Source organism: Ramlibacter aurantiacus (genome assembly GCF_016722895.1).
Lineage (GTDB): Bacteria > Pseudomonadota > Gammaproteobacteria > Burkholderiales > Burkholderiaceae_C > Ramlibacter > Ramlibacter aurantiacus.
Genome location: NZ_JAEQNA010000001.1, coordinates 1,129,500 through 1,242,362 on the forward strand (window position 1 = coordinate 1,129,500; position 112,863 = coordinate 1,242,362).

The following is a 112,863-nucleotide window of genomic DNA, read 5'->3' on the forward strand; positions in this document are numbered from 1 at the left end:
ACATCTCGCCCTTGCCCGTCAAGGATGCGGACGGGCGGATCAAGCTACCCGCGCTGGATAACCACGGCATGGGCACGGTGTTCGAGGAGTTGATCCGGCGCTTCAACGAAGAGAACAACGAAGAGGCTGGCGAACACTTCACCCCGCGCGACGTGGTCAAGCTGATGGCCAAGTTGCTGTTCTTGCCGGTCGCCGACCAAATCCAGTCCGGCACCTACCTGCTGTACGACGGTAGTTGCGGCACGGGCGGGATGTTGACCGTTGCCGAAGAGGCGCTGCACCAACTGGCCACGAGCCACGACAAAGAAGTGTCGATCCACCTGTTCGGGCAGGAGATCAACCCCGAAACCTACGCCATCTGCAAGGCCGATCTGCTGCTTAAGGGCGAAGGCGACGAGGCCGAAAACATCGTCGGCGGCGCGGACAAGTCCACGCTGTCGGCTGACCAGTTCCGGTCGCGCGAATTCGACTTCATGATCTCCAACCCGCCTTACGGCAAGAGTTGGAAGACCGACCTCGACCGGATGGGCGGCAAGAAGGAGTTCAGCGACTCGCGCTTCATCGTCAACCACGGAGGCGATTCCGAATTCAAGCTCATCACCCGTTCCAGCGACGGGCAGCTGATGTTCCTGGTGAACAAGCTGCAGAAGATGAAGCACAACACGCCGCTGGGCAGCCGCATCGCGCTGGTGCATAACGGCTCCGCGCTGTTCACCGGCGATGCTGGCCAGGGCGAGAGCAACATCCGCCGCTGGGTGCTGGAGAACGACTGGCTCGAAGCCATCATCGCCCTGCCGCTCAACATCTTCTACAACACGGGCATCGCCACCTACATCTGGGTGCTGGCCAATAAGAAGCCCGCCCACCGGCGCGGCAAGGTGCAATTAATCGACGCCTCGCAGTGGTACCTGCCGATGCGGCGCAACCTCGGCAAGAAGAACTGCGAACTGGCTGACGCGGACATTGAACGCATCCTGAAGCATTACCTCGACCAGCCGCCCGTCGATGCGGAAGCCGCCAAGGCAGTGCCCGAATGCAAGTGGTTCGACAACGCCGACTTCGGCTACTGGAAGATCACGGTCGAGCGCCCGCTGCGCCTCAAGAGCCAGCTCAAGCGAAACGCCATCGAAAGCCTACGCTTCGCCAACGGCGACGAGGCACTGCGCAGCGAGATCTACACCAAGTACAGCGACAAGCTGTACACCGAATTTACCAAGCTTAAGCCCGAAATCGAGGCTTGGCTGAAGGGCGACGATGGCGACGAGGATGCCGAGGACGTGTCGGACGACGAAGACGCCAAGACCACTAAGAAGGCGGTACCGGAAAAGCGGCGCAAGAAGCTACTCGACCCAGGCACTTGGCTGCGCGACAAGACTTTGGTCGAGCTGGCCACCCTGGCGCGGCAGGAGTTGGGCGAAGGCGTTTTTGACGACCACAACGCGTTCCGTACTCGCTTTGACGCCACGATGAAGGCGCACGGCAAGAAGCTCGGTGCCGCCGAGAAGAAGGCCATCTACAACGCGGTGAGCTGGCGCGACGAAACGGCACCGCCCGTCATCGCCAAGCGCGGCAAACTCAAGGCGGGCGAGCATTTCGAGCCCGGCTACGACGGTGTGTACCTCGAGCAAGTGGGCAAGGATCGCTTCATGATCGAGTACGAGGCTGACACCGACTTGCGCGACACCGAACAGGTGCCGCTCAAGGAGCCGGGCGGCATCGAAGCCTTCTTCTTCCGCGAGGTGCTGCCCCACGCTCCGGATGCCTGGATCGCGATGGATGCTACCAAGATCGGCTACGAAATCTCGTTTGCCCGCTACTTCTACAAACCTGCGCCGCTGCGCTCGCTGGAAGAAATTCGTGCGGACATCATGAAGCTGGAGCAGCAGACCGAAGGCTTGCTCGACAAGATCGTGGGAGGCGTTTCCGCATGAGCCAACGCACCGACCTTCTGGCGTCCATCGCCAACACCATTCAGGACTACCGGGGTGGCTCGCTCCCGCAGCCCATCTCCGCCCACGTCGAGCATTGGGTGCACCAGTTCGACGCTGCTTTGCAGTTGCCCATCCTGCAAGAGATTGACCACGTCCTGAAGAACATCTACTTCTCGAAGGAGAAGGTGTCTAAATTCATCAGTGGCGCGATCAGCACCCAAAAGCTCACCGGCAACGACGCCGACCAGTTCTGGCGCAACGCCAATTTCCTCGACATTCAAGGCGGCGGCGACAGCCAGACCGACATGCTGGCATTGTTCTCCGAGCAACTGACGGAGAAGTTCGGGTTCGGCATCGACGAATGCGGGCAAGGTGGGGATGTTTTTGTTTATCTGGACGACGGCATCTTCACCGGCAACCGTGTGCGGCGCGATCTTGAAGGATGGGTTCGTGACCACGCGCCCGCGCAGGCGAAGGTGCATGTGATGTGCATCGCTCAACACAGTGGCGGGCAGTATTACGCCAACGGCAAGATTCAAGCAGTCATTAGGGCTTCGGGAAAAAAGATCGACATCACTTGGTGGCACGCCATCGAGTTGGAGGACAGACGGGCCTACAGCGCAACATCGGACGTGCTGCGCCCGACGGCGATTCCGAACGACCCGGCAGTGCAAGCCTACGTGGCCGCTATGCAGTATCAGCCAACCCTCAGAACCGCTGGCAGCCCCGGCGCTGCGGGCCTTTTCTCCAGCGACGCTGCCAAGATTCTTCTGGAGCAGGAGTTCCTGAAAGCCGGTGTCCGCATCCGCCAGGTTTGCCCCAACCTCGGTGCTACGCAGCGACCGCTAGGGCACATGACGCTGGAGACTCTGGGCTTCGGCTCGCTCATCGTTACCTATCGCAACTGCCCCAACAATGCTCCGCTGGCTTTCTGGGTGGATGCACCGTGGTACCCGCTGTTCCCGCGCACCACGAACACGCAGACGGCGGTGAGAAGAATGTTCGCCGACCTGACCGGAGGCGATCTCTGATGGGCGATAGCGATAAGACTCGCACCTACAGCCGTAAGGAGAGCGTCGTCTTCCTCAAGACGAGCGAACCGTTTGGCGGGCTCTCCAACATGGCCGGTGGCTACCCGATCAATGTGAACGGGCTGCGGATACTAACCTCCGAGGCGTTGTATCAGGTCTGCCGCTTCCCGCATCTTCCCGATGTACAGAAGATGATCATCGGCCAGATTAGCCCGATGACAGCCAAGATGCGGAGCAAGCCCTACCGCAAGGATTCGCGCCCCGATTGGGACCAGGTACGGGTTCGCATCATGCGCTGGAGCCTGCGCATGAAGCTGGCCAACAACTGGAACACGTTCAGCGCGCTGCTATTGAGAACGGGCGAGCGGCCCATCGTCGAGGAGTCGCGTAAGGATGATTTTTGGGGAGCAAAGGTCGTTGACAACGGCGACACCCTCATTGGCATGAACGTCTTGGGCAGGCTGCTGATGGAACTGCGCGAACAGGTGAAGCAGCAAGGGCGCGACGCAGCCCTTGATGTTGTTCCACCTGACATTCCGCAGTTCCTGCTGCTGGGACGGCCGATTGAAGTCGCATTGGATTCGCCGCCGCCGAAGGCCGCCGACGATCAGGAACAAGGCGCCCTTTTTGGGACGGATGCTACCGTCAGCGTCGAGGCTGTGGGTCCTCCGGCTCCTGCAGCTGTCCCGGCTGCCCCGGCGGCGGCTCCATCACGCAAGGCTGCATACGAAGCCTACCGCCCGACGCGAATGCGCTGGCTTCCACCTGTGCCGGAACATTGGAACGAGCAACGCGCTAAGACCTTCTTCCGCGAGGTGGACGAGCGCTCCAAGACAGGACAGGAAGAATTGCTGTCGGTGTCGCACCTGACGGGCGTTACGCCGCGCAGCCAGAAGAAAGTCACGATGTTCAAGGCCGCGAGCTATGTCGGCTCCAAGCTGTGCCGTCCTGGCGACATCGTAATCAACACGCTTTGGGCGTGGATGGCGGCGCTTGGTGCGAGCAGGCACGTGGGCATTGTCAGCCCGGCCTACGGCGTGTACCGGCCGCACCGCGCCGACAACTTCAATCCGGCGTATCTCGACTATCTGCTGCGCACCCGCGCCTACGTTGCCGAATACATCGGACGCTCGACCGGCATCCGATCCTCGCGCCTGCGCCTGTATCCGAACCAGTTTCTCGACATCGCACTGGTCCAGCCGCCACGCCCCGAGCAAGACCTGATCGTCGCCTACCTGCGGGCGCAGGACGCCCACATCGCCCGGCTGATCAAGGCCAAGCGCGCACTGATTGACCTGCTCACCGAACAGAAGCTGCGCATCATCGACCACGCCGTCACGAGCGGCCTTGATGAATCGGTCGCGTTGAAGCCTTCCGGCATCGAGTGGCTGGGGCACGTGCCCAAGCATTGGGACGTTGCCCTGCTCAAGCACGTCGCTGATGTGCGCTTCAGTGGCGTGGACAAACATTCGCACGATCACGAAATTCCGGTTCGCTTGTGCAACTACACGGACGTTTACAAGAACGACGAGATCGCCGACAGCATGGAGTTGATGCGCGCTACGGCGACAGCGGGGGAAATCGCGCGCCTCACTCTGAACGCTGGCGACGTTATCATCACCAAGGACTCCGAGACGCCGGATGACATTGCCGTACCCGCGTGGGTGCCAAACAGCCTTCCTGGTGTCGTCTGCGCCTACCACCTTGGATTGCTACGACCCGAGCCCGGTCGCATCGAGGGTGAGTTCCTGTTTCGCGCCATCGGGTCTGCCCGTATCGCCGAGCAGTTTCACGTTCTGGCAACCGGCGTCACACGCTTCGCGCTCTCCAAGCACGATGTCAAAAACGCTGTCATCCCGCTTCCGCCCATCGAAGAGCAGAAGGCCATCTGCAAGTGGATTAGCGATGAGTGCAAACCACTAGAAGAAGCCATCCTGCGGGCGGAAGACGAAATCAAGCTGATCCGCGAGTACCGCGACCGGCAGATTGCCGACGTGGTCACCGGCCAGGTGGACGTGCGCGGCTGGGTACCGGGCCCAGATGACGGTGTGGCCGACGAAGACTTGGCAGTGCTCGGCGGCGACGAAGAATTGGATACCAATGGGGAGGACGACGATGGCGACGACTGACACCAGCGAAAAAGGCCTGGAGGCCTTGATTGTCCGCGACCTCTGCACCGGCGGTGGCTACGTGCAGGGCAACCCCAGCGACTACAACCGCGACGTGGCGGTCGATGTTGTGCAGTTGCTGTCCTTTCTGCAGGCCACGCAGCCCAAGGCGGTGGAAACACTGGAACTGGCAAGCGAGGGCATCAAGCGCACCCAGTTCTTGCACCGCATCCAGGGCGAGATCGCCAAGCGGGGCGTGGTGGATGTGCTGCGCAAGGGCGTGAGCCACGGCCCGGTTCACGTTGATCTGTACAAGCTGCTGCCGACACCGGGCAATGCCAGTGCTGCCGAGAACTTCGGCAAGAACATCTTCAGCGTCACCCGCCAGTTGCGCTACAGCAATGACGATTCGCAGCGCTCGCTGGACGTCGCCATCTTCATTAATGGCCTGCCGGTGACGACCTTTGAGTTGAAAAACTCGCTGACCAAGCAGACCGTCGCCGACGCCATCACCCAGTACCAGACCGACCGTAACCCGGGTGAGCTACTGTTCCAGTTGGGGCGCTGCGTGGCGCACATGGCGGTGGACGATGCCGAGGTGCGGTTCTGCCCGCATCTCACCGGCAAAACCTCGTGGTTCCTGCCGTTCAACCAGGGCTGGAACAGCGGCGCAGGCAATCCGCCCAACCCGCACGGTCTGAAAACCGACTACCTGTGGAAGCAGGTCCTGCAAAAGGACTCGCTGGCCAACATCATCGAGAACTTCACGCAGGTCGTAGAAGAGGAAGACGAAAAGGGCAAGAAGCGGCGCAAGCAGGTGTTCCCGCGTTTTCACCAGCTGCGTACCGTCCGTGCCTTGCTGCGCCGCGCCCGCGAGGACGGCGTCGGCAAGCGCTACCTGATCCAGCACTCGGCGGGCAGCGGCAAGAGCAACACCATCGCGTGGCTTGCCCACCAGTTGGTGGAACTCAAGACGGCTGCCGATGCGATGCTGGCCCAGTTCGATTCGATCATCGTCATCACCGACCGACGCGCGCTGGATACCCAGATCGCCCGCACCATCAAGAGCTACGACCACGTGGCGTCGATCTTCGGCCATTCAGAGGACGCTGCCGAGCTGCGAACCTTCCTACGTAAAGGCAAGAAGATCATCGTGACGACGGTGCAGAAGTTCCCCTTCATCCTCGATGAGCTGGGCGACCTCAGCAGCAAGAAGTTCGCACTGCTGATTGACGAGGCGCACTCCAGCCAGGGCGGCAAGACGACCGCCAAGATGCACATGGCCCTGTCGGGCGCGGCTGGTGACGATGAGGATGACGACGAGTCCGTCGAGGACGCCGTCAACAAGCTGATCGAATCGCGCAAGATGCTGCCGAACGCCAGCTACTTTGCCTTCACGGCCACGCCGAAAAACCGGACGCTGGAGTTGTTCGGTGAGCGCTACGTGGAAGGTGGTGAAGTGCGCTACCGTTCGCCTGAGGAGCTGACCTACACGACCAAGCAGGCGATCCAAGAGGGCTTTATCCTCGACGTGATTGCGAACTACACGTCGGTGGACAGCTTCTATCACGTCGCAAAGACCGTCGAAGACGACCCGGATTTCAACAAAGTTAAGGCGCTGAAGAAGATCCGCCACTACGTCGAGTCCCACGACAAGGCCATCCGCAAGAAGGCCGAGATCATGGTCGATCATTTCGTGGGGCAGGTGGCGGGCAAGCAGAAGATTGGCGGAAAGGGACGGGCGATGATCGTCTGCAGCGGCATCGCACGTGCCATCGACTACTACCGCGAGGTGTCGGACTACCTCAACACGATCAAGAGCCCGTTCAAGGCCATCGTGGCGTACTCGGGCGATTTTGAGATTGGCGGTGTGAAGAAGACCGAGGCCGATCTCAATGACTTCCCGAGCAAGGACATTCCATCCAAGCTCAAGCAAGATCCATATCGCTTCCTGATCGTCGCCAACAAGTTCGTCACCGGCTTCGACGAGCCGCTGCTGCACACGATGTACGTGGACAAGCCGTTGGCAGGCGTGCTGGCGGTGCAAACGCTGTCACGGCTGAACCGCGCCCACCCGCAGAAGCGCGACACCTTCGTGCTCGACTTTGCCGACAACGCCGAAGCGGTGAAAGTGGCCTTCCAGGACTACTACCGCGCCACGATCCAGACCGGCGAAACCGACCCCAACAAGCTGCACGACCTGAAGAACGATCTCGACGCGAAGCAGGTGTACAGCTGGCAGCAGGTCGAGGACTTGGTGGCGCTCTACGTCACCGGTGCAGACCGAGACAAGCTCGACCCCATCCTTGACGCTTGCGTTGCCGAGTACATCGACAACCTGAATGAAGACGCCCAGGTCGAGTTCAAGGGCAAGGCCAAGGCCTTCGTGCGCAGCTACGGCTTTCTTGCAGCGATTCTGACCTACGGCCACCCAGCCTGGGAAAAGCTGTCGATCTTCCTGAACTTCCTGATCCCGAAGCTACCGGCCCCAAAGGAGGAAGACCTCTCCAAGGGCGTGCTGGAAGCCATCGACATGGACAGCTATCGGGTAGAAGCGCAGGCGTCACTGAAGATGTCGATGGACGACGCCGACGCCTTCATTGAACCGCCCCCGCCCGGCGGCGGTGGCGGTGGCGGTACGCCGGAGATCGACAAGTTGTCGAACATCATCAGAGCCTTCAACGACATGTTCGGCAACATCGAATGGAAGGACGGCGACAAGATTCGCAAGGTCATCACCGAGGAGATTCCGGCCCGTGTGGCGCAGGACAAGGCCTACCAAAACGCGCAGGCCAACTCCGACAAGCAGAACGCCAAGTTGGAACACGACAAGGCGTTGAATCGCGTAGTGTTGGAACTGATCTCCGACCACACCGAGCTGTTCAAGCAGTTCAGTGACAACCCCAGTTTCAAACGCTGGCTGACGGATATGGTCTTCGACTCGACGTATCACCCAGGCGCAGTGCCACCGAAGGCCCCGCCACAAGCGGGCGCGTCTGCGTGATGATCGAAGCGAAAGGGGGATGGATATGGAATTGAATCTGGCAAGAACCGTCGTCGGCTACCTCAAGGCGCACCCGGATGAGAAATTCACCGCGCGGCAGATCGCCGAGTGGGTATTTGCCACCTATCCCGAGCAGTGTCAGGCCAAGAAGCAGAACAGCCAACGCCTCGAAACGGATGCCGAACTGGTGCAGCAGATCGTGCGAGAGATCAGCTCGCAGTTGCCGCGCCTGCAAAAAAAACATCTGGAGCTGAAGACGACCGAGGGGCGACCGCGCAAGCATTACTACTCGGAGCGGTCGGACAGCGCCGAGGTGGCTGCTGTCGAGAGTGAAGGTGCTGCGGCCACGTCGGCGGAGGACGAAGGGCCGCCCAAGATCGACGAACACGCGCTCTACCCGCTGCTATCGCAATATCTGTGGGAGGAGTTCGGTGTGTTCTCCAAGCGCGTCGACGAGAAGCGCTCGTCCAACAAGCGCGGGCCCAACGGCAACCGCTGGCTGTACCCGGACGTGGTGGGCATGGAGGATTTGGGCAAAGAGTGGCATCGCGAAGTGCGCGACTGCGTGACGCAGTATTCCGACAAGCGAACCAAGCTGTGGTCGTTCGAGGCCAAGCTGCTGATCAACCGCTCGAACGTGCGCGAGTGCTTCTTTCAGGCGGTGTCGAATTCGTCGTGGGCCAACTTCGGCTATCTGGTCGCGGCGGAAATCGGCGGCACCGACACGCTGAAGGAACTGCGGATGCTGTTCGCGGCCCACGGCATTGGCTTCATCAAGCTGGACATGGACAACCCTGCCGATAGTCAGGTGCTGATTCCCGCCCGCGAGCGCGACGAGATCGATTGGGACATGGCCAACCGGCTGGCCACGGAGAATCGGGATTTTCTGGAGTACGTGAAACTGGTGAAGCAGTTCTACCAGACCGGCGAGGCGCGCCCAGCGGACTGGGACGGTCCCGATCTGGACGATTGACCGCCTATTCCAGGTGGCCGATGACGTCGAGACGTTCGTCGCCGCGCTGAAACGCGCCGAACCAGCCGTCAGGTGAGTCGGCCCGGGTGCGGCTCACCAGCAGCGTGAACCCCTCGCAGCCGCGCCCATTAGCGGTGGCGAAGTCGGTGGTGTCGAATTTGGCCTCCCGCACCAGTGTCGTTGCCACAGATTTCATGGCCGACTCGAACAGGTCGAGAAGGTGGTCTTGCAAGCTGGCGTTGATGTTGCGTGAAGTCACGTCGTCGATGACGGCTATTTTGAATCTGTTGCTCATGAGCAATGCTCCGTGTTTGCGTTGGTGACATGAACGCGCTGTTCGGCGGTAAAGCCAAGCTCTTTCGCGCGGTTCGGGATCAGTCGTTGCGAAGCAGCCAAGCGGCCTCAGCCTCACGTCGTGCGAGAAGTCCCGGCAACACTTTCCCGCCGCCATAGACCCATCGGCGCAACTCCTGCCCGGCCTCCATCCAGTTCCGCTGGTTCACTCGCCGCCGTAGCGTTGAGGTCTGCAGCCGCCCCGCGCCAAGGTTGAACGTGAAGTCCACGATGGCGGCGAGCCGCCCTTCGGGCTCGGTGGCCAACCCCGAGCAGTAACGCAGCGTGGCATTCAGCGCCGTCCTGAGGTCGGTGGCCAAGTAGATTTCTGCCTCTGCCTCCGTGATTGGCGAATGCTGCGGAGCGCAGAGGCGTCCGTAGCCGATGGTCCAGTAGCCTGCTGGGCAGACGTAGGGATGCGCTCGGCCTGGATCGGCTCTTGGCACCCGATGAAACCCCTCGAACCGCTTGGCCAGATCGATGGCAGCCTGCGGCACTGCGATCACGACCGCACTCGATCGAACACGCGGCCAAGGAACCAGAAGTTCAGCACGCCTGCCCACAGCGCTTGATCGGCCTCGGTCCACCCGTGCAGGATCGCGGCTCCCCAACCGGCCCCGCCCGACATGGCCCCGACGAACGCCGCCGTCTTCGCTGCGCAGTACAACGCCATGAACCAGTAGGTGATAACCGGCCGCACGCTGATGGACAGCACATCGGCCCAGCGCACTCGTGACTGCTGGCCCTGGGCTGCGACCGACTCCCGCAGGGCCTCAATGGCACCTACGTTCCACGCGGCATCTGCCCCGGCGCCGATCTCCGACATCCGCTGCGCACCGCGCAGCTTCTCGAACTCCAGCGCCTTGTCCTGCATCGCCAGCTCGTGACCGCGCTCACCCTTGCGGTCCAGCCACTTCAAAACTTCGGGCGCCAGACGGAAGGCCCCGCCCAGGAGGCCGCCGAGCAAGGTCTCGATCATTGCCCACCTCCCAGCACCCTGAGCTTGATGGCAGCGCCGACCAGCAAAGCGGCCAGGAGGCCGGTGGTCAGAACTTTCACGAAGGTCTGCCACGCCGTGTGCCGAGCTTCGCGCCAGGCTTCGATCAGATCGCGCAGTTCCCGAATATCTCGGGCGGCGTGGCCGTTTTCCAGGCCAAGATGCGCGAGGCACCGCTCGGCGCCGCGTTCAGCAGAACGCTCCAGCAGATCGTCGAAGTCTTCCTTGCGAAGCAGGAGCATGTTTTCAACGAGTGCGGGTTGGTCAGGATCAGTCATTTCCCAGTCTCCACAAATGAGGAAACCCGCCCGATGTATGAACATCAGGGCGGGTCCCAGGTTGATTCAGCCGCGTCGGCGGGCTTCCGGCCGTTCTGCTTGCGAGGCGGCCTGCTTCAGTTTTAGGTGATCGACTTCACGCCAATGTTGAAGCCGCCCGCATTGAGGTCCGCCGCCGACCACGCCGCGCTGGTGCTCGGGTTGGTTAGCCAATAGGCTTGCAGCGCCTTATAGGTCGCCGCCACCGGGAGGTTCGATGAGAAGTAGTCGGTACTCGACGTGCGGACGCTTGCCTGTAGGTTTTGGGGGCCGGAACTGCCGATGTGCCCGCGAGCACTCACGACCAGGGCCCCGACAGCGGAGCCCGAGGCAATCGTGCCGGTCGGCGTGATCGTGAACTGTGACACTTGGTTGGCAGTGCCGGAGTTGATGTTGTTGGAGTCAAGCACGGCTTCATTGATGTTGCCGTAGGAGCCCGACCACGACGAGCTATTCCCAGCCCCCGTTGGAACAAGCGTCATGATGCCGCTGATGGCGCGCGTGTCGGCGTCGGCGACAGCGACTTCGCTCCAGTAGCAACTGCCGCTGCCGCTGTAGCCGCTATAGGCTTTAAGCAAAACCGAGTCCAAGCCGGCCGCACTATTGGTAACGACATTGCCCGAATAACTCGCGACGAGCAGACCGCCTGCGTACACCGAGACTTCCCCGCTCGTGCCGTAGTTCACGAACACGTCGAGCCGCGTGCAGGCCCCATTGGGCATAGCGCCCGCAGACGTTGAGAGCGTGGTAACGGTCCCCAAGGCATCGACCTTTTGAATCAGGAAACGACCGGGGTTGTTGCCATCGCCGGAAATCTTGATCCGAGGGACCGCGCCATCGTAAAAGGCGATCAGATCGTTGCCTTGGTAGGGCAAATAGTAGTTGGCCCAATAAACCATCGCGGTCAGCCAGAAGGACGACCTGGTTGCGCCCAGCGAAAACTGCCAACCTGAGGCCGGGTCAGACACGACGCCCAGCGAACAGCGCGAATAGGCTGCGCGACGATATGTGGTGCCTGCCGTATCGACGGACACGTTGCCCACGCCCTTAAGATCGGAGTCCTCGCCGCCTACAAAATAGTAGTTCATTTTGGTTTCCTCACGTTGCTGCAAACACGGTGGGCCGTTTTGCTGACGCTGCCATGAGCACGGCATAGCCCATTACCTTGATGACTTCCGCCTGAGTCGTCCCGCCGAACACGGCGTAGCCCAATGCCTTGATGACTTCCGCCTGAGTCGTCCCGCCGAACACGGCGTACGTGACAATCTTCTTGACGTACTCTTTGGCTGGATCGTCCGAGAGGACCGCAAAATCTTCAGCCGAGAGTTCGCCGCTTGCGGTGAAGTAGCGTCTCTGTCCTCTGGACCAAGTAAGCCCCGACACTGAAAACAGCGTGGTCCACGAGGACGCGTCATCGCTATGTTGAATGCTGAAGATCGAGGGAATCTGGAAATACCAAGAATCGTTGCGATTGAGCAGAGAGACTGCGGCAATATCCTTGGTGACGCCCGAGCCGAAGTCATAAGCGAGCCAGCACCCGGCACCATCGCCGTTATTTGTCCAGCCGGGGTAGGTCAAGACATTGTCGAATGCCTTGGCTGGGGTGGCCCCTTCCGGCGTATAGGTGGAATTGGCCGCTGCCGTTCCAGAACCTGTGGCGTCGGTTGTCGATGCCGTCTCGAACATTTCCATTTCAACAATGGAGACATACGCGCCACTCTGGATGGTGTTGACGAGAATGCGCCAGTAGCGATGTGCGCTCATTGTCCTTTACCTCGTTCCGGCAAGCGTGATGGCCGGGTCCGCCAGCGTCGCATCCGGCGTGGCAGGCGCGATGATCGACAAGACATCGCCAGCGGCGAAAGACTGCGCGGCCCCGCTCGTGCTCGTGAACGTCGCGGTGGTGCCGCCCGATGCGATTAAGCAAGAGCCGATGGACGATCCGTTTTTTTGAATGTCGAACACCGTGGTGGCCGTCGCGTTCGCACTCGCGGCGAAATAGGCCCCAGCGAAGTTGCCAGGGAACGTGACAGCCCGCGCCAGCTTGCCTCGGAACAGCTTCGCGGACGCGCCAGGAACGCCAGGGTAGAACGTCAGCACGTCGAAGGGCTCATTGGCCCACTTGAGGCCCAGAGCTTGCGTCGAATCGGCCGTAAGGACTTGCCCGTTCGAGCCCACGGGGATGCGATCTACCGCCGTGTCGAACCCGAGCAGATCGCCCTTGGTGGTCAGCGGCGCGGTGCCGGAAGGCCCGGTTGGACCAGTCGGCCCCGTCGCGCCGGTTGCCCCTGTCGCGCCCGTGTCGCCCGTGTCGCCCGTGTCGCCCTTCGGACCACGCAGCCGCGTCCGGTAGTCGGTATAGCTGGTGACGCCTGAGGCGTCGCATACAACCGCGTAGAGCGCGACCGCGCCGCCCGCGAGCGGTCCTGGCCATCCCGCGGGCGCGGCGGTTACTTTGCTGACGACGCCGTCCGTGTCGAGTATGTAATTGGTGAGGGACGCCGAAAGCGCGATAGTCCCGTTCGCGATCGCCGTGATCGTGCCGTCCGCTTTCGCGTAGTGGCCGCCGTAGTATCCCCAGGTCAGCGCCGCGGTCGTACTTGCGCGCCGACCGTAAAGCGCGTTGGCCGACATCGCGTCGAACAGCGCGTTCGCGGTTACTTCCTTGGACGCTTGCCCGCTCGAAATCGTGTCAAGGTTTGTCGTGCTGTCCGCCATTTGGCTTTCCCCGTAGAAGAACAAAAGCCGCCCGAAGGCGGCTTGCGGTTGCACCCGCGAATGCGCTAGACCGAACCGGACGCGGCATGGCCGCGCCCAACAATCGAACTCAATTGAAAGACGCGGAAATAGACCGTCGACTGCGGCGCGCCGAAATCGGCCGTTTGCTGCACGGCCGTGTAAACGGTGGTGGGCGCGCTGATGCCGGTGATGGTTCGCTTGAGTGTGGTGTAGGTGCTGTCCCAGATTTCCACGTCATAGGCTTCAGTGGTCTCGCCCAGCGGCACGTCCACCGCATCGCGCCATTCGCCAGAGACGCGGCTGCGCCGCATCCAGTTGAGCGCGAGGTCGCCCGCAGCGTCGCGCCCGCCGCCCAAGTGGACAGGGGCATAAGGCTTGAGGCCCATCCCCTCATTGGTGAAGCTCTGGGCGGGCGTTACGGCCAGCGACGAGCCATAGGTCACCGCTTTGTACAAGCGGGTCATGCCGATTTCGGCGGTGCCGGCTGCAACTCGCGCGATCGTCTCTGGATTGAGCAGCACGAAGCGCTCGCCGGCAACGTGCGCACCCATGGCGTACTCCGAGCCGCGTCGCCCCCGCAGCAGCCCGCGAAGCGTGTAGCTGCCATCGCCATTGAGCGCGGCGTCGCGGAAAGAGACGATCTCCGAGCCGACCACGGCGACCTGCGCACCGTTGATGAAACTGGCATAGGGGACCGATGACAGGGTGCCGTGCGCCAGAACAACCGTGACCGAATTGAGTTCGTCGGGGATGTTGCCACCGTGGAAGTCGCCGAGCGCGTTGCTCACCGTCCCCAGGGTGGCATTGCCCGTGAGCGAGGCCAGCATGCTGTAGGTAGCGCCGGCATCGCTGGACTGGAACAACGCAGCGCCCCTCCAGCCGGTGGCCAGGCCGCAGGCCGCGGCGTAGAAGCCGGCGTCGTCGTCGCTGTCGCGCAGCATGTTGATGTTCACATCAACTCCAGGCGGGTGGCGCCAGGCACGTACACGAGCTTGCCGCTGTCAGGCGTCTCCGTCACCACCACATTCGGCACGTAGTAGTTCGCGTCGTCGGCCAGCGCCTCGCACTTGAGCACACCATCCGGCGACGCAGAGATCTTGCCGAGCCGCATCGGATAGCCCTTGACCACCACGCAGTCGGTGGGCTCCAGCCAGGCGTATTTCTTCGGCAGGCTGAAGCTATAAGCGAGGCGCTGAACCCAGGCCACGTGCAGGTTCACCTCGGCCACCTGCTGCGCCTTGGTGTCAGTCAGCACCAGGGGCAGCTCCAAAGTCTGCTCCGATTCGCTGGAGCCGACCAGGCGCTGGGTCACCTTGGTCGCGCTGGAATAGTCGGTCGCCTGCAGCAAGTAATTGACGTTCAGCGTGCGCGGCAGCTCCACTTCCATCTGCCGGGTCGTCAGCAGCGCGTCCGAGGTAGACTGCCCGGCCTCATGCGCGGCCAGGTCGTCATCTGGAATCACCGCGGCGATCGCCCCGCCGCGCTTGACGAACTTGACGACGCCGGAGGACTCCACTGCGTCGAAGTAGTAGGCCGGCCGCAAGGTGTCGATGGCCGCGCGCACCGTGGTCTGGCGTGCCAGCGCGTAGCCATCCACCATGTCGGTCAGCTGCGTGACATCGATCTGCAAGGCCTCCAGTCCCGCGCGCTCCGAGAGGATGGTGACGATCTCGGACAACGGCTGCCCTTGAGGATGGGTCGTGCCGTCCGCTTCGCCCAGGTACTTGTTGTCCGGCTCCTGGTTGAAGGAGCCCGGCTGCAGGAAGTTGACCGATGCCGGATCGCTCGGATCGCCGAAGCAGATCGTTCCCCCGTCCCGAAACGCCATCAGGTCCAGCGTCACCGGGTTGTACGCCAGGACGTTGATGTTGGCAGTACCGTGATAGCCGCCGACCGATTCGCCGACGTACGAAGGCGGGTCCGCGACAAACGTCTGAAAGCAATCCGTCGCCAGCCACTTGTCCCCGGTGATGATGACTTGTCCGGGGGTGAAGGTGAATGGACGCCCGGCCAGCGTCCAGAAGCTGGTGGCGATCGTTTCCGAATAGATCAACCCGGTGGCCGGGTCATTGCAGTGAACCTCCAGGTTGCCGCCGTCGAAGCTTGCCGACCAGATGAATCCGGTGTTCGGATCAACCACCATGTTGGCCGCGACATACGACAGCGCGGTCGGCGCGGGCGCGCCCAGATCAGCCGGCGTGCTGCCCAGGCTCAGTGCGAATCGAGACAGCCGCTGTGGGTAGCTGTAGCCGCACACCCAGGCCTCGCCGGCCAGCGGCGCCAGCAGCGGGCCCCGGAATGTCCCGGCGTCGGTGTCGGAAACATAGGTCGCCAGCGGCGCATGCGTGTCCGGATCCACCACGTACAGCGTCACCCGCTGCGCGTTCCCCGGTGAGTTGTAGCCGCCGAAGATGTAGGCGCCGTTGTGATAGACGCAATACGCCGTGTTGTTGCCGGGGTTGCCGTCTGTCAGCGTTGCCTCGGCGATGACATGATCGGTCATCGCGCCGTTCGAAAGCGCCAGCGTCGTGTAAGTGCGCAGCGCGTTGCAACGAATGAAGGCTTCGCGGTCGGGGTCGTACTCCCAGGTGGCGTTCACGTCCCACTGGCTGCCCGGGTAGGTGTAGTGCGCAAAGAGGGTGTTGTCGTCCAGATGGCGGATCACCACCCCGTAGTAGGAGCCCCAGTAGAACGCCGCGTAGTACGTGCTGGTCACGATGACCTGCGAGATCCAGACCACGCCCAGGTTCGTGGGCGCGCTGCTGGCCAGCGCCCCGACTTCCACCGTGAGGAAGGGAATGCGGTTGCCGTCTTTTTTGAGCGGAAAGTGTTCCAGCACCAGGTACGCGGTGCCGCGATACGCCGGCACGTTGCCCACGCCGAGGTAAGACTCGATCAGCGGATCGGGCAATTGGTCGTCGCGGCCCGGATAGAAGCGCAGTACGGCGCCCGCGTCCGCCCCTTCCAGAATCGCGCCGTCCCAAATCAATCGCTTTTCGGGGCCGGCCCAGATCCGACCCAGTGTGACTTCGCCCTCACACAAGGCCACCGCGAAGTTGGCGAAATAGCTGTAGACGGTGGCACCTCCCCCGCCCTTGCCACCGCCCGCTTCGCCCTGCACTTCGACGAGGTCGGACGCCCAGATGACATTGCCGGCCACGCCCACGGTGCCGAACACCAGGGGAATCGGCCTGCCGTATTCGCTGGCTTGGGGGCTGAGATCGGACAGGCGCGGACCGTCGGGCCCGGCTGGCGGGAAGGCGAGCGCGCCGAGCGTGCTGCCGATCATCCAGCCCCAGGCCGGGCCCATCGGTGTGAACATCCCGATGGCCGCGCCAACGATGCCGCCGATCAGTTGCCCGCTCACAGCTCAACTCCGGGGTAGCGCCACACCGCCACGATGCGACTGAGCCACGTCGGGTCCAGCCGGTGTTCCACCACTTGCGAGAGTCCTGCGCCGTTGTACGCGTGGATGAGCGAGAAGCCGCCATGCGGATAGTCGGCGACGATCCCCAGATGCTGCGGCTCATGCTGGAACCGAATCCATACGACGTCGGCCAATTGCATCGCGTCCTTGGGCACGCGCTGCAGGTGTACGTCGAGAGCCGCGCGCATTTCGCCCGGCACCGGCAGGCGTCCGTAGCGGGTGTAGTCCGCCAGCGAAATGCCCAGACGCTGCGCCACATGGACGGGCACCCCAGCGCAATCGAGCGCAAGCCCACTGACTCGCCCCTGATGCTGGTATGAGGTACCCAACGTCTCGCGCGCCAGGGCAACGATCTCGGCAGCCTTCATCGATCGGGCCCCGCATAGACCTTGCTGCCCGGCAGGTGCGGGAAGCCGCGGAAGTTCACGCCGTTGGCGAACTTGGTCTGGCAGTCTTCGGCGAACCGCTTGGTGCACCCGGCGTAGAGGGTGTAGGTGTCTCCTGCAGCAATGGTGAACGGCATGACCTGGTGCAGCGCGATCTGACCTGTGCCGCTCTGCTTGACTTCCATGCTCAGGCCCGCATTCAAGCCGCTGGTGAAGGTCAGCTTGCCCGCCGTGAACCAGTTGGCCGCCTCGGTTCGCGCCAGGTCCATGATGACTCGGTTGCCACTGACGCTCTCCACCACGCCGCTCACCGTGAACGCGGCCAACGCCACCTTGCAGCGGGCATCACCCAGGTCTGCGGTGCAGTCCTTGGTGGTCAGGCGAACGATGGTGCGCGAGTAGGCCTGCATCAGGCCGCGCAGTTCCGCGGTGAAAGTGGCGCGTCCCGCCCTCACCTCGCCCAGCGTGCCCGCGCGCAGCACGTTCTTGCCCATCGACAGATCGGTGTAGTTCACCTCGAACAGTTCGATGGCGGCGTAGTCCCAACGACCCGACTGCACATCGGCCTCAGTGATGGCGGGCGACGCCAAGAAGCCGGCCACCTCCAGGTTGTCGGGATTGAGTTCGGCCGTGCTCTCGATGTTCGTGGGGGTGTAGCTCGCGGTCGCCAGGTAGGTGACGCCGTCAAAGACGAGGTCGCGATCGAGGGACGTGGCCGCAACCACGGTGCCATCCGTCAGCGTGGCCTTCCAGCAGGTGGCCAGCGTGGTGGTGCCCAGCGCGTAGTGGGCCTTCAGGGCCGCAGACATGGCTTTCATTCGCGGATCTCCTGCAGCACCACGGAAGGTCCGGCCACAAAGCGCTGCGTGGCCGGGCCTGACACCACCAAGTCCCAATCAATCGTGTCCTCCATGAAATGCACAGGGACATAGAAGTTGCCGGTCCACGCCAAGCTTGCCGCGGCTGGAGCCGATGGGATCGTGACGCGACCGGTGGTGGTATCCAGCGTGTAGCTGGCGGGTGCCAACGGCACGCCGGCCACCGTGGGCGCAAAGCCTGCCGCCTGAGGCCGGGTGATCTTGCGGGTCTTGAAGCGCGAGGACGCGGCGTGTAGATATCGCTTGTGCAGCTGGTACACGCCCGCGCTCATCTGCGTCATGACGCCGTCGCTCACGGTGCTGTCTTTGGGATCTTGCAGCAGCAGGCCGTAAGCGCCGCCCTCGGTGATCTCGTGCAGCGTCTCGATGGCCTGCCACTGCTCCAGGCGCAATGGCACGAGGCCCAGCGTGTACTGGCGCAGCGTCTGCGACCAGATGATGTTGATCGACTCGAAGCCGTTGTCGGTGGGTACGCGGGCATTGCGGCGCAGGTTCTTGCCCGTCACTCCCGCTGCCAGCACGCTGTTTGAGAGGATCACGTCGCCGAACACGGTGATGGCCATCAGCCGTTCCTGCGCAAGGCATGTTGCAGCTGGCGCCCCGCGGTTGCGCCCCATTGCTGCGCTGACTCCCGCGTGGAGCCGGCCGGCGGCGTGACCTGAACGGTCACGTAGGTGTCGCCGCGTGTGGCTGGGGGTGCCTCCGGCGTGACGGTTCCGCCCTGATTGCCCATCATCAAGTACTGATGGCCGCCCACCTCGAGCAATTCTGGGCGCCCGCGGTCGTTCACCTCGTACAGCTGCCCGGCGGACACCGGCCCACCGAGAGCTCGGCTGCCGGCAACTCCTTTGCGGTGCATCTGCTCCAGTGTTTCCAGCCCGATCGTCTTGACGGCCGGTGCGCTGAAGACGAACTCCTTGCCGTGCACCACACCGGCCACTTCGTTCACGCCGCCGTCCCCGGTGTAGCCGCCCTTGTCGCCAAAGAACAGCGCCAGGGCCTCGTCGCTGGCGATCGTGCCGCCGGCGTTGCCGCCCCCGCCGAACAGGCTGAAGATGGAGCCGACGCCGCCGCCGTTCGTTGCGGACGAGGCCGAAATGGCTGACAGCGCAGTCGCGGCCGACGCTGCGGCGGCGGTGAGCGACGCAAGGGCCGCAGCGGACGAAGCAGAAGCAGCAGCGATCGCCGAAGATGCGGCAACTTCCGCGGCCGACAGGGCCGTGGCCGATGCTGTGGAAGACGTCAGGGCCACGGTATTAGCAGTGACAGCGGCCGTCTGGGCGGCAGTCTGCGCGGCTGCGGCAGCGCTGGCGGCAGCCCCTGCGGCCCCGATTCCGGTTCCGGCAGCCGATCCGCCGATGCTCTTGAACAGATCGCCGAACAGGTCGGAGCCTTTGAGCGCCTCCAGGCCTTGCCCCAGGACCGAGCGCACGGATAGGCGGGTGATGTCGGCGGCAATCGAATTGATCAGCCCCTTGAAATCGGCCTTCCCTTTGCTGACGTCCGTGATGGCGTCTTCCAGCCCCTGGAACGCGTTGTCGAACAGGTCCTTCGTCTGCCCGGCCACATCGCGGGCCCGGTCGATGTAGTTGTTCAGGGACTCTGACAGGCCGTTGAGCCAGTTGGCCTGCTTGGCATCCATCGCGATCGTGCGCTGGTTATATAGCTCCACCTCGGCGGCGTAGGTCTCGCGCGCCACTTGCAGGTACTGCGCGAACTCGCTTTCGGTGATCTGCTTGTTGCGCCGATCGCGGTCCAGGCGCTGCTTTTCCTTCAGGAACCCGTCCTCCAGCTCGTTCAGGCCGGACTGCCGTTCGCGGAACTTCTCGCCCTTGCCCACGCCTTCCAGCTCGCGCGCATTGCGCCTGGCCAAAGTGTCGAGGTACTCGCGCGCCGCGATCGTGGCGTCCTCGTAGGCCTGCGTCGTCTTGGCGATCGATGCGCGTTCCTGGATGCCGAGCACTTCGACGCTGGCGACGGCGTTCTCTCGGACCTTGGCGCGCTGCGCCTCCAGGTCCAGGATCTTGCGGTCGGCCTCGATCTTGTCCTTGCCAGCGAGCTTTTCGGCCTTCACGCGCTCGATCTGCTGGCCCAGCGCGTCCTCTTGGGCCTGAGCGTTCAGGTTGATCAGCGCCAGCTTGGATGCGTAGTATTCGCGCTCGTCCACCAGCCCGGCCGTCCGCTGCGCCTGCATGATGCTCTCGGCGTTGCCGTAGGTGTTGATCAGCGCCTCGGAGGCCTTCTTGATCTGGTCCAGATCGAACGCGAGCTGCGCCTTGGCTTCCTGGGCCGCAGTGCTGGCGCCGCTCTTGTCCTTGGTGACCGCCCCGCTGAATTTCAGGCGCGGCCGAGTGCCAGCGCGGTCTTGGCGGGCGAAATCGCCAGTGGTTTTGCCCGACGCAATCGACGCTCCATTGCCGATGCCCATGATGCCGGCCTGGAACCGATCCAGTTCCGCCCGCGCACGAACCGCGTCGCCCCGCACGGCGTCGCTGATCGCGCTGAACCCAGCAAAGTCCAGGCGCGCCAGTGCGGCAAGTTGGGCGGCAATTGCTCCGATCTCGCGCCCGACGCCCTTGAACACAAAACCCACGTCGCTGGCGACGATCGCAATCGTCTGGAACACGACGACCGCGCCCCCAAGCGCGCCTTTTAGCAGGTCGGATGCGGTCGCCGCGAAGTCCTGGTCCTTGGCGACCTGCGCGATCGTGGCGGTGAAGTCGTTGAGCGCCGGCAACATATCGCTGGCGATCGCCTGCGCGTGCAGGCTGATCTCGGTGCGCAGCTTGGCCTGCCGGTCGCTGTACTCGTCAGCCAGCCGGATCTGTTCGGCCGTCAGGATGTTCTGGCGCCCGCCCTCCTGGCCCAGCTCCTTCAGGAACGGCAGCAGCTCAGCCCCTGACTTGCCGAACAGCGCCATGGCGACGGCGGTTTTTTCCGCGCCATCCTCGAATCCGGCCAGGGCCTTGGCCACGGCTTCGAACTGATCGGCGGCTTGCAGGTCCTTGAACGTCTTCAGGTCCAGGCCCAGCGCGGCAACGGCAGCGCCCGCCGCCTTGCTTTCGTCGTCAACGCCGGTCAGACCTTTGGTCAGCCGCTCAGACGCCGCCGTGATGGTTTCCATCGACGTGTTGGCCGTCCCAGCTGCCACCGCCAGCGAGGCGATGTTCACCGCGGTGTCGCCGGTCTTTTCGGCGATGTCCTGGAAATCCCCCGCCTTCTTGATCAACCGATCAAAGGCGACGGTCCCCGCAATCAGGCCCGCCCCGGCAGCGGCGGCCAGACCGATGAAGGCCGTGCGCATGCGAGCGCCGATGGCTACGCCGCGCTCATAACCCGCAACCATCTTCAGGGCCGAGTCCGCGGCGGCCAGCTGCTCCTTTGAAGCCCCGCGCAGGGACAGCTTGTAGAGCTCCGTCTCGCGCGCGGTCTTGCCGGCGGTCGCTGCCTGCATCTGCAGGCGCTTGACGTAGCGGTCGATGGAGTCCGACGCCCTCTTGCTCGCTTCGGACGTGGCTCCGCCCAGACTCCTGATCGAACGCTTGGCGTCCTCGATGCCAGCCTTCACGCCCTTGGCGTCGACGCTGGCCTCAATGACCCCGCGGCCAATTACATCGGTCATTTGCTCTGCCTCATGGTTTCAAGCGCAGCGTCTTCAAGGACGCGCAGGTCCTCAAAGATGTCCGGCCAGTCGGCCGCGCGAATGCGCTGGGCCAGCCGCACTTCCCGGAACGCCTCGGGCCGCAGGCCCGTGGGGCCGTTCGGGCCCAGGTTCCAGCAGCCCCCGCCCAACGCGATAAAGAAGTTCACGGCCGGCAGGTTGTCGGGCCAGACTTCGGTGGGCGGCGCGCTCGCTTCCTCCACCGTCAGGCCCCACTTGGCGGCCTCTTCCGGTGTCGGTGGCTTCTCGTCGGTGTAGAGCCTGCGAGCTACCGCCTTCAGTTTCCCGACTTCGCCTTTACCAATTCGGCCTTGTAGACCTCGTAGGTGGCGACCGCCGCGCCGATGTAGTTCTCCAACAGCAGCTTCACAGCGTCCGGCCCGAACTCGTCCTCCAGGTCCCAGCCGGTCACCATGTCGAGGAAACTGTCCTCGTCGGTTTTGTCGGCGCGCGTCGACACAAACTCCACCAACTCGGTCTTGGTGCGGTGCTTGAAGGTGAACAAGACATCCACCGAAGCGCCTCCCGCCACCGGAATGCCCACCTTTGCCTGGAAGGTGGGGCTCGCTTTGAGTGTGAGTTTCGCCATGATCAGGAGGCGTAGCGCACCGGCTCGTTCAGCAGCGACAGCGTGACTTCCACCGCCATGAGCTCATTCACGGTGAGGCTCGGCGTCTTGTTCAGGCTGATGTAGGCGTTGTAGAACAGCAGCGCGCCCGAGGGCAGCGTGATTCGAACCGCGCGCTGCAGGCGGTCGTCGTTGGCCGCCGCCGCCAAGATGTAGCCTGCCAGGGTGTCGTCGTCGCCCACACTGAAAGTCAGGCCGGCGGCGTTCTTGAAGGTCGGGATGCGCTTTTGGGCATCGCCTTCCAGGAACTGGTATTCCAGGAACTGCTGTTCGCCTCCGTTGGAGCCCGACTGCAGGATCTGCGTGAGCTGGGTCCACCCGGTGATCTCGCGAACCGTCCCGACGCCGTTGCCGGGCGGGTAGATCGAGGTCAATGTGGTGCTGTAGCCTTCCAGCGTCACGTCATTGGTGGCCACGGCGCTGACGCGCACGATCTTGTCAGTCAGGCGCGACCAGCCGGACGTGACTTCCAGAATGTCGCTCACGATCACGCCGTGCGAGGTTTCCAGCGTTGCGACCGCCGGGCTGGCATTGGTGACAGCGGACATAGTCTTGACTGACCCATAGCCAGAGGCGATGTGGATCAGCGATCCGTTGGGTACGCGTACCGTCATGATGATTTCCTTTCGGGATTAAAAAAGCCGCCCGAAGGCGGCTGGTGGATGGGCCCGGAAAGGGCGCTGAGAAAAACTAGAACCAGAACGAGAAGTCCTGGCGCGTGCCGTACAGCCGCGTGTCTTGCTCAAACACGGCGGTGGGTTCATCCAGGACCGTGGTCTGCAGCGCCGTGTAGGCGCGAAGCGTGTCCTCCACGCTGCGCGAGAGCGCTGCCGCGCTGTCTCGGTCGGCCGCCCAGACGTTGACCTGGAAGCGCGCGTTCTTCTTATCTGGCAGCGTCGCGGCGTCGACGAAATTCACCGGCGCGCCGCCCACTTGCTGGAAGGTGATGCGCGGCAGCGCCGTCACGGTTTGCGGCGCGACGTCTCGATAGACTCGATCGGCCACCAGCGTCTTGAGCGCCGCGAAGATGCTGTCCTCCACAGTCATGCGCTGCCCCGCAGTGCCGCCTGTACCCGCTCCCACAGCCGAGCACGCATGACTTCCAGCGCGTGCGCCCGGCGCGCTTCCCAGGATGGGCGGATGACAGGCCGCGCCACCGCTTTGGAGGTGCCGAACTCCAGGAAGCGCCAGTAGTAGGCGTCGCCCGTCGCACTCTCCTGCCCGACGCGGCCCTTGCGGCGGTTGGCCCGCGTGTTGGCATACTTGCCACCGCGCACGCGCACCACATAGGTCTGACGCTTGGCGCCTTCGGACTTGTCGCCCGCGTGCGCGATGATGACCTGGGATTTGAGAAAACCCGTCGCCTCCGGAGCGCGAGCGATCACCTCGTCCTTGAACACCTGCGCGCCGGCTGCGCCGGCCGAGCGCAGAACCGACTCACCAACGGCCGCGCCCAGGCGCTGCAGCGCTTGCTCCAGCCCGCGCACCTTGATCTCCACACTAGCCATTGACGATCTCGCTCACAGGCAGGGTCAGATACTCGGTGCCGCTGGCCGCATCCGGCAGAACACCCTCGATGTTGTAGGTACGCTCGCCATGGATGATCCGCATGGACGACATGACACCGGCCAAGTAGCGGATCCGTATGCGCGCGACGACCTGGGAGCTGAGCGCCGATGCCTGCAGGAATTCGCGCGCCGACAGCGGCTCCACAGATGCCCACACGGTGGCCAACGCGGTCCAGGCGTTGGTGACGACCCCTGTCACCGGATCCTGGGACGGGACGAGACTTTGCAGACTCACCCGGTGGCGCAGCTTGCCGGCTTGCATTTCAGATCCTCACCACCCGCCAGGGGTCCAGCAGGCCAGCGACGAAGAAGTGAGGGGTGCTGCCGGTGGTGGCGACCTCTTCCCGATGCGCGTAGACGGTGGCCACCCGCATCTTGATCCAGCGCTTGATGCCCTCGGGCACGTCTTCGGCGGCCGGGCCAAAGCCAGCGGTGTAATCGATGTTGACCGCCGCGATTTGAGGCAGCGCAGCGGGCCAAGTCTTGCCGTAGCCCGGCGTGATTCGGCCAGGGCAGCCGCTCAGGTCCGTCGCATAGTCGGTCGGCGCCAGGGGCTGCGTTGCCCCGCTCATATCCGCGTACGTGATGCTTGTTACAGCGAGCACGGTTCCACGTTCCAGCTCGATCGCGCCGGCAGGGAACGCATCCAGCACCAGCCGCCAGCCCTGTGTGATCAGGCTGCGCTGCAGCAGCATCTCCGCATCCTGCCGGGCGGCCGTGATGAGGGACGCGAGCAAGGCATCTTCCCCCGCGCCATCGACCCGACAGAACAGGCGTGCCTCGGCCAGTGTCACCGGTTCGATGGCAGGAGGGCTGGTTTGAACGAGCATGGCATCCTTGGGCCAAGCCCCACGGCGTCAAGCCCCGGGGCCCGGGGGCACTCAGACCGTCTGAACGACGCTCGCCTGGTTGAACGCCGACGCAGGCGCATAGCGCGGATGCACACCCAGCAAGGTCGCGCTGAAGATCGACGCGGCGACGCCCACGGTGGCCGAGAGGGCAACCCAGGCAAAGCCCCCGTCATGGTCGAGATCGTCCGAGCGACATTCCACGATCGCCTGCTTGTTGTCGCCACTGGCTTTGACGATCTGGGCAATCGCCTTGCCGGGGATGTCTTTGGCACCGGTACCGGTCGCATCGGTGGCCTGGCGCAGCTTGGCGTCCAGAGTGGCGGCGGTGCCAAGCACGCCGGTGTTGATCAGCGCGGCAAAGCTATGGAAGTTGGCCACCGGCACCCAGGTGGTGACCACGGTACCGGCCGCCACGCTGGCGGGGTCCAAGGTTGCCAGAACGGCGGTGCGCTCAGCGAATTTGACGTTGGGATTCATGAAGGAGCTCCAGTAATCAGAAATGGTTGTGAAGCCGGCCCGCGAGGGCCGGAGTCGAATCAGCGCGCGGCCAGCTGGATGTAGGGCGACAGCGTGTTGCTGCCCTTGGCGGGAGCGATGGGGCTGGCGATCTTGGATTGGCCGTCCATGCGGAAGGTGGTGCGAAACGCCGTCAGATCCGCATCGAAGTACAGATGCATGGAGGTCGCCGTCTGCATACCACCGGCCTTGGTGATGGTCTGGTAGTAGGAGAGATCAACCAGCATCACGTCGCCCTGGGACGAGAATGTGTTGGCATGCTGCGAGACGAACACCGGGCGACCCAAGAGCGTGCCGTAGGGCGAGACCTGGATGCCGCCGACCGCTGCCGCCATGGGCAGGTAGATCGGATAGTTGCCCAGGCTCAGCGTGAACAGCGCCGGCAGGACGTCGTTGTTGATGATCCACACCGCATTGGTGAAGGACCCGGGCGGCAGGCGAGCGATCATCTTGGCCAGGTTCTGCGGCACCAGCGTTTGCGTCGCCTGGCCCGATTCCTTGGCCACGGTGACGATAGCACCGGCATTCATGCACCCGACCGGCACACCGTTGCCGGCGCCGAACAGGATCGACTCGTTGGTCTTCCAGCGAATCGACAGGGCCACCTTCTCGGGCAGGTATGTGGACAGCGCGTTGGCGTCGTCGAGCAACTCGTCGGTGGTGGGGACCAGCGCCATCAGCTTTTTGAGGCGCAGCGTGGCCAGGCCCAGCACCGGCTTGGTGGCGACAGCCGACGTCGCCTCGCCTTGCCAATAGGCGCGAATGCCGTTGGTGCCCCAGGGCGTGGTCTCGTCCTTGGGGAAAGCCATGCTGTTGCCGCTGATCTCGACGTTGTCGGTGAGCGGCAGCAGCGAATCCTCACCCAGAGACAGCTTGAAGATCTCCTGGGAGAACTGCGGCGGCACCAGAAATCCGCCGTCCTGGCCAGCGGCCTCGTTGCCGAAGTTGACCGGCGCTGCAGCGCCGATCCCGCCCAGCAGAAGCCGGGCGTCGATCGACTGGCCGGGCTTGTCGGCTTGGTAGACCGCCTGCATGAATTCGCCAAGCGACCCGAAGCCGCGCTTGGGATCGGCTTCGCGGTTGTCCGTGACGATGGGGCCAATGGCGCTGGCCACCCCGATGCGGGCCTCGTCGGCGATCAGGGCGGCCTCCCGGTCGACGGCGGCCGATGCGGCATCGATACGTGTGCGCAGCGCGTCGAAGGCGGCGACTTCCTCGTCGGTCATGTCGCGGCCCTCGCCAGCGACGCGATCCGTAAGGCCGCGGGCCTCTTTGACCAGGGCGGACTTGCGAGCCTGAAGCTCGCGCAGTTGCTTGCTCATTTTGGTTCTCCAAAAGCAAAAACCCGCACGCGGCGGGTTCAATGGACGTGAAAAAGCCACCCGAAGGTGGCTGGTTTGGGTACGACCGACGGGTCGTGTCAGCGAGTGGCGCCGCTCAACGGAGCCGCGCCTGATAATTCTTAGGAATGGACCGATCTGTCCATCTGACCGCTGAAGACTGAAAGTCGTCCTTCGGCGTCACTGGGTCAACAATGGCAGCCGACGATGGGGGCAAGATGGCAGGACTTCATGATGGGAAGTACGTTCTCACAGCGACGCAAAAAGGCGCAATCGGCGAGAGCGTCGTCGTGAGCGCGCTCCTGCGCGAGTCCGGCGGGCGGCTTTCGCCGTTCTACTCGATCGCGGACGACGATGGCATCGACCTGCTGATCTACGACAAGGAGACGGGCGTGGCGATACCGATCCAGGTGAAGTCCCGTACTACAACGCTGAACAGACCGGGGACAACGAAACCGGGAAGCGGCGTGCATTTCGAAGTCCGGACTGCTGCACTACGCGAGTTCGATGATGCCCACCTCGTAGCGGTCCTCTTGAATGGTGACATGAACGACATTCGGTGTTCGTGGCTCATTCGGATGCAAGTACTGGCAAGTGTCGCGCGAGTGACCGAGGAAAAGCTGGTGATCCGACCCAACTCGGCTAAGTCCTCGCTCGACAAGTTCACTCCGTTCCGATGCGACACGGCGCAAGGCCTTTCATTTCGTCTCATCAAAGCCGCCGAACAGCTCGCCGCGAGGTCATCGAAAAAGAAGAAACCGGCCGCCTGACCCGCATTCCCGAACTTCGAATTCCTGAAGACGGGAAAATGGCTATCCGCAATCGACGAGGACCAATTAGCAATGGATACAGAAGGCTTTCAAGTTATGCATGCAATCAATCGCCCGCATGCGCCCGACGAAGCCACCGCTAATTTCATCTTCAAGGCATACATGCTGCTGAAGGATGCTCCGCCAACTTTCCCCAAGTGGGCGCGACAGGGTGCCTTCGAAAACATTGCGGCCTGCGCGCAGTCGTGGCGAGTCGTAGGCATCAGTGAAGAGGCCCTCCGCAGGATCGCCGCGACCGGGAAGCCCACCGACTTGCAGCGAGGCCACTGGTTTGGGCGAGACCAGCGATATGAAATTCTGTTCGGCACGTCGGTGCCAACCATGGACCGGGACGCTCTCGTCAAGTTCTTCTTCGATCACGACACCACGGTGGTAATCACGAAAGAGCAGAACAACACTGGCGGAGACCACACCACATGGGGGCGGATCATTGCTGTGCCAGAGGGCCTGTTCAAGACTAGCGGGTACACATTCAGTGTGCGCAAGCGAACCGAGATCCCCTGGGTCAAAGCCAAGGTGGCCGAGCTTGATGCAGAGTGAATTGGCGCTCATCTCGGCACATCACCCCGCAGCGCCAACCATCGCAAGCTTGCGCTGCGCCTGTGCCAACCGGCTTGCCTTGGACCCGGTCATTGACTTCATATCGCGGCGGACCTTCCTGATCACGTCCTCGAAAGTCGCAACGCCATCAACCATGTTCTGCGCCAGTGCCGCATCGGCGCCGAGCACGCGCCCCTGGCCCATTCCATCGCGCACTTGTGCGATCGGCACACCACGACCGCGGGCCACCGCCTTGGTGAAACTGGCGTAGTAGTCGTCGACGCGGGATTGCATGAAGCCCTGGGCCTCCTCGTCCAGCGGCGCGTAGGGGTTACCTTCCACTTTGTATTTCCCGGCCGAGATCAGCGTCGGCGTCACGCCTTCGGCGGCCAGCGCCTGCGAGTGGTCGAAATGGGCCTGCCAGACGCCGATGGAACCGACCTCACCGCCTGGCGACACATAGAACTCGCCGGCAGAGCAACCGATCCAGTACGCGGCCGATGCCGCCAGGCTGTTGGCGATGGCCACCACCGGCTTCTGCGCGCGAGCGCTGGCGATCTCGTCAGAAAGCTCGGATACGCCGTACACGCTGCCGCCCGGACTGTCGATGTCAATCAGGATCTGGCTGACCGTGTCGTCGGCCAGTGCCTGACGCAGGGCTGATGCGAACTGCTGGGTGCTGACACTACCCGGCCCGGATACATCGTCGACCATGTTGCCGCGCTGAGTGACCACGCCATACAGCGGCAGAACGGCGATGCCACCACTCGACACCGCCGTGGCAGCCTGGCGCCGTGCTTCCCGGACCGCCCGGTCGACATGGATGCCAGCGAGCACCTCCAAATCGGCCGGCACGTTGCGCGACCAGCGCGCCATCACAGCTGTGACCGTGTTCAAGCGTTCGGGCATCAGCGCCCAGGGCGTCGCCAGAAATTCAGCGATCAGCAGTTGATGGTTCATGACGTCATCCCAAGAGAAACCAGTGATTCATTCAGTGCGCACTCCGTCATTGGCACATTGGAGTCCTGCGCCCACTGCGCCACGCGGGTAACCGGCACGGCCAGTGCATCGGCGATGAGAGCGATGTCGTTGTCCGCGATCGCGCCGGCACGGCTGATGCGACGCGCCAGGCGCGCTGCACTCGTCGCCACCAGTGCGCGGACTCGCGCCGCCGCTTCGTCGTCTTTCGGCTCCGCAGCTTCCTGCGCCGGCGGCTTGGTCTGTACGGCATCGCCCTCAAGATCCCCAGCCGCACCTTCCTCCACCATGTTCAGGGGTCGCAGTGGCTCATCCAGACCTTCGAGTGGGTTCAGGTTCTCGGCTATGCGCGCCTCGTTGCGGGTCAGCCAGCCGTTTTGAATTCCGCTCTGGTAGTAAGTCGATCGGCTGGCCGCGTCGCCGCGCATCAGGTTGGAGAAATCAAACTCCACTTCCAGATCGTCGCCGTCGAACAGTAGCTCCGACTCGATGCTTGCCTCCCAGCGCTCGGCCCACGGCGTCATCGTGTGCATGACGAACTCAAGGCTCTGCTGCTCGATGTTCGAGAAGGTCGCGCGTTCCAGGTCCGCGATCATGTGCGGCGGCACCCGGAACAGGCGGGCGATGTCCGTGATCTGAAACTTGCGCAGCTCCAGAAATTGAGCGTCCTTGTTCGTGACCCCCACTTCGTGGAACTTCATGCCGTTTTCAAGGACGAGCACCTTACCCCGGTTGGCACCGGACTGTGCGGCCTGGTAGGACTCGCGAAAGACCTTCTTGGCCTCGCTGTCCTTGAACGATCCCGGAAACTCGATCCAGCCGCCCGTGGGCTTGGCATCATTGGCGAAAAATCGCGCGCCGTAGTCCTGCGCTGCCAGCGCCATGCCCAGGCTCTCTCGGGCCAGATCGATCGGGCTCATGCCGATCAAGCCGTCTGAGGACAGCCCCCGCAGGTGCCAGATCTCGCCCCGCGGCGCCACGGTTTCCACCCCGAGCCGGTCCGTCACCCGGTAGCGGTAATCCCCGGCCGGCGTCAGCTCCATCTTGATTCGGTCCGGATGGATCGGCACCAACTCCAGGATCTCACCCCGACTGTTCGCCACGATCCGGTTGTACGCGTTGCCGCGCAGCGCCAAGTGCCCCTGCAGCATCTCGCGCCATTCATAGGGGTTCTGGTACCGGTTGGGTCGTTTGGCCAGCAAGCGGTACAACCAGTGGTCCGTGACCTTGTCCTTGCCGCCATCGGCGCGTCGGCGATACAGAACGAACGGCAACGAGGCCATCGTCTCGGCCAGGATCCGCACGCTGGCGTACACCGCGGCCAAGCGCAGGGCGTTGTCTGCCGACACGCGCATGCCGCTGGACGTGCGCACGGAGACTGGCTCAAACCAGAAATCGCCCCAGGGCGAACGATCGTCGCTCGACGCCATCCAGCGCGATAGGAAGCTGAACATCCCCATCAGAGCATCACCAGTTCATAGTCGGCGCCCAGAACGACGTTGGTGCCCGGGGTGATCGCGCGGGACAGGCCCATGATCAGCGCCACAATGCCGTCGATCTTGTTTTCCGGGCGCTCCTTGCGCGGGTAGATGTTGTCCTTGGCGTCCAGGTGCGCCACCACATTGCTGGCCATCCAACCGAGCACCGGATCCCCGTCGTGAATCAGCTTTCCTTGCAGGACCAGCGCCTCGAGCGTTTTCATGGGCTCACTGAAGTTCAGCACGGTGGGGCGCACTTCGATCATCGGCAGGCCCTCGGCCATCATCCGAGTCGACAGTTGCGTCGCCTGGAAGGGATCGAACGCCACAGCCTGCACCGCAAAGCGCGAGGCAAACTCGATCAGGTCGGCCTCGATCCAGCCGAAATCGATCACATTGCCGGGGGTGACAGTTAGCCTTCCAGCGCCCATCCACCCCGCGTATTGGCTGTTGCCGTTGGCCTGCACGGTGTCTTCGGGCAGGTAGTAGCGACCGAACACGGCAAAGCCGCCGTCGATTTCCGGATGAGCGAACACCAGCAGCAAGGCTGCAATGTCGGTCTTGCTGGCCAGGTCCAGGCCAATCCAGCAGGGCTGACCGCCATAGCTTTCGATGTCCAGGCTCGCATCGGCGCAGCGGTCCCAGGAGCGCATGTCCATCCAAGCCGTGTCCGCGTTGACCCACTCATTCAAGTGCTTGGTCTTGAAGTTGTTCACCGCACTGGGCATCTGCATGGCCTTTGCCTGCAGCGGGCCCAGCACCTCCGGGCGCACCGAGATGCCCCAGTTCGGGTTGGCCTTGATCAGGGACTCTTCCAGCGTCCAGTCGTCGCCATCATCCAGGCCGTAGACGATGCCGAACTGGCTGTCGTCCTCGAACACGCCATCGAGGAGGCGCGTCACGAAGGTCCGGATCTCGTAGCAAATCCCCGATCGGTTGCTGCCGGCGGTGGTGATCACCCACAACAGGGAGTTGTCTCGCTTGCCGGTGCCGGTCTCCACCACGTCGTAGACGGTGCGGGTCTTGTGGGCATGCAGCTCATCGACGCAGCCGAAGTGGATGTTCAGTCCATCTAGCGTCGACCCCTCCGCCGACAGCGCCTCGAACTTCGAGCCGCTGGTCATCACATGGATGTTGTGCGCGCCAACGCCGACACCGAAGCGGCTGCGAAATCCGGCCGACTGACGCGCCATGGTCTGCGCATCGCCGAAAACGATCCGGGCCTGGTCTCGGGTCGTGGCCAGCGAGTACACCTCGGCGCCGCCCTCGCCGTCGGCCGCCAGCATGTACAGGGCCAGGGCTGACGACAGGGTCGATTTCGCATTGCCTCGGGGCACTTCGATGTAGGCCCGGCGAAACCGGCGCTTGCCATCCGGCTTGACCCATCCGAAGACCGTGGTCAGGATGAACACCTGCCAGGGCTCCAGATGAATCGGTTGCCCGGCGAGGGGGCCCTTCACGTGCGGTAGGCGTTCGATGAAGGCGCACAGGTTGTCCGCTGGCATAAACGACTTGCCAGATCGGTCGGTTAGCTTCGGATTGAAGCGGTACGGGCTGTCTTTGCCCTTGAACCGATCCAGGTCCTGGAGTTGTCGCTGGCACGCCGCACGCACCCACTTGCAGGTCGCAACGCGCCCGGCGACAACATCCTTGGCGTACTGCCGAGCGACCGCAGAATAGCTGCGCGCGACCATCAGCCGGCAATCTCCGACCACGGATCCAGATCATCGGCCGCTTCCATCGGCAGTGTGATGCGCGAGCGCGAAGCCGGCGTGAAACCCATCTCGGTCGCCGCCTTCGTCATGATCTGCGCCTGCTTGTTGGCAATCGCCAGGTAGGGCGACTGCATCGGCACGCCCGTGTTGGGCGCTTTGATCAGCAAACCCGTCTTGGCGAGCCCTGCCTGCGCCTTGCGGTACAGATCGGCGGCGCAGGCCCAGACCTCCAGCACCGACATATCCAGCCGGCGCAGCAAGTGCTGAGGTGCACTGTCAATCGCGTAGCGCCACGCGTCTTTGGCGCCCTCCGGCATGTACGCCGGCGGTTCAACCAGATCCCCCTGGGGTTGCGGCTCCCGTTGGTTCACACGGCATTTCTGCAGCGTTCCCTTGATTTTCTTGACAGCAGTGGGAAGGGGTTTGCGTCCGGCCATTTCAATTCAGGTTCTGGCAGGGGAGTCCCCCCTGCTTCAATTTGCACGCACAAAAATCCGCCCTCGCGCACGCATCGCCCTGCGCACGATGTAGAGATTCGACCCCCCTCCCCCCGTCAGATGCGTCGGGTGTGTCGGGCCGTCTCGCCTGCGGTCTTGCGGTTGTGGCATGCCACACATAGGGCCTGCAGGTTGGCCCAGTCAAACCGTGCGCCGCCGTCCTTCAGGGGTTGGATGTGATCAGCCACCACCGCCGCGACAACGCGCCCATGCGCCTCGCAGCGTGCGCACAACGGGTGTGCGCGTAGGAAGGCAGCACGCACCGCACGCCACGCGGCCGACTGGTAGAAACCGCGCTCCGTATCGAAGCCACGCCGCGCGCGGCCGTACTCGCGATGCACCGCAACACGGTGCGCATCGCAGTAGCCGGGTGTGGCCAGCACCGCCCCGCAACCCGGATGTCGACAGGGTGTCGGAGCGGACGTCGGCATGAAGTGATTGGATTGATAGCAGTTGCAACGTTGAGCCAGGACTGCTTGGCTTCGTGATCGAACAGCGCGTTCATCACGTCACCCCATCAACCACTCCCAAGGAGCAGCACATGACCCCCACTCAACTGACCCCCGCCCAGCACGCCGTCCTGGCCTACGCAATCGAGCACACCGGCGGCAAGATCGACTGGTTCCCGGACAGCATCAAAGGCGGCGCTCGCAAAAAGGTTCTCGACGGACTGTTCAACCGCGCCCTGCTCACCCCTGAGGGCACCGACTGGTTCGTCTCTGACGAGGGTTACGCCGCGCTGGGGCGCACCCGGCCCGCCCCCCGGGTCGCAGATCCGGAGATCGAAGCGGCGGTAACCGCCATTGAGACGACGGCACGCGCCGAGGCAAAGACGCCACGCACGCGCGAGAACAGCAAACAGGCCAGCGTGGTTGGCATGCTCAAGCGCCCCGAGGGAGCGACCATCGCGCAAATCTGCGAAGTCACCGGATGGCAGGCCCACACAGTGCGCGGCACCCTGGCCGGTGCGCTCAAGAAAAAACTCGGTCTGACCATCGTCTCGGACAAGGCGCAGGGCGGCGAGCGGGTGTACCGGGTCGCCTGACACACAAAATGATCGAGAAAGAGGCCAAGCGGCGCTTGGCTTCTCAATCAAACAGCGCGTTACTACAGATCGCAACGATCAACCCCAAGGAGCCCGAGATGACCAACCAACCAATCCCCGCCACCCAGAACGATGCCTGGGGCTTTTGGGGCACGATGAACGAGCACGCCAACACCGCGTGGCCCCTGGCGATCGCCGCCATCTCGAATGCCACCGGGGAGTCGCTCGAATCGGTCCGCATCTTCCTGGACAGCCGCCACGGTCGCCACTTCGCCGATGACGTGCAAAACGGGCTGGCACGAGGGAAGAACGTGCAGGACGCAATCAACGCGGCCATCGAGCAGTGGATGGGTTGGACCATCGGGCGCCAGACCAGCAGGGACTACGGCATCCCGCGCGGCATGCCTTACCTGACAGGCCACGTCATTCACTGCGAGATCATCGAAGAGTCGCTCGCGGGTTGAAGCGTCCTGGGCGGACCGTGATCACCCGCTTTCGCGAGCTCTGAAGCTCTCACGAGAGCAACAGTCCCAGTCTGCGCATCAGCGTATTCCATGCGTCCTTCACCGACTGTGCAAATTCGCGAACTGCGGCTCTGGCGCGTTCAACCAGCGCGGCCACTCGATTGTTGCGGGCCACCCGATCAGCTGCCCATCCGATCAGCAGCAAACCCAGACCGATCCAGCCCAGGTCGGCGACTATGTCCCAGATCGAGGAGCCGAAAACCGAAGCCAGTACATCGCCGGCGGCGACACCCAGCTGCCCCAGAGTCCACGCGCCTAGCGCTGATACCGCGAGCGCCGGGACTCCAAAAGCGATGCCAGCGATCGCCACCCCGGCACTGCCGTACAGTCCAAGGCTAGCGCCAGCACCGGCGCCGGCAGCTCCAAGCACTTTCGGCAGCTCTTTAACGACGAGGTATGCAACCATGTCTTCGCGGAATCGCATCGCCCCAACCGCCAGACAGGCGAAGCCAGCTGCAGCCGCAACGCCGGCACACATAAGTGGCCGTTCCTCGACAAAGCTCTTGACTGCGGAGATCGCCTTTTGCTTCGCGGTTTGCTTCGGTTGGGCGATTTCTGGGTGAAGAACCGAGGCCGTGTTCCTAACGCGTGCGCGTCGGGTTGTCGCCGAGCGCCGTGCCTTTGAATTTTTCTGCGTGGTTGCAACTGCGATATCCATGATCATCCTTGGTGGGCATCAGAGAACGTTCTGAAGGCGCGGAGTCTGCAAGGACATCCATGCCGCCGCAACCGGCGATTTTTTCGCTTGGTGAAACGCCTCAGCCGTTTTCCTAACGAACGCACATAACCCTTAATGTGACATCCTGATACGAGTTGGCTGATTTACGCTCTGTTACCTACGAGGCCTCTCGGCCGTCAATTCACTGCTGGCGGCGTGAACGAATACTGCCCCGTCTGATTCCCGTGACGCTTGTTGGCCTGTCCAGTCCTGCCAGCGTTTGACGATCACGTCGACGTACTTCGGATCGAGCTCGATCAACCGAGCGCGTCGCCCGGATTTCTCGCACGCAATCAGGGTCGAGCCCGACCCGCCAAACGGATCGAGTACCAGGTCGCGTGTCTTGCTGCTGTTGCGCACCGCGCGCTCCACCAGCTCCACGGGCTTCATGGTCGGGTGCAGGTCGTTCTTGTGCGGCTTCTTGATCTGCCACACGTCGCCCTGGTCGCGCGCGCCGCACCAGTAGTGGTCGGCGCCGTCCTTCCATCCGTACAGGATAGGCTCGTACTGGCGCTGATAGTCGGCGCGTCCCATGGTGAAAGTGTTCTTGGCCCAGATCACGAACGTTGACCACTTGCCCCCCGCAGATCGAAACGCCGACTGCAGGGTATCCAGCTCCGACGAGCTCATAGCGATGTAGACCGCGCCCTTGGTGACGTTCAGGATGTTCTGGCACCCGGCCAACAGGAAGGCGCCAAAGCCGTCGCCCATGTTGTCGTTCAGGATGGGGCGGTTCTTGCCGCGCAGCTTGTCCTTGGCCGTGTTGGCGTAGTTCACGTTGTATGGCGGATCGGTGAAGGTCATGTCCACCAGCTCGTCGCCTAGCAGCCGCTTGTAGTCGTCAGCCTTCGTGGCATCGCCGCACAGCACTTTGTGCTCGCCCAACACCCAGACGTCGCCGGTTCGCGAGATCGGGTTCTCGGCAACCTCTGGGACCTGGTCGTCATCGGTCAGGCCCTCGTTGCTGGAGTCGCCCGCGATCAGTGCATCCCATTCATCGGCGGTGAAGCCGGTGAGGCTCAGATCGAAGTCGCCGTCTTTCAACTCGGCCAATTCCAGGCCAAGCAGCTCATCGTCCCAGGACGCGTTCTCGCCGATCTTGTTGTCAGCCAGGATCAGGGCTCGCCGCTGGATGTCGGTCAGGTGCGCCATCGGCACCACCGGCACTTCGGTCATGCCGAGCTTGCGGGCCGCCAATAGCCGTCCATGGCCCGCGATCACGTTGTTCTGACCGTCGACCAGGATCGGTGCGCCCCAGCCAAACTCGGTGATGCTGGCCGCAATCTGGGCGACCTGCGCGTCCGAGTGCTGCTTGGCGTTTCGGATGTGCGGAATCAATGCCGCAACCGGGCGCACTTCGATCTTGAGGTCAACCAGGTTACGCATCGACGCGCTCCGCGATGCCCAGCCGCTGCGTGGCGACCTCTTCGAAGGACCGCCCCGTGTCCTGGAGGGTGATGGCCACGTCCGGGTGGTTCTGCTGGAATCGGCGGATCGCCACGTCCACGTATTCCGGTGCGATTTCGACGGCGCGGCAGCGGCGACGCGTACGCTGCGCTGCCAGCAGAGAGGTGCCCGAGCCGTTGAACGGTTCGAACACCACGTCGCCGTCGCTGGAGAAAGCCAGCAGGATGTGCTCGGGCAACGCAACCGGGAACACAGCCGGGTGATCGATGTCCTCGCCGATCTTGCCCTTGTGCCGCATGATTCGAATCACGCTGTCGGGGATCCGGGTGTCCTGGGTCGGCGTCCCGGCATGGGACCAGCCTCCGACCTCACCGTCTTTCTTGCGCATGGCCGTCGACGATCCGTCGGCGCGCAGGTGTGACTCCTGGCCGGCGTGCTTACATGGCACGATCTTGTTGGGCCGGCGGGATTCCCGATTGAAGTGGAAGACGAATTCAAAGCTCGGCGCCAAGCGACCGTTCCAGTCGCCTGGCATCCCGGGCCCTTGGTCCCAGACGTACCAAGCAAAGCGCCGCCAGCCCTGAGCACACATGCTGGCGAACCACGCATCCCAATACGGGATGACTTCGTTGTCGCGGTGGATCAGACCGAGATTCACCAGCACCTGTCCGTCCGGGGCCATCGGCAGCGCGGCGAACACGCCGCGCATCAGCCCATCCCAATCGACGATCGCATCGGTGTAGTCCCGCTGGCTCCCGTAGGGCGGGGACGTGAAACACAGTGCAGCGCGCTCCTGCCCCATGAGCGCCGAGATCACCGAGGGGTTGGCGGCATCGCCGCAAATCAGGCGGTGCTCGCCAAGGGCCCAGATGTCGCCGGTCTTGCTGATCGGCTTGACCGGCACGGCGGGCAGTTCGTCCGCGGCATCCTCAGATTCGCCGGAACCCTCGTCGCCCGCCTTGGCCAGCAGCGACTGGATCTCCGCGTCGTCAAAGCCAGTCAGCTCCAGAGCGAACCCGGCGTCCTGCAGTTCAGACAACTCCAGCGACAGCAGCTCGCTGTCCCAGCCGGCACGCTCCGTGAGCTTGTTCTCAGCGAGGATGAAGGCGCGCTTTTGCGTGTCGGTCAGATGGGCCAGCTCGATCACCGGCAGTTCCGTCATCTCGAGCTTGCGCGCTGCCAGGATCCGACCATGCCCTGCGATGACGCCGCGATGGCCATCGACCAGGATTGGATTGTTAAACCCGAACTCCCGGATGCTGGCTGCAATCTGCGTGATCTGCTCGTCGCTGTGCGTGCGCGCATTGCGGGCATACGGAATCAGCGACTCGATCGGTCGGTACTGAATTTGAAGGGCAGTCATCGAAGGGGTTCAGAAATGCAAAAACCCGCCGAGAGCGCTGGCTCTTGGCGGGCTGGGATCGGGTCCTGTGCGAGATACAACTCTCGCAACCATAGATAGAATTTAGCTGGATTCCACGTAAATCGCGACACCCTGAAATTCGCCCAATCTCCGCGTCCTTCCTCGTTTGTTCGAAGGCAGCCGCTTGGCCGTTCAACTTCAATCAATCACCCTCGCCCAGGCGGATAACGACGATGTCAATCGCCAGGTCCCAACGGCGCTGCGCAGTCCGCACGGCACATCCAAAGCGCCTGGCAATGTCGCACCACCGGTAGCGATCAGCGCGCATCCACACGAGGTGGCGCTGCTCCACCTCCAGCCACTGCACCCACTGCATGACCTCGAGCATTTGCTCGACGTCCACCGGTGTTGGTGGGAAGCGTGGCATTGGCACGTCCTCGCACGCCAAGCGCTCATATGCCGTGCGCACAAACGCAGGCCAGACATTGAAGTAGCCCTGGACCCGCACGGACGGCAGCCGACGAGCAGTCCGTGCCGCATCAATGAGCCGGTTCGCCACGTCATCGCTGGTCCATTCAGTCATGGCGACCCGTCTTGGCCGGCCCGCCATAGAGGCGGTTGCCAATCTTGCGAACAACCGCCCTCTCAAGGACATCAAGGCGCTCGTCATCATCGGACACGACCAGGATGTGCTGATCCTGCCAGCCGCGCTGCTTGACGGCGTCCAAATCGACACGCTCGCCCTGCATGCGGCCCAGTGGCGACGGGTACTGAGCTTGAGGAGTCTTCATCTCAGGCCTCCTGTGTCTCGATGGCCCAGTGCAGCAAGGCAAGGGCGTCTGCTTCGTTGTCGTCCGCGATCGCGTGCCCCTTGGCGCGCATCGCGGCGATCACCTCGTCCTTGCCGGCGTTGCCTTTGCCGGTGGCGTGCTTCTTGATCGTGCCGACCGGCACGCCCTGGTACGGGATGTTGTGGTGCTCGCACCAGCTGGTGAGCGTGGCCAGTAAGCCGCCGTAAACGTGGGCGGCGTCCACCCCGGCGTGCCGGCGCACTTCCTCGAAGTACACGGCGTGGATGTCGGTCGCCATGCCCTTGAGCTCGGACAGCCAGCGCTTGAACCGCAGGTAGCGCATGCCGCCGCCCTCAAAGCGTTGCGGCCGCAGGCTGACAAAGCCGTGGGCGATTTGCTGGTCGCGCGGGCGCAGTGCCCAGCCGGTGGTGGTGCCCAGATCAAGGGCCAGCACGGTCAACGCGCAGTTGACCTGATTCTCCTGTCCGACGGCCCCGCCGACGCGGTCTGACGCATCGGACTCGGAATAAAGTAACTTCTCTTTAGGTGCGCCCGCGCGCACGTGTAGCACGTTAATGTTCTGGGTTGTCGGCTGCGTCAGACCGAGGCCGGAGGCGGTGGTTTTTGCCATCGAAAGTCCTCAGTTGTCGTTGTAGGGATAGCTTGGGTGCGGGATGCTGGTCGGCTCCCTCAAGCCGAGGCCAATAAAGCCGCGCATGCCAGCGCTGTTGCGCCATTTCTCGAAGCGACGCGTCAACAGTGCGTCCGAAAACCGGCGCATCGACCCAAAAAACTCCCCATTGCTCTCGGCCCACTGCTTCCAATCGTTGAACAGCTCGAACGTCAGCGCCTTAGCGTTGCCATGCAATACGCAGCGGTCCTCGATCCATCGGCCCATGGCGTCCTCGGCCTCGAAATACTCCTCGGTCGCATCCATGACGCTTTGCGGCTGCTTCAGGCCGCACTGCTGCCAAAGCAGGCAACCCTCCAGGGCCCAAGCCAAGATGCCGTCGCGCTCGTGCAGCAGCTTCTCGGTGAGCTTGCCGTCCCGACGCTCTGGCGGAATCGTCACCGTGAACGGAATGAGGTGCAGCCGCCGCTTCATGGCCTCATCCACATTGCGGATGGACGGCTTGTGGTTGCCGGCAATGACCAGCTTGAAGTGCGGCGTGTAGTCGAAGAAGTCCTGGCGCATGAAGCGCGCAGACACCCTGTCGCCGCCCGTGATGGTTTTGATCTTGGATTCGTTCCAGCGCCGACCCTGTTCGGTTTCAATGGATGCGACAAAGCGCGCGCCACGCAATCCGGCCAGATCTGTCGGATGCCGGTCCGAACGCGTTTCCATGAATGTGTCCATGGGGGCATTGGCGGCATAGTCCCCCAGGATGGTGGCAATCACGTTCACGAACACCGACTTGCCGTTGGCCCCGGTGCCGTACAGAAAGAATAGCGCGTGCTCGCTGGTCACCCCGGTCAGGCAGTACCCCACCATGCGCTGCAGGTAGACCATCAGTTCCGCGTCCCCGCCCGTGACGTCGGACAGAAAGGCCTGCCACGTCGGGCAAGCGCCCTGTGGCACGGCGGTACACACCTTGGTCATGCGATCGGCACGATCGTGGGCGCGGACCACGCCACTGCGCAGATTGACGACACCACCGGGGGTGTTCAGGAGCCAGACGTCGCCGTCCCAGTGCTCGGCCATGGATGCATGCTTTGGATCGCTGCGGGCGATGCGCTCCACGGCGCTGATGGTGGAGGAGCTCGCCAGACGCGCCCGCAGTCGTGGCGTGTCGGCCTTGAAGGACGCCGCTCGGCAAATGTTGCGCGACAGGTGCTGGATATAGAGCAACTGGTCCGGATTCCAGCGGATCCCAGTCCACACCAGCCACTTGCCCCATTGGGCGCAGTAGCGCCAATCCTCGCCATAACGGCGCGTGAATGCGCTGGCCAAGCCATCCTCGGTGGTCCATTCGATGCCCTCGACCAACCTGTCTTCAATCGGGGCGTCGGTCTGGACTGATACCGGAACGCGATCGCCTGTGGTCAGAAAGCCCCGGACGTCAAAGCCCTCTTCGATCGCATCGGCGACGTCCCAGCCATCTCGCTTTTCCGCAGGGGGATACAGGATGGCGCATGACAGCGCGCCCGCGGCCAGGATGGCTTGGGATGCGCGGTCGGCGTATTCCCAGCCCGGTTTGTCGCGGTCCGGCCAGACCAGCACGACCTTGCCCGCCAGCGGCGACCAGTCGGTCTTGTCAACCGGCGCGTTGGCGCCGTGCATCGCAGTGGTCGCGCAGAAGCCCAAATCGACCAGCGCCTGCGCACACTTCTCACCCTCGACGAGGACGACTGTGTCGGCATGCACCAAGCCAGGCTGGTTGTACAGCGGCCGGGGATTGGGTGGGGTCATCTTGCGGCGCTTGGCATCCCATGGCCTGAATTCCTTGCGCCGGCCAGGCGGGTCGTAGCGGTAGACCACCGCGATCAGCGTGCCGTTGGCATCCAGGTAGTCCCACTTGGCGGTCGCCTGACCCAGATCGTCCACCGGCGCTTGCCGCTTCGCTTTGCGCACCGGTGCAGGAGTGGCCCGACCGGCTAGATCGCTGCCGTAACGCAACACGTGGGCGAAATCGGTGTGCACATCGGCAGACAAATGGCGTGCGATCAGGTCGAAGATATCGCCACCGTCGCCGGTCGCCCGATCGGTCCAAAGACCAGCCTTGTCGCCATTCAGGACGATCTCCAGACTGTCGCCTGGGCTGCCCAAGACGTCACCGATGTAGAACTTGCCATGCCGAACCTTACCGGCTGGAAAGAGCGTGAACAGCACCGGTTCGAGTCGCGCCAGCAAGGAAGCACGAGTCTGGTCTCGCTCGGCAGTGCGGTTATTTACGCCCGGCGCGGGGCAGTCATTGAAGTCCAGCGGGTTGTGGTTTTCTTGCTCCGTCATTTGGTCCTCCAGCAACGCTGCGACCACGCGCAGAACTTGCATTCGAAATGGGCAGAATCAGTGAACGAACGAGGCAGCAGCTCGCCAGCCTCACTCGCGGTGATCACGCGGGCAGCGCGATCCGACATGCGTTGGGCCAGCCCCGCGTCAAACGGGATCAACTCGGCGTAGATCTCCATCGTGTCCGCGTTCACTGCCGTGAACAGCGCCGGGTGTTCGTGCAACTCCAGGTAGCTCTGGTACAACGCGATCTGTGCGGCATAGACCGGTTTGGAGGCCGCCAGCTTGTTCTTCTCCACATCGCGCCAGGATTTGGCCCCCAGGCACTTGTTTTCCCAAAGCGATGGGTAAGCAAAGCCCTCGGGACCGCCAATCAGCACGCCGTCGACGTGCCCGCGCAGACGACCGCCCGCCACCGAGAATCCGAACTGGTGGCCATTGGCGTCCTCGGTCTTGAGATTGAAGCCAGCCAGGCGCAGCCAGCGGATCACCATGTCCTCTGTGCGGTGCCCTCGTTCGAAGATGCGCAGCAGCCGCCCCGAAAAGCCCCTGCCGTGGTCGACCGGCGCCTTTGCATATTCGTATTGCAGTTGCCGCTCGCAGGCCGCGCCCAGGCGTGATGCGCCCAGGTACTCGCGGGCTGGCGTTGCGTCCCGCTCGGCTTCGAGCGCCTGATCCATCAGTTCCTGCAGCCGACCGGACAGACTGGCCGATGAATTGAAGTCGATCATGGCGTCGTCTCCCAGGGCAGGTCGTCCTTCATGTCGGCGAACGGGTTCTCCTGCAGCGGGGGTACTGACTCACGGATCGGATCGTTGACCGGTGTCGTGCGGGGCATGCGCACGGGCGGGTACTTGCTGCGCTCATGCTGAGCGGCCATCTCGTCCACGTAGGCGGTGACGATCGCGTCGATGACGGACAAAGCCTCGGCCTCCGAATAGGCCCCGAGGGGTTTGTCGAAGCCGATGGCACTGGCCGCCTCACCGAAGAACTTCAGGCACGCGCGCATGGCGGCCTGTTCCAGCGGCGTGGCGTCAACCATGGCGACCTCCGGAAGCAGACCGCTGTCCAGCGCACGGGTCCACGACCCGTACAGCCGGTGAAACGAGTCCTGGCACCGGCGCGAGCAGAACACCCAGTCGATCGGGTATCGGCGCGGGTCGCCCACCCGGTGCCGATTTTCGGTATGCCCGTAGCCGCGCGCCTGACGTGAGCAGACCCAGCATTTCATGATGGGCCCTCATCACTGCGCCCACGAGGGTTTGGCGCTCACTGCCGGTTGGGCCGCGCGCGCCGGGGCGACGTAGGCGGATGCCACCGGTGCTGGCGCAGCGGGACTGCCGCCACCAGTGGGGCCCTTGTGGCCGCCCGCCATCAGTGCCGCGTAGTCCTTGTGGTCCGGCTCGATTGCGAGCTTGACCACGTTGCGGTCTTCGCCCTTGGCATCCTTCTCCACGTCCACCCGGGCGATGAATTCGATGCCGTCCAGGTCGGCGAAGCTGTCGATCCGGCGCGCGGCCGCCGCTTGCGGCGTGTTGTCCTGGGGGTGGACGTTGCGCGCGCTATTGAGCGCGGCACGGATGAAGCTGCGACCCATCTGGCCCCAGGTCGGTCCCTTCCTGGAGAACAGCCCCACGTTCGACCACATCTTGCGTTTGGCAAACGGGCCGCCAGTGACCACGAACTCGCAGGCCAGGTACACCGCCCCGGTGTCAAACGACTGAGTGGCGTAGCCGCCTGTCCAACCCTGGCTGGGGTCGTCATGGCCACCGGGTTTGATGCTCATGCGGAGCGGCACGATGGTGCCCTTGGGGATCAAGTCGAACGCGCCGTGCTGGGCTTCGGCGTCGTTGAAGTCGTTCCAGTTGCTGGAGGTATTGGCGTTCATGTGATTTCCTTTAGATCGATGGGTTTTGCTGTGCATGCGCGTTCTGGCCCAGGCACTTGGCGATGAGTTTTCCGAGGTGGGGCTCCTCGATGGCGTCCAGCCGGCCGCTGCGGTCCTTGCTGGGGTAGCCAAACGGGTTGTCGGCGCGGGTGACAAAGCCCCGGTAGCTACTGCCGTCGTCGGCCTTCAAGACCGCAAGGGTCACGACTTCGTCGAGCACGCCGGGCAACTCCAGCGCCGTTTTGCTGCCTTCCAGTTGCAACTGGTAGAAGCGCCGGTTGAAGTCGTCGGTCTTTTCTTCCAGGATGGCGACGTAGATGACGTGCTTGTCCCGCACATGCTGCAGGTGCGTGAGCGCCGTGATCATTTCCTGGCCCAGCAGGCCGTAGGCGCCGCGGTTGTCAGGCTTGCCGGTTTTTTCGCTGAAGGCCTGGGGCTGGGTCTTGCACCAGGCAAAGCACAGGCGCGAGAGCACCGTGAGGCTGTCGACGAAGTAGGTGTCGTACTTGGCCAGTTGCGCCGGATCCCCGAACCTGATGCAGACATGCTGGAAATGCGGCTCGGAGAACGCCTGCTCGGCACTCGCGGTCGGCATGGGCCCGGCCAGAAACACCACCAGATCGCGGAACTCGGGCCAGGTACGCGGACGCACCGTGTCGCCTGGCCAGTCCCGCACCGACAAGTCGCCGGCCTCGAGATCCACGAACAAGGTGGTGTCAGCGGGCAGGGTCTTGAGCTGCGTGGTCTTGCCCACACCCGGGAACCCGACCAGACCGACCTTGGCGCTGTGGCGTTCCTTGAGCCGTTCTTCGGCGGAGATGATTGGCAGTGCCATCACGCCACCTCACGCATCAAGTCGGTCACGCCCGGGTTCCAGAGGATCTGGTAGCCCGAGTGCCCGTTGCGCGAGAACGGCAGCGCCTCGGCCCAGGCTTTGCCTGATTCGGTCAGCTCCCACTCGTCGCGGTCGTTCTTGAACTGCAAGCCCTGGGACTGCAGCCGCGCGTTCACGGCACGGGCCGACAGCCCGATCCGTTCGCCGATCTGGGTGGGATTGAGGCTGCAGATCGGCTCGTTGGCTGCCGGCAGCACCTTGCGCAAGGACTCGACCACCAGACCGGTGTTCTCGTGGATCACTGTCAACGTTGCCGCCATCGCGATGCCGGGTTTGACACCCGGCACCTTGGCGATTGCCTCACCGATCGACAGGATTGCGTTGACGCGGTCCTGGGTCGGCGCCGGCAACGCGGCCACCGCCCCGGCCGACGCATATGACCCGGTTTTGCGGATCGAGGGCAGGACCTCGTGGGTGACCCAGCGCTTGAACCGCTTTGCCTCGGGCTTGCGGCTGCCGAGCACGAGGTTGAAGAGGCCCGACTCGTTGACCACCGACATGTCCTGGTTTCCGCCAGGGGTAGGAATTGAATTCCGACCCTTTTCGTCGTCGTCCAGGCGGGCGATCGCTTTGTGAGTTTCCGGTAGATCAAGCGCTGCACACACGTCGGCTGCGACGAACCAAGGCTCCAGGTGAGCGTCCATGACCATGCGCACGTTGTGGGACTCGAAATTGAAGGCGACGAGCTGATTCATTTCGTCGCCTCCGACGCGATCGCGCCAACGGTGTCTGCGCCAAGGCAGCCACGATCGCGAGCAAGGGTGTACAGACTTTCCAGTGCGCTGCGGCGGCGGTGGATGGCGCTGCCCTCGGCGCTGAGCGTCTGAATGGCGAACGCCACTTCGTCCAGGGTCGCCTCGAGCAGGGGCTTGTCGATGGCGTTGCCGTGGCGGTCCTGGTAGCGCAGTGTGGTGGCCAGATGCTCGCCGGCATAGGAGCCGAGCTTGGCTTGCAAGGATTGAAAGAGGGTTTTCATTCTTGGTTCTCCTGGGCGAGGGCGAGCCGGTAGCTCGGTTTGCCGGGTTTGACGGTGCGGGCCTGCGCGAACTGCTCCTTGAGCGCCGGCGGCCAGTTGTTGAAGCGGCTCTCGGGAATCGAGTAGTCGGTGTCGATGTAATCCGCGACCTTGTCGCCAGCGGCAGCTATGCGTGCGGCGATGACGGACAGCTGCGCCTGCTCCCAGGCCACCTTTTTGGGCAGGTCGGACGTGATTCGGACATGGCCGTCATCGAAATGCACGGCACCGGTGTCCTTGCCGGCCGCCAGACGCAGTTGGTGGGCGCGCTGTGCGTACCGGAGATCTAGAGCGCGATCGACGTGCTCGACGATGGCCTTCGCGGCGGCCAGCAGATCGGCCGCGTCGTTCTTCAGTTGGAAGAGCGACTCGCTGGACCGCTCGGCGAGTTCACCGGCTGGCGTGGCCAGCACCTGATCGGGGGTGAGGTCGCTCATGCCGCCCCTCCCGCATCGACGCGTTCGGAAGTGCTCTTGCGCAGGCTGTCGGACTCGAAGCCCTCGACGTCCTCAAGGCGATAGAGAACTCGCCCTTGCAGTTTCAGAAAGACCGGACCGATTCCTTCGGACCGCCAGCGTTCCAGTGTGGCTTCGCTGACGTCCCAACGGTCCGCCAGTTGGCGTTGGTTGAAGTGTTTGACACTCACGTTTTTCTCCTTTCGGGTAGTTGCGAAAACGTGAGGTGATCTTCAAATTCGGCCTGTACGGGCGTCTGCCACCGCCATGTACGGGCTGATGTGCGGGCTCAGCCACAGCGCGAGAAAACGGGCGGCAGAAAGCAAAAAGCCGCCCCAAGGCGGCTGTGCGTGGTGCGTCCGACTGGTGCTGGTCAGTCCAGGTTGAATCCGTAGTGGCCATTGCCGTCGCCAGCGATGTAGTCCTCCCAAACCGAGTTGCCGCTGAAGACGTTCTGGATGCGCTGGCTGCGCCCGGATTTCTTCGGCCCATACACGGCATTCAGAATTTCATGGGCGGGAACCCAGCGCCGCCCGTTTGCGAACTGCTCGAATAGATGGCTGACCACGGCAACCTGCCTGGCGCCCTTGATCGGCCATGGCTTGTCGGACTTGGTGGCGATAACCAGCGTGCTGGAGAACCGGTCGAATCGAACCGGTAGAGACTTCTCCACCTTGCTGCCCAATGGGGCCAGCAGCATCCGGTGGATCAGGTCGATGTCGACGTGCGGCTTGATGGCATGGTCGACCAGTGCGCTCGCGATTGGGACGATGCGGTAGGCGCGGGGCGGCACAACGATGTCGGGCAGAGCCTGGCCGGTGGTGAAGATCAATCCCTGGTCAGGCAGCGGCGCGGTACTGAAATGCTCAAACACCTTGTCGGTCCATGACGAGAGTCCCCGGACCAGCCAGGCGTCGACTTGCGCGTCCGCAATGCGCATCTTGCCAAGGCGCCACAGGACACCATCAATCGCGGGCGTCTTGATGCCGCTGCGCTGCGCCTGGGGCACACCGAGCAGGTCCGCAAGGTAGTTCAGCAGCTTCTCTTCACCGACGGCATGAACGCCAATCAGATCGGCCGGGACGTACTTGATGCGGAAAGTCTCGGGGCAGCGGTAGCGATACCGCCGCGGGTCATCGTCCTCCTCGATGTCGACCGGAACGCACTCATCGCCGCAGGCCGCCAGGTAGGAGCCTGCAAAGCCGATGCGTTCAGTCCATCCTGCGAGATCGCGATCAGACAGCGCCACCCGGCGCGACAGACCCCAACCGGGCACGCCACGCAGGCGCTGGCCACCGCCATCGACGACGGCGTGGATCGAACGCTCAAAAAGATCGATCAGCTCAAGCAGCGAGCGCGTCGAAAGGCTCTTCTGCGACATCGCTGATCTCCTTCACCAGGTTCCATTTCGCCAGCAAACGGTCGCACAGCGCGCGGTCCTTTTCGCGCTTGGTCTTGATGTTGCACTTGTTGTCATCGCGCAGGATGACGGTGATGGTGCGTGGGCGTTCCTTGCCAACCTTCTTGATGCGGATGGACAGCTTGGCGTAGTTGATGTGGTGGTTGCGAAAGTCGAACGGCAGCGAGACCAAAGAACGTGCAGCGGTATAAATATCGTCGACGTCCTTGGCCCAGATCTTCACCAGCAAGGAACGGTGGTTATCGGTGGTGTAGCCGAGCTCAATCACCTTGACCGATGCCACGTCCTCGCCGGTCAGATCAAAGTTGCGGGGCGCGGCCAGGCTCTGGTAGTCGTACTGCTTCAGCGGAACCTTGTCGCCGGTGATGGGCGACTGCAGCAGCGAGTCCGCCACGATGCGCGCCAGCGCCTCGCGGCCGTCGGTGTCTTTGGACAAGACCTCCAGATGGCCATTGGCGGGCTCGTAGGTGATGTGCGAGGAGACAGCACGGATCACTTCCTGCGGCACCAGTTCGCTGGCCTGGACGCGATCGATGATCTCGGGCGGGCGGTTGTGATGCACGCTGACCTGGTACAGGTCGACGTCTTCGCCGGTGAGTGTGTCGGGACGCAGCCGCCTGAAAACTTGAACTGCGACAGTGTCCGCTGCGCAGCCGAGCTGCTGGGCGACAGCCTGGTGGAAGGCCTGGCGAGCTGCCGAGTCATCCAGGACTGTCAGATCCTTGGGCGCGACATAGCCCGAATAGCAGGACGCACTCTGGCGGAAGACGTCCGCCTGGCGGGCGTTCAACGCATCCTCGAAAAGTTCAGGCGCGTTGAGGTTGAGCCACAGCGCGCGTTCGTACTGGTTCGGGATGGCTGCAAACGCCGCCTTGGCAGCGTCGCCGACGATGTCCTGGCTAATGCCCTCGATGACGTCTTGCCCGGCGCCATCCGAGAGCAGCACGATGCGCTCAGCCAGTTCCTCGATCTTGCGCCGCGCGCTCACATCCAGGGCCGATAGGACTGGCTCCATGGCAGCGCGCTGTTCCTGCTTGCCCTGCTTCTTGTCCAGATCGGGCATCGCCAGACCGAACTCCCCCACCATGAATTCACGGAAGACCGCCGGCGGCAGGTGGCCGAGCAGCTTAGACAGGTTTTCAGCATCGTTCATTGACATTCCCCCTTCGCAAGGCGTTGATCGGGTTGGCACCAGCCCGAGCCGCCCTGTCTTGGGGGTTGCAGACCGATTTTGTTCGGTGTACCGAACTGTTGGGGATTATTTATGGTCGGGTAGGGGTTTGTCAAGCAGGTACGGTTTCGTTCGGCAGAGTGGTATTATTTTCGGCCTGACGCAGGTTAATTGGGAGAAATCGGTGCCATCACCCCTGGGCGACAAGATCCGCACATTGCGGAAGCAGAAGAAGCTCAGCCTTGAACAACTGGCAGAGCTGACCGAATCCAGCAAGAGCTACATCTGGGAGCTGGAGAACAAGGACGACCCGAAACCGTCGGCAGACAAGATCGGCAAGATCGCGTCGGTGCTCGAGGTCACGACCGAGTTCCTGCTCACCGAGTCGACAGCATCCCCTGGTGAAGAAGTCATCGACGAGGCGTTCTTCCGCAAGTACAAGGGCATGCCGGACGACACCAAGAAGCGGCTGCGCAAGATCCTCGACGCCTGGGATGACGACGAGTGACCGAACGCAAGCAACCGATGGCGGAGGCCAACCGCATCTCGTCCATGCTCAACATGGTGCTGGGAGTGAACCGCTTTCCGGTCAAGGTTGATGAGGTCGCGCTGGAGTATTCCCGGCAGTGCTTTGCCGACTCGCCCGTGGACAAGGTCCAGGGTGAGGATCTGGATGGCTTGGAGGGGATGCTTGCTGCCAACAAGGCACGGTCGAAGTGGTTGATCGTCTACAACAGCGCCGTCCGGTCCGAAGGACGCAAGCGCTTCACGATTGCGCATGAGTTCGGTCATTACATCCTGCACCGCCACGACCAGGATCGGTTCGAGTGCGGCGACGACGACATCGAGACTGGTGACGGCAACGAACGAGACATCGAAACCGAAGCCGACAAGTTTGCATCGACCTTGCTGATGCCGCTGGACGATTTCAGGAAACAAGTCGATGGCCAACCCGTCAGCTTCGACCTGCTGGGTCACTGCGCCGAACGCTATGGCGTGTCGCTGACCGCCGCCGCCCTGCGCTGGACGGAGATCGCCGAAAAGCGGGCCGTCCTGGTGGCCAGCCGTGACGACCACCTCCTGTGGTCAACGTCGAACCAGGCGGCCTTCAGGTCCGGCGCCTACTTCGCGACGCGCAAGAACACCATCGAACTTCCGCAGGACGCCTTGGCGCATAGCAACAACCTCTTGGATGTTGGTGCCCAGATGCAATCGACGCGGGCACAGATCTGGTTCCCACGCGAACCAGCGTCCATGCCACTGACCGAAATGACGAGGGTCGCGGGCCAATACGACTACTCGCTGACCCTGCTGTTGATGCCAGACGCTGAATGGCAGCGCCCGCAGCATGAAGATGGCGAGCCCGAGGAGGACACCTTCGATCGGTTCATCAACAACGGCCAGTACCCCGTTCGGTAGCTCACGGTCCATTGCCTCAGCAGCCAGCGCCAGCACGCGGGCGCTCGCAACTCCCTCCTGGTGTCGGTGAGGGTTCGTCCGCAGAATTTCGCCATTCAAGCGAGTTTGATGGACAGGACCGATACCGATGCATGAAATCAACCAAGTTCCTCCCGACCGGATGACCCCGGAGCAGCGTCGGCGCGAGATCGCGTCGTTACTCACAAATGGGATCGTCCGCCTTCGTAGCGCCGGTTCTCGCCCGTTTGCAGGACGGACTTCGGAGAGCGAGTTTGAGCTTGGCTTTTCTGGCCACCAGCGCGTTCATTCAGACCCCGCCAACAACACAGAAACGGAGTCCTGATGAGCACGCCCACAAGCAACTTCACCGCGCCACCATCGGTGGCCTCACAGATCGCAAGATTGCCCGAGCTGCCCATGCCGGCAATCAAAGCGCTCTGGCAGAGGCTCTTCGGCGGCGACACGCCAACCCACAACCGCCAGTTCCTGGAGCGGCGCATTGCCTATCGCCTGCAGGAGGTGGAGTTCCGCAAGGTCGACGCCAACCTGCTGGAGCGGAACAAGCGCCGCGTCGCATCGCTGATCGAGACCGGCAAGGTCAAGAAGCGAGACCGTGACTACCGGCCAGCAGCCGGGACCGTGCTCACCCGCGAGTACCAGGGCGTCGAGCACCGCGTCATCGTGACCCATGACGGCCAGTACGACTTCCAGAACCGGATGTACCCAAGCCTCTCGATGATCGCACGCGAGATCACCGGCACGCGGTGGTCGGGGCCCCTGTTCTTCGGGCTCAAGGCACCAGCCACTCCCAAGACAGCGGCGACGAAGGGAGCCCGGCGATGAGCGAAGTCCTGAAGCGCCGCATGCGCTGTGCCGTCTACACACGCAAGTCCAGCGACGAGGGGCTGGACCAGGAATACAACTCGATCGACGCTCAGCGCGATGCGGGCCATGCCTACATCGCCAGCCAGCGCGCCGAGGGCTGGATTCCGGTCGCAGACGACTACGATGACCCGGCCTTCTCAGGCGGCAACATGGAACGCCCGGCGCTGCGACGCTTGATGGTCGACATCGAGGCCGGCAAGATCGATGCGGTCGTCATCTACAAGATCGACCGCTTGACGCGCAGCCTCGCCGACTTCTCCAAGATGGTGGAGGTGTTCGAGCGCCAGGGCGTGTCATTCGTGTCGGTTACGCAGCAGTTCAACACCACCACCTCCATGGGCCGTCTGATGTTGAACGTGCTGCTGTCCTTCGCACAGTTCGAGCGCGAGGTCACCGGCGAGCGCATCCGCGACAAGATCGCCGCCAGCAAGCGCAAGGGCATGTGGATGGGCGGCGTGCCGCCCCTCGGGTACGACGTCGAGAACCGCCGACTGGTGCCCAACGAACGCGAGTCCAAGCTCATTCGGCACATCTTCCAGCGCTTCGTCGAACTGGGCTCCGGCACGATGTTGGTCAAGGAGCTAAAGTTGGACGGCGTGACGTCCAAAGCGTGGACCACGCAGGACGGCAAGACCCGCGCCGGCAAGCCGATCGACAAGGGGCTGATCTACAAGCTGCTCAACAACCGGACCTACCTGGGTGAGTTGCGCCATAAGGAACAGTGGTACCAGGCCGAGCATCCGCGGATCATCGACCGAGAGTTGTGGGACAAGGTGCACGCCATCCTGGCTACCAACGGTCGGGTTCGCGGCAACGCCACCCGGGCGACGGTGCCGTACCTGCTGAAAGGCATGGTGTTCGGCAACGACGGACGGGCCCTGTCGCCGCACACCACGAAGAAGAACGGCCGCCGCTACCGCTACTACGTGCCGCAGCGGGAGAACAAAGAGCATGCGGGCGCATCGGGGCTGCCGCGCCTTCCGGCCGCAGAACTCGAATCCGCCGTTCTAGATCAAGTGCGCGCGGTCCTGCGGTCGCCGGATCTCCTGGGTGATGTCCTGCCACGCGCGATCGAACTGGACCCCAGCCTCGACGAGGCCAAGGTCACCGTCGCCATGACGCGGCTCGATGCCATTTGGGATCAGCTCTTTCCGGCCGAGCAGACGCGCATCGTCAAGCTGCTGGTCGAGAAGGTGATCGTGTCCCCCAACGAACTTGAGGTGCGGCTGCGCGCCAACGGCATTGAGCGCTTGGTGCTCGAACTGCAGCCAGCGGGCGCGCCCCAGCCCGAGGAGGCATTGGCATGAGCGAGATCCGCATCCAGAAGACCGGCGAGCCTGACGTCATCGAGGCCAGCGATGGGCGGCTGACCTTGTCGGTGCCGATCCAGATCAAACGGCGCAGCGGGCGCAAACTGGTCACGCTGCCCATCGACCCGGTGACGGGCGAACCAGCCAAGGCCCGACCCTGGGACACGGCCACCACGCCGCTGCAACTGGCGCTGGCCAGGGGTCACCGCTGGCTGGCCATGCTGGAGTCGGGCGAGGCCAAATCCCTCAAGGAGATCGCCGCCCTGGAAGGGATCGACAACAGCTACGTCAGCCGGATGGTCAACCTGACCACGCTGGCGCCGGACATCGTGGCCGCCATCCTGGATGACGCGATGCCGAACCACGTCACACTGTTTGACCTGGCAGTTGACCCGCCGGCGCTGTGGGATGACCAGCGCGCCCTACTCAGGAGGTAGACCATTCGGCCTGGCAACGATAAAATGTCGGCAGGTGCCAACCTTACTTGCACACGAGTAAAAAAAGGCGTTGCCTCACTGTCATTGAAAACCTCTCTTTGAGCCTCGTCGTCGGGGACTTAAACGTGTGCGCCTGACCCGAAATCGGCGTGGCACACAGGAAAGGTTCGTCATGACAACCAAAGAGCTCGCGTATTCCGCGCAGCAACATCTCCAGGCCAGCACGGGCGGCCCCTTCAAGAGAGCCCACATCTACGAGCTGCTGGCAGCCTCGTTCGGCTTCAAGTCCTATGCCGCACTCGGCGTTGATGCCGTCTTCACACAGCAACGTCCGGACGACGAGAGAACTGCCTCGCACAGCGCTTTCGTCAGACGGCGCTGCATCGAGCTTGGGCTTTCGCCTGAAAGCGCGGATCTGGTCTCGGTAACGCTGGGGGCCTTCCTGGCAGAGCGCCAGATCGGCGTCGTGCGGATTTCGGCGTTGATCGGCCATCTGCGAGGGGATTGGTCCAGCCCAGACGATTATCCGATTGGGGTCGACACCGAGCGGTTCGGCGACGAGCAGAACGATGGACGTGCGCCTCGATGGCCAGATGGCGACGAGGGTGATTTCGCACCGCTCATGCTGGAGGGGTTGGAAGCAGCAGCCAGCAAAGGGAACGCTCTTGCTCACTACGCCCTGGCACTGATCCATGCCCCCGACGAAGAAGACGCCGACCAGAAGACCGGGAGCTCCTACTGGCACTCCCAGGCACAACAAGGTCGCGTGCTGACAGGCGTGGAAAAGGAGTGGGCAGACGCCCACGCCGGTCGACTCACCCAAGCGGAAAGGTACGGCCGCCATCTTCGCGAGGCTGGTCGGCTCGGCAATCAACATGCGCTCCTCGACTTGGCGGAGCGGTTTGGCGACCCGTCTTTCTTCGAGCAGCCACATCACGATGTTGGTGCAGATCCATCGGCCGTTGCCGAAATCGCCGAACGGCTGGGCCGCGTTACTGATGCTAAGCACTGGCTTACCGTGGCCGCCGAGAGTGGCGACACGGACGCCATGCTCCGCCTCATCGAGGAACATGATCAAAGTGATCTGGCTCGATGCTGGACTTGGGTGTATCTGTCCCGACTGGTCGGCACAGACCTCTCCAAGGACGCTCACTACGCGATTAACGAGGACGGGTCGGAGTACGACGATGACGTCGGCGGTGCTGCCTATGTCGCGGGCCGCGACGGCGTAGATCTCGATCCTCTCAGTGCGGAGCAAGATGCCGCCGCCAAGAAGGCCGCCCAGGACCTGTTCGAGCGGATTCAGCAGGCCGCTGCTGCGGAGCCAGGACGGTAGGCTCGGGACGAACAGCATCCCGGCCGAGGTTGTTCCCCCTCGGGTAGGCAATGACGCAATCCAACCGCTTGAACGGTCCGCGCGTAACCCGTTGATCTGTAAGAGTGCCGGGTCAGCCCTTTGCGGACTTCGGGCCATTTGCGGAGAGCGAGGCCGGAGAGAAGAATGGCCGGGAGAGAGCGAAAGGTGGCCGGGAACGGGCCGGACGGCCGACCGGCGAAGTCCACAGGTTTCCGCAAGGGCTCACGCAAACACGCGGGAACTACCGCGATCGGACGGGAAAAAGCCCCAACTGAGAACAGTTGGGGCTTCAATAGTGGTGGAGCTGGCGGGAATTGAACCCGCGTCCGCAAGCCTTCTACGAGCAGTTCTACATGTGTAGCGTTCTGATTTGGTTTCTCGCCACCGGTGTCGCGCAGACGCACGCTACACCGGCCGCCAGTGCCCTATTTTCTCGTCCCGACCCAAGGCACCCGGGTCAGGACCAGCCAATGAAAATTCCCTCGCAGCTAGGAGCTTTCGCCCTTTGCCCAACCCATTGGCAGGTTGTTGCGAGGTTCGCCGTTAATTAAGCGGCGAGAGCGTAATTGCTGTCGTTGGCAGTTACTTGATTTCAGCGGATTAACGAGGTGACTGAACCTCGACATGCCCTGCTGCGTGTCCGAACCCACGTCGAAACCAGTGCAGCCCCAGGAATCGGTATTTTAGGCCCGCTGGACCGATTTCAAGAGGTCAAGCAGCTGCAGTGGACTATCGATACGGGCATCGGCGCCCCAGACCACCGCGTCTACGTGCCCGCCGAGGTAACCGTAAGTGGCCGCGACGGTGCGCATGCCGGCGGCCCGGCCCGCGATGATGTCCCGCTCATCGTCCCCCACATAGATGCAGTCGGATGGAGACAGGTTCATTCGCCGCGCGGCTTCGAGCAAAGGCGCCGGGTGCGGTTTGGGATACGGCGTCGTGTCCCCGCCCACCACGGTCGCGGCCGTGTCGAACAGGGGCATGGCTCGGGTAAGCGGCCCGGCAAAACGCATGTGCTTGTTGGTGACCACGCCCCAGTTCAGGCCCTGTTGCCGCAAGGCCTGCAGCAACTCAGGAATGCCCTCGAACGGACGGGTCAGCTCCGTCAGGCGGCTCTCGTAGATGCGGAAAAACTCCTCCCGCAGCTGGTCGAACTCGTGGTGGTCCGGCGTGATGCCGAAGGCAACGCCCAGCATCCCTCTGGCGCCGGCACCGGCCATCGGCCGGTAGTCCCCCAGCGGCAGACTGGCGAGGCCGCGCGCAGTCCGCATCTGGTCGGCTGCGGCGCCGAGGTCGGGGGCACTGTCGAGCAAGGTGCCGTCCAGGTCGAACAGCACGGCTTTGGCGGCAAAGGTCATGGGCGGCGAGCGGACAGAAGGTAATTGACGCTGGTGTCGCTCGAGAGCCAGTAGCGCCGTGTGACCGGGTTGTATTCCATGCCCCTGCTGTGGGCGAGATCCAGTCCCGCGGATCGGCAGTGCGCGGCGAGCTCGCTTGGACGGATGAACTTGCGCCACTCGTGTGTGCCGCGGGGTAGCAAGTTCAGCACGTACTCCGCGCCGACGATGGCGAACAGGAACGACTTGGCGTTGCGATTGATGCTGGAGAAGAAGACCCAACCACCCGGCTTGACCAGCGTGGTACAGGCACGCACCACGGAAGCCGGATCAGGCACATGCTCGAGCATTTCCATGCAGGTGACCGCGTCGAAGCTGCCAGGCTCTTCCGCGGCGAGGGCTTCCACGCTCACCTCGCGGTAGCGAATGTTGGGTGTTCCGGCCTCGAGCGCATGCAGCTGAGCGACCCGCAGTGCCTTGGTCGCCAGGTCGATGCCAAGCACCGACGCGCCCTTCCGGGCCATGGAGTCGGACAGGATGCCACCGCCACATCCCACGTCCAACACACGGCGGCCCGCCAGAGGGCATTGCTGGTTGATCCACTCCAGCCGCAGCGGATTGATGTGGTGCAGCGGCGCGAACTCGCTTTCGGGGTCCCACCAGCGGTGAGCCAGCTCGGAAAACTTGGCGAGCTCGGCCGGGTCGGCGTTCAACGGTTGGTTCATAGCTCCAAGGCAAGGGCTGCTGCGAGGCAGATGAAGATGTCCGCGCAACTGCCCGTGGTCGGGCCAAGGACCAGGGCGCGGCTGGATGCAGGAGCATATATGAGGCTATCGACGCCTCCACGACAGCCCGGGTCAGACCGAATCGCAGCTCAGGCCGGCCCGCGCGTCACTCGGCGGGCTTTTCGGCTGGTTCGGGCACCCAGGCGGGGCGGGTGAGCACCTCAGCCGCCAGCCGTTGGACTTCGACCGTGAGTTGCTGCACCTCGGCCGCGACACTGCGCTCATCCAGAGCCATGGGTCGGCTCGGGTCCAAGGCCGCCGCCAGGACCTGGTGCGCGGCGAAGTCCTTGATCTGCGAATCGATCGTGGCGCGGAGCTGGACGCCCTTGTCCCGCCACGCCTTCACCTGAAGTGCCTGGGCCAGTGGCGAGCCTGGTCCGCTCGCCTTCTTCAACGCAGGTTCGACCCCCGCTTCCACCTGCGCCACCAACTTGCTGAAAACTTCACCGGCCGCTGAATGGCGGCGGATCGAACCGTCCGCGATTTGAGCCAGGGCAGAAGCATCCATCCCCGATTGGGCAGAGATCGCTTGTTTGATCTGAGCCTCCATGGATTCCCGCACGGCTTGCCGCACGGTCGTGGCGAGCTCAGGACCCAGGCGCGAATCCGGCTTGGTCTGGGCGTCGAAGCGGCTGACCGCCAGCTGGATCTCGTACGCTCCCCTTCCATCCGTCGCCAATGGCTTGAACGAAAGCGCAGTGGCGGCTTCGAAGGGCCTGCCGGCACCTTTGGCTGGCTCGAACGCGCGGAGGCTCTTGTGTACGGCAGCACTGATCTCTCTTGGCGTGAGCCAGGGATTGCGTTCGAACTGGTCATGGAAGTGCGCCATCAACTTCTCTCGAAAGTCGGGAGCCAAAACGAGCGTTCCTTCGGGGCCATCCATGAGGTAAGCGCCCAGCGCAGGCTCCTTGGAGCTGCCGGCCTCGGCATCCGACGACTCCAGGCGGTGGCGAACGACAGCCCCCACTTCATCGGCCACCATGGACTGCAGGGCTGCGTAGGCAAACATGCGCGCTTGGACTGGTGAGGCGATCTTGGCGTCCGGCTGCTGCGACAACCTGTCATGGAGCGAATTGGCTTCTCTTTCGTAGGTGTGCACGAGGCGAGCGATCTGACCGAGCACGCTTGCGGCACCGTCAGGCCCTTGGGTCCGCACGATCTCCGAGGCGTCGAAGCCGCTCGACAGGAGCGGCAACAGCCCCGCGTATTCCGGCTTGGACAGGAAGATAGACCCCAGGCCCCGCCCATATTCGCTTTGCACTAACCGCCTGACCTCGACCAGCAGGGTGCTGGCATCGACCACCTGGCGAGACGCAAGAGCCTTTCCGCCAGCAGTCCCGCCCGCGGCTTTCGCATCTGCTCGAAGGCTTGCTGCGCCGGGCACCGTGTTGAAGGCCTTCGTGTCGACGGACCTTCCTGAACCTTTCTCGCCCAACGATTTCAGCGCCTCGTAGCTCACGGGCATCAGGCTTTGATCGCCGCCAGCTCGAACGGTCGGAATGCAGGCCGCAAAGGGTTTGGAAACGCCAATCATCAGCTTTCTCCGACGTGAGGCCCATGGCCCATACCCGGCGCGCCAGAACTGCTCGTCGGCGCGGTCAACGGCTGAGTAACAGCACATCGGAGTTTGTTTCAGTTTTCTGAAAGGAAACGTCAAAGGATGTGCCACTGCGCTCTTCCGCCCCGCTTGCCACGTGCTTGTGCTCGCGCTTTCCGTCGCCCGCCTGAGCGCGGGTCGGTCGCGCTCCCTGGGACAGCAAGGCCGCCGGGCCTTCTGCGGCAGTCGACGTGATCGTGGATCCACTGGGCGAATGTGCCGGCTGCCGATGGGGCTGGCTCACCAATGCCCCGATCACGCGTTGCAGGGCGCCATCCACGGCTGCAACCAGATCTCGGTCATCTATGCACCCCTCGACCACGGGCGCTCGGCGGATCGACTCACGGGAAGCCTCGTGAACGGCCGCGCGCACGGACGGCAACAGCTCACGCAGTTCACCGTTCTCCCGCTGAACCGAACCGGGGAAACGCCCCCCTTCCAGCGCCTGGTCCATGCGATGGTTGGTCAGTGAATAGGCATACCTCCCCACCTCTTGCACGGGAATGGCTGCGGGACGAGTCTGGCGGGCCAAGCTCAAAGACTCGACGTATCGCGTCCGCAGCAGCTTGGCCGTGGCTTCCACGATCTTCATGGTTCGCGTGAGGTCGAGCGCATCAGTAGAGCCGGTATGGGTAACCTGGAGCAGGCCGCGCACAGGCTCGGCCAGTTGTCGCTTCGCCTGAGCCAGGACGGGGTCGATACCGCCAACCCCATACTCCTCCTCCAGCCGTGCGCGGATCCCCAGCAGCACTTCGCGCCGCCGGCGCAAACCGTCCGCCGCCGGCGTTGGCGCGCTGAGCGGATACACCCGAGCGGTCCTGGAGCAAGGACACAGGCACTGCCACCACCTTGAACCCGGCATGGGCTCAGGTGGAGCGCGTAGCGCTTCCCAGTTCACCCGATCGGCATCAGGCCGGTCATCCGCCAGCGCATACAAGGTCGCGAAGGTAATGGGACGATCGATTGGAGCGAAAGGAGCACGACCGCTGATGCAAGGAATCATTTGAAGATAGCCAATTGAGGGATGGACGGTGACAAGTCTTGCCACGGCTTGGACCGGCTTTTTTAGCGCTCAAGCTACGAGCCAACTGGCGTTGGACTGACCACATCCTTCACGACTCTCCCGCGCGAATACCGCTCGATGACCTGGACCATCCATCGAGTCGGGCCCGGGGGGACCGGATCCGGCGTTGCGGGTCCGCACCGGACGGTTCGAGCGTGAGGTGATGAGAGGCGGATCGCGGTGCCGCGGAGCCATCGCTTGATTTGCACGGCGCACAGGCAGTGGCGAAGCCACTCGCCCGGTTCGCGCCATGCGCGGCTCGCCTGAGCCAGGCGGAAGCCGCCCTTCGACCCCCAGGAGCGAGCCCGTGCTGGGCGCATAAAAAAAGGAAGCCTGGGCTTCCTCTATTTACGCTCCAATGATCTGGAGCGGGAGACGAGTCTCGAACTCGCGACCTCAACCTTGGCAAGGTTGCGCTCTACCAACTGAGCTACTCCCGCGTAAGCCTCACATTCTAATCCACCAAATCGACGACTCCGAGCTTGGCGCTCCTTGTCGGGAATGACGAACCATCCCGGACGACGCGTCGATGCAGCGACATCTCGCAAGCAATCTGGAGGCGCGGCCCGGAGTCGAACCGGGCTGAACGGATTTGCAATCCGGTGCATAACCGCTTTGCTACCGCGCCATGAGGGCTGAGAAAAAAGGGAAGCGACTGCTTCCCTTTTAACTGCCATCTGGAGCGGGAGACGAGTCTCGAACTCGCGACCTCAACCTTGGCAAGGTTGCGCTCTACCAACTGAGCTACTCCCGCGTGAGCCTCGCATTGTACAAGCAAAAACTCCGCTTTCCGGCCGCTCGGCCGGTGGCGGCGCAATTACTTCAATGCTTGATCGAACCCGGCTCGGTGGCCGGCGGCTGCGCGCCAGCGCCCAGTGGCGCGGGCACCGCCTGGTCGTCTTCGGGGAGTGCCTCGGGCAGGCGCTCGAGGGCCACCTCGATCACCTTGTCGATCCACCTGACCGGCACGATCTCGAGTCCGTTCTTCACGTTCTCGGGGATCTCCTGCAGGTCCTTGGTGTTTTCCTCGGGGATCAGCACGGTCTTGATGCCACCGCGCAGCGCCGCCAGAAGCTTCTCCTTCAAGCCTCCGATCCGGGTGACCTCACCGCGCAGCGTGATTTCGCCGGTCATGGCGACATCGGCGCGCACGGGGATGCCGGTGAGCGCGGAGACGATGGCCGTGGTCATGGCGATGCCCGCGCTGGGGCCGTCCTTGGGCGTGGCGCCATCGGGCACGTGGATGTGGATGTCCTTCTTCTCGAACACCTCGTCCTTGATGCCGAGCCGACGCGAACGGCTGCGCACCACCGTGCGGGCGGCGTCCACCGATTCCTTCATCACGTCACCCAGCGAACCCGTACGCAGGAAGCTGCCCTTGCCCGCCGTGATGGCAGCCTCGATGGTGAGGAGGTCACCGCCGACCTCCGTCCAGGCCAGGCCGACCACCTGGCCCACCTGGTTCTGCTGCTCGGCACGGCCATAGCTGAACTTGCGAACGCCCAGATAGTCGTTGAGGTTGTCGTCGGAGACGACCACCTGCGGTTGCATCTTCTTGAGTTGCAGCCCCTTGACCACCTTGCGGCAGATCTTGGACAGCTCGCGCTCGAGCGAGCGCACGCCGGCCTCACGGGTGTAGTAGCGCACGATGTCGCGGATGGCCTCTTCGGTCACGCGCAACTCGTCCTCGCGCACGCCGTTGTTCTTCAGCTGCTTGGGCAGCAGGTACTTGATCGCGATGTTGGTCTTCTCGTCCTCGGTGTAACCCGACAACCGGATCACCTCCATCCGGTCCAGCAAGGCCGGCGGAATGTTCATCGAGTTGGAGGTCGCCACGAACATCACGTCGGACAGGTCGAAGTCGACCTCGACGTAGTGGTCGCTGAAGGTGTGGTTCTGCTCGGGGTCGAGCACTTCCAGCAGCGCGCTGGACGGGTCGCCGCGGAAGTCGGTGCCGAGCTTGTCGATTTCGTCGAGCAGGAACAGCGGGTTGCGCGTGCCGACCTTGGACAGGCTTTGCAGCACCTTGCCCGGCATGGCGCCGATGTAGGTACGGCGGTGGCCGCGGATCTCGGCTTCGTCACGCATGCCGCCCAGCGCCATGCGCACGTACTTGCGCCCGGTGGCCTTGGCAACTGACTGTCCCAGCGAGGTCTTGCCCACCCCGGGCGGCCCGACCAGGCAAAGGATGGGCGCCTTGACCTTGTCTACGCGCTGCTGCACCGCGAGATACTCGAGGATGCGGTCCTTGACCTTCTCCAGGCCGTAGTGGTCTTCGTTGAGCACCTCCTCGGCATGCGCGAGGTCGTGCTTGATCTTGGTCCGCTTGCTCCAGGGCAGGCTGGTGAGCACGTCGATGTAGTTGCGCACCACCGTGGCCTCGGCCGACATGGGCGACATCAGCTTGAGCTTCTTGAGTTCGCCGTCGGCTTTCTTGCGGGCGTCCTGCGGCATCTTGGCCGCCTTGATCTTCTTCTCGATCTCCTCGATGTCGGCGCCTTCCTCGCCTTCGCCGAGTTCCTTCTGGATCGCCTTGACCTGCTCGTTGAGGTAGAAGTCGCGCTGGTTCTTCTCCATCTGCCGCTTCACGCGGCCGCGGATGCGCTTGTCGACGTTCAGGATGTCGACTTCGCGCTCAATCTGCTCGAACAGGTTTTCCAGCCGGCCGCGCACGTCGGCCAAATCGAGCACGACCTGCTTGTTGTCGAGCTTAAGCGGCAAGTGGGCCGCGATGGTATCGGCCAGCCGCCCCGCATCGTCGATGCTGGAGATCGAGGTCAGGATCTCGGGCGGGATCTTCTTGTTCAGTTTGACGTACTGGTCGAACTGCTGCATCACCGCCCGCCGCAGGGCTTCGACCTCACTCGACCGGGTCTCCTGTTCGGAAGGCGGCTCGACCGGCGTCACCGTGGCCGTGAACTGCTGCTCGCCTTCGGTGATGCGATCGACGCGCGCGCGCTGCTGGCCCTCGACGAGCACCTTCACCGTGCCATCGGGCAGCTTGAGCATCTGCAGGATGGTGGAGACGCAGCCTACCTCGAACATGTCGCCGGCCGCAGGCTCGTCCTTGGCGGCCGCCTTCTGGGCCACCAGCATGATGCGCCGCTCGGCTTCCATCGCGGCCTCGAGGGCCTTGATGCTCTTGGGCCTCCCGACGAACAGCGGAATGACCATGTGCGGGAAGACGACCACATCGCGCAGCGGCAGCAGCGGCAACTCGATCGGGGTCGCGGGGAGTGGAACGTGTCCGGACATGAAGATCCTTTCTCTGCACCCTCAGGTTGAGGGGCGTGTGGCGATTTCAAGCCTGTGACGCTTCGGGGTGGTCTTTCACTCAAGCCTTCTTGGCAGCCTCGCGATAGACCAGCAGCGGCGGCTTGCTCTCTTCGATGGTGGACTCGTCGACCACCACCTTGTCCACGTTGCTGGTGTTGGGCAGCTCGAACATGGTGTCGATCAGCGACTGCTCGAGGATGGAGCGCAGGCCGCGCGCGCCGGTCTTGCGCGCCAGTGCCTTGCGGGCGATGGCGCGCAGGGCATTGGGACGGATCTCGAGGTCCACGCCCTCCATCGACAGCAGCTTGCCGTACTGCTTGACCAGCGCGTTCTTGGGCTCGGTGAGGATCTGCACCAGCGCATCCTCGGTGAGCTCGGAGAGGGTGGCGACCACCGGCATGCGCCCGACCAGTTCGGGGATGAGGCCGAACTTGATCAGGTCTTCCGGCTCGACCTCGCGGAACACGTCGGTCAGGCTGCGCTGCTTCTTGCTCTTGACCGCGGCCCCGAAGCCAATCCCAGACGCCTCGGTGCGCTGCTCGATCACCTTCTCGAGCCCGGCGAAAGCACCGCCGCAGATGAACAGGATGTTGGTCGTGTCGATCTGCAGGAAATCCTGGTTGGGATGCTTGCGCCCGCCCTGCGGCGGCACGCTGGCCATGGTGCCCTCGATGAGCTTGAGCAACGCCTGCTGCACGCCCTCGCCCGAGACGTCGCGCGTGATGGACGGGTTGTCCGACTTGCGGGAGATCTTGTCGATTTCGTCGATGTAGACGATGCCGCGCTGGGCGCGCTCGACCTCGTAGTTGCAGCTTTGCAGCAGCTTCTGGATGATGTTCTCGACGTCTTCACCGACGTACCCGGCTTCGGTCAGGGTGGTGGCGTCGGCCATCACGAACGGCACGTCGAGCATGCGCGCCAGGGTTTGCGCCAGCAGGGTCTTGCCGGAGCCGGTCGGGCCGATCAGAAGGATGTTGCTCTTGGTGAGTTCAACATCGTCCTTCTTGGCCTTGTCCTTGTGGCGCAGGCGCTTGTAATGGTTGTAGACAGCCACCGACAACGCGCGCTTGGCGGCTTCCTGGCCGATCACGTAATTGTCGAGGTTGTTCTTGATCTCGACTGGCGTGGGCAGGTCGCCGCGAGCTTCGCGGCCCTCATCCGTCGCGGGCAGTTCATCCCGGATGATCTCGTTGCACAGGTCGATGCACTCGTCGCAGATGAAGACGGACGGCCCGGCGATGAGCTTCTTGACCTCGTGCTGGCTCTTCCCGCAAAACGAGCAGTAAAGCGTTTTCTCGCTGGATGAGCCTTTTTTCTCGGCCATGGGGGCTTGCCTCTCAATGTGAATTCAATGATAACCAAACAGCCAACGGCGCCCGCCCCTTCGGATAGCGCCGTTGCACTCGCCCAGGCAAGCTGGGCGGGGTTGTCGCGAATCAGCCGCGTTTGGCGATCACCTGATCGACCACGCCATAGTCCTTGGCCTCGTCGGCCGACAGGAAATAATCCCGCTCGGTGTCGCGCTCGATCTTCTCCAGCGGCTGGCCGGTGCGTTCGGCCAGGATCTTGTTGAGCTGGTTGCGGGTCTTCAGGATGTCGCGAGCGTGGATCTCGATGTCCGTCGCCTGGCCCTGCATGCCCCCCAGCGGCTGGTGGATCATGACCTTGGAGTTGGGCAGCGCGAAACGCTTGCCCTTGGCGCCGGCGGCCAGCAGGAAGGCGCCCATGCTGGCGGCCATGCCGGTGCACAACGTGGACACGTCCGGCTTGATGAAGTTCATGGTGTCGAAGATCGCCATGCCGGCCGAGACGCTGCCGCCTGGGGAGTTGATGTAGAACGAGATGTCCTTGTCGGGGTTCTCGCTCTCCAGGAACAGCAACTGCGCGACCACGAGGTTGGCGGTCTGGTCGTTGACCGGCCCCACCAGGAACACCACGCGTTCGCGCAAGAGGCGCGAGTAGATGTCGTAGGACCGCTCACCGCGGCCGGACTGCTCGATGACGATCGGCACCATGCCGAGCGCCTGGGTGTCAAGTGAACTCATGAGTCTTCAGGGATCCGGTGTTTTGCGTGGACTGCAACTGTAGCCAAAAAGCAATTGGGGCCTGTGCGCCGGATTCAAAGAGCGCACAAGCCCCGGGGGCCTCGAACGAAAGCGCGGATCAGGCGGAGGCGGACGGCTGCTGGCCCATGAGATCGTCGAAGGACAGTTGCCGGTCGGTGACCTGCGCCTTGCCCAGCACGAATTCGGTGACGTTGTTCTCGATCACGATCGCCTCGACTTCGGCCAGGCGCTGGTTGTCACCGAAATACCAGCGAACCACCTCGGCCGGCTTCTCGTAGCTGGCGGCCAGTTCCTCGACATGGGCCTTGACCTGTTCGGGCTTGGCTTGCAGGTCGTTGGCTCGTACCAGTTCGGCCACGACCAGGCCCAGGCGCACGCGCCGCTCGGCCTGCGCCTGGAACAGCTCGGCGGGGATGGGGGCCTTGTCGGCATCCTTGACGCCCCGCTCCTTCAGGTTCGCGCGAGCACCTTCGACCATGCGCTCGCACTCGGCGGCCACCGTGGCCTTGGGCAGGTCGAGTTCGGCGTTGGCAACCAGCGCGTCCATCACGGCCTGCTTGTTCTTCGCCTGCAGCCGGAACTTGACCTCGCGCTCCAGGTTCTTGCGGATGTCGGCGCGCAGCCCGTCCACCGTGCCATCGGCGATGCCCAGCGACTTGATCAGCTGCTCGTCGAGCTCGGGCAGGTTGGCCACTTCGATCTTCTTGACCGTGACCATGAAGTCGGCCTGCTTGCCCGCCACGTCCTTGCCGTGGTAGTCCTCGGGGAACGCCAGGGGAAAGGTGCGGCTCTCGCCGACCTTCATGCCACGCACGGCGTCTTCGAACTCCTTGAGCATCTGGCCTTCGCCGACCAGGAACTGGAAGTCCTCGGCCTTGCCACCCTGGAAGGGCTCACCGTCGATCTTGCCTTCGAAGTCGACGGTGACGCGGTCGCCGTCCTGGGCCGGCTCGGACTGCGGGCGCTGCGCGAAGGTGCGGCGCTGCTTGCGCAGGATTTCGATGGTGCGGTCGATGGCCGCGTCGTCCACCTCGGCGCTCACGCGCTCGACCTGTGCGGCCGACAGGTCATTGATCTTGACCTCGGGGAACACCTCGAACACCGCGTCGAAGCTCATCTCGCCCTCGGGTGCGCCTTCCTTTTCGGTGATGCGGGGCTGGCCCGCGACGCGCAGCTTGGCCTCGTTGGCGGCCAGGGCGAAGGCTTCGCCCACCTTGTCGTTCATCACCTCGTACTGCACCGAAAAGCCATAGCGCTTGGCCACCACCGACATCGGCACCTTGCCCGGGCGGAAGCCGTCCATCTTGACGGTGCGCGCCAGGCGCTTGAGGCGGGAATCGACTTCGGACTTGATCGCATCGACGGGCAGGGTCAGCGTCATCTTGCGTTCGAGCTTGTCGAGGGTTTCAACGTTCACGGCCATGGTGCGTCTCTCTAGAGGTGTGGGCTTGTAGGTTCTGGTGCGCGGGGGGGGACTCGAACCCCCACACCATTGCTGGCGTCAGGACCTAAACCTGGTGCGTCTACCAATTTCGCCACCCGCGCTTCGCTGGAAAAAACAAAACGGGCTGCCAGTTCCGAACCCTGGCCACCCGTTTTCAATTCCGGACAACCGCCGATTTTAAGCGGGCGCGGCCGGCCGGCTTTTTGCCGGGCCGCGTCAAGGACAATCCGCCCGGTGAGACTCGACGATTCGGACCGCGCGCCCGCGGTCGACCATTACGAGAATTTCCCCGTGGCATCGTGGCTGTGCCCGCCCGCCATCCGGCCGGCGGTCGCGGCCATCTACGGCTTCGCCCGTACCGCCGACGACATCGCCGACGAAGGCGACGCCGCCCCGGCGCAGCGCCTGGCCGGGCTGGCCGCCTTGCGCGACGATCTCACCGCCTGCGCCACCGGACGCGCGCCCTCCTCCCGCTGGGCCGGCGTGTTCAGGCCGCTGGCGGCGGCGATCGCTCGGCACGACCTGCCGGTGGAGCAACTGGCCGCGCTGCTCAGCGCCTTCGAACAGGACGTGCGGCGCACCCGCGATGGCGCGGGCTACGCCAGCCGAGCCGAGTTGCTCGACTACTGCAGCCGCTCGGCCAACCCTGTGGGGCGGCTGATGTTGCACCTGGCCGACGTCCACGACGAACTCGCCCTGGCCCGCAGCGACCGCATCTGCACCGCGCTGCAACTGATCAATTTCTGGCAGGACCTCGGCGTGGACCTGCCGCGCGGGCGCTTCTACCTGCCGGCCGAGGATTGCCGCGCCCACGGCCTTGACCCGCTGGCGCCGGCCTCCTGGCCGGGGCACCCGCACGCGCCCCGCCTGGTCGAAGCCGAATGCCGCTGGGCCCGGGAACTCATGGACGAAGGCGCCGGCCTGGTGCACCAGGTCCCTGGCCGCCTGGGCTGGGAACTGCGGCTGGTGGTGCAGGGAGGGCTTCGGATCCTGGACAAAATCGAATCCGGCGGCTTCGACCCGTTCCGCCGCCGCCCTCGCCTGCACGGCCACGACGCGCCGCTGCTGCTGTGGCGCGCGGTGCGCATGAAACAATCGCGCCGATGACGCCCGAGCAATACGTGCAGGACAAAGCAGCCGCCTCGGGCAGCAGCTTCTACTACGCCTTCCTGTTTCTTCCGAAGCCCCGGCGCGCTGCCATCACCGCCTTCTACGCCTTCTGCCGCGAGGTCGATGACGTGGTCGACGAAGTGACCGATCCCGGCGTGGCCTCGACCAAGCTGGCCTGGTGGCGGCAGGAGGTGATGCAGGCCTTCGAGGGCCGACCGCAACACCCCGCCATGCGAGCCCTGATGCCCCATGCCGGCGAGTTCGGGCTGGAGCCGCGCCAGCTGCTGGCCGTGATCGACGGCTGCCAGGTCGACCTGGAGCAGACCCGCTTCCTCGATTTCCCGGCGCTGGAGCGCTATTGCCACCTCGTGGCCGGCGTGGTGGGCGAAGTGGCGGCGCGGATCTTCGGGCAGACCCAGCCTCAGACCACCGCGTACGCACACAAGCTCGGCCTGGCCTTCCAGCTCACGAACATCATCCGGGACGTCGGCGAGGACGCCATGCGCGGCCGCATCTACATCCCCGTGAGCGAACTGCAGCGGTTCGACGTCAAGGCGCACGAGATCACCCGCCGCCAGTATTCCGACCGCTTCGCCGCGCTGATGAAGTTCCAGGCCGATCGCGCGCACGCCCTCTACGACGAGGCGCTGTCGCTGCTGCCGGCGGCCGACCAGCGCAGCCAGAAGCCGGGCCTGATGATGGCCAGCATCTACCGCACGCTGCTGCGCGAGATCGAGGACGAGAACTTCCAGGTGCTGCAACAGCGCATCAGCCTGCCGCCCTTGCGGAAGTTCTGGCTGGCGTGGAAGGTGCAGGCCCTCGGCCGCTTCTGATGCGGGTCGCCGTCATCGGCGCCGGCTGGGCCGGCATCGCCGCCGCGGTGCAGGCCTGCTCGGCGGGGCACGCGGTCACGCTGTTCGAAGCGGCTCGCCAGCTGGGCGGACGGGCACGGTCGCTGTCGCTGCGGCTGACGGATGGACAGTCCACCGAAGTGGACAACGGCCAGCACATCCTGATCGGCGGGTACACCGAGACGCTGTCGCTCATGCAGCGCCTCGGCGTGGCGCCTGAGGATGCGCTGCTTGCCATGCCACTGGAGCTGCGCGGGCCGCAAGGCGAGGGCCTGTCCCTGCCCCGCTGGCCGCCGCCCGCGGACTTCGCCTGGGGCGTGCTCACCGCCAAGGGCTGGACCTTGCGCGACAAGCTCGGCCTGCTGCGCACGGCGGCGGCGTGGCGGCGCGCCGGCTTCCGCTGCGATCCCGGCGAGACCGTGCTGTCCTTGAGCCGACACCTGGGACCACGCGTGCAGGCCGACCTGGTCGAGCCCTTGTGCATATCGGCGCTGAACACGCCGCCCGACCAGGCCTGCGGCGCAGTCTTCCTGCGCGTGCTGCAAGACGCCCTCCTCGGGCCCGGCTGGGGCCGCTGGCCCGCGTCCTGGCTGCTGCTGCCCCGCCGCCCGCTCGGGGCCCTGCTGCCGCAGGCCGGCCAGCGGTGGCTGCAGGCGCACGGCGCGACGGTGCGCACCGGCCACCGGGTGCGCAACCTGGCCCGGCCGGGATCGGGCTGGCGGGTGGACGAGGAGGCCTTCGATGCCGTGGTGCTGGCCGGCGGCAGCGACGACGCGGCCCGGCTGGTGGAGGGCTGGAACCCGCAGGCGCACTGGCTCCGGCAGGCCCGCCAGCTGCGGCACCGCCCCATCGCGACGGTGTATGCACAGGGTCGTCACCGCCTGGCCCGGCCGATGGTGGCGCTGCGCAGCGCGCCGGGCGCGCCCGCGCAGTTCGTGTTCGACCGGGCCCAGCTCGGCGGGCCGGACGGGTTGCTGGCGTTCGTCGTGAGCGACAGCCAGGGCACGCGCCAGGAGATCGAAGCCGCCGTCATCGCGCAGGCCCGGGCGCTCGGCTGGGACGCACTGCGCCCGCTAGGCACGGTGGTGGAAAAGCGCGCGACCTTCGCCTGCACGCCGGGCCTGCAGCGGCCGCCCCCGCAGGTCGCCCAGGGCCTGTGGGCCTGCGGCGACTACGTGCGCGGCCCCTATCCGGCCACGCTCGAAGGCGCCGTGCGTTCGGCCGCCGAGGTGGTCGGCGATCTCACGCGCAGCGTGCCGACGACCTGACCGACCTCACCCTCGGCTGGTGAACAGGGCGCACAGCTCGGACAGGCTCGCGCATTCGAAGCCCGGCTGCTCCTGCGGATGCGGCCACAACGATGCGTTGCGATTGACCCAGACCGACTGCATGCCTGCGTTATGGGCGCCCAGCACGTCCAGCAGCACGTCATCGCCCACGTGCAGCACCTGCTCGGGTGACAGGTCGACCGCCCCAGCGGCGGCATGGAAGATCCTCGGATCAGGCTTGGCCACGCCGAACTCACGCGCGCAGATGGCCGCCCGGAAATGGCCCGCGACCCCAATGCGGGCCAGGTCGGCGTTGCCGTTGGACAGGCTCACCAGCGGGAAACGCCCGGCGAGGAACTCGATGGCCGGGAGCGCGTCCTCGAACAGCGTGACCCGTTGCCGCTCGGAAAAGAACACATCGAACGCGGTGTCGGCCAGCAGCGGGTTCTCGCCGGCGCGGTACAGCGCCATGCGGATGGACTCACGCCGCAGCGCCGACAGATCGTGCTTGAGGTCCGGCCGCTGGTGCGTCATGTGTTGACGGATCTCGCGCAGCGCCTGGGGATTCGCGAACAGCGCCGCGGCCATGGGGGCGTTGATCACCAGCCACTCGTGCAACACCTTCTCGGCTCGTTCGATGCATGGCCAGATCGGCCAGAGGGTGTCGTCCAGGTCGATCGAAATCGCCCGTACCCGCGTAAGGTCCAGCATGCGGGCGAGAATACCTGATGGCCCGCATCCTTCCGTTCCGCACCGAGCCGGCATTCACCCACGGACAGCCTGCGCTGACCGGCATCCTCTGGTGCAACCTCGGCACGCCCGACGCGCCCACGGCACCGGCGGTGCGCCGCTACTTGCGCGAGTTCCTCAGCGACCCGCGCGTCGTCGAGATCCCGCGCCTGGCGTGGCTGCCCCTGCTGCACGGGATCATCCTGCCGCTGCGTGCCTCGCGGTCGGCGGCCAAGTACACCAGCATCTGGACCCCGCAGGGCTCACCGCTCGCGGTCCACACCGAGGCGCAGGCCCGGCTGCTGGAACAGGACCTGGCCGCGCGCGGGCATCGCGTGCTCGTGCGGCACGCCATGCGCTACGGCGCACCCTCGATCGCTTCGCAGCTCGACGCGCTCAAGGCCGCCGGCGCCAATCGCGTCCTGGTGCTGCCGGCGTATCCGCAGTATTCCGGCACCACCACGGCCAGCCTGTTCGATGCGGTATCCGAATGGGCCTCGCGCACGCGCAGCCTGCCCGAGATTCGATGGGTCAACCGCTATCACGACGATGCCGGCTACATCGAGGCGCTGGCGCGTTCCATCGAACGCCATTGGCAGGCGCACGGCCGCGCGGACCACCTGGTGATGAGTTTCCACGGCGTGCCCGAGCGCACCCTCACCCTGGGCGACCCCTACCACTGCGAGTGCCGCAAGACAGGCCGGCTGCTGGCCGAGCGGCTGGGGCTGTTGCCCACCGACTGGACGCTGACCTTCCAGTCGCGGTTCGGCCGGGCCAAGTGGCTGGAGCCCTACACCGAACCCACCTTGCAGGCACTGGCGCGGCGCGGCGTGGGCCGCGTCGATGTCACATGCCCCGGCTTCACCAGCGACTGCCTGGAGACGCTGGAGGAGATCGGCATGGAAGGCCGCGAAGCTTTCCTGAAGGCTGGAGGGCGGCAATACCATGCCATTGCCTGCGTCAATGAGGATGCCGAGTGGATCGACGCCCTCGCGTCCCTGGCCGAACAGCACCTCCAGGGATGGCCCAGCCGCGAACCGATGGACGAGCCGCTTCAGGAGGCGAGCCGTGAGCGTGCCGTGGCTTCAGGCGCAGCGCGCTGAGCCGCCAGTGCTCGAGACGTCCGCCCAGGCGGGTCAGCCACGCATGAGGTTGCGCGACAGCAGCTCCTGCTTCGGGTCAACCAGGCCAAGCTGCTGACGGGCCGGTGGCAGTTGCGGGCGCGAGCCGGTCAGGCGCAGCAGCTCACGCAGCTCGCGCACGACCACCTGGTGCTCCTCGCCGGCCCGCTCGCCGAGCATCCGCTCTTGCTCGCTGAGCGTGGCCTCGAGCAGGTCCACCACCTGGCGCGGCAGGAAGAGCCCGCCATCGAGTTCGGGAATCGCCTTGGGAAGTTGTCGCATCGCTAATCTCCTTCGATGGAGACCAGCGTAGGCCGGGGTCCCCGCAGCCGTTGTCGGCGCAGCGGGCCCCGAGGCGGCTGCGGGGTCTGATGGTGGTGTCGGTCGCTGCCTACTTCGCGACCAGCTCATGGGGCTGGTGCGGCAGCGCATCATCGCGGGCCTGCGACTTGTTGGCCCCCGGCACCTTGCGCCGCGCGAACAGCGTGTACATCGTGGGGACCACGAAGATCGTCAGCAGCGTGCCCAGCGACATGCCGCCGACGATGACCCAGCCGATCTGCTGCCGGCTCTCGGCCCCGGCACCCGTGGCGATCGCCAGCGGCACGGCGCCCAGCACCATCGCGCCCGTGGTCATGAGGATGGGGCGCAGCCGCTGCGTCGAAGCCTTGACCAGCGCGTCGATCATCTCCATGCCCTGCTCGCGCAGCTGGTTGGCGAATTCGACGATCAGGATGCCGTGCTTGGTGATCAGCCCCACCAAGGTGATCAGCCCGATCTGCGAATACACGTTGAGCGAGCCGCCCGCCCACTTGAGGGCCAGGAGCGCACCGATCATCGACAGCGGCACCGACAGCATGATCACCAGGGGATCGACGAAGCTCTCGAACTGCGCGGCCAGCACCAGGAAGATGAACACCAGCGCCAGCACGAACACGATGGCCAGCGCGCCCTGCGACTTGCGGAACTCGCGCGAAGTGCCATTGAGCTCGGTGGTGTAGCCGCTCTTGAGCACCTTGGCGGCGGTGGCATCCATGAAGGTCAAGGCTTCGCCCAACGAGTAGTCGGCCGCCAGGTTGGCGGTGATGGTCGCCGAGCGGCGCTGGCCGAAGTGGTTCAGCTCGCGTGGGCTCACGCTCTCGCGCACCTTCACCAGCGACGACAGCGGGATCATCGTGTCGCCGCGTCCGCGGACCTGGATGCGCTCGATGTCCTCGGGCGTGCTGCGGCCGGCGGACTGCACCTGCACGATGACGTCGTATTGCTCGGCGTCGCGCTTGTAGCGGGTGACGTTGCGTCCTCCCAGCATGGTCTCCAGCGCGCGGGCCACGGCGTCCACGTTCACGCCCAGGTCGGCCGCCTTGTCGCGGTCGACCTCGATGCGCAGCTCGGGCTTGTTCAGCCGCAGGTCCACGTCCGGGGAGACGATGCCGGGGTTGCGGGACATCTCGTCAAGGAACTGCCGCACCACCTGGTTCAGGTTCTCGTAGCTGTCGGAGGTCTGGATCACGTAGCTCACGGGCCGCTCGCGGAAGCCCTGCCCCAGCGAAGGCGGCGTGATCACGAAGGCGTTGACCCCCGGCAGCGAGTTCAGGCGCGGCGCCAGTTCCCGCGCCATTTCGAGCGTGCTGCGCTGGCGCTGCTCCCAGTCGACCGCCCGCAGCACCACGCTGGCCTGCGACACCGTGGGATTGCCCACGTTGGCGAAGATGCGGTCGAACTCGGGATAGCGCTCGGCCATGCGCTCCAGAGCCTGGGCATAACGGTCGGTGTACGCCAGGGTCGAGCCGTCGGGTGCGCTGACGCTGGCCAGCACGGTGCCGCGGTCTTCCAGGGGTGCCAGCTCCTGCTTCATGGTGGGCCAGACCACCGCGATGCCCCAGGCACTCAAGGCCATCACACCGATCACCAGCCAGCGCGCCTGCAGCAGGTGGCCCAGCGGGCCGTGCCGTCCCTCGCGGCCGCCCCAGCGCGCCGTGACCACCCAGCGCAATGCACGGCCGTAGGCGTCGGAGACGCCGTTCAGCACCCGCTCCATCCCGCGCTCGAACCAGTTGGGCTTGGGGTTGTGGCGCAGCAGCTTGGCGCACAGCATCGGCGTGAGCGTCAACGCGACGAAGCCCGACACCACCACGGCGCCCGCCAGAGCCAGCGCGAACTCGACGAACAACCGCCCGGTGCGCCCCGGCGTGAACGCCAACGGCGCGTACACCGCGACCAGCGTGCAGGTCATGGTCACCACCGCGAAGCCGATCTCGCGCGCCCCCTTGATGGCCGCCGAAAACGGCTCCATGCCCTCCTCGATGTGGCGGTAGATGTTCTCCAGCATCACGATCGCGTCATCGACCACCAGGCCGATGGCCAGCACCAGCGCCAGCAGGGTGAGCGTGTTGATGGTGAACCCCGCCAGCGCCATCAGCGCGAACGTGCCGATCAGGCTGACCGGGATGGTGATGATGGGAATGATGGAAGCGCGCAGCGTGCGCAGGAAGACGAAGATCACCAGCGCCACCAGCACCACCGCCTCGGCGATGGTCGTGTAGACACTCTTGACCGAGCGGTCGATGAACAGCGAGTTGTCGTTGGCGATGTCGATGTTCACGCTGGGCGGCAGGTCCGCCTTCAGCCGCGGGATCATCTCGCGCACGCCCTGCGAGAGGGTCAGCGGGTTGGCCGTGGCCTGCCGGATCACGCCCGCGGAAATGGCCGGCCGGCCATTGAGACGCACCGCGCTGCGCTCGTCGGCCGGGCCTTCGCGCACCTGCGCCACGTCGCGCAGGCGCAAGGGAAAGCCATTGACGTTGCGCAGCACGATGTCGCCGAACTGGGCCGGTCGCATCAGCTCGGTCTGCGAACTGACGCTGAACTCGCGTTGCTGGGACTCGATGCGACCGGCCGGCAGCTCCAGGTTGCTGCGCCGGATGGCGTCTTCCACGTCCTGCGTGGTGAGCCGGTAGCCGGCCATCTTGTCGGCGTCGAGCCAGACGCGCATGGCGTACTTGCGCTCGCCGAAGATGCGCACGTCGGCCACGCCGGTGACGGTCTGCAGCCGCGGCTTGACCACGCGGTTGATCAGGTCGTTGAGCTGCAGCGGATTGAGCGTGTCGCTGGTGAAGGCGAGCCAGATCACCGGAAACGCATCGGCCTCGACCTTGGCGATCACCGGCTCGTCAATGGCCTGCGGCAGCCGGTTGCGCACGCGCGAGGTGCGGTCACGCACCTCCGCCGCCGCCGCATCGGCGTCCTTTTCCAGGCGGAAGCGCACCGAGATCTGGCTCTGCTCGGCCCGGCTGATGGAGGTGAGCACGTCCACCGCGTCGATGCCGGCGATCGAGTCTTCCAGCACCTTGGTCACCTGGGACTCGACCACCTCGGCCGAGGCGCCGGCATAGCGGGTGGTGACGGTGACCACCGGCTCGTCGATCTTGGGGTATTCGCGCACCGACAGTCGGTCGAAGCTCACGGCACCGATCAGCAGCACGAGCAGCGACAGCACCGTCGCCAGCACCGGACGACGGATGGAGATCTCAGGCAGTTGCATGGCGACCCTTCAGTCAGCGCGCGGGCGCGGCCGACGCGACCAGGCACGGGTTGGGGCCCGTCGCCGCCCGCGTGCCGGGCCGCCCGGGCGCGGGCGCCGGCCCCGCGCCGGCCACGCGGGCCGCCGCCGCGCCGCGCTCGGCCGGGCCATTGCCAGCCGTTCGACCGGGGGCTGCCCCAAGGGCGGCCGGACCGTTCGCCGCAGCCGCCGCGGGGCCGAGCCCGTCGCCGCCGCCGCGCCCGCCAGGGCCGCCGGGCCCGCGTCGTCCTTCCCCCCCCGGTCGCGCCAGGTCGACCACGCGCACCGGCGTGTTGTCACGCTGGATGCGCTGGTGGCCCGCCACCACCACCGTGTCGCCGGCCTCCAGGCCTGCCACGATTTCCACGCGGCCCGGCTGCCGCACGCCAACCTGGACCTCCACCCGCTGCGCGAGCTTGGCCTCCTGGTCCGGCCCGTCCACCAGGCGCCAGACGATCTGGCGCGCCCCCTGCGGCACCAGCGCCTCTTCGGGAATCACGCGCACGTTGCTGCGCTCGCTGAAGACGGCGGTGACGCGCGCGAACATGCCCGGGCGCAACTGCTGCCGGCGGTTGTCGATGCAGGCGCGCACGCCGACCGAGCGGCCGTTCGCATCGACCAGCGGATCGATCGCCTGGACCCGCGCCACGTGGCGCTCGCCCGGCAAGGCGTCCAGCGACACCATGGCGGACTGACCCGGCCGCACCTTGGCCTGGAAGCGCTCGGGCAGGCGGAAATCCACCAGGATGGCGTCGAGGTCCTCCAGGTTGACGATGTCGGCGCCGTCCTTGAGATAGTCGCCCACGTGCACGTTGCGGATGCCGGTGGTGCCGTCGAACGGCGCCACCAGGCGCAGCCGGTCGGCCTGGGCCTTGGCCAGTGCCAGCTTCGCCTGCGCCACCTGCAGGGCGGCGCCGCTCTCGTCGACCGAGCGCTGGCTGATGAACCCCTGGGTGACCAGCTCCTGGTTGCGCTTGTGGTTGGCCTGCACGATGGACAACTCGGCCTGGGCCTGCTGGATCTGCGCCCGCGGCAGTTCGTCGTCGAACTGCACCAGCAGTTGCCCGCGCCGCACGCGCTCGCCATCGCGGAAATGGATCTGGGCCACCCGGCCAGAGACCTCGGGTCGCAGCATCACGCTCTGGCGTGAGCGCAACGTTCCGACGGCCTGGGCTTCGTCGACCAGGTTGGCCAGTTCGACCCGCGCTACTTCCACGCTGGGCGAGCGCGGCGCCCCCTGGGTGGAGCCGCCAGCCCCTGCAGCGCCTGGCCCTCGGCTGGGCGGCGCCTCGGCGGCAACGGTGGAGGCCCCTCGCATGTTCTTGTTCTGATACCACCAGGCCGCACCGGAGGCCGCGGCGATACCCACGACCGCCACCACCACGTACAGGGATCTAGACGCCATTTGCACTGCTTTCGTCTGACATCGGGAGGCGCGCATGCTCGGAAGCGTGAAGGCACGTCTTCGCACCGAATCCGGCAATGTAGCAGTGGCACGGCTGTGCAGCATCGCGGGAAATCCGTATCCCCGCGCGACGTTCCGGAACGGGCCGTGTTCAGCCGCGCGCGTTCATCTCGCAGCCGCGGTTGGCCAGCCGATCGGCGCGCTCGTTGCCGGGATCGCCGTTGTGGCCACGCACCCATCGCCAGTCGATCGTGTGTCCGCCTTCCTGCACCAGCTTGTCCAGTTGCTGCCACAGCTCGACGTTCTTCACCGGCTGCTTGCTCGCCGTGCGCCAGCCCTTGGCCTTCCAGCCGGGCAGCCATTCGGTGATGCCCTTCAACACGTACTGGCTGTCCAGCCACAGGGTGACGTGGCACGGTCGCTTGAGCGCCTGCAGGGCCTGGATGACCGCGGTCAATTCCATGCGGTTGTTCGTGGTGCTGGCCTCGCCGCCGAACAGCTCTTTTTCTGTGGCCCCGGACTTGAGCAGCACGCCCCAGCCGCCCGGCCCCGGATTGCCCTTGCAGGCGCCGTCGGTGTAGATCTCGATCGAATTCAAGTCGCGTCTTTTCTATGTTGGATCTTGTGCCCGCGGTTGGTGACCGGCACCGGGGCGGTGGCCATTTTCCTCGGCCGCTTGAAGGGACTGCCCATCAGCCGCACGCCGCGGACGCGCTTGACCGCGACGACGAAATACACGGCGCCGAAGATCGGCCACCAGCGTTCGCCCAGGCGGTCCATCCACTCGTAGCGGGCCAGCCATTTTTCGGTCGACAGCGCCGGCCTCCAGCAGCCGAAGCGACCGGCTTCGACCTCGAAATTGAGCAGCCGCAGCCAGTCGCGCAGCCGGCGAGAGCCGATGAATTCGCCGGCCTCCGGCAGGAACTCGTGCCCGAAGCCCAGCTTTTGCAACGCGCGAGCCCTGCGCTGACGCAAGCCCCACAGGCTCGCCGGATTGAGGCCGCTGATCACCACCTTGCCGTCGGGCACCAACACGCGCTCGACTTCACGCAGGGTGGCGTGCGGATCCAGGCTCAGCTCGAGCGAATGGGGCAACACCACCAGGTCCAGGCTGTTGGCCTCGAACGGCAGCGCATGCGACTCGGCGACCAGGTGCGGGCGAAGGCCACGGGCCTGCTCATCGGGCTGCAGGCCCAGCCAGCGGTGTGGCATGCGGTTGCTGCGCAAGGCCTCGATATCGGGCAGGCCCAGTTGCAGCGCGTGGTAACCGAAGATGTCGCTCACGGTACCGTCGAATGCGGCCTGCTCCCAGTCCCGAAGGTACCGGCCGGGAGGGGTGTCCAACCATTGCTGCATTCCTATAATCCGCTCGCTCATGAACTTGATTCCCCTGCCCGCCTTCCAGGACAACTACTTGTGGCTGTTGCAAGACGGGCGCAGGGCCTTGGTGGTGGACCCCGGGGACGCCGAACCGGTGTTCGCCGGGTTGCAGCGGACTGCCGCGCAGCTTGAAGCGATTCTAGTCACGCACCACCATGCGGACCACACGGGTGGCGTGGCCGCGCTGCGCGAGGCCACCGGTGCGCAGGTGCACGGGCCTTCGAACGAAAAGCTCCCCGAGCCGGTCCATCGCGTCGCCCCCGGCGACACGCTACCAGTGCTGGGACTGGCGTTCCAGGTGATCGCCGTGCCCGGCCACACCGCCGGCCACATCGCCTACTACGCCCCCGATGTCGACGGCCGGCCGCTGCTCTTCTGCGGCGACACGCTGTTCTCGGGTGGCTGCGGCCGGCTGTTCGAGGGCACGCCGGCCCAGATGCTGGCATCGCTCGACGCCCTGGCCGCGCTGCCGGCCGACACACGGGTTTGTTGCGCCCACGAATACACGCTGTCCAACCTGCGCTTCGCCCTCGCCGTCGAGCCGGACAACGCCGAGTTGCAGCGCTACGCCCGCGCCTGCGAGGCGCAACGCGCCAGGGGCGAGCCCACCTTGCCCTCCACCATCGGCCAGGAGCGCCAGATCAATCCCTTCCTGCGCACCCGCGAGCCCGCCGTGGCCCGGGCCGCCCAGGCCTACAACGGCGTCGACCCGTCCGACGAGATCGGCGTGTTCGCCGCCATCCGGCAATGGAAGAACGACTATCGATGAGAAGAACTCTGCCGCTGGCCGTCCTGGCCTCGACACTGTGGCTGGCCGGATGCGCCAGCGTTCCGGGTGAGCAGGCGGCGCCCCCGGTCGCCGCGGCGAACATGGATCTCGAGGGCCCCGCCCCCGCGACGCCCGCGACGCCATCCATCCGCCCCGCCCCCACCGTGCCGGTGCCGGTGCCGGCGACGCAGGCGCCCCCCTTGCGCGCGCTCCCCGGCGCCGAGCCGCTGCGGCCGATCACCGTGGCCGAGCTGGCCTCGGATAACGTGGCCACGATGGAGCCACCGGCCGACCTGTGGCAGCGCATCCGCTCCGGATTCAAGCTGCCCGATCTCGAAGGCGGCCTGGTGCGCCAGCACGAGCAGTGGTACTCCAGCCGGCCCGACTACATCCAGCGCATGACCGAGCGCTCGCGCAAGTACCTCTTCCACATCGTCGAGGAACTGGAGCGTCGTGGCATGCCCACCGAACTCGCGCTGCTGCCCTACATCGAGAGCGCCTTCAACCCGCAGGCCGTCTCCAGCGCCCGGGCGGCGGGCATGTGGCAGTTCATGCCGGCCACGGGCATCGACTTCGACCTGCGGCAGAACATGTTCCGCGACGACCGCCGCGACGTGCTGGCGTCCACCCGCGCGGCGCTCGACTATCTGCAGATGCTGCACAACATGTTCGGCGACTGGCACCTGGCGCTGGCGGCCTACAACTGGGGCCAGGGCAATGTGGGGCGTGCGATCCAGCGCAACCAGCGGGCCGGCCAGGGCACCTCGTACACCGAGCTGCACATGCCCACCGAGACGCGCCACTACGTCCCCAAGCTGCAGGCGGTCAAGAACATCGTCTTCAACCCGGACAACTACCGCACCGAGCTGCCGGTCATCGAGAACCACCCGTATTTCCAGGAAGTGGACATCACGCGCGACATCGACGTCGAACTCGCGGCCAAGCTGGCGGACGTGCGGCTGGAAGACTTCAAGGCGCTCAACCCGTCGCTGAACCGGCCGGTGATCCTGGCCGCCGGCACGCCGCAGATCCTGCTGCCCTGGGACAACGCCAAGGTCTTCCGGACCAACCTCGCCGCCTACACGGCCGGGCAGTACGCCAGCTGGACCACGTGGACCGCCCCGGCGACCATGAGCGTGGGCGAAGCAGCCCGCCGCGTCGGCATGAGCGAGGCCGATTTCCGCAGCGTCAACGCCATCCCCCCGCGCATGCTGATCAGGGCGGGCTCCGTGGTGCTCGCACCGCGCAGCGAGACCGTGCGAGCCGACGTTCCGGGCCGCGTGGCGGACAACGCCCAGCTGCACCTGGCCCCCGAGGTGCTCACCCGCCGCACGGTGGTGAAGGCGCGCAAGGGCGACACCGTGACTCGCCTCGCCGCTCGTTATCGCCTCAAGGCATCCGATGTCGCCGATTGGAACGACCTGGCCGCCAGCGCCGCGCTGAAGACCGGGGCATCGGTGGTGCTGCACCTGCCGGTTCGCGCCACGTCGGGCCGCCGCGCCACAAGCACCGCCCGCAGCAGCCGGAAGGCCGCCCCGGCGCAGGCGCGCAGCTCCAAGAAGGTCGCGCCGCGCGTCGCCCGGGGGAGGTGACCCCCCTGCGGAAGTGCCGGCTTCGCCTCCCCTTCGGAGCCGGCGAAGCCGGTTCTGCGGCGGCACCGGAAGGGCCGGCCACCGCACGCCGGCCGCTGCGCGCCAGCCTCTGTGGGTCGCCCGTGCGCAGAGCGTGGTGGTGTTTGCGAACGGCCTGATCGCGTCGGCCGTTTCTGTCGCTGCTATTGCAGCGGCTCTTTCAGCGCCTTGGGAATAGGCAGCGGCAGGACCGCGATGCCTTCTTCCAGCAAGGCCTGCGTGTCTTCGGCGCTGGCCTGGCCGCGGATGCCGCGCTCCTGGGCCTCGCCATAGTGCATGCGCCGGGCTTCCTCGGCGAAACGCTCACCCACGTCCTCGGTGGAGGCCAGCACCTGGCGAACCATCTTGAGGTAGGCCGCCTGCAAGGCCGCAGGGGTGGGCGCGACGGCTTCGGTCCCGGGCGTGGGGGCCGGGGCCGAAGCCTTGGGTTCGGGCGCCCCGAAGTTCAGGCGCGGCGCGCTGGGCAACTTGGCGACCTGGGTGTCGCCGCACAGCGGGCACTCGAGCAGGCCCCGCTGCAGCTGGTCCTGGAAGTCGTCTTCGGAGCCGAACCAGCCTTCGAACGCGTGGCTGGACGAGCATTGGAGGTTGAGCACCTTCATGGCAGGGAAGATTGTGCCTGCCAATCCAAAACCCAAGAACCGGAAAGGACCTGTTGCAGCCACAGGGCGCCGACCAGCGTCTTCGCGTCGGTGATGCGGCCGTCGCGGCAGCCGGCCATCAGTTCCTCGGGCGTCGCGGTGACGACTTCAAGGAACTCGTCCGCGTCAAGCTTGGCCGGGCCACGGCTCAGGCCGCGGGCGAACCAGATCGCGATGAACTCGGTGGCGTAGGAGATCACCGGGTGCAACTGGCCCGCACGCGCCCACTCGCGGGCGGTGTAGCCGGTTTCCTCCAGCAGTTCGCGGCGGGCGCAGGCCAGTTCGCCCTCGCCCGGGTCGAGCTTGCCCGCCGGGAACTCGGTCATCACCTGCCCGATGGGATGGCGCCACTGGCGCTCCATCACCAGCCGGCCATCGTCGAGCAGCGGAATGACCATGACCGCGCCAGGATGCACGACGTACTCGCGCGTGGCCTGCGATCCGTCGGGCAGGCGCACCGTGTCGCGCACCACGTGCAGGAAGCGGCCGCGCAGCAGTTCGTCCTGCTGCAGGGTGTGCTCGACCAGATGGGGGTCAGCCGGTTTCGCGGGGTCCATGCCGGTGCTTGAAGAGATAGCGCCAGACGAAGCCGGGGAAGGCCAGGGTGAGGAACAGGGCGCCGGTGATGGCATAGAACTCCCACCCCTGCGGCGCGATCTGGCCGGCGCGGCGCTCCAGCAGCAGCCCCACGGCACCGACCACGAAGTACAGCACCACCAGCTCGAGCAGGCGCAGCGCCAGGCCCTTGGGCCGGCGCAGCGGGAACAGGCCGAACAGCCGCTGTGTGACGAACGGCAGGTTGGCCGCCGCCAACGCCAGCACAATCACCAGCCAGATCGCCGCGCTCTGCGACACGTCCGAAGCCCTCCGCGCCGGTCAGCCGGCCAGCGTGCGCAGGACCGCGTCCGCGCACAAGGCCATCAAGCCGCCGGGGAGGATGCCCAGGATCAGGACCAAGGCACCATTCAACGTGAGCACCGCCCGGACGTCGGCGGGGGCCGACACGGTGGTGGCGGTGAGCGGCGCATCGAAGTACATGACCTTGACCACGCGCAGGTAGTAGAACGCGCCGATCAGCGACAGCATCACCGCCACCACCGCCAGCCCAATGTGGAAGGCCTGGCCCGAGGCCACCAGGGCCTGCAGCACCGTGAGCTTGGCGTAGAAGCCGACCAGCGGCGGCACCCCGGCCAGCGAGAACATGCACACGGCCATGATTCCGGCGTAGAGCGGGCTGCGCTGGTTCAGGCCCGACAGATCGCTGATCTCCTCGCTCTCGAAGCCCTCGCGGGCCAGCAGCAGGATGACGCCGAAGGTGGCCAGGGTGGTCAGCACGTAGGTGACCACGTAGAACATCGACGCGCTGTACGCGTACTGCGCGTTGGCGGTGCTGCCGTTCACGAAGCCCGTGGCCAGGCCCAGGATCACGAAGCCCATTTGCGCGATGGTCGAATAGGCCAGCATGCGCTTGAGGTTGGTCTGGGCGATCGCCGCGAGGTTGCCGACGAGCAGGGAGCCCACGGCGAGCACGATCAGCATCTGCTGCCAGTCGATGGCCAGCGGCATCATGCCCTCCACCAGCAGGCGGATGGCGATGGCAAAGGCCGCCAGTTCGGGGGCCGAGCCGATCAGCAGCGTGACGGCGGTTGGCGCTCCCTGGTAGACGTCGGGCACCCACATGTGGAACGGCACCGCACCCAGCTTGAACGCGAGCCCCGCGACGATGAACACCAGCCCGAAGACCAGCACCTCGTGGCGGATGCGGCCGCTGGCGATGGCCTGGAACACCTGGTCCAGGTCGAGCGAACCGGTGGCGCCATAGAGCATGGACAGCCCGTAGAGCAGGAAGCCCGACGCCATGGCGCCGAGCACGAAGTACTTCATGGCGGCTTCGGTGGCATTGGCGTTGTCGCGGCGCAAGGCGACCAGGGCATAGCTCGACAAGGTGAGCAGTTCCAGGCCGAGGTAGATGACCAGGAAGTTGCTGCCGGAAATCATGACGAACATGCCCAGCAGCGAGAACAGCGACAGCGTGAACAGCTCGCCGCCACGCAGCATGTCCCGGTCGGCCGCATAGGGGCGGCCGTAGACCAGCGTCACCAGCACGGCCACGGCGGCGAACGCCTTCAGCCAGTTGCCCAGCGGATCGCTCACCACCATGCCGCCGAAGGCGTAGATGGTCTGGCCTTCGAGCGCGAACTCGACGCACAGCCAGGTGACCCCCACCAGCGTGGCCACCGTGAGGCCATAGGTGAGGTTGCGCAGGCGCGTCTGCACCCCGAGGTCGATCAGCGCGATGGCGCAGCTCATGACCAGCAGCAGGATTTCTGGCGCGGCGACGTAGAGACTGAGGGTATCTAGCATAGGGATTGCACCTGGCCCGGTCAGAGCTTGGAGTTGGCCACGTGCCGCAGGAACTCGGCCACCGACACGTCCATCACGTCGGTGAAGGGCTTGGGATAGATGCCCATGAACAGCACCGCGATGGCCAGCATGCCCAGCATGAGGAATTCACGCGGATTGATGTCGGTGAGGTTGCGTACGTCGTCGTTGGCCACGGGGCCGAGATAGACGCGCTTGAACATCCACAGCGTGTAGGCGGCGCCGAAGATCAGCGCGGTCGCGGCCGCGAGCCCGAGGCCGAAGTGCGCCTGGGTGGCGCCCAGGATGACCATCCACTCGCCGACGAAACCGGCGGTGGCCGGCAGGCCGCAGTTGGCCATGGCGAACAGCAGCGCGAAAGCGGTGAAGTTGGGCATGGTGTTGACCACCCCGCCGTAGCTGGCGATCTCGCGTGAGTGGACCCGGTCATACAGCACGCCGATCACCAGGAACATGGCGCCCGACACGAAGCCGTGCGCGATCATCTGCACCAGGCCGCCGGCGACGCCCAGCGGATTGAAGATGAAGAAGCCCAGGGTCACGAACCCCATGTGCGCCACCGACGAATAGGCCACCAGCTTCTTCATGTCCTGCTGCACCAGCGCCACCAGGCCGACGTAGATCACGGCGATGATCGACAGGGCGATCATCAGCCAGGCCCATTCGCGCGAGGCATCGGGCGCGATCGGCATGGAAAAGCGCAGGAAGCCGTAGGCACCCAGCTTCAGCATGATCGCGGCCAGCACGGCCGACCCGCCGGTGGGCGCCTCCACGTGCACGTCGGGCAGCCAGGTGTGCACCGGCCACATCGGCACCTTGACCGCGAAGGCCGCGAAGAATGCGAAGAACAGCAGCGTCTGCACGTTGGCCGGCAGCGGCAGGCGGTGCCACTCGAGGATGTCGAAGCTGCCGCCGGAGGCCCAGTACAGGTACACCAGCGCCACCAGCATCAGCAGCGAGCCGAGCAAGGTGTAGAGGAAGAACTTGAAGGCGGCGTAAATCTTCCGTGGACCGCCCCAGATGCCGATGATCAGGTACATCGGGATCAGCGTGGCCTCGAAGAAGACGAAGAACAGCATCGCGTCGAGCGCGCTGAAGACGCCGATCATCAGCCCCGACAGGATCAGGAACGCGCCCATGTACTGGTTGACGCGCTCGGTGATCGCCTCCCAGGCGGAGATCACGACGATCAGCGTGATGAAGGCCGTGAGCAGCACGAACCACAGCGACAGGCCGTCCACGCCGAGCAGGTAGTTGATGTCGAAGCGCGGGATCCAGGAGGAGCGCTCGACGAACTGCATCTGCGCGGTGCCGGGGTCGAAGCCGGTGTAGAGCGGCAGCGTGACGAGCAGGCTGATGATGGCGCCGATCAGCGCGATCCAGCGCACGGTGCGAGCCTGCTCCTCGCGGCCCATGGCGAGCAGCAGGCTACCGAATGCGATCGGCGTCCAGATCGCAAGGCTTAGAAAACCCATTTTTCTTCTTCTCCTATCGGCCCAGCCACATCGACCAGGGCTCGACGAACCAGGTCAGGAGCACGAACAGCCCCACGATCATGGCCAGCGCGTAGTGATACAGAAAGCCGGTCTGCAGCCGGCGTGCCACAGCGGCGAACATGCCGACCACGCGGGCACTGCCGTTGACGGCCGCGCCATCGATGATGGCCTGGTCCCCGCCCTTCCACAGTGCGATGCCCAATCCGCGCGCGGCACGGGCGATGATCTGCTCGTTGATCCAGTCCATGTAGTACTTGTTGTCCAGGAGCTTGTAGACCAGCCCGGACCGGGCCTTGATCGCCGCCGGCAGCGCCGGGTTGACCAGGTACATGTACCCCGCCAGCGCCACGCCGGCCGCGGCCAGCCAGAACACCGGCGTCTGGAAGCCGTGCAGCGCCATGGCTACCGGGCCGTGCCAGATCTCCGCCAGGCGCGCCATCGCCGGATGGCGGGCAGCATCGACCGCGATGGCGTCCTTGAGGAAGTCGCCGAACAGCATCGGCCCCATGGTCAGGAAGCCGATCACGACCGACGGAATGGCCAGCATCACCAGTGGCAGCGTCACCACGCCGGGCGATTCATGCGGCTTGTCGTGGCCATGGTCGTCGTGGTGAACCGGGTCGCCATGCGCGGAGACATCGGGCTCTTCATCGGAGAAGTGCGCATGGTGGGCGTCGGGGTTCTGGTCGTAGCGCTCCTTGCCGTGGAAGACCAGGAAGTACATGCGGAACGAATAGAACGCCGTGACGAACACGCCGGCCATCACCGCGAAGTAGGCGAACTGCGCACCCCACAGGTTGCTCAGGTGAGCGGCCTCGATGATCGAGTCCTTGGAGTAGAAGCCCGAGAAGAACGGCGTGCCGATCAGCGCGAGCGAGCCCACCAGCGAGGTCAGCCAGGTGATGGGCATGTACTTGCGCAGCCCGCCCATGTAGCGGATGTCCTGGTTGTGGTGCATGCCGATGATCACCGAGCCGGCCCCCAGGAACAGCAGCGCCTTGAAGAAGGCATGCGTCATCAGGTGGAACACCGCGACCGAGTAGGCCGACACGCCCAGCGCCACGGTCATGTACCCCAGCTGCGACAGCGTGGAGTAGGCGACCACGCGCTTGATGTCGTTCTGGATGATGCCGAGGAAGCCCATGAACAAGGCCGTGATCGCGCCGATCACCAGCACGAACGACAGCGCCGTGTCGCTCTGCTCGAACAGCGGCGACATGCGCGCCACCATGAAGATGCCGGCCGTCACCATGGTGGCTGCGTGGATCAGCGCCGAGATGGGCGTGGGGCCTTCCATGGAATCGGGCAGCCACACATGCAGCGGGAATTGCGCGCTCTTGCCCATGGCACCGATGAAGAGGCAGATGCAGATCACCGTGATCAGCATCCAGTCGGTGCCGGGGAAGCCCTGGCTGGCCAGCTCGGGCACGCGGGCGAAGGTCTCGGCGTAGTCGAGCGTGCCGGCGTAGGCGACGATGAGGCCGATGCCCAGGATGAACCCGAAGTCGCCCACCCGGTTGACCAGGAAGGCCTTCATGTTGGCGAAGATCGCGGTGGGCTTGTTGAACCAGAAGCCGATCAGCAGGTAGGAGACCAGGCCCACCGCCTCCCAGCCGAAGAACAGCTGCAGGAAGTTGTTGCTCATCACCAGCATCAGCATGGAGAAGGTGAAGAGCGAGATGTAGGCGAAGAAGCGGTTGTAGCCCTCGTCCTCGGCCATGTAGCCGATGGTGTAGATGTGCACCATCAGCGACACGAAGGTCACCACGCACATCATCATGGCCGTGAGCCCATCCACCAGGAAGCCGACCTCCATGCGCAGCTCGCCGATCGTCATCCAGGTGTAGATGGTGTCGTTGAAGCGCGCGCCGTCCATGGCCACGCTCCACAGCGTCATGGCCGACAGCACGAAGGACACGAGCACGCCCAGGATGGTGAGCGTGTGCGCACCCCGGCGGCCCAGCCAGCCGCCGCCGAAGGTGGTGCCGAAGATGCCGGCCAACAGCGAGCCCGCCAGCGGGGCCAGCGGTATGGCGAGCAGGGTCGATGCAGAGAGGGTCTGACTCATGGGGTTCTTGTTGTTGCTCGGCTCGGCTTCTCAGCCCTTGAGCGCGTTCAGTTCTTCGACGTTGATGTTCGACTTGTTGCGGAACAGCAGCACCAGGATGGCCAGGCCGATGGCCGACTCGGCCGCCGCCACCGTGAGGATGAAGAACACGAAGACCTGGCCGTGCATGTCGCCCAGGTAGTGGGAGAAGGCGACGAAGTTCATGTTCACGGCCAGCAACATGAGCTCGATGGCCATGAGCAGCACGATCAGGTTGCGCCGGTTCATGAAGATGCCCACGACCGACAGCGCGAACAGGATGCCGCCCAGCGACAGGTAATGACCGAGTGTGACGCTCATGCCTGGGCACCTCCCTTGCCGGGTTCGACAGCAGCCGCGGGAGCGGGCGCGGGCGCCGCGGTGGTGGGCGGCATCTTGACGATGCGCAGGCGGTCGCCGGCCTTCACGCGCACCGCCTCCGAGGGATCGAAGCGTCGGGTGTCCTTGCGTTGCCGCAGCGTCAGCGCGATGGCCGCGATCATGGCGACGAGCAGGATCGCGGCGGCCACCTGCAGCGGGTACAGGTAGTCGGCGTAGAGCAGCTTGCCCAGCTCACGGGTGTTCGAATAGTCGGGGTCGGCGGCCGCCGCGGCACCAGCGGCGAGTCGGGTTTCCTCGCCGACCCTGAAGCCTCCCATCAGCACCGCGGCCATCTCCAGCGCGATCAACACGCCGATGAAGCCGGCCAGCGGAAAGTGCTTCCAGAAGTTGCTGCGAAGCCGGTTGACGTCGATGTCCAGCATCATCACCACGAACAGGAACAGCACCATCACCGCCCCCACGTACACCAGCACCAGGGTGATCGCCAGGAACTCGGCACGCAGCAGCAGCCAGACGGCGGCGGCCTGGGAGAACGCGAGCACCAGGTACAGCGCGGCGTAGACCGGGTTGCGGGCGGTGATCACCCGGAACGCGGCGAACAGCAGCACCGCGGAGAAGAGATAGAAGAAACCGGTCTTGAGGTCCATGTCGTTCTGCTTGGTCGGAGGCTCGGAAGCTTCTCAGCGGTACTTGGCGTCCGCGGCCTTCGCTGCGGCGATGTCTTTCTCGTAGCGGTCGCCCACGGCCAGCAGCATCTCCTTGGTGAAGTACAGGTCGCCGCGCTTTTCCCCGTGGTACTCGAGGATGTGCGTCTCGACGATGGAATCGACCGGGCAGCTCTCTTCACAGAAGCCGCAGAAGATGCACTTGGTCAGGTCGATGTCGTAGCGCGTGGTGCGGCGGGTGCCGTCGGCGCGCTGGTCCGACTCGATGGTGATCGCCAGGGCCGGGCACACGGCCTCGCACAGCTTGCAGGCGATGCAGCGTTCCTCGCCGTTGTCGTAGCGGCGCAGCGCATGCAGCCCGCGGAAACGCGGGCTGAGCGGCGTCTTCTCCTCGGGGAACTGCACGGTGATCTTGCGGCTGAAGGCGTACTTGCCGGTGATCGCCATGCCTTTGAACAACTCCACCAGCATGAAGCTGGAGAGGAAGTCCTTTACCGAGAACGCCGACTTCTTTTCGATCGTCTGAGTCGACATGTCACTTCCAGATGTTGTAGGGGGTCTGCATCCAGATTCCGACCACCACCAGCCAGACCAGCGTCACCGGAATGAAGATCTTCCAGCCCAGGCGCATGATCTGGTCGTAGCGGTAGCGCGGGAACGTGGAACGCACCCACAGGAACATGGTCACCACCATGAAGGTCTTGATGCCCAGCCAGATCCAGCCGGGAATGGCATTGAGCACGGGCGCGTCGATCGGGGGCAACCAGCCGCCCAGGAACAGCACCACGGCCAGGATGGAGACCAGCCACATGTTGGCGTACTCGGCCAGGAAGAACATGGCGAAGCTCATGCCCGAGTACTCGATCATGTGGCCGGCCACGATCTCCGATTCGCCCTCGACCACGTCGAAGGGGTGGCGGTTGGTCTCGGCCAGGCCGGAGATGAAATACACCACGAAGATCGGCAGCAGCGGCAACCAGTTCCAGGACAGGAAGTTCAGGCCCATGCCCGCGAAATAGCCACGATCCTGGCCCAGCACGATGCCGGTCATGTTGAGCGTGCCGGACACCATCAGCACGACCACCATGCAGAAGCCCATGGCGATCTCGTAGCTCACCATCTGGGCCGACGCGCGCAGCGCACCCAGGAAGGCGTACTTGGAGTTCGAGGCCCAGCCCGCGATGATCACGCCGTACACCTCGAGCGAGGTGATGGCCAGCAGGAACAGCAGCCCGGCATTGATGTTGGCCAGCGCCTGTTCAGGGCCGAACGGGATGACCGCCCAGGCCGCCAGCGCCGGCATGATGGTCATGATCGGACCCAGCAGGAACAAACCCCGGTTCGCCGCCGTGGGGATGATGATTTCCTTGGTCAGGAGCTTGACCGCGTCGGCGATGGGCTGCAGCAGGCCGAGCGGCCCGATGCGGTTGGGGCCCAGGCGGATCTGGGTGAAGCCGATCGCCTTGCGTTCCCACAAGGTGAGGTAGGCCACGGCGCCCATCAGGGGCAGCACCACCGCCACGATCTTGATCAGGGTCCAGACCACGGGCCAGCCCATGGTGCTCCACCACGGCGCGCCAATCAGGCCTTGTCCGTAGCCGTAGAAGGCGTCGATCATGCCGGCTCTCCCTCGGTGGCGCGTGCCATGCGGGCGTCGGCCGTGAGCTGCAGCGACGGGGCGCGGCGCACGATGCTGTCGAGTTGGTAGATCGAGGCGCGCGCCGGGCGGCCGGCCAGCTCGGACAGGTCGATCGGCGCGGTCGTCCGGTTGTCCAGCAGTTCGCCCTGCACGAAGCCTTCGGCCACGTGCTGCGCCCCGCGGGCGGCGACCAGCACGTCCTGCGCCGACTCGTAGTCGAAGCCCGGCAGGCCCAGCATGTTGCCCAGCACGCGCAGCACCTTCCAGCCCGGGCGCGTTTCGCCCAGGGGCTTGGCCACCGCGTGGAAGCTTTGCACCCGCCCTTCGGCGTTGACGAAGGTGCCCGGGGTTTCGCTGAAGGGCGAGATCGGCAGCAGCACGTCGCTGATGTCGAGGTTGCACCGGAAGGGACTGAGCGTGACCACCATCTCGGCCTTGCCCAGGGCCGCGGCGGCGCGGGTGCCACCGGCGGCGTCGTACGCGGGCTCGGTGTTGAGCAGGAGGGCCGCCTTGAGCGCACCTTCATTCAGCATCTGCGAGGCGTTCAGCCCACCGGCTCGCGGCATCGCGCCGACCAGCTGGGCGCCGACGGTGTTGGCGGCCTCGGTCAGGTAGCCGACGGCGGCGCCCGTCTGCTCGCCAATCCAGTTGGCCAGGGCCAGCAGCGACGAGGCACGCGCATGGTGCGCGGCGGCGTTACCCAGGAGGATGGCCTTGCGCTCGCCCGACAGCAGGGAGCGCGCCATCGCCGCCCAGGTCTCGCCCTGCACGTCGGAGTTGGCGTCACCCACGGACGCCGGAGCCTGCACGCCCTTCTGGTCGGCGACGGCACGCGCCACGCCAGCCAACGCCCGGGCCCACTGGGCAGCCGGCACGACGGCCTTGGACTGCAGCACCATGGCCCAGTCGTGGTCCTCGTCATGCAGCACGCTGACCTGCGCACCCCGGCGGGTGGCGGCGCGGATGCGCAGCGAGAACAGCGGGTGGTCCTTGCGCAGGTTGGAGCCCACCACCAGCACGCGCTGCAGGTTGGACAGGTCGGCGATGCGCATGCCCAGCCAGCGCACGCCCTCGCCGGCCGTGAATTGCGCGTGGCGCAGGCGATGGTCGATGTTGTCGCTGCCCAGGCCCTGCACCAGTTGCCGGGCGAGGAACAGCTCCTCGACGGTGCTGTGCGGGCTCACCAGGGCACCGATGCGCTCGGCGCCGTGGTCGGCCTTGATCTGCTTGAGGCCGTTGGCCACGTATTCGAGCGCGGTCTGCCAGTCCACCGTTTTCCAGGCGCCACCCTGCTTGAGCATGGGCGCGGTGAGCCGCTCACCGGAATCGAGGGCCTCGTAGGAGAAGCGGTCGCGATCGGCCAGCCAGCACTCGTTGACCGACTCGTTCTCGAGCGGCAGCACGCGCATGACTTTCTGGTTCTTGACCTGCACGATCAGGTTGGCACCGGTGGAATCGTGCGGGCTCACGCTCTTGCGCCGCGACAGCTCCCAGTTGCGGGCGCTGTAGCGGAACGGCTTGCTGGTCAGGGCACCGACCGGGCACAGGTCGATCATGTTGCCGGAGACCTCGGAATCGACCGTGTCACCCAGCACGGTGGTGATCTCCGAATGTTCGCCACGGTGGATCATGCCCAGCTCCATGACGCCGGCCACCTCCTGGCCGAAGCGCACGCAGCGGGTGCAGTGGATGCAGCGGCTCATTTCCTCCATGGAGATGAGCGGGCCCACGTCCTTGTGCAGCACGACGCGCTTTTCTTCCTCGTAGCGCGAGCTGGCGGCGCCGTAGCCGACGGCCAGGTCCTGCAGCTGGCATTCGCCGCCCTGGTCGCAGATGGGGCAGTCCAGCGGATGGTTGATCAGCAGGAACTCCATCACCGACTGCTGGGCCTTCACGGCCTTGTCGCTGCGGGTGCGCACGATCATGCCGTTGGTCACCGGCGTGGCGCAGGCCGGCATGGGCTTGGGCGCCTTCTCCACGTCGACCAGGCACATGCGGCAGTTGGCCGCGATGCTGAGCTTCTTGTGGTAGCAGAAATGGGGGATGTAGGTGTCCGCCTTCTCGGCCGCATGCATGACCATGCTGCCTTCGGCGACCTGCACCTTCTTTCCGTCGAGTTCGATTTCAACCATGTGTGCTGTGCTTCCGGTCAGCTTCTCAGCCACGCGCGCCTGCGGGCACGGGGACTCGTCCATCGGAGGTCGGCAGGTTCGGGCGCGCGATCTTGGCCTCGAACTCGTGCCTGAAGTGCTTGATCATGGCCCGCACCGGCATCGCCGCGGCATCCCCGAGGGCGCAGATGGTGCGGCCCTGGATGTTGTCGGCCACCGAGTTGAGCAGGTCGATGTCGGACGGCTTGCCGTGGCCGTTCTGGATGCGGTCGATCACGCGCCAGAGCCAGCCTGTGCCTTCGCGGCAGGGCGTGCACTGGCCACAGGATTCGTGCATGTAGAAGTAGGACAGACGCAGCAGGCTCTCGACCATGTCGCGGGTCTCGTCCATCACGATCACGGCGCCCGAGCCGAGCATGGAGCCGGCCTTGGCGATGGAGTCGTAGTCCATCGTGCACTGCATCATGAGGTCGGCCGGCAGCACCGGCGCGGAGGACCCGCCCGGAATCACCGCCTTGAGCCTGCGCCCGCCGCGCACGCCGCCGCACAACTCGAGCAGCTTGGAGAAGGGGGTGCCCAGCGGCACCTCGTAGTTGCCCGGCAGCTCGACGTCACCCGAGACCGAGAAGATCTTCGTGCCGCCGTTGTTCGGCTTTCCGCACTCGAGGTAGGCCTGGCCGCCGTGGCGGATGATCCAGGGCACCGCCGCGAACGTTTCGGTGTTGTTGATGGTGGTGGGCTTGCCGTACAGGCCGAAGCTCGCCGGGAACGGCGGCTTGAAGCGAGGCTGGCCCTTCTTGCCTTCCAGCGATTCGAGCAGCGCCGTTTCTTCGCCGCAGATGTAGGCGCCGAAGCCGTGGTGAGCGTGCAGCTGGAAGCTGAAGTTCGAACCCAGGATCTGGTGGCCCAGGTACCCGGCGGCCCTGGCCTCCTCGAGCGCCTCTTCGAAGCGGTCGTAGGTCTGGAAGATCTCGCCGTGGATGTAGTTGTACCCGACCGAGATGCCCATCGCGTAAGCCGCGATGATCATGCCCTCGATGACGATGTGCGGGTTGTAGTGCAGGATGTCCCGGTCCTTGCAGGTGCCGGGCTCGCCCTCGTCGGAGTTGCACACCAGGTACTTCTGCCCGGGGAACTGCCGGGGCATGAAGCTCCACTTGAGGCCGGTGGGAAAGCCCGCGCCACCCCGGCCGCGCAAGGCCGATTCCTTCACGGTGGCGATCACCTGGTCCTGCGTCAGCCCCTCGCCGAGGATCTTGCGCAGCGCCTTGTACCCATCGCGCGCTTCATAGTCGCGCAGTCGCCAGTTGGTGCCGTCCAGGCCGGCGTAGATCTGCGGCTCGATGTGGCGGCCATGGAAGCAGGTCTGCACCCCGGTCGCCTGGAATTGCGCCAGCACGTGTTGCGCGTTCATCGGGCTTGCTCCGCCTGTTTCAGGCCTTCGACGAGCTGGTCGAGCTTGTCGTCGCTCATGAAGCTGCACATGGTGCGGTCGTTGACCAGCATCACCGGCGCGTCGGCGCAGGCGCCCAGGCACTCGGACTGCTGCAGCGTGAACAGCCCATCGCCCGTGGTGCCGCCCATGGGCACGCCCAGGCGCTGCTCCAGGTGGTGCAACGCATGCCCGCCGCCTCGCAGCTGGCACGGCAGGTTGGTGCACACGTTGAACTTGTAGCGGCCGACCGGAGCCTGGTTGTACATGTTGTAGAAGGTGGTGACCTCGTGCACCGCGATCGCCGGCAGGTTCAGATAGGCCGCGATGGCCTTCTCGGCCTCGGGCGACACGTGGCCCTGCTCCTGCTGCACGATGGCCAGGCAGGCCATCACGGCCGATTGCTTCTGCTCGGGCGGGTACTTGGCCACCTCCCGATCGAAGCGGGCACGGGTAGCCTCGGAAATGAAAAATGACTCGTCAGCCAATTACGTTCTCCAAAGAGGGCTGCGCGAGGCCACCGCTCAGCGGCAGGCCCATCCAGCGGCAACCGCGGAACCGGCATTGCCGGGCCGCTGGTTGCGCCCCCCTCGGGGGGAGGCGCCGAAGGCGCTTCGGGGGGGTCATCGATCAATTTCACCGAAGACGATGTCCATCGTCCCGATGACGGCAACCGCGTCGGCGATCATGTGGCCGCGCGACATCTCGTCCATGGACGCCAGGTGCGGGAAGCCGGGCGCGCGGATCTTCAGGCGGTAGGGCTTGTTGGCGCCATCGCTGACGATGTAGATGCCGAACTCGCCCTTGGGGTGCTCCACCGCCGCATAAGCTTCGCCCTCGGGCACGCGAAAGCCCTCGGTGAACAGCTTGAAGTGGTGGATCAACTCCTCCATGTTGGCCTTCATCGACTCGCGATCGGGTGGGGCCACCTTGTGGTTGTCGGTGATCACCGGGCCGGGGTTGGCGCGCAGCCAGTCCACGCACTGCTTGATGATGCGGTTGGACTCGCGCATCTCCTGCACCCGCACCAGGTAGCGGTCGTAGCAGTCCCCGGTCTTGCCGACCGGGATGTCGAAGTCCATGCGATCGTAGACCTCGTAGGGCTGCTGCTTGCGCAGGTCCCAGGCCACGCCGCTGCCGCGCAGCATGGGGCCCGTGAAGCCCAGGTTGATGGCCCGGTCGGCCTCGACCACGCCGATGCCCACGGTGCGCTGCTTCCAGATGCGGTTGTCGGTCAGCAGGGTCTCGTACTCGTCGACGTAGCCGGGGAAGCGGCGCACGAAGTCGTCAATGAAATCGAGCAGCGAGCCTTGGCGGTTCTCATTGAGCTGCCGGATGGCCCGCTCGTTCTTGATCTTGCTCACCTTGTACTGCGGCATGCTGTCGGGCAGGTCGCGATAGACACCGCCCGGGCGGAAATAGGCCGCGTGCATGCGCGCACCCGACACCGCCTCGTACATGTCGAACAGGTCTTCCCGCTCGCGGAAGCAGTAGATCAGCATGTTCATCGCGCCGATGTCCAGGCCGTGCGCGCCGAGCCACAGCAGGTGGTTCATCAGGCGCGTGATCTCGGCGAACATGACGCGGATGTACTGGGCGCGCACCGGCACCTCGAGGCCCAGCAACTTCTCGATGGCCAGGCAGTAGGCGTGCTCGTTGCACATCATCGAGACGTAATCCAGCCGGTCCATGTAGGGCAGCGACTGGATGTAGGTCTTGGTCTCGGCCAGCTTCTCGGTGGCGCGGTGCAGCAGCCCGATGTGCGGATCGGCGCGCTGGATCACCTCGCCATCGAGCTCGAGCACCAGGCGCAGCACGCCGTGCGCCGCCGGGTGCTGCGGACCGAAGTTCAGGGTGTAGTTCTTGATTTCTGCCATGGACGCCAATCAGAGCTTGCCGTAGTGGTCCTCGCGGATCACGCGGGGAGTGATCTCGCGCGGCTCGATGGTCACCGGCTGGTAGATCACGCGCTGGCGCTCGGGGTCGTAGCGCATCTCGACTTCGCCGGAGACGGGGAAGTCCTTGCGGAACGGATGGCCGATGAAGCCGTAATCGGTGAGGATGCGGCGCAGGTCGTCGTGCCCCTCGAACACGATGCCGAACAGGTCGAAGGCCTCGCGCTCGAACCAGTTGGCGGCACTCCACAGGCCATTCACCGAATCGACGACCGGCAGGTCGTCGTCCGGCGCGAAGACCTTGAGGCGAACGCGCTGGTTCAGGCTGATGGACAGCAGGTGCACGACCACCGCATAGCGTGGGCCGTCCCAGCCCCCGATGCGGTAGTCGGAGTAGTCGACGCCGCACAGGTCGATCAGCTGCTCGAACTGGCAACCCGGCGCGTCACGCAGCGTGCGCGCGGCCTGCAGGTAGTCGGCCGCCGCGACAGTGACCGTCACCTCGCCCAGCGCCAGCTCGACACGCCTGGCCAGCGGCCCCAGCGCGTCGGTCACCGAGCCGCGCAAGGCCACGGGGTCCACAGCAAACGAAGTGTTGGGAGTCATACGATGGATCCGGGACGAAATCGACGAGGAACATGGCCGCCGAGCACGCAGGCAGCCGCCGCAGGCGCTGCCCCCTCAAGCGGCAACCGCGGAACGGGCTTGGCCCGGCCGCTGGTTGCGCCCCCCTGGGGGGGACGCGGCCGGAGGCCGCTTCGGGGGGGGGCCGTCATGCTCTGGCAATCGTCTGTGTGCGGCGGATCTTCTGCTGCAGCTGGATGATTCCGTACAGCAAGGCCTCGGCCGTGGGCGGACAGCCCGGCACATAGACATCTACCGGAACGATGCGATCGCAACCGCGCACGACCGAGTAGCTGTAGTGGTAGTAGCCGCCGCCATTGGCACAACTGCCCATGGAGAGCACCCAGCGCGGCTCGGGCATCTGGTCGTATACGCGGCGCAGCGCCGGAGCCATCTTGTTGCACAGCGTGCCGGCCACGATCATCAGGTCGGACTGGCGCGGGCTGGGACGGAACAACATGCCGAAACGGTCGATGTCGTAGCGGGCGGCGCCCGCATGCATCATCTCGACCGCGCAGCACGCCAGGCCGAAGGTCATCGGCCACAGCGAGCCGGTCTTGGCCCAGTTGACGACCGTGTCCACCGTGGTGGTCACGAATCCTTTTTCGGAAATGCCTTGGTCTGCCATGGAGAGATGTCTTTCAGGCCAGCCGCGGGGGCCGGCTCTTATTCCCAGTCGAGGGCGCCCTTCTTCCACTCGTAGACGAAGCCCACGACCAGGATGAGAAGGAAAACCATCATGGCCCAGAAGCCCGTCGGCCCGATGTCGGTGAGCGCCACGGCCCACGGAAACAGGAACGCGATTTCCAGGTCGAACAGGATGAACAGGATGGCAACGAGGTAGTAACGCACGTCGAACTTCATGCGCGCGTCCTCGAAGGCATCGAAGCCGCACTCGTAGGCGGCATTCTTGGCAGGATCAGGCTTGTGGAACCCGGCGCCCCGGGCAAAGACGTGGCCGAGCACTTGCGGCACGACCCCAACCCCAATACCCACCAGGATGAACAAAAGGATGGGAAGGTATTGTTCGAGGTTCATCTTGGGCCTGGATCACCGCTTCGAGCCACTGGGCCTGACCAGTGACTCTTTTTGATGGTGCCGTCGGCGAGACTCGAACTCGCACAGCTTTCGCCACTACCCCCTCAAGATAGCGTGTCTACCAATTTCACCACGACGGCAGTTTTGAACTGCCCGGTCAGCTTGAGGTGCTGTTGGATACTAGCCTTACCGGGCAGCCTCAGAGTTTACCCTGAAACCGGAGTGCCTCCCGAGGGCAGGCACCAGAAATAAATGAACTCAGCGGGTCGGGATCTGGCCCGCGCCGGTCGGCGCCGGAGACGGCACGCCCGTGGGGGCGGCCGGCGGCTGCGACGGGGTGGTATTGCCCGGGATCTGGTTGGCGCCCGTGGGCGGCACTGCCGGCGCCGGCTGCACCGGCTGCTGCTGCACCGCGCGCCGCTCGAGCACGCTTCCCGAGTCGGCCGGCCGTGCGCCACCAAAGTAGGCCAGGCCCAGCGTGCACAGGAAAAACACGGTCGCCAGGACGGCCGTGGTGCGCGACAGGAAGTTCGCGCTGCCGGTCGCACCGAACAGGCTGCCCGAGCCCCCGCTGCCGAAGGCGGCGCCCATGTCGGCGCCCTTGCCGTGCTGCACGAGGATGAGGCCGATCATGGCCAGCGCGCTCAGCAGCTGGAGCGTGAGGATGGCGGTGAAAAAGAAGTTCATGGAAAAAGACTCCGGGTTCTGCGCAAGGCTCAGGCGGCGCTGGCCGCGCTGATGATCTGCAGGAAATCGGCGGACTTGAGCGACGCGCCGCCGATGAGGCCGCCGTCGATGTCCGGCTGGGACAGCAGCGACCGCGCGTTGGCCGCATTCATGCTCCCACCGTAGAGGATGTGGACACGGTCGCTTTGAGGGGTGGCCGCATGCAGTTGAGCCCGCAGCACGGCATGCACCTGCTGGGCTTGCTCGGGTGTGGCGGTCTTGCCCGTGCCGATCGCCCACACGGGCTCGTACGCGACCGCGATCTCGCTGATGCAGTGGCCGTTGGTGTGAATGACGGCCGCCAGCTGGCGCTTGACCACGGCTTCGGTCTGGCCCGCCTCGCGCTCGGCCATCGTCTCGCCCAGGCAGACGATGGGCGTGATGCCATGGGCAAGCGCGATCCGGGCCTTCTCCGCCACCAGGTCGTCGGTTTCGCCGTGGTACTGGCGTCGTTCCGAGTGGCCGACGATCACGTAGCGCACGCCGAACTCCTTGAGCATGGCGGCCGACACCTCGCCGGTGTAGGCGCCCTGCTCGTGGGCGGACAAGTCCTGCGCCCCCAGCTCGAGCCGGCTGCCGTGGCGCAGCACCTGCACCTGCGCCAGGTAAGGCGCAGGCACGCACACGGCCGCGAGGCATCGGCTTTCGGCCAAGCCCGCGACCACCGCACGCACCAACGCGTCATTGGCCTCGATGCTGCCGTTCATCTTCCAGTTGCCGGCGATCAGTTTCTGCTTCATGTCTCTCGCTTGTTCACCAGGTCAGCACGATCTTGCCGATGTGCTGGTTCGATTCCATCAACTCATGGGCCTGGGCCGCCTGCGCCGCCTCGAAGGTGCGGTGGATCACCGGCCGGATGCGGCCCGACTCGATCAGCGGCCAGACTTCGGTGCGCAGTGAGGCGGCGATGGCCGACTTGAACGCCACCGGCCTCGGCCGAAGGGTCGAGCCCGTGAGGTGGAGCCGGCGACGCAACACCAGGCCGGCATTGAACTCGGCCCGCGTGCCGCCCTGCACCGCGATGATCACCAGCCGCCCGTCCTCGGCCAGGCACTCGACTTCGCGAGCCACATAGCTGCCGGCCACCATGTCGAGGATGACGTCCACACCGGCACCCTGCGTGAGGCGCCTGGCCTCCTCCCCGAAGTCCTGCGTGCGGTAGTTGATCGCGTGGTCCGCGCCCAGCGCCAGGCAGGCCTGGCACTTCTCGTCGCTGCCCGCGGTGGCCAGCACCGTGGCGCCACGCGCCTTGGCCATCTGGATGGCCGTCACCCCGATGCCGCTCGTGCCGCCCTGCACCAGCAGCGACTCACCGGCCGCCAGGCGGCCGCGGTCGAAGACATTGCTCCAGACGGTGAAGAAGGTTTCGGGCAACGAAGCGGCTTCGGTGTCGGACAGGCCCGCCGGGACCGGCAGGCACTGGCCCACCGGAGCCACGCACAGCTGCGCGTAACCGCCACCGGCGACCAGGGCGCACACACGATCGCCCGGCTTTAGCCCGGCCGCGGCCATGGCCCGGGCATCGCCATCGACGATGACGCCGGCGACCTCGAGCCCCGGAAGATCGGACGCGCCGGGCGGCGCCGGGTACTGACCCTTGCGCTGGAGCACGTCGGGGCGGTTGACCCCACTGGCGCCCACGCGAATCAGGACCTCGCCGGTTCCGGGGACGGGATCGGGGCGCTCGGCGAGACGCAGCACCTGCGGCTCGCCGAACTGGCTGATTTCAACGACTTTCATGGTCTCTCGCGCGCCGGATTCGCCCGGCACCGCCGGGCCTTCCAAGCGAAGTGTGGTTCAGAGGTCCTGCGGCTCGGACGCCGGGGCAGGCGATTGCCCGTAGCCTTCGCGCGCCGGCCGCTCGATCAGCGCCTTCATGGACAGCTTCACGCGCCCCTTCTCGTCGGTTTCGAGCACCTTCACGCGCACCATCTGGCCTTCGCTCAGGTAGTCGCTCACCTTCTCGACGCGCTCGTGGGCGATCTGGCTGATGTGCAGCAGGCCGTCCTTGCCAGGCAGCAGGTTCACCAGGGCTCCGAAGTCGAGCAGCTTGGTGATGGGGCCTTCGTAGATCTTGCCGGTCTCGATCACGGCGGTGAGCTGCTCGATGCGCTTCTTGGCCTCTTCGGCCTTGGCCGCCTCGGTGGAGGCGATGGTGATGGTGCCGTCTTCGGCGATGTCGATCTGGGTGCCGGTCTCCTCGGTCAGCGCGCGGATGACGGCGCCGCCCTTGCCGATCACGTCGCGGATCTTCTCCGGGTTGATCTTCATCGTGTACAGGCGCGGCGCGAAGTTGCTGACCTCGGTCTTGGCCTCACCCATGGCTTCCTGCATCTTGCCCAGGATGTGCATGCGCGCCTCCTTGGCCTGGGCCAGCGCGACCTGCATGATTTCCTTGGTGATGCCCTGGATCTTGATGTCCATCTGCAGGGCGGTGATGCCGTTGGTGGTACCGGCCACCTTGAAGTCCATGTCGCCCAGGTGGTCCTCGTCGCCCAGGATGTCGGTCAGCACCGCGAAGCGGTTGCCTTCCTTGATCAGGCCCATGGCGATGCCCGCGACATGCGCCTTCATGGGCACGCCCGCGTCCATCATGGACAGGCAGCCGCCGCACACCGAAGCCATGGACGACGAGCCGTTGGACTCGGTGATCTCCGACACCACGCGGATGGTGTAGGGGAATTCTTCCTTGGTCGGCAGGCATGCCACCAGGGCGCGCTTGGCCAGGCGGCCGTGGCCGATCTCGCGGCGCTTGGTCGAGCCCATGCGACCGACTTCGCCGGTGGCGAAGGGAGGCATGTTGTAGTGGAACATGAAGCGGTCTTCGAACTCGCCGGCCAGCGCGTCGATGCGCTGCGCGTCGCGCTCGGTGCCCAGCGTGGTCACGACCAGCGCCTGCGTCTCGCCGCGGGTGAAGAGGGCCGAGCCGTGGGTGCGCGGCAGCACGCCGTTGCGGATCTCGATCGGGCGCACGGTGCGGGTGTCGCGGCCATCGATGCGCGGCTCGCCAGCCAGGATCTGGCTACGCACGATGCCGGCTTCGATGTTGAACAGCAGCTCGTCGATCTTCACGGCGTCGAAGTCGACGCCCTCGGCCTTGAGCGAGTCGAGCACGGCGGCATTGGCCTCGCGCAGCGCCTGCGTGCGGGCCTGCTTGCTGCGAATCTGGTAGGCGGCGCGCAGGCGGGCCTCGGCCAATGCGTTGACCTTCGCGATGAGCGGCTCGTCCTTGGCCGGCGGCTGCCAGTCCCAGGCCGGCTTGCCGGCTTCGCGCACCAGTTCGTGGATGGCGTCGATGGCCACCTTGCCTTGGTCGTGGCCGAACACCACCGCACCCAGCATCACCTCTTCGGGCAGCTGTTGCGCCTCGGACTCGACCATCAGCACGGCGGCTTCGGTGCCCGCGACCACCAGGTCGAGCAGCGAGTCCTTGCGCTGCGTCTGGCCAGGGTTGAGCACGTACTCGCCATGGATGTAGCCCACGCGGGCCGCGCCGATCGGACCGGCGAAGGGAATGCCCGAAACCGCCAGCGCGGCGCTGGTGCCGATCATGGCCGCGATGTCGGCGTCGACCTCGGGGTTGAGCGACAGCGTGTGGATGACCACGTGCACTTCGTTGAAGAAGCCTTCAGGGAACAGCGGGCGGATCGGACGGTCGATCAGGCGCGAGGTCAGGGTCTCCAGCTCGCTGGGCTTGGCTTCACGCTTGAAGAAGCTGCCGGGGATCTTGCCGGCCGCATAGGTCTTCTCGATGTAGTCGACGGTGAGGGGAAAGAAGTCCTGACCGGGCTTGGCGCTCTTGGACGCGACCACGGTGGCCAGGACCACGGTGCCCTCGATGTCCACCAGCACGGCGCCGGTGGCCTGGCGGGCGATTTCGCCGGTTTCCAGGGTGACGCGGTGCTGTCCCCATTGGAAGGTCTTGGTGGCTTTGTTGAAGATGCTCATGTGCTTGCTCTCTCTCGGGTTGAGGAGTGGCGGGAGGCGAACACGATGCCATTCCTTAGGAACTAGGGGCAGGCCCAGCCCCTAAGGAATGACACAGCGCGTATTCGACTGGCCGGCTCCGGAAGAAAAACGCGCCTGAGCTAGCGTCAAACTAACTCAGGCGCGTCTCGTGGGTTCTTGGCTTACTTGCGCAGGCCGAGCTTGCCGATCAGGGCGGTGTAGCGATCAGCATCCTTGGCCTTGAGATAGGCCAGCAGGCTCTTGCGGCGGTTGACCATGCGAAGCAGGCCACGGCGGCCGTGGTGATCCTTGGCATGGGTCTTGAAGTGCGGGGTCAGCTCGTTGATACGGGCCGTCAGCAGGGCGACTTGGACTTCGGGGCTGCCGGTGTCGTTGGCAGCGCGGGCGTGGGTCTTGACGACTTCGGCCTTGTTCAGGGCGGTCATGTGTTTCCTTGATGAGTTGGGACTTGCGCCTGGGGCTGGAAGAAGCCCCGGCGTGCGCACCGGAGGTGCATCTTTGCGCCCACTGGGGGCAGCAAAGCCCCGGGATTATATCGGGCGACCTGCGGCGGCCTCATGGCACCGCGATGGGTGCGGGCAAACCGGGCTGCCGGGCTCTTCGGTGCTCGGCCGCGGCGGCCATCTTCACCCCGGCCGGATCATCTTGCAGCTGGTCGGCATCTCGGCCTCGGCCGGGGACAGCGTGCGGATGACGCGAAAGCCGTAGCCCGAGCCTTCCACGTCGAACTTCACCCCGGGTGTGCCCTGGCGCTCCATCACGCCCACCACCAGCGGCTGCTGGAACTGGTGGTCGGCCGCACGCATGTGGCCCTGCTGGCTCGCGAAAGCCACGCGCACGCTCTCCAGCTGCCGGGCCACCGCCACCGCATCGGTGGAGCCGGCTTTCTCCAGCGCCTGGGCCAGCGCCTCGATCACCAGTTGCATGCGCATGTGCACGTAGTCGTCCTGCGGGCGAGGGAATCGCTCACGGAACGATCGATAGAAAGCCTCGCTCTCGCGCGTGGGCAGGTTGGGCAGCCAGTCGGCCACCGCGATCACGCGGCCGATGCCCGCCTCGCCGATGGCGGCAGGCGCACCCAGTGCATTGCCGTAGAAGGTATAGAACTTGCCGTCGTAGCCGGCGTCGCGCGCCGCCTTCACCAGCAGGGTGAGATCGTTGCCCCAGTTGCCGGTGATCACTGCCTGGGCCCCGCTGGCCTTGATCTTGGCGGCATAGGGCGCGAAGTCCTTCACCCGCCCCAGCGGGTGCAGCTCGTCGCCGACGATGCGCACGTCGGGCCGCTGCGCACCCAGCTGCCTGCGCGCCTCGCGCAAGACCGCTTGCCCGAAGCTGTAGTCCTGTCCGAACAGGTACACGCTGTGGACATCACGGTCACCCGACAGCACCTGCATCAACGCCGCCATGCGCATGTCGGCATGCGCGTCGAAGCGGAAGTGCCAGAAGCTGCAGCGCTCGTTGGTGAGGATGGGATCGACCGCCGAGTAATTGAGGAAGATCACGCGCCGCTGCGGATCGCGCGCGTTGTGCTTGTCGATGGCATCGATCAGCGCCGCGGCCACCGCCGAGGAGTTGCCCTGCACGATGATGCGGGCGCCGTCGTCGATCGCGGCACGCAGGGCCGACAAGGCTTCGTCGGTCTGGCCCTTGCTGTCATAACGGTCCAGCTGCAGCTTGCGCGGGCCCTGCGGCAGCCGCACGCCGCCGCGCTGGTTCACGCGCTCGACGGCCCAGACCAGGTTGCGCAGCACCGACTCGCCGGTGTTGGCGAAGGCCCCGGACATGGCTTCGACCATCGCGATCCGGATGGGCGCCTGCGGGTCCTGCGCATGACCGAAGGCCGGGATAAATAGCGACGCCGCGGCGCCTTTCAAGATGCTGCGCCGAATACGTTGCTGGCTCATGGTTCCCCCTTGAAAAGACAGCCGCCGGATCACAGATCGTGGTCAAGCGGCTGTGGTGCGATTCCGAAAGCCGCGCGAGTTTAGTTGATCGTTTTCAATGGCCCTGGCTTCAAAAGGAGTTCACATGTCCCTGTTCTTCGCCCCCGTTGTCCGCTCCCGCGCCCGCATGCCCGTGCGTTCCTTCGACCGCAACTTCGAGCGCTTCATCGACGAGATGTTCGTGCAGCCCGCCACGCGCGCGCCGCAGCTCAAGGAAGATGAAAACACCTGGACCGTCACGCTGGACGTGCCCGGCGTGTCGCGTGAAGACCTGTCCATCAGCGTCGACGGCGCGGTGTTCCGCATCCAGACCCGTGCTGAAGCCGCGCGGGCCTACAAGGTCGCCTATGAGCTGCCGCTCGAGATCGATGCCGACGCCACGCAGGCCAAGCTGGAGAACGGCGTGCTGACCTTGATCCTGGCCAAGCGCAAGCCCGAGAGCAAGGCTCGCCAGATCCAGATCAACGGCTGAGAAAGTCGGACTACGAAACAGGCAAGGGCCCGCTGCGCGGGCCCTTTTTCATGCCTGCGTCGACGAGAGTTCCTCCAGGGGCCAGCGCGGCTTGACGTCGAAGGCATAGCGCTTGTCGGGCGCGCCCGCGCCCGCTTGCAACCGCATCGCCGCGGCCATGGCGATCATGGCGCCGTTGTCGGTGCACAGCGACAACTCGGGGTAGTGCACCCGCACGCCCAGCCGCGCACAGGCGGCGTCGAGTTGTTCGCGCAGCAGCCGGTTCGCCCCCACGCCGCCGGCCACCACGATCCTGCGCAGCCCCGTCTGCCTAAGCGCAGCCAAGGACTTCTTCACCAGCACCTCGACGATGGCCGCCTGGGTCGACGCTGCCAGGTCCGGCTTGCGCTCTTCGAGGCCGGTGCCCAGCTTGCGCGCCTGCGTGAGCACCGCCGTCTTCAGCCCCGCGAATGAAAAGTCGAGGTCGCCGCTGTGCAGCAGCGGCCGCGGCAATTTGAAGGCCTGCGGATCGCCCGATTGCGCCAGGCGCGCCAGCGCCGGTCCGCCCGGATAACCCAGGCCGAGCAGCTTGGCCGACTTGTCGAAGGCCTCGCCGGCGGCATCGTCGATGGTCTCGCCCAGCAGCTGGTAGCGCCCGACCCCATCGACCCGCATCAGCTGCGTATGGCCGCCCGACACCAGCAGCGCCACGAACGGAAACTCGGGCGGGTCGGCGCTGAGGAAGGGCGACAGCAGGTGCCCTTCGAGGTGATGCACGCCCCACACCGGCACATCGAGCGCCGCGCCGATCGCGCATGCGATGCCGGCGCCCACCAGCAGCGCCCCGGCCAGCCCGGGGCCACGCGTATACGCCACCACATCGACATCGGCCGCCGCCAGGCCGGCATCGGCCAACACGCGTTCGGTCAGCGGCAGCACCCGCCGGATGTGGTCGCGGCTGGCCAGTTCGGGCACCACGCCGCCATAGGCCTGGTGCATCTCGATCTGGCTATGCAGGGCGTGGGACAGCAGGCGGGGCACGGGCGAGTCACCGGTCTCCACCAGGGCCACGCCGGTTTCATCGCAGGACGATTCGATACCGAGGACGAGCATGGTGGGCAGTGTAGGCGGTGGGTCGCACCCAAGGGGGTGGCGGGCACGGTTGTTGCACGCCTGCCGGGGTGACCTCCGCCTCCAGCTTCCTCCTCGCCTCCCGCCGCTGCGAAATCGCCGAGCTCGAGCAGCTCGCGCGCGCTTGCGAAGGCGTGGGTGTGATCGGCCGGTTCATCCATGCGCTGCAGCGTGAGCGCGGAATGACCAACCTCCTGCTGGGGTCGGGTGGCCGCTATGGCCAGAGCTGGCGTGAGCAGGTCGCGTGCTGTGATCGCGCGCAGCAGGACGTGCTGCACACCCTGGAGCAGCTGGGCACCGATCCCGGCGCGCTCAAGAACGGCTCGCGCCTGTTCAACCGGGTGGCCTTGGTGCTGCACGCGCTCGACGGGCTGCCCGAGTGGCGCGCCCGCATCGAGGCGCATGCCGTGGAGGCGGCCGACGCCACCGCCTTCTTCGGCAAGCTCATCGCCGCCTTGCTGGCCGTGGTCTTCGAGGCCGCCGACAGCGCCGGCGATCCGGAGATCTCGCGGGCGTTGATCGCCCTGCTGCACCTGATGCAGGGCAAGGAGCTGGCTGGCCAGGAGCGTGCCCTGGGCGCGCGTGCCTTCGCCGTCGGGCACATCGCCGCGGCCGACCAGCAACTGTGGCACCACCTGATCGAGTCGCAGCAGGCCAACCTGCAGGTGCTCGCCGAACTGGGCGATGTCGCGGCGGCCGAAGGCGTGCGGCACGAGTGGCCCGAACTCGAACGCTTGCGGCACCTGGGCTGCGAGGGCCCGGCGGGTGCGCGGGACAGCCGCTTGAGCAATGTCTGGTACGAGGCCTGCACCCGGCGCATCGACGCGCTCAAGCTGGCCGAGGACCAGCTCACGCTGCACCTGCGCCGGCTGTGCGGCCGGCGCATCGCCCAGGCTCGAGGCGAACTGGCCGACCAGCGCGAGGCCCTCGACCGGCTGCTGTCGCAGGCGCAGCCGGTCGATCCGGCCACGCCCGCCCCGGGCGCGGGGCGTTCGCTGGATCGCGCGGTGCTGGAGATGATGCAGGCGCAGTCGCATCGCCTGCAGCAGATGGCCGACGAACTCGAAGCCGTCCGTGGCCGCCTGAGCGAGCGCAAGCTGGTCGAACGCGCCAAGGGCCTGCTCATGTCGCACCAGGGCCTGAGCGAGGAGCAGGCCTACCGCTCGCTGCGCCAGCTCGCCATGAACCAGAACCGCCGCCTGGCCGATGTCGCCGCGTCGGTGCTCGCGCTGGCCGACGTGCTCCCCGGCGGGGCACGCTGAACCGTACCGGTTCATCGCGGCGCACGAAAACCGTGCATGCCGCCGGCGCTTTTCCGCACAAGCCCCTGGAATCACCCTGGCACGCATCCTGCGTTATCCGAGGCATCGGGCGCTGACGGCGGCGCCCTCCAGGACAACGGCGTCCATCCACCCGCGGCAACCGCAAGGCCACGCGGAGCGATGGACGCCGTTTCTTTTTCTCGACCTCGCAACCCAGGAGTCCACATGACCCATCGCAGCAGCACCTCGACGGCGGTGTCCCGTCGCACCGTCCTCACCGGCTCGGCCGCCCTGGGCGCCGCCGCCCTCGGCGCCGGCCTCTGGCCGATGAAGGCCTCGGCCCAAGGCACGGCGCTGGAAACGCGCGCCGCCAAGCTGGGTTTCATCGCCTTGACCGATGCCGCGCCGCTGTTCGTCGCCGACGAAAAGGGCTTCTTCAAGAAGCACGGCATGACCGAGGTCGAGGTGCTCAAGCAGTCGTCCTGGGGCACCACGCGCGACAACCTGGTGCTGGGCTCGCGCAGCAACGGCATCGACGGCGCGCACATCCTCACGCCCATGCCCTACCTGATCACGCTGGGAGCGGTCACGGCCAACAACGTGCCGGTGCCCATGACCATCCTGGCGCGCCTGAACCTGGCGGGCCAGTGCATTTCGGTGGGTAACGAATACATGGACCTGAAAGTCGGCCTGGACACGCGCGAGTTCAAGAAGGCGCTGCAGGCCAAGGCCGCCAAGACCGGCAAGCCGGTGAACGCCGCCATGACCTTCCCCGGCGGCACGCACGACATGTGGATGCGCTACTGGCTGGCCGCCGGCGGCATCGACCCCACCCGCGACATCAACACCATCGTGGTGCCGCCGGCGCAGATGGTGGCGAACATGAAGGTGGGCAGCATGGACACCTTCTGCGTCTGCGAGCCCTGGAACCACCAGCTCATTCACCAGAAGATCGGCTACACGGCCAACACCACGGGCGAAATCTGGGCCAACCACCCGGAGAAGGCCTTCGCCATGCGCAGCGACTACGTGCAGGCCAATCCCAACGCCACCAAGGCCCTGCTCAAGGCGGTGATGGAGGCGCAGATGTACTGCGAGGACCCGAAGAACCGCGCCGAGGTGGCCGAGATCTGCTCGCGCCGCCGCTGGATCAACGCGCCGCTGGCCGACATCGTCGACCGCATGAAGGGCGACTTCGACTACGGCACGGGCCGGGTCGTCGCCAACAGCCCGCACCAGATGCGCTACTGGAAGGACTTCGCGAGCTATCCCTTCCAGAGCCACGACCTGTGGTTCCTGGTGGAGAACATGCGCTGGGGCTACCTGCCGCCCAACCTCGACACCAAGGCGGTGATCGCCAAGGTGAATCGCGAGGACATCTGGCGCGCCGCCGCCAAGGAGCTGGGCGTGGCGGCCAAGGACATCCCGAGCTCCACCTCGCGCGGCGTCGAGAAGTTCTTCGACGGCAAGGTGTTCGATCCGGCCAACCCCAAGGCCTATCTCGACAGCCTGGCCATCAAGCACCTCAAGAACGCCTGACCCCACGATCTCTTCCACGGCCTCCGCACCATGCCAACCACCGAACCGATCCGACTGCCGGCCCCCGGGCCCAGTGCCCTGCATGCGTTCGCGCGCTCACTCGGGCAGTTCTTCGTCCAGCGCGTGCTGCCCCCGCTGGTCATCATCGGCGCCCTGCTCCTGCTGTGGCACGTGCTCGGCTCGCGCCCCGGCGCCGCGCTGCCCGGTCCGCTCAAGGTGATCGAGGACACCTGGGAGCTGATCGTCCATCCCTTCCACGACCACGGCGGCAACGACGTGGGCCTGGCCTGGCAGCTGCTGGCCAGCCTGCAGCGGGTCGCCTACGGCTACACGCTGGCGGTGCTGGCCGGGGTGAGCCTGGGGGTGCTGGTGGGGCAGTCGACCTGGGCGCTGCGCGGGCTGGACCCGCTGTTCCAGGTGCTGCGCACGGTGCCGCCGCTGGCCTGGCTGCCGATTTCTCTGGCGGGCTTCCGCGACGGCAATCCGTCGGCGATCTTCGTGATCTTCATCACCTCGATCTGGCCGATCATCATCAACACCTCGGTGGGCATCCGCAACATCCCCGAGGACTACCGCAACGTCGCGCGCGTCATCCGCCTCAATGGCGCCGAGTACTTCGTGAAGGTCATGCTGCCGGCCGCCGCGCCCTACATCTTCTCGGGACTGCGCATCGGCGTCGGCCTGTCCTGGCTGGCCATCATCGCCGCCGAGATGCTGATCGGCGGCGTGGGCATCGGCTTCTTCATCTGGGACGCGTGGAACTCCTCGCGCATCAGCGACATCATCCTGGCCCTGGTGTACGTCGGCCTGGTCGGCTTCGCGCTGGACCGCATCGTCGCCCTCGTCGGCCATCGCATCACCCGCGGCACCGCCGCCAGCTGAGGACGCACACCATGAAGAACGACAAGGCCTATCTCTCGCTGTCGCAGGTGGACATGGTGTTCACCGGTTCCAGCGGCACCAACCCCGTGCTCAAGGGCATCGACCTGCAGGTGCGACGCGGCGAATACATCTCGCTGATCGGCCACTCGGGTTGCGGCAAGTCCACCGTGCTGAACATCATCGCCGGCCTGCTGCCCGCGACCAGCGGCGTGGTGCTGCTGGACGATCGCGAGGTCGCCGGCCCGGGGCCCGACCGCGCGGTGGTGTTCCAGAACCACTCGCTGCTGCCCTGGCTCACCGTGCGCCAGAACGTGGAGATCGCGGTCGACAAGATCTTCGGCCGCAGCCGCAGCAAGGCCGAGCGGCGCGACTGGGTGCTGCACAACCTCGCCATGGTGAACATGAGCCACGCGCTGGACCGCCTGCCTTCGCAGATTTCCGGCGGCATGAAGCAGCGCGTGGGCATCGCCCGCGCCCTTTCCATGGAGCCCAAGGTGCTGCTGCTCGACGAGCCGTTCGGCGCGCTCGACGCGCTGACCCGCGCGCACCTGCAGGACGAGGTGATCCGGATCCAGGCCGAGCTGGGCAACACCGTGGTGATGATCACCCACGACGTGGACGAGGCGGTGCTGATGTCCGACCGGGTGGTGATGATGACCAACGGTCCCGCCGCCACCATCGGCCAGGTCCTCGACATCGACCTGCCGCGCCCGCGCAGCCGCATCGAGCTGGCCGAGGACCGCACCTACAACCACTGCCGCCAGGAGATCCTGAGCTTCCTGTACGAGAAGCAGCGCAAGGTGGAGGCGATCGCGCCGGTGCGCTCCATGGCCGCGCGGGCTCGCGAACAAGCCGCCGCGCAGGCCTGAGGAGCACGGCCATGCAGAAGATGAAACTCGTGATGGTGGGCAACGGCATGGCCGGGGTGCGCACGGTCGAGGAGCTGCTCAAGATCGCGCCCGGCCTGTACGACATCGCCGTCTTCGGCGCCGAGCCGCACCCCAACTACAACCGCATCCTGCTGTCGCCGGTGCTGGCCGGCGAGCAGACGCTGGAAGAGATCGTCCTGAACTCCTGGGAGTGGTACGCGCAGAACGGCATCCGCCTGCACGCCGGCAAGAAGGTGGTCGAGGTCGACCGGGTGCGCCGCATCGTGCGCGCCGAGGACGGCACCGAGGAACCCTACGACCGCCTGCTGATGGCCACCGGCTCCAACCCCTTCATGCTGCCCATCCCGGGCAAGGACCTGGAGGGCGTGATCGCCTACCGCGACATCGCCGACACGCAGGCCATGATCGACGCGGCCGCGACCTACCGGCACGCGGTGGTGATCGGCGGCGGCCTGCTGGGGCTGGAGGCCGCCAACGGCCTGAAGCTGCGCGGCATGGACGTGGCCGTGGTGCACGTCAACGACTGGCTGATGGAACGCCAGCTCGACGAGGCGGCCGGGCGGCTGCTGCGGCAATCGCTCGAGGACAAAGGGCTGCGCTTCCACATGGGCGCGCAGACGCAGGAGCTCCTGGGCGGACCCGATGGCCGCGTGCGCGCCGTCCGCTTCAAGGACGGCAGCGAGATCCCCGCCGACCTGGTGGTGATGGCCGTGGGCATCCGGCCCAACACGGCGCTGGCCCAGTCGATGCGGCTGCACTGCGACCGCGGCATCGTCGTCACCGACACCCTGCAGACCGTGACCGACGCGCGCATCTACGCGGTGGGCGAATGCGCCGCGCACCGCGGCATCGCCTATGGCCTGGTGGCGCCCCTGTTCGAGCAGGCCAAGGTGGCGGCCAACCACCTGGCGCAGTTCGGCATCGGCCGCTACAGCGGCTCGCTCACCTCCACCAAGCTCAAGGTCACCGGCATCGACCTGTTCTCCGCGGGCGACTTCCAGGGCGGTGCGGACACCGAGGAGATCGTGCTGTCCGACCCCTTCGGCGGCGTCTACAAGAAGCTCGTGCTCAAGGGCGACAAGCTGGTGGGCGCCTGCCTCTACGGCGACACCGTGGACGGCAGCTGGTATTTCAAGCTGCTGCGCGAGGGGCGCAGCGTCGCCGACATCCGCGACAAGCTGATGTTCGGCGAGTCGAACATCGGCGACGTCGGCCACGAAGGCCACAGCAAGGCCGCCGCCATGCCCGACGAGGCCGAGGTCTGCGGCTGCAACGGGGTGAACAAGGGCAGCATCTGCAAGGCCATCAAGGACAAGGGCCTGTTCACGCTCGACGAGGTGCGCAAGCACACCAAGGCCAGCGCGAGCTGCGGCTCCTGCACCGGGCTGGTGGAGCAGATCCTGATGTTCACCGCCGGCGGCGACTACTCGGCCACGCCCCGCAAGAAGGCGCTCTGCGGCTGCACCGACCATTCGCACCAGGAGGTGCGCGACGCCATCCGCACGCAGCACCTGCTGACCATCGCCGACACCCAGCGCTTCCTGCAGTGGCGCACGCCCACCGGCTGCGCCACCTGCCGGCCGGCCCTCAACTACTACCTGATCTCCACCTGGCCCAAGGAGGCGCGGGACGACCCGCAGAGCCGCTTCATCAACGAGCGCGCCCACGCCAACATCCAGAAGGACGGCACCTATTCGGTGGTGCCGCGCATGTGGGGCGGCGAGACCACCGCCGACGAGCTGCGCCGCATCGCCGACGCGGTGGACAAGTACAACATTCCCACCGTGAAGGTCACCGGCGGCCAGCGCATCGACCTGCTGGGGGTGAAGAAGGAAGACCTGCCCAACGTCTGGCGCGACATCGGCATGCCTTCCGGCCACGCCTACGCCAAGGGCCTTCGCACCGTGAAGACCTGCGTGGGCAGCGAGTGGTGCCGCTTCGGCACGCAGGACTCGACCCAGATGGGCAAGGACCTGGAGCGCGCGGTGTGGCGCATGTACGCGCCGCACAAGGTCAAGCTGGCGGTGTCCGGCTGCCCTCGCAATTGCGCCGAGGCCGGCATCAAGGACGTGGGCGTCATCGGCGTCGACTCGGGCTGGGAGATCTACGTCGCCGGCAACGGCGGCATCAAGACCGAGGTGGCGCAGTTCCTGTGCAAGCTCAAGACAGCAGCCGAAGTGCTCGAATACAGCGGCGCCTTCCTGCAGCTGTATCGCGAGGAAGGCTGGTACCTGGAGCGCACGGTTCACTACGTCGGGCGCGTGGGGCTGGACTACGTGAAGAAGCGCATCCTGGACGATCACGAGGGCCGCGAGGCGCTGTGGCAGCGCCTTCAGTTCGCGCTCGACGGCGAACCCGATCCCTGGTTCGAGTTCGACAAGGCGCGGGTGGACGCGCGGCAGTTCCACAAGATCGAGGCGGTGAAGGCATGAACATGGGCGACTGGACGCTGATCTGCCGGGTGGAGGACATCCCGGTGCTGGGCTCGCGGCGCGTCGAGCGGTCGCGCGGCATGGACGTCGCGGTGTTCCGTAACGACGCGGACCAGGTGTTCGCCCTGCTCGATCGCTGCCCGCACCGGGGCGGCCCGCTGTCGCAGGGCATCGTCTTCGGCACCAGCGTGGCCTGCCCGCTGCACAACTGGGTGATCGGCCTGGAAGGCGGCTGCGCGCAGGCGCCCGACGAGGGCTGCACGCCGCGCTTTTCGGTGCGCGTGGAGGCCGGATCGGTCTACCTGAACGCCCTCGAGTTGGCCAGCCATGCGCTGGATGCGCAGGCCCCCGTGGCCGGGCCGGCGCGGCACATCGCCATCAAGGTCGCCTGAGACGCGCCCGCATGCCCAGCGAAACCCGGTCCACCTGCCCCTATTGCGGCGTCGGCTGCGGCGTGATCATCGAGTCCGATGGGGCGCAGATCACCGGCGTGCGCGGCGACCCCGAGCACCCCGCGAATTTCGGCCGGCTGTGCAGCAAGGGCTCGACCCTGCACCTGACCGCCGCCGCGCCCATCACCCGACACGACCGCTTGCTGCATCCCATGCTGCGGGCGCGCCGGGGCGACGCCCTGCAGCGCACGGACTGGGACACCGCGCTGGATACGACGGCCCGGCAGTTCGCGCGGGTGATCCGCGCCCACGGACCCGACGCCGTGGGCTTCTACGTCTCCGGCCAGTTGCTGACCGAGGACTACTACGTCTTCAACAAGCTGGCCAAGGGCCTGGTGGGCACCAACAACATCGACACCAACTCGCGGCTTTGCATGAGCAGCGCGGTGGCCGGCTACAAGCTCACGCTGGGCGCCGACGCGCCGCCGTGCAGCTACGAGGACGTGGAGCAGGCCGACTGCCTGTTCATCGTCGGCAGCAACGCGGCCTGGGCGCACCCGGTGCTGTTCCGGCGCATCGAGCAAGCCAAGGCGATGCGGCCCGACATGAAGATCATCGTGTGCGACCCGCGCCGCACCGACACCGCCGGCCTGGCCGACCTGTTCCTGCCGATCCAGCCGGGCACCGACGTGATGCTGTTCCACGGCCTGCTGCACATCATGCTGTGGGAGGGCTGGACCCAGCCCGACTGGATCGCGCGCCACACCAGCGGCTTCGACGCGCTGAAGGCCCGGGTGCGCGAGTGCACGCCCGAGGCGGTGGCCCAGGCCTGCGGCATTCCGGCGGCCGACCTGCTCACCGCCGCGCGCTGGTTCGCCACCTCGCCCTCGACGCTCAGCCTCTATTGCCAAGGCCTCAACCAGTCGGCCAGCGGCACCGCCAAGAACGCCGCGCTGATCAACCTGCACCTGGCGACGGCGCAGATCGGCCGCGCCGGCTGCGGCCCCTTCTCCCTCACCGGCCAGCCCAATGCCATGGGCGGCCGCGAAGTGGGCGGGCTGGCCAACCTCCTGTCGGCGCATCGCGACCTGGCCAACCCGCAGCATCGCGCCGAGGTCGCCGCGCTCTGGGGCGTGCCTTCGGTGCCGGACAAGCCGGGCCGAACGGCGGTGGAGATGTTCCAGGCCGCCGCCGATGGCGAGATCCGCGCCCTGTGGATCGCGTGCACCAATCCCGCGCAATCCATGCCCGACCAGGCCACGGTGCGCCGCGCCCTCGAGCGCGCCGAGTTCGTCGTGCTGCAGGAGGCCTTCGCCACCACCGCCACCGCCGACTTCGCCGACCTGCTGCTGCCGGCGACCAGTTGGGGCGAGAAAGACGGCACCGTGACCAACAGCGAGCGCCGCATCAGCCGCGTGCGCCCGGCCGTCCCGGCACCCGGCCAGGCCCGGCACGACTGGGCCATCGCGGTCGATGTCGCGCGCCGGCTGGAGCGGTTGCTCCCCTCGCGGGCAGGCGCCGTCCCGAGCCTGTTCCCCTACGCCAGCCCCGAATCGGTCTGGCTCGAACACCGAGAGTCCACCCGCGGCCGCGACCTCGACATCACCGGCCTGGGCTACGCCCTGCTCGATCGCCGGCCCGAGCAGTGGCCCATGCCCGAAGGGGCGGCGGCAGGCCGGGCGCGCCTCTACGAAGACGGCGTGTTCCCCACGGCCGACGGCCGCGCCC

The 112,863-nt window shown here is 65.4% G+C and carries 111 protein-coding genes, 5 tRNA genes and 1 other RNA gene (2 of these 117 running past the window's edge); 29 read left to right on the forward strand and 88 right to left on the reverse strand.

What is annotated here, in order from left to right; all coding sequences use genetic code 11:
• The 5 genes in view from JI739_RS05180 to JI739_RS05205 are tightly spaced (at most 25 nt apart) and all read left to right on the forward strand, a layout consistent with a single transcriptional unit that may run on beyond the window.
• Positions 1-1,931: the 3' portion of a type I restriction-modification system subunit M gene (locus JI739_RS05180; protein ID WP_435531588.1), read on the forward strand. 565 nt of this gene lie to the left of the window's left edge; 1,931 of the gene's 2,496 nt are visible here — the last part of the coding sequence; the start codon falls outside the window, past its left edge; it ends in the stop codon at positions 1,929-1,931.
• On the forward strand, positions 1,928-2,962 hold the full coding sequence (locus JI739_RS05185; protein ID WP_201682746.1) for a phosphoribosyltransferase-like anti-phage protein: 1,035 nt from the start codon (positions 1,928-1,930) through the stop codon (positions 2,960-2,962). Before JI739_RS05180 ends, JI739_RS05185 begins: the two co-directional genes overlap by 4 nt.
• On the forward strand, positions 2,962-5,091 hold the full coding sequence (locus JI739_RS24370) for an NADAR family anti-phage protein (protein ID WP_236589067.1): 2,130 nt from the start codon (positions 2,962-2,964) through the stop codon (positions 5,089-5,091). The genes JI739_RS05185 and JI739_RS24370 overlap by 1 nt, the downstream gene beginning before the upstream one ends.
• Complete coding sequence (locus JI739_RS05200; protein ID WP_201682747.1) at positions 5,078-8,074, forward strand: type I restriction endonuclease subunit R; 2,997 nt, start codon at positions 5,078-5,080, stop codon at positions 8,072-8,074. Before JI739_RS24370 ends, JI739_RS05200 begins: the two co-directional genes overlap by 14 nt.
• A gap of 25 nt (positions 8,075-8,099) precedes the next feature.
• Positions 8,100-9,047, forward strand: coding sequence for a COG2958 family protein (locus JI739_RS05205; protein ID WP_201682748.1), 948 nt, complete (start codon positions 8,100-8,102; stop codon positions 9,045-9,047).
• Positions 9,048-9,051: 4 nt separating this feature from the next.
• Here the strand turns inward: JI739_RS05205 and JI739_RS05210 are convergent, their stop codons facing one another.
• The 22 genes from JI739_RS05210 to JI739_RS05315 all read right to left on the reverse strand — a co-directional run bounded on the left by JI739_RS05210 (position 9,052) and on the right by JI739_RS05315 (position 26,670).
• Positions 9,052-9,342 (reverse strand): hypothetical protein, encoded by a 291-nt coding sequence (locus JI739_RS05210; protein WP_201682749.1) that lies wholly within the window; start codon positions 9,340-9,342, stop codon positions 9,052-9,054.
• Positions 9,343-9,421: 79 nt separating this feature from the next.
• Entirely contained in the window at positions 9,422-9,886 is a 465-nt protein-coding gene (locus JI739_RS05215) for a lysozyme (RefSeq protein WP_201682750.1), read from the reverse strand.
• Entirely contained in the window at positions 9,883-10,359 is a 477-nt protein-coding gene (locus tag JI739_RS05220; RefSeq protein ID WP_201682751.1) for a hypothetical protein, read from the reverse strand. Before JI739_RS05220 ends, JI739_RS05215 begins: the two co-directional genes overlap by 4 nt.
• Complete coding sequence (locus JI739_RS05225; RefSeq protein ID WP_201682752.1) at positions 10,356-10,655, reverse strand: DUF6127 family protein; 300 nt, start codon at positions 10,653-10,655, stop codon at positions 10,356-10,358. Before JI739_RS05225 ends, JI739_RS05220 begins: the two co-directional genes overlap by 4 nt.
• 122 nt (positions 10,656-10,777) lie before the next feature.
• The gene (locus JI739_RS05230) at positions 10,778-11,782 is read right to left on the reverse strand and encodes a hypothetical protein (protein ID WP_201682753.1); all 1,005 of its coding nucleotides are present in this window, start codon (positions 11,780-11,782) and stop codon (positions 10,778-10,780) included.
• Between the two features lie 10 nt (positions 11,783-11,792).
• Positions 11,793-12,458 carry a discoidin domain-containing protein gene (locus JI739_RS05235; protein WP_201682754.1) on the reverse strand — a complete coding sequence of 222 codons (666 nt, stop codon included), beginning with the start codon at positions 12,456-12,458 and terminating at the stop codon, positions 11,793-11,795.
• A 6-nt stretch (positions 12,459-12,464) separates the two neighbouring features.
• On the reverse strand, positions 12,465-13,466 hold the full coding sequence (locus tag JI739_RS24775) for a hypothetical protein (RefSeq protein WP_290428769.1): 1,002 nt from the start codon (positions 13,464-13,466) through the stop codon (positions 12,465-12,467).
• 11 nt (positions 13,467-13,477) lie between these two features.
• Positions 13,478-14,386, reverse strand: coding sequence for a GTA baseplate fiber-binding domain-containing protein (locus JI739_RS05245; protein WP_201682755.1), 909 nt, complete (start codon positions 14,384-14,386; stop codon positions 13,478-13,480).
• Entirely contained in the window at positions 14,383-16,800 is a 2,418-nt protein-coding gene (locus tag JI739_RS24825; RefSeq protein WP_201682756.1) for a phage tail protein, read from the reverse strand. The genes JI739_RS05245 and JI739_RS24825 overlap by 4 nt, the downstream gene beginning before the upstream one ends.
• Positions 16,797-17,228: an NlpC/P60 family protein gene (locus JI739_RS05255; protein WP_201682757.1), complete on the reverse strand. Its 432-nt coding sequence runs from the start codon at positions 17,226-17,228 to the stop codon at positions 16,797-16,799. Before JI739_RS05255 ends, JI739_RS24825 begins: the two co-directional genes overlap by 4 nt.
• Entirely contained in the window at positions 17,225-18,064 is an 840-nt protein-coding gene (locus JI739_RS05260) for a phage/gene transfer agent baseplate hub protein (RefSeq protein WP_201682758.1), read from the reverse strand. The genes JI739_RS05255 and JI739_RS05260 overlap by 4 nt, the downstream gene beginning before the upstream one ends.
• Positions 18,061-18,687 (reverse strand): DUF2460 domain-containing protein, encoded by a 627-nt coding sequence (locus JI739_RS05265; RefSeq protein WP_201682759.1) that lies wholly within the window; start codon positions 18,685-18,687, stop codon positions 18,061-18,063. Before JI739_RS05265 ends, JI739_RS05260 begins: the two co-directional genes overlap by 4 nt.
• Positions 18,687-21,746: a phage tail tape measure C-terminal domain-containing protein gene (locus tag JI739_RS05270; protein WP_201682760.1), complete on the reverse strand. Its 3,060-nt coding sequence runs from the start codon at positions 21,744-21,746 to the stop codon at positions 18,687-18,689. Before JI739_RS05270 ends, JI739_RS05265 begins: the two co-directional genes overlap by 1 nt.
• Positions 21,743-21,988, reverse strand: a complete 246-nt coding sequence (locus tag JI739_RS05275; protein ID WP_201682761.1) for a DUF1799 domain-containing protein — start codon at positions 21,986-21,988, stop codon at positions 21,743-21,745. The genes JI739_RS05270 and JI739_RS05275 overlap by 4 nt, the downstream gene beginning before the upstream one ends.
• Positions 21,989-22,062: 74 nt before the next feature.
• Complete coding sequence (locus JI739_RS05280) at positions 22,063-22,374, reverse strand: phage tail assembly chaperone (protein ID WP_201682762.1); 312 nt, start codon at positions 22,372-22,374, stop codon at positions 22,063-22,065.
• A gap of 2 nt (positions 22,375-22,376) precedes the next feature.
• Positions 22,377-23,027 carry a phage tail protein gene (locus JI739_RS05285; RefSeq protein ID WP_201682763.1) on the reverse strand — a complete coding sequence of 217 codons (651 nt, stop codon included), beginning with the start codon at positions 23,025-23,027 and terminating at the stop codon, positions 22,377-22,379.
• A gap of 76 nt (positions 23,028-23,103) precedes the next feature.
• Positions 23,104-23,460: a tail completion protein gp17 gene (gene gp17, locus JI739_RS05290; protein WP_201682764.1), complete on the reverse strand. Its 357-nt coding sequence runs from the start codon at positions 23,458-23,460 to the stop codon at positions 23,104-23,106.
• Entirely contained in the window at positions 23,457-23,912 is a 456-nt protein-coding gene (locus JI739_RS05295; protein ID WP_201682765.1) for an HK97-gp10 family putative phage morphogenesis protein, read from the reverse strand. The genes gp17 and JI739_RS05295 overlap by 4 nt, the downstream gene beginning before the upstream one ends.
• Position 23,913: 1 nt before the next feature.
• Positions 23,914-24,243, reverse strand: a complete 330-nt coding sequence (locus JI739_RS05300) for a phage head closure protein (RefSeq protein WP_201682766.1) — start codon at positions 24,241-24,243, stop codon at positions 23,914-23,916.
• A 1-nt stretch (position 24,244) separates the two neighbouring features.
• On the reverse strand, positions 24,245-24,811 hold the full coding sequence (locus JI739_RS05305; protein WP_201682767.1) for a head-tail connector protein: 567 nt from the start codon (positions 24,809-24,811) through the stop codon (positions 24,245-24,247).
• 51 nt (positions 24,812-24,862) lie between these two features.
• The gene (locus tag JI739_RS05310) at positions 24,863-25,309 is read right to left on the reverse strand and encodes a hypothetical protein (RefSeq protein WP_201682768.1); all 447 of its coding nucleotides are present in this window, start codon (positions 25,307-25,309) and stop codon (positions 24,863-24,865) included.
• 59 nt (positions 25,310-25,368) lie between these two features.
• Complete coding sequence (locus tag JI739_RS05315; protein ID WP_201682769.1) at positions 25,369-26,670, reverse strand: phage major capsid protein; 1,302 nt, start codon at positions 26,668-26,670, stop codon at positions 25,369-25,371.
• A 212-nt stretch (positions 26,671-26,882) separates the two neighbouring features.
• Between JI739_RS05315 and JI739_RS05320 the strand changes: the two genes are divergently transcribed.
• Together JI739_RS05320 and JI739_RS05325 are read left to right on the forward strand one after the other, a co-directional pair.
• Positions 26,883-27,458, forward strand: a complete 576-nt coding sequence (locus JI739_RS05320) for a hypothetical protein (RefSeq protein ID WP_201682770.1) — start codon at positions 26,883-26,885, stop codon at positions 27,456-27,458.
• 72 nt (positions 27,459-27,530) lie between these two features.
• Positions 27,531-28,058, forward strand: a complete 528-nt coding sequence (locus JI739_RS05325) for a hypothetical protein (protein ID WP_201682771.1) — start codon at positions 27,531-27,533, stop codon at positions 28,056-28,058.
• Between the two features lie 21 nt (positions 28,059-28,079).
• On the opposite strand, the gene JI739_RS05330 is transcribed toward JI739_RS05325, so the two are convergent.
• The 5 genes from JI739_RS05330 to JI739_RS05350 all read right to left on the reverse strand — a co-directional run bounded on the left by JI739_RS05330 (position 28,080) and on the right by JI739_RS05350 (position 33,157).
• On the reverse strand, positions 28,080-29,018 hold the full coding sequence (locus tag JI739_RS05330; RefSeq protein WP_201682772.1) for a S49 family peptidase: 939 nt from the start codon (positions 29,016-29,018) through the stop codon (positions 28,080-28,082).
• Positions 29,015-30,496 (reverse strand): phage portal protein, encoded by a 1,482-nt coding sequence (locus JI739_RS05335; RefSeq protein ID WP_201682773.1) that lies wholly within the window; start codon positions 30,494-30,496, stop codon positions 29,015-29,017. Before JI739_RS05335 ends, JI739_RS05330 begins: the two co-directional genes overlap by 4 nt.
• On the reverse strand, positions 30,496-32,208 hold the full coding sequence (locus JI739_RS05340) for a terminase large subunit (RefSeq protein ID WP_201682774.1): 1,713 nt from the start codon (positions 32,206-32,208) through the stop codon (positions 30,496-30,498). The genes JI739_RS05335 and JI739_RS05340 overlap by 1 nt, the downstream gene beginning before the upstream one ends.
• Positions 32,208-32,666, reverse strand: coding sequence for a phage terminase small subunit P27 family (locus JI739_RS05345; protein ID WP_201682775.1), 459 nt, complete (start codon positions 32,664-32,666; stop codon positions 32,208-32,210). Before JI739_RS05345 ends, JI739_RS05340 begins: the two co-directional genes overlap by 1 nt.
• Positions 32,667-32,782: 116 nt before the next feature.
• Entirely contained in the window at positions 32,783-33,157 is a 375-nt protein-coding gene (locus JI739_RS05350) for an HNH endonuclease (RefSeq protein WP_236589069.1), read from the reverse strand.
• A gap of 110 nt (positions 33,158-33,267) precedes the next feature.
• Between JI739_RS05350 and JI739_RS05355 the strand changes: the two genes are divergently transcribed.
• The gene (locus JI739_RS05355; protein ID WP_201682777.1) at positions 33,268-33,771 is read left to right on the forward strand and encodes a DUF3489 domain-containing protein; all 504 of its coding nucleotides are present in this window, start codon (positions 33,268-33,270) and stop codon (positions 33,769-33,771) included.
• A gap of 98 nt (positions 33,772-33,869) precedes the next feature.
• Positions 33,870-34,235 carry a hypothetical protein gene (locus JI739_RS05360; protein ID WP_201682778.1) on the forward strand — a complete coding sequence of 122 codons (366 nt, stop codon included), beginning with the start codon at positions 33,870-33,872 and terminating at the stop codon, positions 34,233-34,235.
• A gap of 49 nt (positions 34,236-34,284) precedes the next feature.
• On the opposite strand, the gene JI739_RS05365 is transcribed toward JI739_RS05360, so the two are convergent.
• From JI739_RS05365 to JI739_RS05445, 17 genes are all read right to left on the reverse strand, one after another.
• A complete protein-coding gene (locus tag JI739_RS05365; protein ID WP_201682779.1) occupies positions 34,285-34,953 on the reverse strand; it encodes a hypothetical protein in 669 nt (222 codons plus the stop codon).
• 174 nt (positions 34,954-35,127) lie between these two features.
• Positions 35,128-36,399, reverse strand: a complete 1,272-nt coding sequence (locus JI739_RS05370; RefSeq protein ID WP_201682780.1) for a site-specific DNA-methyltransferase — start codon at positions 36,397-36,399, stop codon at positions 35,128-35,130.
• Positions 36,392-37,783: a site-specific DNA-methyltransferase gene (locus JI739_RS05375; protein ID WP_201682781.1), complete on the reverse strand. Its 1,392-nt coding sequence runs from the start codon at positions 37,781-37,783 to the stop codon at positions 36,392-36,394. Before JI739_RS05375 ends, JI739_RS05370 begins: the two co-directional genes overlap by 8 nt.
• Before the next feature lie 202 nt (positions 37,784-37,985).
• On the reverse strand, positions 37,986-38,366 hold the full coding sequence (locus tag JI739_RS05380; RefSeq protein ID WP_201682782.1) for a DUF6362 family protein: 381 nt from the start codon (positions 38,364-38,366) through the stop codon (positions 37,986-37,988).
• On the reverse strand, positions 38,359-38,574 hold the full coding sequence (locus JI739_RS05385; protein WP_201682783.1) for a hypothetical protein: 216 nt from the start codon (positions 38,572-38,574) through the stop codon (positions 38,359-38,361). Before JI739_RS05385 ends, JI739_RS05380 begins: the two co-directional genes overlap by 8 nt.
• A 1-nt stretch (position 38,575) precedes the next feature.
• The gene (locus JI739_RS05390) at positions 38,576-39,034 is read right to left on the reverse strand and encodes a crossover junction endodeoxyribonuclease RuvC (protein WP_201683321.1); all 459 of its coding nucleotides are present in this window, start codon (positions 39,032-39,034) and stop codon (positions 38,576-38,578) included.
• Positions 39,035-39,214: 180 nt separating this feature from the next.
• Positions 39,215-41,524: a phage/plasmid primase, P4 family gene (locus tag JI739_RS05395; protein ID WP_201683322.1), complete on the reverse strand. Its 2,310-nt coding sequence runs from the start codon at positions 41,522-41,524 to the stop codon at positions 39,215-39,217.
• Positions 41,521-42,255: a PD-(D/E)XK nuclease family protein gene (locus JI739_RS05400; RefSeq protein WP_201682784.1), complete on the reverse strand. Its 735-nt coding sequence runs from the start codon at positions 42,253-42,255 to the stop codon at positions 41,521-41,523. Before JI739_RS05400 ends, JI739_RS05395 begins: the two co-directional genes overlap by 4 nt.
• Entirely contained in the window at positions 42,252-42,755 is a 504-nt protein-coding gene (locus JI739_RS05405; RefSeq protein WP_201682785.1) for a DUF6511 domain-containing protein, read from the reverse strand. Before JI739_RS05405 ends, JI739_RS05400 begins: the two co-directional genes overlap by 4 nt.
• 12 nt (positions 42,756-42,767) lie before the next feature.
• A complete protein-coding gene (locus JI739_RS05410; RefSeq protein WP_201682786.1) occupies positions 42,768-43,412 on the reverse strand; it encodes a hypothetical protein in 645 nt (214 codons plus the stop codon).
• A gap of 10 nt (positions 43,413-43,422) precedes the next feature.
• On the reverse strand, positions 43,423-44,247 hold the full coding sequence (locus JI739_RS05415) for an ATP-binding protein (RefSeq protein ID WP_201682787.1): 825 nt from the start codon (positions 44,245-44,247) through the stop codon (positions 43,423-43,425).
• Complete coding sequence (locus tag JI739_RS05420; RefSeq protein WP_201682788.1) at positions 44,247-45,002, reverse strand: BRO-N domain-containing protein; 756 nt, start codon at positions 45,000-45,002, stop codon at positions 44,247-44,249. Before JI739_RS05420 ends, JI739_RS05415 begins: the two co-directional genes overlap by 1 nt.
• Complete coding sequence (locus JI739_RS05425) at positions 44,999-45,283, reverse strand: hypothetical protein (protein WP_201682789.1); 285 nt, start codon at positions 45,281-45,283, stop codon at positions 44,999-45,001. The genes JI739_RS05420 and JI739_RS05425 overlap by 4 nt, the downstream gene beginning before the upstream one ends.
• Positions 45,280-45,759, reverse strand: coding sequence for a hypothetical protein (locus JI739_RS05430; RefSeq protein ID WP_201682790.1), 480 nt, complete (start codon positions 45,757-45,759; stop codon positions 45,280-45,282). Before JI739_RS05430 ends, JI739_RS05425 begins: the two co-directional genes overlap by 4 nt.
• On the reverse strand, positions 45,756-45,968 hold the full coding sequence (locus JI739_RS05435) for a DNA-binding protein (protein WP_201682791.1): 213 nt from the start codon (positions 45,966-45,968) through the stop codon (positions 45,756-45,758). The genes JI739_RS05430 and JI739_RS05435 overlap by 4 nt, the downstream gene beginning before the upstream one ends.
• A 182-nt stretch (positions 45,969-46,150) precedes the next feature.
• Complete coding sequence (locus JI739_RS05440) at positions 46,151-47,158, reverse strand: hypothetical protein (RefSeq protein ID WP_201682792.1); 1,008 nt, start codon at positions 47,156-47,158, stop codon at positions 46,151-46,153.
• Positions 47,121-48,350 carry a hypothetical protein gene (locus JI739_RS05445; protein WP_201682793.1) on the reverse strand — a complete coding sequence of 410 codons (1,230 nt, stop codon included), beginning with the start codon at positions 48,348-48,350 and terminating at the stop codon, positions 47,121-47,123. Before JI739_RS05445 ends, JI739_RS05440 begins: the two co-directional genes overlap by 38 nt.
• Positions 48,351-48,552: 202 nt before the next feature.
• On the opposite strand from JI739_RS05445, the gene JI739_RS05450 reads away from it, so the two are divergent.
• The 6 genes from JI739_RS05450 (at position 48,553) to JI739_RS05475 (ending at position 53,755) form a co-directional block, all read left to right on the forward strand.
• Positions 48,553-48,876 (forward strand): helix-turn-helix domain-containing protein, encoded by a 324-nt coding sequence (locus tag JI739_RS05450; RefSeq protein WP_201682794.1) that lies wholly within the window; start codon positions 48,553-48,555, stop codon positions 48,874-48,876.
• Positions 48,873-49,787, forward strand: a complete 915-nt coding sequence (locus tag JI739_RS05455) for an ImmA/IrrE family metallo-endopeptidase (RefSeq protein ID WP_201682795.1) — start codon at positions 48,873-48,875, stop codon at positions 49,785-49,787. Before JI739_RS05450 ends, JI739_RS05455 begins: the two co-directional genes overlap by 4 nt.
• A gap of 342 nt (positions 49,788-50,129) precedes the next feature.
• Complete coding sequence (locus JI739_RS05460) at positions 50,130-50,630, forward strand: DUF2924 domain-containing protein (RefSeq protein WP_201682796.1); 501 nt, start codon at positions 50,130-50,132, stop codon at positions 50,628-50,630.
• Positions 50,627-51,979 carry a recombinase family protein gene (locus JI739_RS05465; protein ID WP_201682797.1) on the forward strand — a complete coding sequence of 451 codons (1,353 nt, stop codon included), beginning with the start codon at positions 50,627-50,629 and terminating at the stop codon, positions 51,977-51,979. The genes JI739_RS05460 and JI739_RS05465 overlap by 4 nt, the downstream gene beginning before the upstream one ends.
• Positions 51,976-52,419: a LacI family transcriptional regulator gene (locus JI739_RS05470; protein ID WP_201682798.1), complete on the forward strand. Its 444-nt coding sequence runs from the start codon at positions 51,976-51,978 to the stop codon at positions 52,417-52,419. Before JI739_RS05465 ends, JI739_RS05470 begins: the two co-directional genes overlap by 4 nt.
• Positions 52,420-52,591: 172 nt before the next feature.
• Positions 52,592-53,755, forward strand: a complete 1,164-nt coding sequence (locus JI739_RS05475) for a hypothetical protein (RefSeq protein WP_201682799.1) — start codon at positions 52,592-52,594, stop codon at positions 53,753-53,755.
• A gap of 317 nt (positions 53,756-54,072) precedes the next feature.
• Here JI739_RS05475 and ssrA read toward each other — a convergent pair.
• From ssrA to JI739_RS05540, 13 genes are all read right to left on the reverse strand, one after another.
• Positions 54,073-54,446, reverse strand: a transfer-messenger RNA (tmRNA) gene (gene ssrA, locus JI739_RS05480).
• Positions 54,447-54,459: 13 nt separating this feature from the next.
• Positions 54,460-55,134 (reverse strand): phosphoglycolate phosphatase, encoded by a 675-nt coding sequence (gene gph / locus JI739_RS05485; RefSeq protein ID WP_201682800.1) that lies wholly within the window; start codon positions 55,132-55,134, stop codon positions 54,460-54,462.
• Entirely contained in the window at positions 55,131-55,838 is a 708-nt protein-coding gene (ubiG, locus tag JI739_RS05490) for a bifunctional 2-polyprenyl-6-hydroxyphenol methylase/3-demethylubiquinol 3-O-methyltransferase UbiG (RefSeq protein WP_201682801.1), read from the reverse strand. Before ubiG ends, gph begins: the two co-directional genes overlap by 4 nt.
• 166 nt (positions 55,839-56,004) lie before the next feature.
• Positions 56,005-57,432, reverse strand: coding sequence for a hypothetical protein (locus JI739_RS05495; protein WP_201682802.1), 1,428 nt, complete (start codon positions 57,430-57,432; stop codon positions 56,005-56,007).
• 64 nt (positions 57,433-57,496) lie between these two features.
• Positions 57,497-58,303: a hypothetical protein gene (locus JI739_RS05500; protein WP_201682803.1), complete on the reverse strand. Its 807-nt coding sequence runs from the start codon at positions 58,301-58,303 to the stop codon at positions 57,497-57,499.
• A gap of 619 nt (positions 58,304-58,922) precedes the next feature.
• Positions 58,923-58,998: transfer RNA gene (locus JI739_RS05505), tRNA-Gly, on the reverse strand.
• Between the two features lie 114 nt (positions 58,999-59,112).
• Positions 59,113-59,186 (reverse strand) — tRNA-Cys (locus JI739_RS05510).
• Positions 59,187-59,236: 50 nt separating this feature from the next.
• Positions 59,237-59,312 (reverse strand) — tRNA-Gly (locus tag JI739_RS05515).
• 68 nt (positions 59,313-59,380) lie between these two features.
• A complete protein-coding gene (gene lon, locus JI739_RS05520; RefSeq protein WP_201682804.1) occupies positions 59,381-61,813 on the reverse strand; it encodes an endopeptidase La in 2,433 nt (810 codons plus the stop codon).
• 79 nt (positions 61,814-61,892) lie between these two features.
• Positions 61,893-63,158 carry an ATP-dependent Clp protease ATP-binding subunit ClpX gene (gene clpX / locus JI739_RS05525; RefSeq protein WP_201682805.1) on the reverse strand — a complete coding sequence of 422 codons (1,266 nt, stop codon included), beginning with the start codon at positions 63,156-63,158 and terminating at the stop codon, positions 61,893-61,895.
• A 112-nt stretch (positions 63,159-63,270) separates the two neighbouring features.
• Positions 63,271-63,879: an ATP-dependent Clp endopeptidase proteolytic subunit ClpP gene (gene clpP / locus JI739_RS05530; RefSeq protein WP_290428770.1), complete on the reverse strand. Its 609-nt coding sequence runs from the start codon at positions 63,877-63,879 to the stop codon at positions 63,271-63,273.
• A 118-nt stretch (positions 63,880-63,997) separates the two neighbouring features.
• Complete coding sequence (tig, locus tag JI739_RS05535) at positions 63,998-65,323, reverse strand: trigger factor (protein WP_201682806.1); 1,326 nt, start codon at positions 65,321-65,323, stop codon at positions 63,998-64,000.
• Positions 65,324-65,358: 35 nt separating this feature from the next.
• Positions 65,359-65,445: transfer RNA gene (locus JI739_RS05540), tRNA-Leu, on the reverse strand.
• A gap of 133 nt (positions 65,446-65,578) precedes the next feature.
• Between JI739_RS05540 and hpnC the strand changes: the two genes are divergently transcribed.
• Genes hpnC through hpnE form a run of 3 tightly spaced genes read left to right on the forward strand, consistent with a single transcriptional unit; the run spans position 65,579 to position 68,573 of the window.
• Positions 65,579-66,451, forward strand: coding sequence for a squalene synthase HpnC (gene hpnC, locus JI739_RS05545; protein WP_201682807.1), 873 nt, complete (start codon positions 65,579-65,581; stop codon positions 66,449-66,451).
• Complete coding sequence (hpnD, locus tag JI739_RS05550) at positions 66,448-67,287, forward strand: presqualene diphosphate synthase HpnD (protein ID WP_201682808.1); 840 nt, start codon at positions 66,448-66,450, stop codon at positions 67,285-67,287. Before hpnC ends, hpnD begins: the two co-directional genes overlap by 4 nt.
• The gene (hpnE, locus tag JI739_RS05555) at positions 67,287-68,573 is read left to right on the forward strand and encodes a hydroxysqualene dehydroxylase HpnE (protein WP_201682809.1); all 1,287 of its coding nucleotides are present in this window, start codon (positions 67,287-67,289) and stop codon (positions 68,571-68,573) included. Before hpnD ends, hpnE begins: the two co-directional genes overlap by 1 nt.
• A gap of 6 nt (positions 68,574-68,579) precedes the next feature.
• Here the strand turns inward: hpnE and JI739_RS05560 are convergent, their stop codons facing one another.
• Positions 68,580-69,284: an HAD family hydrolase gene (locus JI739_RS05560; RefSeq protein WP_201682810.1), complete on the reverse strand. Its 705-nt coding sequence runs from the start codon at positions 69,282-69,284 to the stop codon at positions 68,580-68,582.
• Positions 69,285-69,301: 17 nt separating this feature from the next.
• Here JI739_RS05560 and hemH point away from each other — a divergent pair, with 17 nt between their 5' ends.
• On the forward strand, positions 69,302-70,405 hold the full coding sequence (gene hemH / locus JI739_RS05565) for a ferrochelatase (RefSeq protein WP_201682811.1): 1,104 nt from the start codon (positions 69,302-69,304) through the stop codon (positions 70,403-70,405).
• A gap of 33 nt (positions 70,406-70,438) precedes the next feature.
• Here hemH and JI739_RS05570 read toward each other — a convergent pair whose 3' ends face one another.
• The 5 genes from JI739_RS05570 to JI739_RS05590 all read right to left on the reverse strand — a co-directional run bounded on the left by JI739_RS05570 (position 70,439) and on the right by JI739_RS05590 (position 76,743).
• On the reverse strand, positions 70,439-70,705 hold the full coding sequence (locus JI739_RS05570; RefSeq protein ID WP_201682812.1) for a hypothetical protein: 267 nt from the start codon (positions 70,703-70,705) through the stop codon (positions 70,439-70,441).
• Between the two features lie 109 nt (positions 70,706-70,814).
• Positions 70,815-73,964 (reverse strand): efflux RND transporter permease subunit, encoded by a 3,150-nt coding sequence (locus JI739_RS05575; protein ID WP_201682813.1) that lies wholly within the window; start codon positions 73,962-73,964, stop codon positions 70,815-70,817.
• Between the two features lie 13 nt (positions 73,965-73,977).
• Positions 73,978-75,387 carry an efflux RND transporter periplasmic adaptor subunit gene (locus tag JI739_RS05580; RefSeq protein WP_201682814.1) on the reverse strand — a complete coding sequence of 470 codons (1,410 nt, stop codon included), beginning with the start codon at positions 75,385-75,387 and terminating at the stop codon, positions 73,978-73,980.
• A gap of 151 nt (positions 75,388-75,538) precedes the next feature.
• Complete coding sequence (gene rnhA / locus JI739_RS05585) at positions 75,539-75,985, reverse strand: ribonuclease HI (protein WP_201682815.1); 447 nt, start codon at positions 75,983-75,985, stop codon at positions 75,539-75,541.
• Complete coding sequence (locus JI739_RS05590) at positions 75,982-76,743, reverse strand: class I SAM-dependent methyltransferase (RefSeq protein WP_201682816.1); 762 nt, start codon at positions 76,741-76,743, stop codon at positions 75,982-75,984. Before JI739_RS05590 ends, rnhA begins: the two co-directional genes overlap by 4 nt.
• Before the next feature lie 19 nt (positions 76,744-76,762).
• On the opposite strand from JI739_RS05590, the gene gloB reads away from it, so the two are divergent.
• Both gloB and JI739_RS05600 read left to right on the forward strand, forming a co-directional pair.
• Positions 76,763-77,536 carry a hydroxyacylglutathione hydrolase gene (gene gloB / locus JI739_RS05595; protein WP_201682817.1) on the forward strand — a complete coding sequence of 258 codons (774 nt, stop codon included), beginning with the start codon at positions 76,763-76,765 and terminating at the stop codon, positions 77,534-77,536.
• Positions 77,533-79,128 (forward strand): transglycosylase SLT domain-containing protein, encoded by a 1,596-nt coding sequence (locus JI739_RS05600; protein WP_201682818.1) that lies wholly within the window; start codon positions 77,533-77,535, stop codon positions 79,126-79,128. Before gloB ends, JI739_RS05600 begins: the two co-directional genes overlap by 4 nt.
• Before the next feature lie 182 nt (positions 79,129-79,310).
• On the opposite strand, the gene JI739_RS05605 is transcribed toward JI739_RS05600, so the two are convergent.
• The 24 genes from JI739_RS05605 to JI739_RS05720 form a co-directional block, all read right to left on the reverse strand.
• Positions 79,311-79,769 (reverse strand): DUF1178 family protein, encoded by a 459-nt coding sequence (locus tag JI739_RS05605; protein ID WP_201682819.1) that lies wholly within the window; start codon positions 79,767-79,769, stop codon positions 79,311-79,313.
• A complete protein-coding gene (locus JI739_RS05610; RefSeq protein ID WP_201682820.1) occupies positions 79,766-80,365 on the reverse strand; it encodes an NUDIX domain-containing protein in 600 nt (199 codons plus the stop codon). The genes JI739_RS05605 and JI739_RS05610 overlap by 4 nt, the downstream gene beginning before the upstream one ends.
• Entirely contained in the window at positions 80,343-80,663 is a 321-nt protein-coding gene (locus JI739_RS05615; RefSeq protein ID WP_201682821.1) for a DUF2818 family protein, read from the reverse strand. The genes JI739_RS05610 and JI739_RS05615 overlap by 23 nt, the downstream gene beginning before the upstream one ends.
• 21 nt (positions 80,664-80,684) lie before the next feature.
• The gene (gene nuoN / locus JI739_RS05620) at positions 80,685-82,172 is read right to left on the reverse strand and encodes an NADH-quinone oxidoreductase subunit NuoN (protein WP_201682822.1); all 1,488 of its coding nucleotides are present in this window, start codon (positions 82,170-82,172) and stop codon (positions 80,685-80,687) included.
• A 20-nt stretch (positions 82,173-82,192) separates the two neighbouring features.
• Positions 82,193-83,665 carry an NADH-quinone oxidoreductase subunit M gene (locus JI739_RS05625; RefSeq protein WP_201682823.1) on the reverse strand — a complete coding sequence of 491 codons (1,473 nt, stop codon included), beginning with the start codon at positions 83,663-83,665 and terminating at the stop codon, positions 82,193-82,195.
• 13 nt (positions 83,666-83,678) lie between these two features.
• Positions 83,679-85,754 (reverse strand): NADH-quinone oxidoreductase subunit L, encoded by a 2,076-nt coding sequence (gene nuoL, locus JI739_RS05630; RefSeq protein WP_201682824.1) that lies wholly within the window; start codon positions 85,752-85,754, stop codon positions 83,679-83,681.
• A gap of 30 nt (positions 85,755-85,784) precedes the next feature.
• Positions 85,785-86,093, reverse strand: a complete 309-nt coding sequence (gene nuoK, locus JI739_RS05635) for an NADH-quinone oxidoreductase subunit NuoK (RefSeq protein WP_201682825.1) — start codon at positions 86,091-86,093, stop codon at positions 85,785-85,787.
• Positions 86,090-86,761 carry an NADH-quinone oxidoreductase subunit J gene (locus JI739_RS05640; RefSeq protein ID WP_201682826.1) on the reverse strand — a complete coding sequence of 224 codons (672 nt, stop codon included), beginning with the start codon at positions 86,759-86,761 and terminating at the stop codon, positions 86,090-86,092. Before JI739_RS05640 ends, nuoK begins: the two co-directional genes overlap by 4 nt.
• Positions 86,762-86,794: 33 nt before the next feature.
• Positions 86,795-87,313: an NADH-quinone oxidoreductase subunit NuoI gene (gene nuoI / locus JI739_RS05645; protein ID WP_201682827.1), complete on the reverse strand. Its 519-nt coding sequence runs from the start codon at positions 87,311-87,313 to the stop codon at positions 86,795-86,797.
• 1 nt (position 87,314) lies between these two features.
• Positions 87,315-88,397 carry an NADH-quinone oxidoreductase subunit NuoH gene (gene nuoH / locus JI739_RS05650; protein WP_201682828.1) on the reverse strand — a complete coding sequence of 361 codons (1,083 nt, stop codon included), beginning with the start codon at positions 88,395-88,397 and terminating at the stop codon, positions 87,315-87,317.
• Positions 88,394-90,550 (reverse strand): NADH-quinone oxidoreductase subunit NuoG, encoded by a 2,157-nt coding sequence (gene nuoG, locus JI739_RS05655; RefSeq protein WP_201682829.1) that lies wholly within the window; start codon positions 90,548-90,550, stop codon positions 88,394-88,396. Before nuoG ends, nuoH begins: the two co-directional genes overlap by 4 nt.
• Before the next feature lie 25 nt (positions 90,551-90,575).
• Positions 90,576-91,943 (reverse strand): NADH-quinone oxidoreductase subunit NuoF, encoded by a 1,368-nt coding sequence (nuoF, locus tag JI739_RS05660; RefSeq protein ID WP_201682830.1) that lies wholly within the window; start codon positions 91,941-91,943, stop codon positions 90,576-90,578.
• Positions 91,940-92,449, reverse strand: a complete 510-nt coding sequence (gene nuoE, locus JI739_RS05665) for an NADH-quinone oxidoreductase subunit NuoE (RefSeq protein ID WP_236589071.1) — start codon at positions 92,447-92,449, stop codon at positions 91,940-91,942. The genes nuoF and nuoE overlap by 4 nt, the downstream gene beginning before the upstream one ends.
• Before the next feature lie 135 nt (positions 92,450-92,584).
• The gene (locus tag JI739_RS05670; RefSeq protein WP_201682831.1) at positions 92,585-93,838 is read right to left on the reverse strand and encodes an NADH-quinone oxidoreductase subunit D; all 1,254 of its coding nucleotides are present in this window, start codon (positions 93,836-93,838) and stop codon (positions 92,585-92,587) included.
• A 9-nt stretch (positions 93,839-93,847) separates the two neighbouring features.
• Positions 93,848-94,462, reverse strand: coding sequence for an NADH-quinone oxidoreductase subunit C (locus JI739_RS05675; protein WP_201682832.1), 615 nt, complete (start codon positions 94,460-94,462; stop codon positions 93,848-93,850).
• A 166-nt stretch (positions 94,463-94,628) separates the two neighbouring features.
• Positions 94,629-95,108 carry a NuoB/complex I 20 kDa subunit family protein gene (locus tag JI739_RS05680; RefSeq protein WP_201682833.1) on the reverse strand — a complete coding sequence of 160 codons (480 nt, stop codon included), beginning with the start codon at positions 95,106-95,108 and terminating at the stop codon, positions 94,629-94,631.
• 38 nt (positions 95,109-95,146) lie between these two features.
• A complete protein-coding gene (locus tag JI739_RS05685) occupies positions 95,147-95,518 on the reverse strand; it encodes an NADH-quinone oxidoreductase subunit A (RefSeq protein WP_201682834.1) in 372 nt (123 codons plus the stop codon).
• Between the two features lie 55 nt (positions 95,519-95,573).
• Positions 95,574-95,658 (reverse strand) — tRNA-Leu (locus tag JI739_RS05690).
• Between the two features lie 118 nt (positions 95,659-95,776).
• Positions 95,777-96,205 (reverse strand): preprotein translocase subunit SecG, encoded by a 429-nt coding sequence (secG, locus tag JI739_RS05695; RefSeq protein ID WP_201682835.1) that lies wholly within the window; start codon positions 96,203-96,205, stop codon positions 95,777-95,779.
• Positions 96,206-96,234: 29 nt separating this feature from the next.
• Positions 96,235-96,984 carry a triose-phosphate isomerase gene (gene tpiA / locus JI739_RS05700; RefSeq protein ID WP_201682836.1) on the reverse strand — a complete coding sequence of 250 codons (750 nt, stop codon included), beginning with the start codon at positions 96,982-96,984 and terminating at the stop codon, positions 96,235-96,237.
• 13 nt (positions 96,985-96,997) lie between these two features.
• Positions 96,998-97,984 carry an NAD(P)H-quinone oxidoreductase gene (locus JI739_RS05705; RefSeq protein ID WP_201682837.1) on the reverse strand — a complete coding sequence of 329 codons (987 nt, stop codon included), beginning with the start codon at positions 97,982-97,984 and terminating at the stop codon, positions 96,998-97,000.
• 57 nt (positions 97,985-98,041) lie between these two features.
• Positions 98,042-100,192 (reverse strand): polyribonucleotide nucleotidyltransferase, encoded by a 2,151-nt coding sequence (gene pnp, locus JI739_RS05710; protein ID WP_201682838.1) that lies wholly within the window; start codon positions 100,190-100,192, stop codon positions 98,042-98,044.
• Positions 100,193-100,374: 182 nt separating this feature from the next.
• A complete protein-coding gene (rpsO, locus tag JI739_RS05715; protein ID WP_201682839.1) occupies positions 100,375-100,638 on the reverse strand; it encodes a 30S ribosomal protein S15 in 264 nt (87 codons plus the stop codon).
• A 201-nt stretch (positions 100,639-100,839) separates the two neighbouring features.
• Positions 100,840-102,117, reverse strand: coding sequence for a branched-chain amino acid ABC transporter substrate-binding protein (locus JI739_RS05720; protein WP_201682840.1), 1,278 nt, complete (start codon positions 102,115-102,117; stop codon positions 100,840-100,842).
• Between the two features lie 124 nt (positions 102,118-102,241).
• Between JI739_RS05720 and JI739_RS05725 the strand changes: the two genes are divergently transcribed.
• The gene (locus JI739_RS05725; protein ID WP_236589072.1) at positions 102,242-102,628 is read left to right on the forward strand and encodes an Hsp20/alpha crystallin family protein; all 387 of its coding nucleotides are present in this window, start codon (positions 102,242-102,244) and stop codon (positions 102,626-102,628) included.
• Positions 102,629-102,676: 48 nt separating this feature from the next.
• Here JI739_RS05725 and tsaD read toward each other — a convergent pair whose 3' ends face one another.
• Complete coding sequence (tsaD, locus tag JI739_RS05730; protein ID WP_201682841.1) at positions 102,677-103,720, reverse strand: tRNA (adenosine(37)-N6)-threonylcarbamoyltransferase complex transferase subunit TsaD; 1,044 nt, start codon at positions 103,718-103,720, stop codon at positions 102,677-102,679.
• Between the two features lie 68 nt (positions 103,721-103,788).
• On the opposite strand from tsaD, the gene JI739_RS05735 reads away from it, so the two are divergent.
• From JI739_RS05735 to JI739_RS05765, 7 genes are all read left to right on the forward strand, one after another.
• Positions 103,789-105,000: a nitrate- and nitrite sensing domain-containing protein gene (locus tag JI739_RS05735; protein ID WP_201682842.1), complete on the forward strand. Its 1,212-nt coding sequence runs from the start codon at positions 103,789-103,791 to the stop codon at positions 104,998-105,000.
• A gap of 225 nt (positions 105,001-105,225) precedes the next feature.
• On the forward strand, positions 105,226-106,539 hold the full coding sequence (locus tag JI739_RS05740; RefSeq protein WP_201682843.1) for a CmpA/NrtA family ABC transporter substrate-binding protein: 1,314 nt from the start codon (positions 105,226-105,228) through the stop codon (positions 106,537-106,539).
• Positions 106,540-106,569: 30 nt separating this feature from the next.
• The gene (gene ntrB / locus JI739_RS05745) at positions 106,570-107,421 is read left to right on the forward strand and encodes a nitrate ABC transporter permease (RefSeq protein ID WP_201682844.1); all 852 of its coding nucleotides are present in this window, start codon (positions 106,570-106,572) and stop codon (positions 107,419-107,421) included.
• Positions 107,422-107,432: 11 nt separating this feature from the next.
• A complete protein-coding gene (locus JI739_RS05750) occupies positions 107,433-108,290 on the forward strand; it encodes an ABC transporter ATP-binding protein (RefSeq protein ID WP_201682845.1) in 858 nt (285 codons plus the stop codon).
• An 11-nt stretch (positions 108,291-108,301) separates the two neighbouring features.
• Entirely contained in the window at positions 108,302-110,743 is a 2,442-nt protein-coding gene (gene nirB / locus JI739_RS05755) for a nitrite reductase large subunit NirB (protein ID WP_201682846.1), read from the forward strand.
• Positions 110,744-110,745: 2 nt separating this feature from the next.
• Positions 110,746-111,135, forward strand: a complete 390-nt coding sequence (nirD, locus tag JI739_RS05760; protein ID WP_201683326.1) for a nitrite reductase small subunit NirD — start codon at positions 110,746-110,748, stop codon at positions 111,133-111,135.
• 11 nt (positions 111,136-111,146) lie between these two features.
• Positions 111,147-112,863 carry the 5' portion of a nitrate reductase gene (locus JI739_RS05765; RefSeq protein WP_201682847.1) on the forward strand. 1,079 nt of this gene lie beyond the right edge of the window, so 1,717 of the gene's 2,796 nt are visible here — the first part of the coding sequence; it begins with the start codon at positions 111,147-111,149; its stop codon lies off the right edge, out of view.

Coding starts and splice junctions, on each gene's coding strand:
- JI739_RS05185 (WP_201682746.1), top strand. CDS start 1,928: ATGAGCCAACGCACCGACCTTCTGGCGTCCATCGCCAACACCATTCAG.
- JI739_RS24370 (WP_236589067.1), top strand. CDS start 2,962: ATGGGCGATAGCGATAAGACTCGCACCTACAGCCGTAAGGAGAGCGTC.
- JI739_RS05200 (WP_201682747.1), top strand. CDS start 5,078: ATGGCGACGACTGACACCAGCGAAAAAGGCCTGGAGGCCTTGATTGTC.
- JI739_RS05205 (WP_201682748.1), top strand. CDS start 8,100: ATGGAATTGAATCTGGCAAGAACCGTCGTCGGCTACCTCAAGGCGCAC.
- JI739_RS05210 (WP_201682749.1), bottom strand. CDS start 9,342: ATGAGCAACAGATTCAAAATAGCCGTCATCGACGACGTGACTTCACGC.
- JI739_RS05220 (WP_201682751.1), bottom strand. CDS start 10,359: ATGATCGAGACCTTGCTCGGCGGCCTCCTGGGCGGGGCCTTCCGTCTG.
- JI739_RS05225 (WP_201682752.1), bottom strand. CDS start 10,655: ATGACTGATCCTGACCAACCCGCACTCGTTGAAAACATGCTCCTGCTT.
- JI739_RS05230 (WP_201682753.1), bottom strand. CDS start 11,782: ATGAACTACTATTTTGTAGGCGGCGAGGACTCCGATCTTAAGGGCGTG.
- JI739_RS05235 (WP_201682754.1), bottom strand. CDS start 12,458: ATGAGCGCACATCGCTACTGGCGCATTCTCGTCAACACCATCCAGAGT.
- JI739_RS05255 (WP_201682757.1), bottom strand. CDS start 17,228: ATGAAGGCTGCCGAGATCGTTGCCCTGGCGCGCGAGACGTTGGGTACC.
- JI739_RS05260 (WP_201682758.1), bottom strand. CDS start 18,064: ATGAAAGCCATGTCTGCGGCCCTGAAGGCCCACTACGCGCTGGGCACC.
- JI739_RS05265 (WP_201682759.1), bottom strand. CDS start 18,687: ATGGCCATCACCGTGTTCGGCGACGTGATCCTCTCAAACAGCGTGCTG.
- JI739_RS05270 (WP_201682760.1), bottom strand. CDS start 21,746: ATGACCGATGTAATTGGCCGCGGGGTCATTGAGGCCAGCGTCGACGCC.
- JI739_RS05280 (WP_201682762.1), bottom strand. CDS start 22,374: ATGGCGAAACTCACACTCAAAGCGAGCCCCACCTTCCAGGCAAAGGTG.
- JI739_RS05285 (WP_201682763.1), bottom strand. CDS start 23,027: ATGACGGTACGCGTACCCAACGGATCGCTGATCCACATCGCCTCTGGC.
- gp17 (WP_201682764.1), bottom strand. CDS start 23,460: ATGACTGTGGAGGACAGCATCTTCGCGGCGCTCAAGACGCTGGTGGCC.
- JI739_RS05300 (WP_201682766.1), bottom strand. CDS start 24,243: ATGCAAGCCGGCAAGCTGCGCCACCGGGTGAGTCTGCAAAGTCTCGTC.
- JI739_RS05305 (WP_201682767.1), bottom strand. CDS start 24,811: ATGCTCGTTCAAACCAGCCCTCCTGCCATCGAACCGGTGACACTGGCC.
- JI739_RS05310 (WP_201682768.1), bottom strand. CDS start 25,309: ATGAATCCCAACGTCAAATTCGCTGAGCGCACCGCCGTTCTGGCAACC.
- JI739_RS05315 (WP_201682769.1), bottom strand. CDS start 26,670: ATGAGCAAGCAACTGCGCGAGCTTCAGGCTCGCAAGTCCGCCCTGGTC.
- JI739_RS05320 (WP_201682770.1), top strand. CDS start 26,883: ATGGCAGCCGACGATGGGGGCAAGATGGCAGGACTTCATGATGGGAAG.
- JI739_RS05325 (WP_201682771.1), top strand. CDS start 27,531: ATGGATACAGAAGGCTTTCAAGTTATGCATGCAATCAATCGCCCGCAT.
- JI739_RS05330 (WP_201682772.1), bottom strand. CDS start 29,018: ATGAACCATCAACTGCTGATCGCTGAATTTCTGGCGACGCCCTGGGCG.
- JI739_RS05335 (WP_201682773.1), bottom strand. CDS start 30,496: ATGGGGATGTTCAGCTTCCTATCGCGCTGGATGGCGTCGAGCGACGAT.
- JI739_RS05340 (WP_201682774.1), bottom strand. CDS start 32,208: ATGGTCGCGCGCAGCTATTCTGCGGTCGCTCGGCAGTACGCCAAGGAT.
- JI739_RS05345 (WP_201682775.1), bottom strand. CDS start 32,666: ATGGCCGGACGCAAACCCCTTCCCACTGCTGTCAAGAAAATCAAGGGA.
- JI739_RS05350 (WP_236589069.1), bottom strand. CDS start 33,157: ATGCCGACGTCCGCTCCGACACCCTGTCGACATCCGGGTTGCGGGGCG.
- JI739_RS05355 (WP_201682777.1), top strand. CDS start 33,268: ATGACCCCCACTCAACTGACCCCCGCCCAGCACGCCGTCCTGGCCTAC.
- JI739_RS05360 (WP_201682778.1), top strand. CDS start 33,870: ATGACCAACCAACCAATCCCCGCCACCCAGAACGATGCCTGGGGCTTT.
- JI739_RS05365 (WP_201682779.1), bottom strand. CDS start 34,953: ATGGATATCGCAGTTGCAACCACGCAGAAAAATTCAAAGGCACGGCGC.
- JI739_RS05370 (WP_201682780.1), bottom strand. CDS start 36,399: ATGCGTAACCTGGTTGACCTCAAGATCGAAGTGCGCCCGGTTGCGGCA.
- JI739_RS05375 (WP_201682781.1), bottom strand. CDS start 37,783: ATGACTGCCCTTCAAATTCAGTACCGACCGATCGAGTCGCTGATTCCG.
- JI739_RS05380 (WP_201682782.1), bottom strand. CDS start 38,366: ATGACTGAATGGACCAGCGATGACGTGGCGAACCGGCTCATTGATGCG.
- JI739_RS05385 (WP_201682783.1), bottom strand. CDS start 38,574: ATGAAGACTCCTCAAGCTCAGTACCCGTCGCCACTGGGCCGCATGCAG.
- JI739_RS05395 (WP_201683322.1), bottom strand. CDS start 41,524: ATGACGGAGCAAGAAAACCACAACCCGCTGGACTTCAATGACTGCCCC.
- JI739_RS05400 (WP_201682784.1), bottom strand. CDS start 42,255: ATGATCGACTTCAATTCATCGGCCAGTCTGTCCGGTCGGCTGCAGGAA.
- JI739_RS05405 (WP_201682785.1), bottom strand. CDS start 42,755: ATGAAATGCTGGGTCTGCTCACGTCAGGCGCGCGGCTACGGGCATACC.
- JI739_RS05410 (WP_201682786.1), bottom strand. CDS start 43,412: ATGAACGCCAATACCTCCAGCAACTGGAACGACTTCAACGACGCCGAA.
- JI739_RS05415 (WP_201682787.1), bottom strand. CDS start 44,247: ATGGCACTGCCAATCATCTCCGCCGAAGAACGGCTCAAGGAACGCCAC.
- JI739_RS05420 (WP_201682788.1), bottom strand. CDS start 45,002: ATGAATCAGCTCGTCGCCTTCAATTTCGAGTCCCACAACGTGCGCATG.
- JI739_RS05425 (WP_201682789.1), bottom strand. CDS start 45,283: ATGAAAACCCTCTTTCAATCCTTGCAAGCCAAGCTCGGCTCCTATGCC.
- JI739_RS05430 (WP_201682790.1), bottom strand. CDS start 45,759: ATGAGCGACCTCACCCCCGATCAGGTGCTGGCCACGCCAGCCGGTGAA.
- JI739_RS05440 (WP_201682792.1), bottom strand. CDS start 47,158: ATGTCGCAGAAGAGCCTTTCGACGCGCTCGCTGCTTGAGCTGATCGAT.
- JI739_RS05445 (WP_201682793.1), bottom strand. CDS start 48,350: ATGAACGATGCTGAAAACCTGTCTAAGCTGCTCGGCCACCTGCCGCCG.
- JI739_RS05460 (WP_201682796.1), top strand. CDS start 50,130: ATGAGCACGCCCACAAGCAACTTCACCGCGCCACCATCGGTGGCCTCA.
- JI739_RS05465 (WP_201682797.1), top strand. CDS start 50,627: ATGAGCGAAGTCCTGAAGCGCCGCATGCGCTGTGCCGTCTACACACGC.
- JI739_RS05470 (WP_201682798.1), top strand. CDS start 51,976: ATGAGCGAGATCCGCATCCAGAAGACCGGCGAGCCTGACGTCATCGAG.
- JI739_RS05475 (WP_201682799.1), top strand. CDS start 52,592: ATGACAACCAAAGAGCTCGCGTATTCCGCGCAGCAACATCTCCAGGCC.
- gph (WP_201682800.1), bottom strand. CDS start 55,134: ATGACCTTTGCCGCCAAAGCCGTGCTGTTCGACCTGGACGGCACCTTG.
- ubiG (WP_201682801.1), bottom strand. CDS start 55,838: ATGAACCAACCGTTGAACGCCGACCCGGCCGAGCTCGCCAAGTTTTCC.
- JI739_RS05495 (WP_201682802.1), bottom strand. CDS start 57,432: ATGATTGGCGTTTCCAAACCCTTTGCGGCCTGCATTCCGACCGTTCGA.
- lon (WP_201682804.1), bottom strand. CDS start 61,813: ATGTCCGGACACGTTCCACTCCCCGCGACCCCGATCGAGTTGCCGCTG.
- clpX (WP_201682805.1), bottom strand. CDS start 63,158: ATGGCCGAGAAAAAAGGCTCATCCAGCGAGAAAACGCTTTACTGCTCG.
- clpP (WP_290428770.1), bottom strand. CDS start 63,879: ATGAGTTCACTTGACACCCAGGCGCTCGGCATGGTGCCGATCGTCATC.
- tig (WP_201682806.1), bottom strand. CDS start 65,323: ATGGCCGTGAACGTTGAAACCCTCGACAAGCTCGAACGCAAGATGACG.
- hpnD (WP_201682808.1), top strand. CDS start 66,448: ATGACGCCCGAGCAATACGTGCAGGACAAAGCAGCCGCCTCGGGCAGC.
- hpnE (WP_201682809.1), top strand. CDS start 67,287: ATGCGGGTCGCCGTCATCGGCGCCGGCTGGGCCGGCATCGCCGCCGCG.
- JI739_RS05560 (WP_201682810.1), bottom strand. CDS start 69,284: ATGCTGGACCTTACGCGGGTACGGGCGATTTCGATCGACCTGGACGAC.
- hemH (WP_201682811.1), top strand. CDS start 69,302: ATGGCCCGCATCCTTCCGTTCCGCACCGAGCCGGCATTCACCCACGGA.
- JI739_RS05570 (WP_201682812.1), bottom strand. CDS start 70,705: ATGCGACAACTTCCCAAGGCGATTCCCGAACTCGATGGCGGGCTCTTC.
- JI739_RS05575 (WP_201682813.1), bottom strand. CDS start 73,964: ATGCAACTGCCTGAGATCTCCATCCGTCGTCCGGTGCTGGCGACGGTG.
- JI739_RS05580 (WP_201682814.1), bottom strand. CDS start 75,387: ATGGCGTCTAGATCCCTGTACGTGGTGGTGGCGGTCGTGGGTATCGCC.
- JI739_RS05590 (WP_201682816.1), bottom strand. CDS start 76,743: ATGCAGCAATGGTTGGACACCCCTCCCGGCCGGTACCTTCGGGACTGG.
- gloB (WP_201682817.1), top strand. CDS start 76,763: ATGAACTTGATTCCCCTGCCCGCCTTCCAGGACAACTACTTGTGGCTG.
- JI739_RS05600 (WP_201682818.1), top strand. CDS start 77,533: ATGAGAAGAACTCTGCCGCTGGCCGTCCTGGCCTCGACACTGTGGCTG.
- JI739_RS05605 (WP_201682819.1), bottom strand. CDS start 79,769: ATGAAGGTGCTCAACCTCCAATGCTCGTCCAGCCACGCGTTCGAAGGC.
- JI739_RS05610 (WP_201682820.1), bottom strand. CDS start 80,365: ATGGACCCCGCGAAACCGGCTGACCCCCATCTGGTCGAGCACACCCTG.
- nuoN (WP_201682822.1), bottom strand. CDS start 82,172: ATGCTAGATACCCTCAGTCTCTACGTCGCCGCGCCAGAAATCCTGCTG.
- JI739_RS05625 (WP_201682823.1), bottom strand. CDS start 83,665: ATGGGTTTTCTAAGCCTTGCGATCTGGACGCCGATCGCATTCGGTAGC.
- nuoL (WP_201682824.1), bottom strand. CDS start 85,754: ATGAGTCAGACCCTCTCTGCATCGACCCTGCTCGCCATACCGCTGGCC.
- nuoK (WP_201682825.1), bottom strand. CDS start 86,093: ATGAGCGTCACACTCGGTCATTACCTGTCGCTGGGCGGCATCCTGTTC.
- JI739_RS05640 (WP_201682826.1), bottom strand. CDS start 86,761: ATGGACCTCAAGACCGGTTTCTTCTATCTCTTCTCCGCGGTGCTGCTG.
- nuoI (WP_201682827.1), bottom strand. CDS start 87,313: ATGTCGACTCAGACGATCGAAAAGAAGTCGGCGTTCTCGGTAAAGGAC.
- nuoH (WP_201682828.1), bottom strand. CDS start 88,397: ATGATCGACGCCTTCTACGGCTACGGACAAGGCCTGATTGGCGCGCCG.
- nuoG (WP_201682829.1), bottom strand. CDS start 90,550: ATGGTTGAAATCGAACTCGACGGAAAGAAGGTGCAGGTCGCCGAAGGC.
- nuoF (WP_201682830.1), bottom strand. CDS start 91,943: ATGAACGCGCAACACGTGCTGGCGCAATTCCAGGCGACCGGGGTGCAG.
- JI739_RS05670 (WP_201682831.1), bottom strand. CDS start 93,838: ATGGCAGAAATCAAGAACTACACCCTGAACTTCGGTCCGCAGCACCCG.
- JI739_RS05675 (WP_201682832.1), bottom strand. CDS start 94,462: ATGACTCCCAACACTTCGTTTGCTGTGGACCCCGTGGCCTTGCGCGGC.
- JI739_RS05680 (WP_201682833.1), bottom strand. CDS start 95,108: ATGGCAGACCAAGGCATTTCCGAAAAAGGATTCGTGACCACCACGGTG.
- JI739_RS05685 (WP_201682834.1), bottom strand. CDS start 95,518: ATGAACCTCGAACAATACCTTCCCATCCTTTTGTTCATCCTGGTGGGT.
- secG (WP_201682835.1), bottom strand. CDS start 96,205: ATGAACTTCTTTTTCACCGCCATCCTCACGCTCCAGCTGCTGAGCGCG.
- tpiA (WP_201682836.1), bottom strand. CDS start 96,984: ATGAAGCAGAAACTGATCGCCGGCAACTGGAAGATGAACGGCAGCATC.
- JI739_RS05705 (WP_201682837.1), bottom strand. CDS start 97,984: ATGAAAGTCGTTGAAATCAGCCAGTTCGGCGAGCCGCAGGTGCTGCGT.
- pnp (WP_201682838.1), bottom strand. CDS start 100,192: ATGAGCATCTTCAACAAAGCCACCAAGACCTTCCAATGGGGACAGCAC.
- rpsO (WP_201682839.1), bottom strand. CDS start 100,638: ATGACCGCCCTGAACAAGGCCGAAGTCGTCAAGACCCACGCCCGCGCT.
- JI739_RS05720 (WP_201682840.1), bottom strand. CDS start 102,117: ATGAGCCAGCAACGTATTCGGCGCAGCATCTTGAAAGGCGCCGCGGCG.
- JI739_RS05725 (WP_236589072.1), top strand. CDS start 102,242: ATGTCCCTGTTCTTCGCCCCCGTTGTCCGCTCCCGCGCCCGCATGCCC.
- tsaD (WP_201682841.1), bottom strand. CDS start 103,720: ATGCTCGTCCTCGGTATCGAATCGTCCTGCGATGAAACCGGCGTGGCC.
- JI739_RS05740 (WP_201682843.1), top strand. CDS start 105,226: ATGACCCATCGCAGCAGCACCTCGACGGCGGTGTCCCGTCGCACCGTC.
- ntrB (WP_201682844.1), top strand. CDS start 106,570: ATGCCAACCACCGAACCGATCCGACTGCCGGCCCCCGGGCCCAGTGCC.
- JI739_RS05750 (WP_201682845.1), top strand. CDS start 107,433: ATGAAGAACGACAAGGCCTATCTCTCGCTGTCGCAGGTGGACATGGTG.
- nirB (WP_201682846.1), top strand. CDS start 108,302: ATGCAGAAGATGAAACTCGTGATGGTGGGCAACGGCATGGCCGGGGTG.
- nirD (WP_201683326.1), top strand. CDS start 110,746: ATGGGCGACTGGACGCTGATCTGCCGGGTGGAGGACATCCCGGTGCTG.